The organism is Marinilactibacillus sp. Marseille-P9653 (assembly GCF_916618885.1).
Taxonomy (GTDB): domain Bacteria; phylum Bacillota; class Bacilli; order Lactobacillales; family Carnobacteriaceae_A; genus Marinilactibacillus.
This window is the reverse complement of sequence record NZ_CAKAKH010000001.1, coordinates 807,400-922,742: the sequence shown is the minus strand read 5'-3', so window position 1 is coordinate 922,742 and position 115,343 is coordinate 807,400. Positions and strand designations below refer to the sequence as shown.

The window sequence follows — 115,343 nt, the reverse complement described above, 5'->3', positions numbered from 1 at the left end:
GTTTCGACCAGCTGGGGAACAACGGATTTGCAGACTTCCATTTCAGACTGTTCCTGTTCCCAATCTTTTCGATAATCGATAGGAGATTCGTAGTCCAATGATCCATGTGGGCGAAAATGATTCCACCAATGGACGTAGTCCATAAGTTGGACCTGCAGTTCATAGAGTGTATGGAATGTGTTGTCGTAGACAAATTCAAACTTAAATGATTTATACGTGGACTCCGCTACGGCATTGTCGTAAGGATTCCCTTTTCTACTTAACGAGCGCACAATATCAAAGGTATCCAGTAACTCATCAATAGTATGGTTGTCGAATTCTTTTCCCCGGTCAGTATGGAACACGTTGACCGTATGTAAATCACCCTTAACTGTAGCGAGAGCCTGCAGGACTAAGTCAGCTGTCTTATTGGGACCAGCAGAATACCCGATGATCTCGCGGTTAAACAAGTCTAAAATAAAACAAACATAGAACCACTTATTGGCAACTTTGACATAGGTCAAGTCCGTGACGATAGCTTTCATCGGCTCTTTCGGATTGAACTCACGGTTCAATGCGTTTTCAATCTTCGCTTGATTGACTCCACTCTTTTGTGGTTTGTATGATGGTCTATCATACTTGGACACCAGATGAAACTTTTTCATAATGTGTCCAATTCTCCGACGAGATACGATAAACGCACGCTTCTTCAATCTTTTCTTCAGTTTACGCGTGCCATAATTGTTTTTGCTTTTGGCAAACTCTTCAATAATCGCTTGTTCGAGTTCTGCGTCACTTTCTTTCTTTATTACTTCGTAATAATAAGATCCTCTACTGATCTTAAGGGCACGGCACATCGCTGATATAGAATAGTTATGTTTGTTGCGTTTGATTACTTCGACTTTCGCCCGAATATCAGCGCCGCTTGCTTTAAAATATCATTTTCCATCTTAAGCTGGGTATTTGCTTTCCTTAATTCTTTCAATTCTTTCTGTTCAGGTGTTAAGTTATCTCTTTCTTTGAATGAACCGGTTTGACTATGTTGACGTACCCATTTGTCAAAAGCCGATCCTGTAAGATCATATTCTTCTATGATTTCTTTTCTTGATTTTCCTGCTTTGTGTAAATCAACAATTTGTTTCTTAAATTCTTCTGTATAAGTTCGACGTGGACGACGAGTAGACATGATAGATTCCTCCTGTGTATGTTGTGTTTAGTATACACACCTTATCTTTTCTGTCCAACTGAGTGTAACCTATCCACTGCTTACCTTTACTATATGGATGATAAAGCTATCGGTTATGCGCAGACTTCTTTAAGACATGACTTACGTGGAAGGCACAAACACATCTCCAGTAGGATATTTAGAAGGTATTTATGTAGAACCGTATTACAGAAGACATAAGATAGCTCAAGTATTACTAGAACACTGTGAACAGTGAGCCTTTCAACAAGGATGCACTGAATTTGCAAGTGATTGTTCCTTCAAGAACACTGAGAGCATTTTTTTCACACGAATTCAGGATTCAAAGAATCCGCTAGAATTATCTGTTACGTAAAGCCTTTAACAAAGTAGTTTAATAGGGTTCTATAATATATGACGTTGGTGAGAAATCACTAGCGTCATTTTTTTCTAAAAAAATAGAAAACAAGTGAGTTCTCCTGTAGAATGATAGTCGCCTAAAACCAAACATCTATAGGGGGAACTCACTTGCCTACTTCAAATGATATGCAAAAAGTACTAGATATTCAAGACAAAAATATAGTCTTTAAAAATAACTGCGTTTCTTATGGCCTACATAAACAAAAGAAATGCAAATTTATAGACTGTACACTGACTTATACTCCTACGGAATGTAAAAAATGTCAGGTGCCAAACAAAAACTTCTCTATCTATAAAAATGGGACTCAGACCTCTAGAATCACTTTTCCGATGTCTGGTATTTATCCGACCTATCTCAGAGTGAAAAAGCAGCGGTTCAAATGTAAATCTTGTGGATCAACGTTTACTGCCGAAACACCCATTGTAAAAGAGCAGTGCTTTATTTCTAACTTCATCAAAGCAGAAATACTGACGAAGTCAGCTGACGCACGTTCAATCAAGAGCTTGTCTGAAGAGACGACTGTCTCTGCCACAACCATTCAAAGAATCATCAATGAACAAGTGAAGTATTATCGACCTTACTATCATTCATTGCCTGAGAACTTGTCAGTGGATGAATTCAAGTATGGTGAAGGCCAAATGGCTTTTGAGTATATCGATGTTGTGACAGGTACGATATTAGATATTCTACCAAGTAGAGATACACGAACAAACAAAGATCACTTCTATTCTCGATATAGTCAAAAGCAAAGAAATCAGGTTAAAACTATTACGACAGATATGAATGCCAGTTACGTCAGCTTCTTACCTGAACTGTTTCCGAACGCTGATATCATTATCGATCGATTTCATATCGTTCAGCTCGTGAATCGATCCATGAACAAGACACGCGTAAAAGTCATGAATCGACTTCGAACCTCTAATGGAGAAGATCAAAAGAAATACAGACGATTAAAACGATTCTGGAAAAAACTTCTGAAGAAAGAGTCTGAATTATCTTATACCGTTTATCAATAGTTTCCGCTGTTTGGGCAACGTTTGGAAGCCGCAATTGTTTCAGAGATGTTGGCTTATGATCCAGAACTGAAAGAAACGTATAGGGTCTACCAAGCTGTTCTCAAGTCCGTTGAAGAGAATGACTCAAAGCAGTTAAGAGCTATTTTAGATCAACCTGCTTCTCCTGAACTATCTGGATACATGAAAACTAGTTTAAAGACGCTAAGAACTCATTTCACTCATATCCAAAACACCTTTATTTACCCTTATAACAACGGAAAGATAGAGGGAATCAATAACAAGATCAAAGTATTAAACCGGGTAGCCTATGGCTACAAGAACTTTATTCACTATAAAAATCGTATTATCCTACATTTCAATTTAAAACCAATTAGATTTAAACATCGAATAATAGAAAAAGGAAGAGACTGCACAGTAGCGTAAGCTAGCCGTGCAATCTCTTCCTGAGATCATTCTTGATTATCTAAATTCTTCACCAACGTCATTTGACGTAGAACCTTTAATAGCTTCCACTAGAATATATCATTCGAGTAGTAAATCATTGAGTACAAAAAAAGCGATTCATCATTTAAGATGAATCGCTTTTTATATGAAGCGGGTGACGAGAATCGAACTCGCGACGACAGCTTGGAAGGCTGTGGTTTTACCACTAAACTACACCCGCAACGCAAAAAAAATGGCGCAGGACAGAGTCGAACTGCCGACACACGGAGCTTCAATCCGTTGCTCTACCAACTGAGCTACTGCGCCAAAACAACAAACGGTCCCGACGGGATTCGAACCCGCGATCTCCTGCGTGACAGGCAGGCGTGATAACCGCTACACTACGGGACCAGATCGTTCTTAATTTGGTAAGGAGGATGTGGGATTCGAACCCACGCGCGTTTTTACACACCTGACGGTTTTCAAGACCGTTCCCTTAAGCCGGACTTGGGTAATCCTCCAGTAAATCTATAGTAGCAGTTTCCTGCTAATGACCCCTACGGGATTCGAACCCGTGTTACCGCCGTGAAAGGGCGGTGTCTTAACCGCTTGACCAAGGGGCCTTGCAATAAAAAAATAAAAACGGAGAAGGAGGGATTTGAACCCTCGCGCCGCGTAAACGACCTACACCCTTAGCAGGGGCGCCTCTTCAGCCACTTGAGTACTTCCCCATATCAATAAATGATACGAATGGGCCTAAGTGGACTCGAACCACCGACCTCACGCTTATCAGGCGTGCGCTCTAACCAGCTGAGCTATAGGCCCCAAACAAAAAGCGGGTGACGAGAATCGAACTCGCGACGACAGCTTGGAAGGCTGTGGTTTTACCACTAAACTACACCCGCATAATGTTGAACGGTCCCGACGGGATTCGAACCCGCGATCTCCTGCGTGACAGGCAGGCGTGATAACCGCTACACTACGGGACCATGCTCTTTGTTTCAATTGCGGGGACAGGACTCGAACCTGTGACCTCCGGGTTATGAGCCCGACGAGCTGCCAACTGCTCTACCCCGCGATAATAAAAAATGTATTAATGGACCTTGCAGGACTCGAACCTGCGACCGGACGGTTATGAGCCGTCTGCTCTAACCAACTGAGCTAAAGGTCCGCTTACTATAATTAGATATAGCGGCGGAGGGAGTCGAACCCACGACCTCACGGGTATGAACCGTACGCTCTAGCCAGCTGAGCTACACCGCCATCGTCCTATGTAAGAAAGCAATACGGCGTTTTCTTCATAAGAAATCGGGAAGACAGGATTCGAACCTGCGACCCCTTGGTCCCAAACCAAGTGCTCTACCAAGCTGAGCTACTTCCCGTATGCTTTAAAAATGCACCCTAGAGGAGTCGAACCTCTAACCGCCTGATTCGTAGTCAGGTACTCTATCCAATTGAGCTAAGGGTGCTATTAAGTTAAGTGCCGAGGGCCGGAGTCGAACCGGCACGGTGAATACTCACCGCAGGATTTTAAGTCCTGTGCGTCTACCAATTCCGCCACCCCGGCTAATGATAGGGCATAATAAGCTTTGTAGAAGACAAATTTGTCTATTAAATTATCAACTTCTGATTGAAAGTCGATCAAGCGAAAGACGGGATTCGAACCCGCGACCCCCACCTTGGCAAGGTGATGTTCTACCACTGAACTACTTTCGCTGAAATGCCGGCTAAAGGATTTGAACCCTCGACCTACTGATTACAAATCAGTTGCTCTACCAACTGAGCTAAGCCGGCACAATAATATAAATATAAACATGCGGATGGAGGGACTTGAACCCCCACGCCGTGAAGCGCTAGATCCTAAATCTAGTGCGTCTGCCAATTCCGCCACATCCGCGTTTAAGATATTTATCATTACACATTACTGTGTAATGAGCCGTGCAGGGTTCGAACCTGCGACCCTCTGATTAAAAGTCAGATGCTCTACCGACTGAGCTAACGGCTCAAAAAAATGGAGGTTAACGGGCTCGAACCGCTGACCCTCTGCTTGTAAGGCAGATGCTCTCCCAACTGAGCTAAACCTCCAAAAATAAAAAATCAAGAGCTTGCACGGCAACGTCCTGCTTTCACAAGGGGAAACCCCTCACTATCCTCGGCGCTGGGAAGCTTAACGGCTGTGTTCGGAATGGGAACAGGTGGATCCTTCCCGCCATCATTACCGCACAATGACTCTTTTCTTTTTATAAGAGAACGTTGTTCTCTGAAAACTAGATAGTTGAATTCTTGCAAACATGTTTTGACGCAACACCCTCATACTCTTAACCCCGTTTTGTGGTTAAGTCCTCGATCGATTAGTACTGGTCCGCTCCATACATCACTGTACTTCCACTTCCAGCCTATCTACCTGATCATCTTTCAGGGATCTTACTTCCTTAAAGGAATGGGAAATCTCATCTTGAAGGGGGCTTCACGCTTAGATGCTTTCAGCGTTTATCCCGTCCACACATAGCTACCCAGCGATGCCTTTGGCAAGACAACTGGTACACCAGCGGTGTGTCCATCCCGGTCCTCTCGTACTAAGGATAGCTCTTCTCAAATTTCCAACGCCCGCGACGGATAGGGACCGAACTGTCTCACGACGTTCTGAACCCAGCTCGCGTGCCGCTTTAATGGGCGAACAGCCCAACCCTTGGGACCGACTACAGCCCCAGGATGCGACGAGCCGACATCGAGGTGCCAAACCTCCCCGTCGATGTGAACTCTTGGGGGAGATAAGCCTGTTATCCCCAGGGTAGCTTTTATCCGTTGAGCGATGGCCCTTCCATACGGAACCACCGGATCACTAAGCCCGACTTTCGTCCCTGCTCGACTTGTAGGTCTCGCAGTCAAGCTCCCTTTTGCCTTTACACTCTGCGAATGATTTCCAACCATTCTGAGGGAACCTTTGGGCGCCTCCGTTACTCTTTAGGAGGCGACCGCCCCAGTCAAACTGCCCATCTGACACTGTCTCCCAACCGGATTACGGTTGCGGGTTAGAGTGGCCATACAGCGAGGGTAGTATCCCACCATTGCCTCCACCAAAACTGGCGTTCTGGCTTCATTGGCTCCTACCTATCCTGTACAAGCTGTACAGACACTCAATATCAAACTACAGTAAAGCTCCATGGGGTCTTTCCGTCCTGTCGCGGGTAACCTGCATCTTCACAGGTACTATAATTTCACCGAGTCTCTCGTTGAGACAGTGCCCAAATCGTTACACCTTTCGTGCGGGTCGGAACTTACCCGACAAGGAATTTCGCTACCTTAGGACCGTTATAGTTACGGCCGCCGTTTACTGGGGCTTCAATTCAAAGCTTCGCCGAAGCTAACCTTTCCTCTTAACCTTCCAGCACCGGGCAGGTGTCAGCCCCTATACATCTTCTTTCGAATTAGCAGAGACCTGTGTTTTTGGTAAACAGTCGCTTGGGCCTATTCACTGCGGCTGACCAGATGGTCAGCACCCCTTCTCCCGAAGTTACGGGGTCATTTTGCCGAGTTCCTTAACGAGAGTTCTCTCGATCACCTTAGGATTCTCTCCTCGACTACCTGTGTCGGTTTGCGGTACGGGCAGCCTACTTCTAACTAGAAGCTTTTCTTGACAGTGTGACATCAGATACTTCGGTACTATAATTTCCCTCCCCATCACAACTTGTCCGTATAGATATAAGCATTTGACTCATATCAAGACTTATTGCTTGGGCGCGCATATCCAACAGCGCGCTTATCTTAGCCTTCTGCGTCCCTCCATTGTTCAAACAAAGCAGACTGGTACAGGAATCTCTACCTGTTGTCCATCGCCTACGCCTATCGGCCTCGGCTTAGGTCCCGACTAACCCTGGGAGGACGAGCCTTCCCCAGGAAACCTTAGTCATTCGGTGCACGGGATTCTCACCCGTGTTTCGCTACTCATACCGGCATTCTCACTTCTAAGCGCTCCACAAGTCCTCACGATCTTGCTTCAATGCCCTTAGAACGCTCTCCTACCATAGAACCATAAGGTTCTATCCGTGGTTTCGGTATCTTGTTTAGCCCCGGTAAATTTTCGGCGCAGGACCACTCGACTAGTGAGCTATTACGCACTCTTTAAATGATGGCTGCTTCTAAGCCAACATCCTAGTTGTCTGAGCAGTCCCACATCCTTTTCCACTTAACAAGAATTTTGGGACCTTAACCGACGGTCTGGGCTGTTTCCCTTTCCACTACGGATCTTATCACTCGCAGTGTGACTCCCGGATCTACATACAGTGGCATTCGGAGTTTATCAGGATTCGGTAACCCGATAAGGGCCCCTAGTCCAAACAGTCGCTCTACCTCCACGATGCACTATCCGAGGCTAGCCCTAAAGCTATTTCGGAGAGAACCAGCTATCTCCAAGTTCGATTGGAATTTCTCCGCTACCCACACCTCATCCCCGCACTTTTCAACGTACGTGGGTTCGGGCCTCCAGTGCATTTCACTGCACCTTCACCCTGGACATGGGTAGGTCACTTGGTTTCGGGTCGACGACGGCATACTAAACGCCCTATTCAGACTCGCTTTCGCTGCGGCTCCACCTCTTCGGCTTAACCTTGCATGACATCGTCACTCGCCGGTCCATTCTACAAAAGGTACGCCATCACCCGTAAAAGGGCTTTGACTACTTGTAAGCACACGGTTTCAGGTGCTGTTTCACTCCCCTTCCGGGGTTCTTTTCACCTTTCCCTCACGGTACTGGTTCACTATCGGTCACTAGGAAGTATTTAGGCTTGGGAGATGGTCCTCCCGGATTCCGACGGAATTTCTCGTGTTCCGCCGTACTCAGGATACCAGCTAGGTAAGATCAGATGTCGTATACGGGGCTTTCACCCTGTCTCGCGAACCATTCCAGGTTCTTCTACTATCTTTACTCGTCCATATCGCCGGTCCTACAACCCCAAAGAGCAAGCTCTTTGGTTTGGCCTCTTCCCGTTTCGCTCGCCGCTACTCAGGGAATCGCATTTGCTTTCTCTTCCTGCAGGTACTTAGATGTTTCAGTTCCCCACGTCTACCTTCTTCTCAGCTATGTATTCACTGAAAAGATATCACCCTATGACTGGTGATGGGTTCCCCCATTCGGAAATCTTTGGATCAAAGCTCACTTACAGCTCCCCAAAGCATATCGGTGTTCGTCCCGTCCTTCGTCGGCTCCTAGTGCCAAGGCATCCACCGTGCGCCCTTGTTCACTTAACCTTGCGGTTAAGAGTATGATATTAATTAGCGATGAGAGTTCTATTCAAGGAACAAAACTTTCTCAATTTGTTAATCTCGGTGTTGTTTCTTAACATGTTTGTTATTAATTCAACTATCCAGTTTTCAAAGAACAAAGTATAGAAGGAATAAATCCTTCAAAACTAAACAAAGTAAAGTAACCTGTGCAAGGTTCCGTTTGCCCTTAAGGCAATATCCTTAGAAAGGAGGTGATCCAGCCGCACCTTCCGATACGGCTACCTTGTTACGACTTCACCCCAATCATCCATCCCACCTTCGGCGGCTGGCTCCCCTAAGGGTTACCCTACCGACTTCGGGTGTTACGGACTTTCGTGGTGTGACGGGCGGTGTGTACAAGACCCGGGAACGTATTCACCGCGGCGTTCTGATCCGCGATTACTAGCGATTCCAGCTTCATGCAGGCGAGTTGCAGCCTACAATCCGAACTGAGAATGGCTTTAAGAGATTAGCTCAACCTTGCGGTCTGGCGACTCGTTGTACCATCCATTGTAGCACGTGTGTAGCCCAAGTCATAAGGGGCATGATGATTTGACGTCATCCCCGCCTTCCTCCGGTTTATCACCGGCAGTCTCGCTAGAGTGCCCAACTGAATGCTGGCAACTAACAATAGGGGTTGCGCTCGTTACGGGACTTAACCCAACATCTCACGACACGAGCTGACGACAACCATGCACCACCTGTCACTCTGTCCCCGAAGGGAAAGCTCTATCTCTAGAGTGTTCAGAGGATGTCAAGACTTGGTAAGGTTCTTCGCGTTGCTTCGAATTAAACCACATGCTCCACCGCTTGTGCGGGTCCCCGTCAATTCCTTTGAGTTTCAGCCTTGCGGCCGTACTCCCCAGGCGGAGTGCTTAATGCGTTAGCTCCAGCACTGAAGGGCGGAAACCCTCCAACACTTAGCACTCATCGTTTACGGCGTGGACTACCAGGGTATCTAATCCTGTTCGCTCCCCACGCTTTCGAGCCTCAGCGTCAATTACAGACCAGAAAGTCGCCTTCGCCACTGGTGTTCCTCCATATATCTACGCATTTCACCGCTACACATGGAATTCCACTTTCCTCTTCTGCATTCAAGTCTTCCAGTTTCCAATGACCTTCCACGGTTGAGCCGTGGGCTTTCACATCAGACTTAAAAGACCGCCTGCGCTCGCTTTACGCCCAATAAATCCGGACAACGCTTGTCACCTACGTATTACCGCGGCTGCTGGCACGTAGTTAGCCGTGACTTTCTGGTTAGATACCGTCAAGGTCGGGGCAGTTACTACCCGACTTATTCTTCTCTAACAACAGAGCTTTACGATCCGAAGACCTTCTTCACTCACGCGGTATTGCTCCATCAGGTTTTCACCCATTGTGGAAGATTCCCTACTGCTGCCTCCCGTAGGAGTCTGGGCCGTGTCTCAGTCCCAGTGTGGCCGATCACCCTCTCAGGTCGGCTACGTATCAAAGCCTTGGTAAGCCATTACCTTACCAACTAGCTAATACGCCGCGGGTCCATCCATAAGCGGCAGCCGAAGCCACCTTTTATCTAAGAGACAGGCGTCTCAAAGACATATGCGGTATTAGCATCCGTTTCCGAATGTTATCCCCCTCTTATGGGCAGGTTACCCACGTGTTACTCACCCGTTCGCCACTAATCCATTCTCTGCAAGCAGAGAATTTCATCGTTCGACTTGCATGTATTAGGCATACCGCCAGCGTTCGTCCTGAGCCAGGATCAAACTCTCGTTTTAAGTGTTTGACTTGCTCATTGATTGAAAATTGCGAATGAACCTTGTTCATTCGTTTAGTTGTCTTGATTCATAAATGAATCGAAGACCCCTGCACATTTGGTTGTTTTTACTTTGTTCAGTTTTCAAAGATCTACTCTTTATTGCTTCGTGTTATGTCGTCGCCGTGTTAACAACAACTCATATATCATACCACGTTGCCGTTTCGCTGTCAACAACTTTTTAAAATTGTTTTTTTGTTAACCCTTGATAACATTACGTTGGAAGCGTTAACCCGCTCGACTTATAGTAGTATATCATCTTGTGATATTCGGTGTCAAGAACAAATTTGAACTTGTTTTTTCGACTCAATCATCTCTCACAAGCGACAAGATATACTTTATCATGATATGGAATTCTGGTCAATAGAAAAGTATCATAAACTTCTTTTTTTATTTTTGATAGTACTCTTTTTCTCGGAATAAGCTTTATTTTAAAGGCTTTTTTCATATAAGTTAAATTTTGATTGACTATTGGAGCTAACTTCCTTGTTCGTTTCGACTAATACAAACCCTGCATCTTTATAGAATTGATTCAAATAATGGTTGTTTGCTACACAATCAAGTCTGATCACTCGATTGCCGTTTATAATAGCTCTATTGATCGCTATTTTTATTAGTAATTCTCCATTTCCACTTCCATGAGCTTCCTCTGCTAAGGCTACTCTATGCAAGTAAGTTACATGTCCTTCAGAATCTTTTCCCCATAACTCAGCGTCCCAGGAACTTTGAGTTTCCAGTAATATGAAAACACCTAAGTAGTATTCTTTTAAATAAGCCATATAGACGTTTTGGTTACGAATAGCTCTATCTGTTCTATGAACATCATTTCCTAAGAGTAAATCTCCCCACTGGTTTGACCCTTTTTTATTCAGCCACTTTGCAGTATCCAATAGTGTGTTGAATACTTTTTCGTAATCTGAACTAGTTGCTATTACACTTCTTAACTGTTTCTCCATATCGGTTTTCCTCCAGTATATCTATTTTAATAGATAAAAACCCCCTGCAGATATGAATCCGCAGGAGATTTCTTTAAATGAATTTATAAATCACTTTTATAAACGATTATTCAATTCATTTGCTAAATCTTCAAAGCCTGGCTTGCCTAAGAGAGCAAACATATTTTTCTTATAAGCTTCTACACCTGGCTGATCAAATGGGTTGACGCTATTTAAATAGCCCGAAATCGCAACAGCTATTTCAAAGTAATAGAATAAATATCCTAAAGTATAAGCACTATTATCTGGAATGGTTACTACAAAATTCGGTACATCTCCATCTGTATGTGCTAATAGTGTGCCCTGGAAAGCTTTCGTGTTAACAAAGTCAACATCTTTTCCTTCTAGGTACCCTAATCCGTCAAGGTCTTCTGACTCTGATGGAATATCAATGGTTTTAGCTGGATTATCGACTTTGATGACTGTTTCAAATAAATTACGTCTACCTTCTTGAATATACTGTCCAAGAGAATGCAAGTCAGTTGAGAAGTTTGCGCTTGAAGGATAAATGCCTCGTTGGTCTTTACCTTCAGATTCTCCAAATAACTGTTTCCACCACTCTGAGAAATACTGTAAGTTTGGCTCGTAATTGATCAATAACTCTGTAGAGTATCCTTTACGGTAAAGAACATTTCTTAACGCAGCGTATTGATAAGCTTCATTATTAGATAAGTCTGTATCTGTGTACAAACTTGCAGCGTCTGCAGCACCTTTCATTAGCTCATCTAAGTTACCGCCACTTACAGCAATAGGTAATAGACCAACAGCAGTCAATACTGAGAAACGTCCACCAACATCATCAGGAATAACAAAAGTTTCATAGCCTTCAGTATCTGCAAGTGATTTAAGTGCACCTTTTTCTTTATCCGTTGTTGCAAAAATACGAGATTTCGCTTCTTCCTTACCGTATTTTTCGATAAGTAAATTCTTGAACACTCTAAATGCTAATGCAGGTTCAGTCGTTGTTCCTGATTTAGAGATAACATTAACCGAAAAGTCTTTATCTCCGATTAATTCAATCAAGTCAGAAAGATACGTTGAACTAATACTGTTACCAGCGAAAAAGATTTGTGGTGTATCTCTTTTATCAGCACTTAATTCGTTGTAAAAAGAATGGCTTAAGAAATCAATCGCAGCTTTTGCTCCTAAATATGAGCCGCCGATCCCGATTACAATCAATATCTCTGAATTAGACTTGATTTTTTCAGCTGCTTTTTGGATACGAGCAAATTCGTCTTTGTCATATTCAGTAGGTAAATTAACCCAGCCTAGAAAGTCGCTTCCTGCTCCTGTACCGTTTCTTACTGTATCGTGAGCAGTTGTTACTTGTGCTTGCATATTATCTAATTCTTCTTTACCTATAAAACGATTTAACACTTTTGAATAATCAAATGAAATGTGACCCATTCGAGTTCTAACCTCCATATTTTTGATATCGTTCACTTTATATTTTAAAGGATTTACCCTACAAAAAACAAGAGGAACGTTAAAGATCCTCTTGTTGGTTTAGTCTGATCAAATCAGTAGAAATTGTGGAACACCTGAAATTTCCCAGTCTTCGAGTGTCTTTGTTATTTTCTCTGAGTGTTCCCAGGTTAATTCATTATCATCTGTTAGTAGTTCTAGCGGATTCTTCACTGATTCATCTTCATACGTGAATACGAATAAGGGTACACGGTTATCTTGAACGACTGCATTCGTCAATTCGTTCAATTCTAATTTTTCTACATCAATAGAAAGTACTTCTTTCATTCTTTCTATAATACAAGCGAGTGCCGTTTTCTTAGGTTTGACTTCTGTTGCTGGAAACGAAAAACCTTTTGATTCCTTTTTAACCAAGAATACATACCTATCATTTTCATCTTTAACCAAAACCGTACATGCTACATAATGATTTTTTGCTATCAAATTTTACACCTCACGTGATCTGACCAGATATTCTGGTTCAACTTCTTATAACCATTCACTCAACCACTTAACTCTATTGTTCCAATTCAATTACTTAGATTTGTCTAGATGTTCGCCTTCTTCAATTTCTCGAAGTGCTTCATCAATCCAGTTGGGGAATTTTCTTCGAATAGACTCAAACTCTGTCCCTGATCGCCGCCCGTATCTTGGGTTCTTTTTTTTATTGGAAAAAGGATGATATTTTGGTGTATTCAGTCCTCGCATGGATAAACTGATTTTTTTACTGTATTCATCAATGTCCATTACAACAACATCTACAGCATCTCCGATAGTTACGATATCTTCGATTTCTTTTATAAAACCATGCTTAAGTTCGGAAATATGCACGAGTCCTTGTGTTTCATCATCTAATGCAACAAATACTCCATACGGTTGTATACCTGTGACATTCCCTCGCACACGGTCTCCAATTTTGTATCCCATGAATTCACCTCTCAATCTTTCATGGAGTATTTTCTAATTTATCTTAAATAGTATATCACGAATGAATTCGTTAGGGAAACTATGGTGTTACCCGTTTTCCCATTACTTTTAAGGTACCGTACTAATCATCAGTAGAATTCATTACTGAACCACGTTATACTATAAAAAAGGCGTAAAGGATGATTAGAAATGGAAAACGATTTTGACAAAATAATCAACAGAAAAGGAACCAACAGTGTGAAATGGGATGCTCGTAAAGCATTTTTTGGATCAGATACAGCTTTACCGATGTGGGTGGCGGATATGGACTTTGATCATCCTGATTCAATCAAACAAGCTTTACATGAACTCATTGACCACTCAATATTAGGTTATTCACTTCCTTCTGATCAGTTAATAAAATCAATTGCTGAGTGGCAGAAAAGTAGACATCAGATGACGATTTCAGAGGAAAATCTATTATTCGCTCCAGGAGTTGTGGGCGCTTTAGGGGTTTGCGTTCAAGCATTGACTTCACCTAAAGAAGGTGTGATGATCCACGACCCTGTTTATACGCCTTTTTCATCTATCGTTGAACATAACGGTAGAACACTCTATCGTTCTCCCCTTCTCATTGAAAACGGACAATACAAGATGGATTTACAAAATATAGAAGAAATGTTTAAAGCACACTCTATAAAATTATTTTTACTAAGCAATCCTCATAACCCTGGAGGTAGAGTTTGGTCAAAAGAAGAACTTCTTGAATTAACGGCATTATGCGTAACCTACCAAGTAGTGTTAGTTAGTGACGAGATACACAGCGATTTGGTGTATTCTGATTCAACCATTTATTCCCCGGTCACTTTGGACGATCAGTATAAAGAGTGGGTCGTTACGCTTCACTCTGCTACAAAGACATTTAATCTTGCCGGTACTAAATTAGCTTTTTATATTGTATATAATGAAGAAATAAAAAATAAATTACAATTTATTCAGTCTCAAACAGAGCAAGGTGGCGTTTCTACTTTTGGTATGACGGCTACAGAAGCTGCATTTTCAAGAAGTGAGGGCTGGCAAAAAGCTCTACTAACTTATCTTGAAGAAAATCGACAAATCGTGATGGACTTTTTTGATAAAGAACTTCCAGATGTATTTTATATGAAACCTGAATCTACTTATTTGTTCTGGTTTGATGCATCTATTTTAAATATTGATAGCATGCAACTCAAACAAACTTTTGTAGACGTTGGAGATATTGCTTTAAATGATGGTCAATCTTACGGAGAATCAAGCGGACAATTTATGCGCCTTAATTTTGCTTGTCCAAAATCCGTTCTCTTGGATGGACTGAACAGGATTAAATCCGTTTTTGAATCGGTTCGTTAATTTTAGATTATCTCGAAAAAAGTGCCGCTGGTCGTATGTATAATACATACTTGGCCAGCGGCACTTTCATCGGGATGGTTTTCTTATTTTTCTAGTTCCTTAAGCGCTAATAGTAGACTTCCTGTTATCCCGGCATCATCCCCTAATTCTGGAGGGATAATGTACGTATCCAAGTCAGGTGTTTCAACATATCCATTTAGTAGCGTCTTGAATTCATTACGAATAAGAGGAAAGAGCTGTTTCTGCTTCATGACCCCTCCTCCTAGAATGATTTTTTCAGGACTCAAAATTAATGTGTAATTCATAAGTGCTTGAGCAAGATAAAATGCTTCGATTTCCCAAACCTCTTTACGGTCTGTTAACTCCTGCGCTTTTTTACCATAACGCTTTTCAATAGCTGGTCCTGCTGCTAATCCTTCAAGACAGTTTTTATGATAAGGGCATACCCCTTCGAATGTATCATCGGGATGCATTTTAACAAGTACGTGGCCCATTTCTGGATGACCAAATCCTTCTAGAGGTTTACCATCAACTACAGCTCCTCCGCCAATACCTGTACCCACCGTTAGGTAAATACAAGATGACTTTCCTTTTGCTGCTCCTCTTTCTAGCTCACCTAATGCTGCAGCATTAACGTCCGTCGTCCATCCAACTGGGATAGTATAGCGTTCTTTAACTTTTCCCAAAAAATCTGTATGTTTCCAGGCCGTTTTGGGGGTCGTTGTAACATAACCGTATGACTCAGAATCTTTGTTTACACCAATAGGACCAAAAGAACCAATCCCCATCGATTCTAATTCGAATTGATCAAAAAACTCAAAGACTTTCCCCAATGTTTCCTCTGGTGTAGTTGTCGGGATCGTTATACGTTCTTTAATCACCAACGCTTCATCGCTGATAGCGCATACAAATTTAGTTCCTCCAGCTTCGATAGCTCCTAACATTTCTAACACTCCCATGCTTTAATATGTAAAATCAGAGGTAAAGCGCTTTGGCTCTACCTCCCATTTTTCATTTATTTATTATCTATTAATTTCGATAGATTGGATTGTTACATCTTGAGTAGGTTTATCCATAGCATTGCGATCTACATTTTGAATCTCTTCTGCTACATCTAACCCTTTAACAACGTGTCCAAAAACAGTATGTTTTTGATCAAGCCAAGGTGTTCCACCATTTTCTTTATAAGCTTCAATCACTTCTTCGGGAAAGCCAGCTTGCTCAAGTTGAGGTATCATTTGTTCTGGTAAATCAGACATGGTTACAATAAAGAATTGACTTGAATTTGTTCCAGGTCCAGCATTTGCCATAGACAAAGCGCCTTTAAGATTGAATAGATCCGATGAAAACTCATCTTCAAAATTACCACCCCATAGACTTTCTCCGCCCATACCGCTTCCAGTGGGATCTCCACCTTGAATCATGAAATTCGGGATAACTCTGTGGAAAATAACACCGTCATAATATCCTTTTTCAGCTAATCCAGTAAAGTTTTCTACTGTTTTAGGTGCATGTTCAGGAAATAATTGTACAACAATGTCTCCTTTGTTCGTTTTCAAAGTTGCTGTTAACGCATCTTCTTTAAGTTCTGATAATTGTGGATATTGGCTCATGTTTAAATTCCTCCTTCATAAGATCATTATTAGTTTACAATAGATCAAAGAGTTTTCCAATACCTTTTACTTTATTACACTTTTTCAAAGACAGATATCCTTAAAAACTTCGGTTTCTTTTAATAGTCTGATAGAGTTGAATCAGGAATTACATACATAGTTAACACGTCTTCTCTTTTAATAATCATACTTTTCAAAAGGCAAACTTTTCTACAAATAAATACACTATTCATGTTATGATAAATACTAGATTTGTATCTATAGTAAAGGAAGATTTCTTATGACACTGTTTGACAACTACCCATTGATTGCAGCTCTAGGTGCAATCTTTATTACTCAAATCATTAAAATCCCAGTAGCTTTTTTACTAAGACGTCCTACATCTTTTGCACTTGCAACGTCTACAGGTGGTATGCCCAGTTCACATTCAGCCGGAGTTACCGCATTGATTACAGGATTAATCATTGAACAGGGGTATGGATCTCCACTAGTCGCGATTGCTGCCACTTTTGGTGTGATCGTTATTTTTGATTCGATGGGCGTTCGAAGACAAAGCGGAGAACATGGTATATTAATCAATGAATTGATTGCTGACTTTGAGAATCTTAGAAAGACAATTATTGCCATCAGTCAAGATGGTACTAAGGGCGTCAAGGAAATGATCGACGAAAATAGACAGTCAACAGAATTTTTAGGACACAAACCAATTGAAGTGTTTTTTGGTATTCTGTCTGGTATTCTTATTGCAATACTCATCAACTTTCTTTATTAATTGTTTACTTTATTGGAGGATTTTAAGTGGCAAGTGAAAATGAATTATATGATGTTACAATCATAGGTGGTGGTCCCATCGGAATGTTTTCGGCATTTTATGCTGGAATGAGAAACGTGAAAACAAAAATCATTGAGACGTTACCAGTGCTTGGAGGACAAGTTTCCTTACTCTATCCCGACAAAACAATTTATGATATTGGCGGTTACGCAGCTGTTACAGGTAAAGAACTAATCAAACAACTAACCGCTCAAATGCAGTTATTTGACCAAGCATTATGTATGGAAGAACAAGTACAGACCATTCAAAAAAACGATGAAGGTGTGTTTGAGCTTACGACAAATAAAGGCGTTCATTACTCTCGAACCATTATTATTACAACTGGACAAGGTGCTTTTAAACCTCGAAAATTGATGCTTGAACATGCAGAGAGCTTTGAAGACAAGTCATTACATTATATTGTCAATCATCTTGAGCAATATAAAGATAAAACTGTCGCGATATGTGGTGGTGGTGACTCAGCAGTAGACTGGGCATTAACATTGGAACCCATAGCCAAGAAAGTTTACCTTGTTCACAGAAGAAACAAGTTCAGAGCACACGAAGCAACTGTAGAACAAGTGAAACAATCTTCAATAGAACTATTAACGCCTTATGTTCCGCATGAATTAATTGGACAAGACGGAAACCTTTCATCTGTTGTATTCAAAGAAGCTAAAGGTGAAAGATTAACTAAGATTGATTTAGATTATTTCGTGGTCAATTATGGATTCAGTTCTTCTATTGGTCCTTTGAAAAATTGGAGTATAGCCTTAGACAAAACTGAAATTATAGTGAACCCAAAAATGGAAACTTCTATCGAAGGCATTTACGCTGCGGGCGATATCAGCACGTATGACGGTAAAATCAAATTGATCGCTACAGGTTTTGGAGAAGCACCTACTGCAGTGAACCACGCTGTCCATTATCTTCACCCAAAAGAACATACTCAACCTTATCAAAGTACAAATTTATCATTTGACGAATAAATAATTTACTCATTCTGAGGAGGATTTTTATTATGGTACAACCCAGTTCAAAATTACACAAAGTAGCATTACAACGTTTAGAAGAACGAGGGGTTACATTAGAGGAAATTGCTGAACTCGTTTATGACTTACAAAAGCCTTACATCTCAGACATTTCAATGGAATTATGTGTGGAGAATGTAAGCTCTGTCGTCAAGAAACGAGAAGTCCAAAATACTATACTAACCGGAATCGAATTAGATGTTTTATGTGAACAAGGTAAATTGTCTAGTCCTCTTCAAGAAATCATTCAAGAAGATGAAGGACTTTACGGAATTGATGAGATTCTAGCTCTTTCTATCGTCAATGTCTATGGGTCGATTGGCTTCACCAACTATGGTTATTTAGATAAAACAAAACCAAAACTGATTGGTAAATTAGATAATCATGAAAATTCAGGAGAAACACATACTTTCTTAGACGATATTGTTGGAGCGATCGCTGCAGCTGCAGCCAGTCGTTTAGCGCATGCAAACCCTGGCATTTCAGATATTATGAAATAAGCAAAACCCCGTTGACTATTGCCAGGGTGCTGACCCCCAAAAGTTAGAGTTTTAATATTATGCAGCCGACTGGCTGGCTTGAGTTCGGTATTCTACTGGATTTAAGCCAGCCAGTTTTTTCTTTCTACGAGTGGTATTGTACCACTCAATATATTCTTCAATCTGTTCTCTTAGTTCTTCATAGCTTACTTTAGGTTCTCCGTGATACATTTCTTGCTTCATAATCCCAAAAAAGTTTTCTATAACGGCATTATCAGAACAGGTTGCTTTACGAGACATGCTCTGGAAGATTTTATTCTGTTTTAATAAATTTACCCATTTTTTATGTTGATAGTGCCACCCTTGATCGGAATGAATCGTAGTGCGAACAGTAGCTTTTTGCTTTATCGTTTTAATAGCTTCTTTTAAAGGTTCCATTGCTAAATCTAAAACAGGACGCTTATTAATACTGTAAGAAATAATTTCACCATTATACAAATCTACTATGGGATTAAAATAAAGTTTTTGATCTCCAGTACATTTAAATTCAGTGATATCAGTCACTAGTTTCTGTAAAGGAATTGACGTATTAAACCGGCGGTTTAACTTGTTCTTGGCAACTTTTCCTACAGTTCCTTTGTAAGAGTTATATTTTCGAGTCTTACGTGTGAATTTAATACATTTCAACCCTAACTCCTTCATTAAGCGATAGACCTTTTTATGGTTGATTACTATTCCAGCGTCATTCAATTCGTCCGTGATTCGCTTATATCCGTAACGCTCTTTGGATTGATAGAATATATCAGTAATCTGTTCTTTTAAAGACAAATCGTAATCTTCTGCGCCTGTTCGTTTTATATGATAATGGTACGTAGCCTCAGGAATGCCCACAACTTTAAAAATATCTTTCAATCTATATCCTTCTTTTTTGAGCTCAAATGCCAACCTTGTTTGTGCTCTGCGAGGAAGGCATTTGGATTCTCCTCGTAAGCTTTTACCTTTTTTAAATAAGCGTTCTCTAACCTAAGAAGTTCATTCTCACGCTCTAGCTCTTGTTCTCTAGACATACTCTGACTCTTATTCACTTTTGTTTTTTTAGGTAATTTAGACATAGAAGGTCGTCCCTTTTTTTTAGGTTTCAGGCCTTCTATCCCTTCTTTGTTAAAAGCTTGATTCCAATTCGCAATAACAGAAAGTTCTCTGATTCCGAAGGAATTAGCCGTTTCTTGGTAGGAAGAACCTGTTCGTTTCATAAATTGTAATACATCTAATTTGAAATGAACAGGATAGACTTCTTTCGATTTCTTTGGGCTTAATCCTTCTTTTCCATAAGTTTTATAAAGGTTGGTCCATCTTCTAATAGGAGAAGAATCTGGTATACCGTACTTTTTAGCTAGTGATTTATATCCCAATTTGCCATTTTCGTATTCTTTTACAAGTTTTAATTTGAATTCTTGACTATATTTCGCCATGTAAAAAGCCCCCAAAAGTTAGAATGTTACTCTAACTTTTGGGGGTCGGTACACAGCGGGGTTTTTTTAATCTTTGAACGCTTTTCTTTTACTCATCTGATATCCTATAATGAAGGATCCTTCAATCAAGACGAAAAATAAAATAAAACAGTACATAAAGAACGCTTCAGGTAAAGCGTTGATAATCGGATCCGTTGCCGGGTTAAACAGCCAGGCATCATTATCAAAGAAGAGTTGATGGAATAGTACAAACATCTGATCAAATGCAACCGCTAAGAACATCAACAATACTGGGGGCACTAAACTCGCTATAAAAAATGGTTTAATCAATACCCAGTAACGTTTCGTCTTTCTTAAAAACCGAACGTAAAAATAGGTTCCGATTCCTGAAATGAATAGAACGCCGTAATTGACATAAAAGAGTCGTTTGACCTCGTAAAAGTGGAATAATCCATCTTCTGAACTGATAAAATCTGGAAAGTTCAATTCAGTGACCCAAGGAAAATGCAAGTACCTCAACAATACATAATAGTTATTCATCAACTGGTCATAAGTTAGTCCTAAACGTTCCGGCAAATCATAATTATAAATGGCAAGCTGATATAACGGAATAAACCATATTGTGATCGCAATGGCTATTGATACGATCAGCAACATCAAACTCACTATGCCCATACTCTCTTTAAATCGACTCATTTAGTGATGTCCCATTCATCTAATGTTTGAATGGTATAAGTTGGCTGTTTTTTCACGTTCGCTAAATCTACTTCTTTTGTAAAACCGGTATAGACTAGCAGCGTATCAATCGCATTATTGATCCCCGCTAAGATATCTGTTTCATAGTTATCTCCTACCATAAGCACTTCACTTTTCGCTAAACCGATCCTTTTCAGTGCTTCGTCCATGATGATTGATTCTGGTTTACCAACAAATGTAGGGGTTACTCTGGTAGCTTTTTCAATCAGAGCTACTAGTGAACCAGCACCTGGAACCATCCCTCTTTCAGTAGGAAGATTTGTATCTTTATTTGTAGCTACAAAATTGGCACCTTTTTGAATCGCTAGTGTTGCTTTCTCACATTTTTCGTAAGTCAATAATCGATCTAATCCAACAACAACATGGTCTGGCTGATCTTCATCCACCACAAATCCTGCTTGCTCCAAGGCTTGTTGCAGACCTTTTTCACCGACTACATACACTGAGTTTCCTCCAAGCGTCTTCAAGTAATCAGCTGTTGCAAGAGAACTTGTATAAATTTCATTTTCGTGTGCTTCTATATCAAACTGGTTCTTAAGCTTGATTGCTACATCTTCAGGGCTACTTGTAGAATTATTTGTTACAAAAAGAAACTGTTTCCCAGCTGATCTTAGACGTTCAATAAACGCTGGGGCTTCAGCAATTGGCTCGTCCCCCTTATACATTGTGCCATCCAAATCAATCAAATAACCTTTATACTCTTTTACAGTTTCATTCATTATATAATCGTACCTCTTTTTTTAGATTTTCGTATATTGAATACTACTGAGCGTCTGTTTTATTCTTTTGACGTATTTTAAATTTCGTTTCGCCTTTTTGATTTTTAACTGTTTTCACTTTGTTTTCTTCCGTTTTCGGTTGTGCATTTGCTGTGTTACTCGTTTGTTGTCTATCCTTTTTGGTAAAAGCTTTCTTACTCTGATCTTTTTTTAATGGTTCTCGTTTTTTCGAATTTGCTTTTCCTTCTTGTTTTTTAGTTTGATCAACTTTTTTGTGTTGTGTCTGTTTAGTACTCTGGTTTATTTTCTTATTTGTACTTGGTTTACCTTTACGCTTAGGTTGAGATTTTTGTTTCCTTTTAGGCTCCATTCTTTCAAGTACAAAGTACGCACATCCAAAGTTACAATACTCTGTTAGATAGTCCTTTAAACTGGAAATTCTCATATCAATTGGAACTTTCTTGTTCTTGGAATAATAAAACCCTCTTAATCTGAGTTTTTCATAAGAAATATCACCTACGATATAGTCATACTTTTCTAAAAAATCACTGTACCTTGCTTCTAGCATTTCAAGATCTAGACCATCTCGATAATTTTCTACAATCTTATAGGTATCTCCATTAATCGATAATGTCTCGTGATCAACTTTTTTTACAAGTTTATCTTCTTCTTTTAAGTAGAGTTCTACGCTGTTTTCAACTGTAGATTGCTCTTCAATCACATCTTTGATTTCTTCTTCATTGCTTATCGTATCTTTCATATGATCCCTTCTTGTTCTCTGTTTATCGGATAACGTTTTTTCAAATAATTCCCTACTATTTTACGTAGAAAGTGCGGGAAAAGGACTTCGTATTCTGATTCTTTGGAAATTTCCGGAAAAAAAGGCACAAATAAATAGTGATCAACGGACGCTACTGTATAATATGTTTCTTCGTCTAGTTCTTTTCCGTTGAGTAGGATTTTAGATCCTTCGATTATGTCAATTCCTTTGTAGCATAGTTCGCCGAAAACTTCTCCTCTGAAACCAAGTCCTTTGATTGGAAGCGTCTGTAATCTCTCTTTTTTACTTTCCATAGATAAGAGAAGTTTTTTGAATACTTTCCCACTCATCCTGTATTTTAGCACACGCATAGGGTGCGGCAAGGCACGATGTAAATCATCATTGGTAACACTACCTTCAATGAGTGGCTGCAAGAAAAGCCCCGCATTTAATATAGCGCTATCTGTTTCTGCATAATCACTGATTGCATCCAGTCCTATTTTCACAAAATTTGTACATGATTTCCAGTCTACCAGAAGATTTTCCGGAATTTCTGCAATTTTCTGTTCCTGTAATAGTTCATAACCGAATTGAATATATCCTTTGACTAAGCCTTTTTCGTTTTTAACAGGTTCAATGTCAGTCAAAAGATTGATAACTTTTGACTCTGCTAGTTTAACGGTATGGTGTTCAAAGTACAAATCTATTTGGCCAATATGTTCTCCAAATTTACCTGCTCCGGTCAACAATGTCTGATTGACCTGTTCTCCGTCTGGTAATAGATGATGGGTATGCGCTCCTATTATAACATCTAATGCAGGAAATGTTTCTGCAATTTTTCGATCGTAATCTATCCCCAAGTGACTGAGCAAAATCCAATTATCGATCATATCATCGTACTGAGTCAACTTTTCTCTGATGCTATCAAATGGGTCTTCTACATCCCATCCAAGTGGCCCATAACTCACACTTAACGGAATCGTACAGGCAATTACACCGATGCGTGTCTGTTCTTTTGTACGATAAATTTTAATAGGTTTTGCCCATTCTGGCGTTTTTCCAGTTACTTTGTCTTTCAAATTCGATAATAAGACTTGAAAATTAGCTTGATCATATAAATGATCTAATTGAACTTTCGTACTGCCGATTCCTTCGTTGTTTCCGATTGTAACAGCATCATATTCAGCTTCATTTAATAATCTGGTCATGGAACGGCCATCTGTTGCTTCAGTTAGCGGGTGAACTCTGTCACAGGCATCTCCAATATCAAAGATAAAGCAATCTTCAGAGCGACTTTTATGCAAAGAACGCTGGCTTCTAAGAAATTCTGCGGTTCTTGGCCACGTATCTAAATGAGAATGTATATCATTCGTATGATATATCGTGATTTTTTCCAAGTTCATACCCTCCATCAATCCTATAGATCCGTTAAAAATGTTAATGATACTTTAAACATTGATCGACTTTTCAATCTATTTTAAAAGTATACTTTATTCATTTAATCTACTTTCACTATTTTAAAGAAATCACATGAGCGGAGCAAATAATCTTAAAGTTCTTTGAGCAAGTTTTGTAGCTAAAGATTGAGAAAGGTCACTCAGTAAGATTTTTTCACTGAACGTTAATGTTTGTTCAAAATCTTTTAGCATTGCATCAATTTCTGGAACACCATATAAAACCACAGCGTTTTCGAAGTGCAAGTAGAGACTTCTATAATCAAAATTGATTGTTCCAATAACTGCCGTTTCATCATCTACAATAATTGATTTAGCGTGCATAAACCCTCTTTTGTATTCGTAAACCTCTACACCCGCTTCTATAAGATCTTTGTAGTAAGAACGACTCGTCATGTGAACAAGGTACTTATCCCACTTTTTAGGCATGATGATTTGGACTTTCAGACCGCTTTGGGCAGCTAATGTAAGAGCCGTTTCCAAGTTTTCATCTAAAATGAGATAAGGTGTATAAATCAAGATGCTTTTTTTAGCTTGGTGAATCATCTTAATGAAAACATGCTCTCCCACATTTTGCGTATCGGTTGGACTATCTGCATAGGGTTGTACAAATCCTAGCTCAGGTAAATTTTTATTAGCTTCAAATTCTGGTAGAATCTGCTCCATATCTTTTGCGGATAACTCTTGATCCATCGTCTGCCAGAGTTGTAAAAAAATCAGCGTCTGACCCCACGCAGCTGGCCCAGTCATCTTAATTCCTGTATCTTTCCAGTGTCCAAATCTTTCAATTTCATTAATATACTCATCTGCAATATTCACTCCACCAGTAAAAGCAATCGTTCCATCTATTGAGAGGATTTTCCTATGATCTCTATTGTTCTGTGCTGAGGTGATTACAGGATGAAAAGGGTTATAGACTCTACATTGAATACCGTAGTTTTCAAGTTCTATTTTAGTATCTTTAGGTAAAGTGACAAAGCTACCAATATCGTCAAACATCACTCTAACGTCTACACCTTCTGCAGCTTTTCGAATCATAATTTCCTTGATTTCTATCCACATTTTCCCTTCAGAAACAATAAAAAACTCAAAGAAGATGTACTTTTTTGCTTTTGAAAGAGTTTCGAGCATAGCCTTGAAATAGTCTTCCCCAATAGAATAGTACTCAACATTTGTCTGACTATACACAGGGAAGCCCATCGTCTCTTGTAAATAATACATTTGAGCCGCATATTCGGGGTATGTTTTTGAGGCTTGAGCTAGATTATCTGGTTCGGTCAATAAGTAAGGTCTGTGGAATTGATACACTTGTTTGAGTTTTTTTTGAAGTTTCTTTGTTTTTGTCTGTCGATTGAACATAAGATAAAAAAGTGCTCCAAATACAGGGAAAATCAATACTTGTAAAATCCAAGTGATTTTATATGCTTCTTTTCCTTTTTTTCCAACTACATGTAAGGCAATGATGATAGATAAAAGTGTAAACAAAGACTCTATGACAATGGAATAGGCGACTGATTGATTGACCATATAGGCGAATATACTAAACTGTACAACAATTAAAATCGCTAATAGAACTCTTCTTCTAAAAATTTGAACCATCCATTTATGTATCATATCTGTCATTCCTTTGTGTGATCTTTATCTATCAGTATGCTCTTTTCAAGCTCTTTTGTCACGAATGTTTTTAAACTCTATTATTCGATGAATCCTCATAAACATAGTAAATTATTAGCGCTCTTATCCATGATTAGTGTTTTGGATTATACCGCTTTAATGATGTTTGGTCTTTTATTTTCTATGAAACTGATCAGCATATTCAATCATAAACCGTTAGCCATGTTCTTTTTCAATTGATCAGAGACCGTAGGGACGGTACTCGTTTATTGCATGTTGCTTCAATAGATATTGTAAGAGAATCCATTTTATTCTTTGTACCTTTTTCTCTTCTACGTTTAGTAACGATCGGTCAATTCTTGTTCCGTGCTGCAACACTTAAGCAATTGTGGTCAGACCATTTTGCATAACAGATTCAAAAAAGTCATCTTCCTTCTATTTTTCAGAAGGAAGATGACTTTTTATAGTCAATAATCAACGATTTTTGTACCATGAAATTGATCTGTATTAATCTTTTGTGCAAGTTCGGTCACATTCTCATACGTCACTCCACCACCGGGAAGAATTTCTATTCTACCTTTCGCTTGGCTAATCAGTTCGTTTAACCTGTCCTGATTACGGAAGATATCTCCTGCCGATCCCCCATGTGTTAAAATACGTGTCACATGATGATGAATCAACCACTCCATTTCATCAAACTGATCTTCTTTTGCAATTTCATCAAAGGCCATATGAAAGGTTACCTCTACATGCTTACATTTTTTCAATAACGTTTCCATTAATACACGATCGATTTTGTTCTCAGATGTTAGACATCCTAAAACGACTCCAACTGTTCCGAGTTCAATCGCTTGTTCAATATCATTTTCCATAATAATGCCTTCTTGTATCGAATACTCAAAGTCGCCTCCTCTTGGGCGGATCATTGTCATGATTGGAACAGAATAGTCCTTGCAATACTCTATTGTATTTTTAATTACACCATAAGAAGGCGTTGTTCCCCCAACTGATAAGTTATCACAAAGTTCGATTCGATTAGCCCCATTCTCAATCGCTAATGGAATTTGAGTGAAGTTTTCTGCACAGAATTCTTTTATCATATTAATCTCCTTAATCTTGCTCGCTAGAATGCATGAAATGATTATACAAGTTTATTCGAGAATATCTCATCGATATGATTGATCAAGTGTGATAACTTTGCCCATTGCTGTTCTTCTGTAAGTAGATTTCCTTCTTCAGTAGAAGCAAAACCACACTGCGGGCTAATACAAATTTTTTCTTTAGGTACATACTGAGCGGCTTCATTAATTCGATTTTTCAGTACCTCAATATCTTCTAGTTCTGGAAACTTAGAGGTCATTAATCCCAATACAACTTTACCTTCTCCTGAGAAATGTTCAAGTGGACCAAAATCGCCGGAACGGTCATCGTCGTATTCTAAAAAGTAACCATCATAAGAAATGTCATCGAAGAGTTCCTTAGCCACTGGATAATAAGGACCTGCAGCAGCATATGAAGATTTGTAGTTTCCACGACAAACATGTGTCGTTAGTATAAGATCTTTTGGTTTATGCTCAATAATGGCTTGAATCATTTCTTTAGATAGTCGTTTCAGCTGAAGCCATTCTTCTTCTGGAACAACTCCCCCTCTAATGCCATCAGCCGCTAAAAACCCCCAAAATACATCGTCTAGTTGAAGGTATCGACACCCAAGATCATAAAAAGCTTGTACTGCATCGATATAGACTTTTTTAAGATCCTCTGCAAATAATTCTGCGCTTTCGTAATGCTCTTCTCTTCTAATCCCTTCATGTAAAAACTGATTTGGACTTGGGATTGATAATTTAGCAATAGCATCGGTTCCTACTATTTGCTTCAAATACTTAAAATGTTCCAGAAAATCATGATTTGTATTCCAACTGATTTTGCCAGTCGTTCGAACATCAAGTGGTTCACTTTCGATACCATCAGCGAATTGATACCCGTGGTCTTTTTTATATTGCTCTATTCCATTTAACCCCCACATGAAATCAAGGTGCCACCAACCTCTACGGAATTCTCCGTCCGTTACAGCTTTTAATCCAATGTCTATTTGTTTTTTGACAATTCTACTGATTTCCTGGTCTTCTACTTCTTTTAACTGATCTTTACTAACTTCCCCTTTTTCGTAAGCTAATCTTGCTTTCTTCAATCTTTCCGGTCTCAATAAACTCCCTACATGATCAACTTTAAATGGTCCTTTTTGATTCCAAATGTTTGCTTCTTGCATCTACTTCATCCTCCTATTTGTTGAGCTATAAAAAAAGTCCTTGAATAAGAATCTTCTTCTTACTCAAGGACGTTAATTGATATTAGCGTGGTACCACCTTTATTTATCTATATCACTATAGATCTTACTCAGTATGAGTCCATACTTTAAAAGCTAGACTCTGTCACTGATGCATCAATAACGGGTGCTCCCGGAAAAGTCTGATGGCATTGAACCATTCGACTGTTCTGCTCAAAGGTCATTTTCCTATCAATTTCTTGGCTCCTTTTCAGCTTCACAGAGCTCTCTTTGCAAGATAACTGATCATACTATCCTTCTCAATGCAGATATACTATTCAATTCTGAGATAGTTTTAATGTACTGAACTCTATTGAACTTGTCAATAGTAATATCCGAATTCACCTGCACTTTCATTATTGACTTTTAACCTGTTCTTCCATAAAGTATAAAGTGCTTGAAAAAATGGAGGTACCTATGGCTCAAAAATATTATGCAGTTAAAAAAGGTAGAAAACCTGGAATTTATATGACATGGCCTGAAGCTCAGAAGCAGATTTCTGGATTCTCTGGGGCAGAATTCAAATCATTTACGACAAAGACTGAAGCAGAACAATTTATTAATCCCGTAACGGTCGTTTCAACTGTTTCTGATGAAGATACTGTCTTTGCTTATGTGGACGGCTCTTTTGATAAAATCAGTAATCGTTACAGTTATGGTGTTGTGATGCTTAAAGACGACAAAGTCATTGCCACTATGAGTAATGCCGATAACGATCCTAGATATGTGGAAAGCTTTCAAATCGCAGGTGAATGTTTTGGAAGTTTGAATGCTATAAAGTGGGCAAAAGAAAATGGCTTCAAAAAGGTCATCGTTCATTATGATTATTTAGGAATAGAAATGTGGACAACTGGACGCTGGCGCGCAAACAAACAAGTATCAAAAGACTACATCACCTTTTACCAGCAAATCTCTCAAGGAATAGAAGTTGTATTCAAAAAGGTTAAAGCGCACTCTGGTGTTGAATTTAATGAACTCGTCGATCAACTCGCAAAAGACGCATTAAAATAATTTTTTACCGAATAAAAGCTTCTGATCATTCAGAATTTTCTATTTGTTTTTTATCTACCTTAAATCATTGATACATTTTGGCACTTTACTGTGCTAAGATGAAAAAGAAATGGATTTAAAAAGAAGGGAGCTGTCTGTATTGCAGCAAAGTTCAGAGTTCACCATTCTACCTTATCAGCCAATTTTCGAAAAAAGCTGGGTCAGATGTAAAGCACTTGCTTATTTACATAGTCAATTCATAGATCAAATGTCACAAGAAAAGGATATCTATTCTGAAAAAGAGGATGGATATAAGGAAACAATAGAACTTGTTGCATTGTTTAAAGATGAAGTGGTCGGCCTAATAGATATCGGTATATATTCTGAAGAAAGAACTAAAAATGATTTGTATGTAAAAGATGCTTATCAAGGTTCTTATGTAGATGCTATTGCTATCCACCCAGACTTTCAAAAACTCGGTATTGCACAATCTTTGTGGGATCAAAGCATACAGATTTTAAAAAGTAAAGATGTACACTATTTAACGATTTTTACTAGAGATGATTTACCAGCTAATCAGTTCTATCAAAAAAACGGTGCACAATTACTGACAAAGCACTACCGTGTAAAAGGACAATTAAAGCAGTCTCCCTATCCATCTGGTAAATTTATGGTTGATCCTTCTACTCAGAAAATCGGAGAATTAGATTCGCAAGGAAATCCACTTCCATATTCTCCGGATTATCCTCATACTTTTTGGGTTTATGAAAAAGAAGATCTAAAATTATTTAACGCTGATTCAACTTATATTGAACGTTCATATGTCTTGTATTTGTGATTATCTACAAAAAAGTAAAGGAAGTACCTTCATGGAAAAATTAACAATCGATCAATTGATATTAAGACAGTTTGCAATTGATCTAAATTGTACACTAGAAGAGTTAGAAGGCTCTGAACATATTTTTAAAACATCCCCTCCTTCAGAGATTAGCCGTTACTGGGCTCGTAACGATGGAGATTTAATTTTTTACAAAGATCGAATCTTTTGTAGAACAGGGAATCATGCTCTTACTCAAAAACTTCAAGAAACTTACAAAAATCGTGCAGGAGAATGGTTCGGTGAAATTGATAGCCTTATCGAACTAAACGAATTATTAAAACCGTTTAAGTATAAACTGAATCACTACTCTCCCTTTTTTGTTCCCAAAAACTGGACTTTACCCGAAGTAGATCCATTAAATCTTAGAATATACGAAGAAAAAGAAATCGTATCGTTCAAAGAAGATGAACGGTTTGAAGAGTCTTTCTTATATGATAAAACAGATCCTGATAAGTTGGGAATTGCTCACGTAAGTAAAGACGAGATCGTTGCCATGATTGGAACTAATCATAATGGTAAATATACTTGGGAGATTGGTGTGGAAATTGTAGAAGACCATCACTCAAAAGGCATTGCAACAAATTTAGTCAAAGCGATGACTCGTGAAATCATAATGAGAAACAATCAAGCGGTTCTTCCTGTATACAGTACACAGTTCACTCATACAAAATCAATCAACTTAGCTATCCGATCCGGATTTAAACTCGGTTGGACTGAGCTAGTGCTTGAAAAAATAGAAGATTAAAAAAACGATCTCTCCGTTTTCAGGAGAGATCGTTTCTTTAGATTATTGTATTAGTTACCGAATACTTTGAAACGATCTTCGTCGTTCATGTATTCTTTATCTCCAGCTGGAGCTTTTGGTGAACCAAATACTAATTGTCCTCTTAGTTTCCAGTTTTCCGGAGTACCCCATTCTTGAGCAACTCTTTCATCGATTACTGGGTTATAGTGTTGTAAGTTAGCGCCAATGTTTAATTGTGCTAATGCAGTCCACACGTTTACTTGAGCAATTCCGCTTGCTTGGTCAGACCAGATTGGGAAGTTTTCAGCGTAAAGTGCAAATTGTTCTTGCAAGTTTTTAACAACGTCTTGATCTTCGAAGAATAATACAGTTCCCTTAGCTTGAGCAAAACCTTGTAGTTTAGCTTGAGTATTTGGGAAAGCTGCTTCTGGAGTTAATGGTTTAAGTAACTCTTCAGTGATTGACCATAATTTTTTATGTTCATCATTAAAAAGAATAACTGCTCTAGATGTTTGAGAGTTAAATGATGTTGGTGATTCTTTAACAACATCTTTGATCAAAGTGATTAGTTCTTCTTCTGATGTTGAAACATCACTTCCTAAGCTATAAATCGAACGACGTGTTTTTAATTCATCTAAAAATTGCATGTTTAATTCTCTCCCTCTTTTGAATCTTACTTTTTGTAACTAAATTCATTATACTCTTTATCTTACCAAATGCAATAAAAAACTACAAATTCGTAATAAACATTCTCGTAGTAATATACTTTTGTTCAAAGTTTTATGAATTCAGTTTTTATAGCTCCATTTTATCTAAAACTTTTTTCAAAGAGGTCAAATCTTCAGCAGATAAAGTTAGACCTTTTCCCATTTTCGAATAATCCGGACTCCAGTCTCTGATATCAAACTTTGGATCGTTACCATTCCAACTTACCAAATTAAGTTCTTTTTTCCAACCGCTTTTACCTTCGCTGATGGTTCCAATATGTTCCATAATTTCAAATTCAATTCCTGCCATTTCAATTCTCTCCTTCCATAAAGTATCGACCAACTTCTTCTGGTCGGTGTGCATCAGACCCTGTTTCAAGAACAAGCTCCATTTTTTTTGCCTCTTTTAAAATATCTTCATCAGGATACGTTTTACCGTAATAGGCTTTATCTATACCAGCAAAATTATAATCTAACTTGTATTGATTTTTTTTAGCCAATATTAATAACTTTTTCCAATTAATTGTATCCGTGTAATCATATCCTTTACTAAACTTGTGAATTAGATTAATATGACCGATTTTTTGGGGTGTCAGTTCTCCATATGGATTTGATAAAGCTTTGCGGACTGTGTTTTCGTAAAGTTTATATAATGTATCAAATCCTACTTCTTTAGCTTTTTCAATAAAGGATTCTTTACTATAATCGATACAGTAATAAGAACCGTCTGGCAGTCTCAAAAAATGCACACTTAATATAGAATGAGGAATTGCTTCAGGATACTGCTCAAGAAATAACTGTGTCTCTTGTTCTTTCCCTTCAATATAATCAATCTCAAATCCTGCATTGATTTGAATTTTATGGCCATATTTTGCTTGGAGTCCTCTTGCCTCTTTCAAATATTCATAGACTGTATTTTCGGCCATTGCGCTGTCTTTTGTAGGCGCCGTATCTTCTATTGGTAAGGGTGCGTGTTCCGTGAAGGTCAAGGCATTGATACCTTTATCAATAGCGACCTTTACATATGCTTCCATTTTATGATCGGATCCATGAGGACAATATTGCGTATGTACGTGTCCATCTATCGTCATTATCCTACCTACTTTCTAAATAGTATTGTCTCTTTTATTATCTCGTACTCAACTAGTGTACCGCATTAATTTCATTGAATCTATTCATATAAATCCTAGTTTATGGTACTATTTTTGTTATTGGTAAAACTTACTAATAACAAGTCTGATTGTATCAGAACTTGAAAAAAATAGAAACGAGGAAGGAATTATTATGAACTCTATTAGCCTTAACAAATCCATACTCCATCAAAAAAGACAAGAACTGGACTTCCTCCATCATTTCCATGGATTGGGCTACGATTTGATCGATTTATCCGCTATCGAACAATTCGACTGGACTAAATTGTCAGAAGACGATTTAGGATTAATGAACGAACGCCATAAATGGCAACACGAAGGTTCACTGTATGCGCTTAGAAGCGATTGGACAAATGCCATTGTACGGTATCGTCAAAAATATCAACTACATTCTGAGACCATTGCATACTCTGGACCTGTTTACACATTAACAACTGAAAAACATCAATATGGTCTTGAAACCTTTACAGGAGACATTCAAAAACAGATGGCCGTTTTGAAACAAATGGTTGCTTATATCAAGGAATCGTTAGCTTTACCTTTATCTGTAGCCGTTATCAGCCATAATACATTATTAAAAAACCTATTATCTGAAGAAGATTTATCTGATGAACTCACTCGCAAATATATTAAAGAACGCAATAGAGATGCACTAAAAGCAAAATTGGGCGCAGAGCATCCAATCATCGCCTTAATGGCTCAACCGGCTGCCAAACAATCAAGCTATGTCAAAGAACATATGCCTCATCTAAAACGTCATATTGAAGAAATGACTCAATGGGAAGCCATACTGAATGAAGAACAGGTTACTTATGTATACGGAGACATGCTAGCTTTGCCTTCACAGTCTTACTATAAAGGTATTTCGATTCAATTGTATGCAGAAGATAAAGTTGAACCCATTGCATCGGGTGGTCAGTATTCAAGCCCTTCTAACGCATTTGGTATCGGTTTGAACATCTAATCATTTTCTTTAAAAACATTAGACGGAGGAATAGGATTTATGATCACGATTGCATTATCTAAAGGAAGACAATTAAAAGATTTTATAAACTATCTTGATGAAAAAGAATTGACTAGTTGGAGTACCGCGTTAAAATCTATTTCAAGAGAACTCGTTGTTGAATTGGAAGACGTGAGATTCTTACTGGTTAAAGGTGAAGATGTTCCCGTTTATGTGGAAGAAGGCGTTGCAGACCTTGGAATTACAGGGAGTGACGTTTTATTTGAACAAGACCGTCAAATCAATAACTTGATGGACTTACCTTTTGGTTATTGCCATTTTGCGGTCGCGGCCAAAGAACCACAAGAAACTTATCCCGTAGTTGCTACAAAATATGTCAATTTTACAAAAAAATATTTTGACTCCATCATGCAACCCGTCAAAATCATTCAACTAAAAGGTTCAGTGGAACTTGCTGCTACGATTGATATGGCTGATGCGATCATGGATATCGTACAAACAGGAACAACACTTAGAGAAAATGGTCTTTATGAACAAATTCAACTAGATGAGATTAATGCTCGTCTGATTTCAAATAAACATGCGTATTTTGCGAAAAATGATGAGATTCAGACCATAATGAATCAATTAAGGATGAACTGATATGTATACGACAAATACCTTTAAAGACATTTATGCAACAAAAAACGATATTGATTGGACATTACTAGAAAGCGTTCAGTCTATTATCAAAACTGTACAACAACAAGGCGATCAAGCCTTGTTTGACTATTCAAAACAGTTTGACGCTGTTGAATTGACTGACCTAGAAGTTCCGTCTTTCACTTTAAAAGAAGCTTATGAATCAATCGATGCGGACCTGAGAAAGGCGCTCGAAGAGGCTAAGGCGAATATTGAAACGTATCAGAGTTCTATAAAATGGAAACAAGGCCCTTCTTCTGAATTGTATCAAAAAATCCACCCTTTAAATCGTGTAGGTATCTATGTCCCTGGCGGTACAGCTCCACTCGTCTCTACTGTCTTGATGACCACTGTGTTGGCTAATGTTGCTGGCGTCAAGGAAACGATTATCGTAACACCACCGCAAGCAGATGGCATTCAAAAAGCCATCTTAGCAGCCTGCTACATTGTAGAAGCGGACCATGTTTATCAAGTCGGTGGTGCTCAAGCAGTGGCTGCACTTGCTTATGGAACTGAAACGATTCAAAAAGTAGATAAAATCGTAGGACCTGGAAACCAGTTTGTGGCAATGGCTAAAAAACTGGTTTACGGAGACGTCGGAATTGATTCCATAGCAGGTCCTAGTGAAATTGTTGTGGTCGTGGATGAATCAACTAGAGCAGATTGGGTCGCTTATGATTTACTTGCTCAAGCTGAACACGACGTTCAAGCACGAACTTTCTTGATTAGTGAATCCAAAGAAAAGATAGAAGAAATACTTGCTGAAGTTGAGAAAAAAGCACCTCTTCAATCACGTGCTGCGATTATTGCAGAAAGTTTGAAACAACATCACTATTCTGTCCACACAGCATCAAAAGAAGAAACGATTGAAGTCGTAAACCTAATTGCAGGTGAACATATCTCCATCCAAACCAACGATGCTGAAAGTTACATTGACTTGATCACAACTGCCGGTGCTATTTTTATTGGAGATCGTTCTCCTGAAGCAATTGGTGATTATGTTGCGGGTCCTAGCCATGTGCTTCCTACTGGAGGAAATGCCCGTTTTTCAAATGGGCTATCTGTGAATGACTTTTTAAGAACAAATTCTGTTATCCATTTATCTCAAGCAACATTTGAAGAAATGGCGCCTTCTGGGGTACGCCTTGCAGAAGAAGAAGCTTTACAGGCACACCGTGATTCCCTTTATTACCGAATGGAGGATAATTTGAATGATCAGAATTGATAAAAATGAAAGTCCTTATAGAGCATTAACTGAAGAAGAGATTGCAAAAATAGCGATTGATACTCAGTTCAATCAGTACTCGGAAAATGAATACCAAGATTTACAACAAAGTTATGCCAAGTTCAATCAACTGGATCCAGAACTGGTTTCATTTGCTAATGGTTCAGATGAGTGGATTCAAAAAGCCATTATCGTATTAGGCGAAGGTCCTATACTGACTTTTGATCCTGACTTTGTTATGTATGACGTTTATGCAAAACAGTTTGGACGTGAAATCATCAAACTTCCTGCAAATGAAGATTTTACATTTGACTACGAAGAAGTTTACAAGCAAATCAAAGCTTTGCGCCCTTCTGTATTTATTTTTTCACAACCGAATAATCCTTTTGGTACACTGCACCCTCAAGACTTTATCGTAAAAGCCGCTGAGTTGATGAAAGAAGTTGACGGGTACTTTATTTTAGACGAAGCCTACGGAGAATTTGTAGAAAACACAGTGGCACCTCCTGAAGGAGATCACATCATTCGGTTACGCACACTTTCTAAAGTTTACGGTCTAGCAGGATTAAGAATAGGCGTCGCTACGTCCACCCGTAAAACAATGGATCTTCTAGACTCCATTGCACATCCTTATCCATTAAACACCTTCTCATTAAACGTAGCAGTTCATTTATTGAACCAACCGGAAAGACTAGAGAAATTTATTGAACTGAACCGTTCTCTTTCCAGACAACTTCACAGTGTTTTCAAAGATGAAGTTGGAGACATTATTCCAATGCTAAAAAGTAGTACAAACTTCTTGTTCACTTATGGTGAGGACGCCATGGATCTTGGTAATTATATTGTTGAAAATGGATTTCTTCCTCGTATGTATCCTGAAGAAGAATCGCCATCTCTCAAAAATGCAGTCCGTTATTCAATTGCTAAAGAAGATCAATTAGAAGAAATCAGAAAAATTATTCAAAATTGGAGAGATGAAAAATGGTCATCAAGAAAGAACGCATAACAAAAGAAACTGCTATTCACTTGTCAGTTGAACGCGGCTTATCGGCTTCTACAATTGATACAGGTGTAGGTTTTTTGAATCATATGTTAGACTTGCTGGCATTTCATGGGCATTTTATCTTTGATATTAAGGTGGATGGTGACTTGGATGTCGATGATCACCACACAACGGAAGATGTTGGGATTTTATTAGGTCAAGCGATCGCTGAGCTGAATGTTGATAAATCTAGTATCCAGCGTTACGGAACGGCTTATGTCCCGATGGATGAAACGCTCGCTCGTTCTGTTGTCGATGTTAGTGGCCGTCCTTTCCTTCACTTTGAAGCACAATTTTCTGCTCAAACAGTTGGATCATTCGATGTTGAACTTGTGAAAGAATTTTTCTATGCGTTATCCATCAATGCTCGTTTAACCACTCATCTAGATTTAATTCGAGGCGGCAATACGCATCATGAAATTGAAGCTTTGTTCAAAGCTTTTGCTCAGAGTCTGAGAATCGCTTTGAGCAACTCAGAAATCGATAGACTTCCTTCCTCTAAAGGAGTGATTGAAGAATGATCGCCATAGTAGACTATGGGCTAGGTAACATTGCGAATCTTACCAATGCTCTAGAATATTTAGGATATGAAGTGGAAATCACGCATGACGAAGAACGACTCAAGCAAGCTGATCGTATTATTTTACCAGGTGTAGGACATTTTAAAGATGCTATGAATAGAATTCAGCAGCTTGGTCTTTTACCTGTTCTAGAAGAATTAAAAGAAACCAAACCATTTGTAGGTATTTGCTTGGGGATGCAGCTTTTGTTTGACTCTTCTGAAGAAGGAAATGTCAATGGACTTGGCTACCTTCCTGGTGATGTTAAAAAAATCACTGGAAACGTAACGGTTCCTCACCTAGGCTGGAATAAACTGTCTTCTGAAGTGCCTTCGTTAAATGATGACGTTTATTTTATCCACTCTTTCAAAGTACACACGGATGAAAATGTCGTTGCTACTTCAGAATACGAAGAAGACGTTGTCGCAATCGTACAAAAAGATCACATTATTGGGATTCAGTTCCACCCAGAAAAAAGTGGCGAAAAAGGACTTAAAATACTAGATCAAGCATTAAAAGGTGGGTTTATATCATGATAGAATTATGGCCGGCAATCGACTTGATCGATCAGCAAAGCGTACGGTTAACTGAAGGAAAATACGAATCAAAAGAAGTAATGAGTCGTACGGCTGAAGAAGCTATTGCCTTTTATAACCAGTTTGAGCAAGTTGCACGTATTCATATTGTTGACTTGATGGGTGCTCTTCACCAAAAACCCGCTGAAAAAGCCTTTATTACTAAATTGATGCAAACTAGTCATGTGCCTATTGAAATCGGTGGCGGCATCCGATCTGAAGAATCGATTCAATATTACCTTGATAATGGCGCTTCTTATATTATTGTCGGTACACGTGGTTTGAAAGATTTACCTTGGCTGAAAGAAATGACTGTAAAATATCCAGGTAAAATTTATCTAGGACTGGATGCGATGAAAGATCAAGTCGCTGTAAATGGTTGGACTGAAACTGAAGAACGTACAATTTACGATATCGCTAAAGAAACAGCTACTTATGATTTAGGTGGTATTATCTATACAGATATCTCTAAAGACGGTAAAATGGGTGGTCCAAATGTTGAATTAACGGCTCGACTCGTTGAACTATCCCCACATCCGATTACAGCTTCAGGTGGTATTCGCAGTCTTCAAGATATGAAAGAATTAGAAGCAGTTGGCGTCAAGGCAGCAATTGTCGGTAAAGCTGCGAACACATCTGATTTTTGGGAGGGCATTAACGAATGATCAAGAAACGTATTATTCCCTGTCTAGATGTTAAAGATGGTTCGGTCGTTAAAGGAATTCAATTCAAAGGACTAAGAAAAATCGGAAATCCTGTTGATCTTGCTAAACGCTATAATGCCTTAGGTGCAGATGAATTAGTCTTTCTAGATATTTCTGCAACAGAAACGGGACATGCGTTAATGCTTGACGTTATTAGACAGACTGCTAAAGAACTGTTTATACCTATGACGATAGGTGGCGGTATTCAATCAGTAGAAGACATTTCGACTCTACTTGGTGCCGGTGCAGATAAAGTCAGTTTAAATTCTTCTGCTCTTAGAAATCCACAGCTTATAAAAGAAGTAAGTGAAAAGTTCGGTTCTCAATGTATCTGTATTGCACTTGATGCCAAATGGGATGAAGAACAGCAAGACTGGTTCTGTTATACGCACGGCGGAAAACAGGCAACCGATACTAGAGCCCTTGACTGGGTCAAACAAGTTGAAGCACTTGGAGCAGGAGAATTGCTTGTGACGAGTATGGACTTTGACGGCATGCAACAAGGCTTTGATCACAGACTTCTGCGTCTGATTCAAGAATCTGTCAATATACCCGTGATTGCATCTGGTGGAGCTGGAACAGCTGCTCACTTCTCTGAATTGTTCTCTGAAACAGATGTATCTGCTGGATTAGCGGCTTCTATCTTCCATGACGAAGACGTGTCGATTCAAGAAGTAAAAGATCTTTGCATAAAAAAAGGAGTGCCAATGAGAAATGTCTAAATATGATGATTTAAAACCTGACTTTTCTAAGGGGCTACTAACAGTAGTCTTACAGCATTATACAAACAAAGAAGTTCGTATGGTTGGATACATGAACGAAGAAGCTTTTGAACTAACTAAGAATGAAGAAGTTGCGTGGTTTTACTCTAGATCCAAAGAAAGACTTTGGAAAAAAGGCGAATCTAGTGGTAACGTTCAATATGTGAAAGATATGTATCTGGATTGTGATCAGGATGCTCTACTTTTAATGATTGATCCAGTTGGTCCAACTTGTCACACTGGCACAGACAGTTGCTTTAATTTGGAATCTACTTTTACATTAAAAGACATTGAAGCAACCATTCAAAATCGAGCAGAAGCAACTGACGAGGACTCTTATACGAATTATCTACTTTCAAAAGGAATAGATAAAATTGCCAAGAAATTTGGAGAAGAAGCTTTTGAAGTTGTCATCGGTGCTAAAAATGAGGACAAAAAAGAAGTTTCCGACGAAGTTGCAGATGTTTTGTATCATTTAGGCGTTCTGCTGCATAAATCTGGTGTAAAAATTTCAGACGTAGAAGCGGTTCTAGCTGAACGTCATCACAAAAAGAATAATTTCAAAGGTGAACGCCAAGATATCGAAAAATGGTGATGCTTCATTATGAAAGATTGAGATCTTCTAATTGGAAGGTCTCTTTTTTCATTTACTTTATTTAATAAATGAACTTGTGACATAAAACGCTATCAATATTCCTATTTCCTAATTATCTCTTTAAAAACTCAGATTACCTTTTAAAGGTTGCATCCTCTACTTCAAATCTGTATTCTAATAAATAACTAATAAAAAGTGATAACTTATCTGAAAAAGGAAGTAGGAACCCTCATGAACACTCAACCATTGAATTTAGTCATTTTAATTATTATGCTCAGGGCTTAACACTGTAGAAAAATTTACAGTTGTTTAGTCCTATTCATGGTTTAGTGTGAATGGGACTTAGACCTCTCATTCTATCAAAGAGTGAGAGGTCTTTTCTGTTTCCACAGATCCTTTTAAAGATAGATAACGATTCAAAAAAAATAGATCAGTGGAGGAACATTTTATGCTCATATTTTTAAAACAATTAAATCAATCTTTTACTAAGTATTTATCATGGATTGTTATTGCAACAGCTGTATTGGCGTTACTATTACCTAATTTATTTCTATGGGCAGCAGGCATTACGACGTACACCTTACAATTCATTATGTTCACAATGGGGCTGACAATGAAACCAGCGGATTTCAATGAAGTTCTAAGACGGCCGTGGCAAGTCTTTTTAGTCGTCATCGCCCAGTATGTCTTTATGCCTCTATCTGCCTTAGCCCTTTCAGCTGTTTTCGGCTTACCAACTGAAATTGCCTTAGGTCTTTTATTGGTCGGTTCTGTACCTGGAGGAACCTCTTCAAACGTGATTGCTTATCTAGCTAATGGAAATCTACCTTTGTCTATTAGCTCAACGTCTGTTTCTACGCTATTATCTCCACTACTAACGCCGCTTATTCTTTCACTTTATGGCGGAGCTTATCTGGATATTAACTTCTGGACAATGTTCCAGTCAATTATTCAAGTTGTCCTATTACCTGTCCTTCTTGGTCTAGTCATCAGTCACTTCCTTGGCAGACACACGGAAAAAGCTGAAAGGATTTTACCTTCTTTCTCTTCTATCGCTGTACTTTTAGTACTCGCTGGTACTGTATCCGTTAATCAACAAAACTTACTCAGCACTGGATTAGTGATTTTCTTTGTTGTCTGGCTTCATAACTTGAGCGGATACGGAATCAGTTATCTAATTTGCAAATTATTGAAACGAGACATTCCGACCACTCGCACCATTGCCATAGAAGTCGGTCTCCAAAACACAGGCTTGGCTGCAAATCTTGGTTTAGCACACTTCACACCAGCAACGGCACTCGCTGCCGCAGCTGGAACAATCGTGCATACATTATTTGGAACCGTCTACGCTAACCTATGCCGAAGACGTGATCAAAAAGATTCCACCCAACATTCGACTGTTCATCCTATAAAAGTCCAATCATAATCTAGAAGAAAGTAGTGAATTTATATGAAACTAAGTCAAACCGTAAGAAGTGGCCCTGATCAATATATCTGCCAGGAAAATGCTTTAGTGTACTTTGATGAAAAAATGAAACGGTATACGTCTCCTGTTATCATCACTGGAGAGTTATCGTTTGAAGCTTTCGAAAAACATTATCCTGGTCAAAATGATTTTCCTGTACTGCAGTATGATCATACTGCATCCATCGAGGATATGAACAGACTAGCTAAAGAGTGCCCAGGAGCCGATTGCATCGTTGGAATCGGTGGCGGGAAAGTACTCGATACCGCTAAAGGTACTGCTGATTTGTTAGGGATTGAATACGTAACGATTCCGACTGTTTTGGGAACTTGCGCTGCCTATACCCCTCTCTCTGCTGTATATCACCCAGATGGTACTTTTAGGAGCGTTGACTACTATAATCGATCTGCTTCTTTTTGTTTTATGGATCTCTCTTTACTAGTCGAGTCACCAAAACAGTACTTTGCCGGCGGTATTGGAGATACACTTGCTAAATGGTACGAAGCTGAAGGCATCACGAATCATATTCAAGGTACTTTACCAGCTATGGTCTCTGTAGGACTCCAAACTGCAAAACTTACTCAAGAAATTTTACTTCAGAATAGCGAAGAAGCCCTAAAAAGTATAGAGACGCATGAAGTCACTCCAGCGTTTGAAAAAGTTGCAGAAGCTGTTGTAGCTATAGCCGGAACAGTCGGAGGTTTCGCTGGTGAATATGGTAGAATGGCCGGCGCGCATGCTGTGCATAATGGTATGTCATTGATTCCTGAAACACATGATTACGAGCATGGTGTTAAGGTAGCCTACGGGATTTTAGTTCAACTAGCGGCTTGTAAAAGATATGATGAAGTCGATAAATTGCAGAGCTTTTACAAGGAAAATGATTTCCCACATTCTCTGAAAAATTTCGGCATAACACATGACATTAAAGAGGCTATGGAAAAAATTGCTGCCTTTTCTGCTTCAGATAAAGAAACCTTTAACCTCGTCATTCCAGATATTACGCCCGATGATGTTTATCAAGCTATGCAGTACCTTGAAGTACTTGAACCTTCTAAAATTGGTGTATAATGAAATGTGTTTACCTATAAAATACTCATCAATAGGTTATTATTGATCACTGAAAGGATCTTCTAGGATTCTTTCAGTGGTCTTTTTGCTGCTCCTAAACTTGATTTTTCAAATTGTTATAAACTAAAGATATTCTTAGACTATGGTACTTCTTATTGAAATCTTTCATCATTAACAGTACGATGATAGTCATGCTAAAAACATTGGCTTTACTTAACTAAGACCATTATCTTAAATAAAACAAATTGAAAACGAAGAGGGATTTGTATGGAAAATCGTTTTGAGCGCATCCGTTCTGCCGAACGTGGTGCTAGAGTCAGTATTGTAGTTTATATTTTTATGGCTACTTTAAAATTATTTATTGGATTCACATTCAGGTCTTCTGCTTTGAGCGCAGATGGGTTCAATAATTTAACCGACGTCATTTCTTCTGTCACGATTTTAATCGGGCTAAAAGCAGCTAGGAAGCCAGCCGATTCTAATCATCCTTACGGTCATTGGAAGGCTGAACCCATTGCCAGCCTCATTACCTCTTTTGCGATGTTGTTTGTTGGATTTCAAGTATTACAATCTACGGTTATTCGATTGTTATCAGGTGAAGTGGTTCCACCTAATGGACTAGCTGCTATCGCTTCTTTAATTGGTACAGTCGTGATGTTCTTTGTATACAGATATAATTTAAACTTATCAAAAAAAGTAAAATCAAGTGGTCTTGCTGCGGTCGCTAAAGACAATCTCGCAGATTCTTTAACCAGCTTGGCTACAGCTGTCGCTATTCTTGCTTCCGCTTTAGGATGGGCTTGGATTGATGGTGTGATGGCATTGATCGTATCTTTGATCATTCTTAAAACAGGTGTTGAGGTATTCAGAGAAAGTACCTTTTCACTGTCAGATGGTTTTCATGAAGATGAGCTAGATAATTACGAAAAAGCCGTCAAACAACTTCCAGAAATTCACAGTATTGAATCGCTGAAGGCGCGTAATTATGGTACGAATATCTATGTAGACATCACAATTCTTGTCGATGCCAATATGTCTGTTCAAGAAGGACACGATGTAACGGAAAAAATTGAAGAACTGTTATTTAACGACTTCGATGTTATGCATGTAGACGTTCATGTTGAGCCGGATACAATCAAATAAGGGAATCAGTTAAATCAGTAACACTAAAAAAAGCGTCTCTCTAAGAAAAAACTTCCAATAGAGAGGCGCTTTTTGACTATAAGACTACTGATGTTAATTCTTCTAAACAAATTTATTCCATGGCTTCATACTCAAAAGTATCAACAACTGGCCATGCGTGAATATAAGTCAGCACATCCATAAAGTCTTCTTGAGATTCTTCAGGGATCATGACTTGAAATGGCACGATTGCACCATTTCCTATGACCCCGTATTCTTCTTCAGATAACTGAATAGAATAATCTTCAACAAGTACTTCACCCATTTCATTTTCGAATGAGAACGTAGTATCAATATTTTTGATATCCATACCTAAGCGATTCACAACAACAAACCAAGCAACCCATTGATCTTCTTCTTGGGTTGCCAAAGCTGACCAGATCATCATAGCTGATCCCTCAGGTGTCATCGTATTAAACCCTGGTATACTATTTTCGAGACTGGACAGTGTGCCCGCATACGAAGTATCTTGATAAATAGGTGGGATAGAGATATACAAGTCTTCTGCACCTTCTTCAGATCCTTCACCCGTGGCTAAAACTCCTGGTTGTGATGACAAGTCTGCTTCAGCCCCCTCTTCCCCCAAATCAACAAATTCTTCGTCCTCTTCCGTCGCATCAGAGGTTGTCTCACCAGTTAATTCAGATAACTCAATAGCGTCTTGAGGAACTTCAATCGCTGTAACTTCATTGTATTGATTATAAGTCATTCGAATATCTTGAGTGAAGCCCATGACCATATCTGTAGACCCTTCAATATCACCTTGCATTTTTATGTTCTGATTTGAAAGGTACTTAGTTTCTTTGTTCATTTGTAACTCGATTTCTATACTTTGCGTTGTAAGTACCAAATTTTCATCTGAAAATAGTGTTTCGAGTTCGACATTATTCTCCAAAACTGCCGAAGCTACCAAGTTGTTTGCATCCTCGCCTTCTAGTATCAAAGTCATATTATAGTGATCTGTTTCTTCTTCAAATTCAATATCATCTTCATATTCTTTCATTGTTTCCAGAAATGCTGTATCGAAAAAGATTTCTTCTGAGCCCTCTTGAACAATGCCTTCAATCAAATCGGATAACAGTTCTTCTCCTTCATCTCCCAATTCAATCCATCCACTTACCGGATCTTCTAGATAAAAAACATCGTTGACATATCTAATTGTCGTGTTTCCTTCTGTTGCCCCATCACTAATAACTTGTTCTATTGAATATGGATTGGTTGTAAATGCTGAATTCATCTTAATGTTCATTTCTTCTGAATTTTCTTGGTTTTCGATTGCAACGGTTTGGTCAACAGACTGTGAATAGCTGTCTAGATTATTATAAGCGTCTATACTTTCATCCAAAACCTGACTTGCACTAGGCTCTCCACAGCCTCCAACAAATAAAGCGCCTACAAAAGACAAAATCATTACCCCTATCTTTTTACTTTTCAAACGGCTCACCCTTTTTCCTAAAGTAATGATACTACTTTGAGACCTATTATAACGTCTTTATCATAACGTTTCTTTTAAAGAATAAGCAATTGATAGACATTTGACTCTGTGTTTCAATTAACCTCTATCTTTAACATGCTAAAAAAAGCAGAGCTCTTTGAAGAGATCTGCTTTTTATCCTTATTTTATAATTTTAAAGTTGTGATTTGCAGTTGCTTCTACTGTACCCATTTCCTTGAAGTAGTTACCAATCAGTTCGTTCATTGGAATCGTTACTTCGCGAATAATTTTAGAAGCATCAAACATAGTATAATCTCCACCGCCTACTGCTCGGTACTGATTGATCACAACCTGAAGTGTATCTTCTGGTTGAATAGCGCGTCCTTTATACTTGAATTCTGTAACTCTTTCTCCAAAAGGTTTAGAAACATTCACCGTATACTCTATTCCTTCGTACATATCATAATTGTACATTTGCGGTTTGGGTTCTATAAAGTCTGGATTCACATCAATTTCTCCCTCATCATTCAGTACGAAGTACTCTGCGGATTGTTCAATGGCTTTCTTTAAATCATCTCCGGTTACTTCTAGTACAGCTAATGTGTTAGGAAAGATATAATTCGTAACAACGTCTCTCATAGTTACTTGAGGATTAAAGCCACTACTTTCATTGTTAAATAAAGCTGTTCCAGAAATGTCGCAATCTGCATAGTACATCTGTACTTTTTGGATGAATTCAACATAAGGGTGTTCTTCTCTACGTGCTTTCTCTACGTCCTTGATTGTCATATCTCCTTGAACCTTGCCAATTGGCTGATCTAGCCAGTCTTCTACTTCTAGGTTCAATTCCTCGTGCTTACGCGCAAGCGTGCATTCAACGGGTGTTTCTTCAGTAACTTTAATCAGTTCTGGAAGGGAATCTTTTATGATCCACTTTCCATTTTCTTGGGCAAGATCCAATGTAACTTTTCCAAGAAAACTGCCTTTATGACCCGGCATCACAGTCGGGATACCGTTTTTCTTTTGAGCGATTACTCTATGCTGGTGTCCAGTAAGCAATACGTCGATGCCTTCTACTTCAGTTAGTAGTCTGTACCCTTCATTTTCCCCCGTCTGAATTTCGGTTTCTGTTCCAGAATCAATATCTTTTTCAAAACCACCGTGATAACTCACGATAACGATATCCGCTAGTTTTCTAAGTTCTGGGACATATTCTTTTGCAGTTTCCAGTGCCGAGTGGAACGTTAACCCTGCATAATTTTCTGGATGCTCCCAGTGTGGGATATACTGAGTGGTCAACCCTAAAATGGCAATTTTCACGTCTTCTTTTTCTATCAGGATGTACGGTTCTCCAAAAGCAGCCTTCTTGTCTTCATTTAATATATTGGCCGCTAAGACCGGGTGTTTTGCTGCTTTGACCGCCGAGTAAAGATAATCTAGGCCGTAATTAAATTCATGATTTCCTATGACACCAGCATCATATGGTAAGTCGTTAATCGACTCCATTAAAGAATTGGCATCTCCTTTTTCTTTAAGTACGAAAAAGCTAAGTGGAGATCCTTGAATAAAATCACCATTTTCTATCAAAACAGAAGGCCCTTCTGTAGATTCCATTTGCTGTTTCAAGACATTTGCTAATTTGAACAGCCCAAATCCTAATTCTTGCCCTCTTTTTTGATAATCTGTCGGGAACAAGTACCCGTGAATATCACTTGTTTCAAAAATGGTTAACTTCATCATGCTGTCTCCAATCTATGTATAAAAGCTCGTATTGAGTTTTCCTTTATTCTCTTTGGTAAATCATTTCGTACTCTGAAAAGATGGCATTCAACTCGTTTGACCTTAAGTTTTGGCAAAAGCTTCAAGCTTTAAAACTAATTTAAAAGGATCAATTCAAGCTTTGTGACTCAATTTTGATTAGATCTTATAAGTTCATTATATAGTGAATAAGCTTTATGTGAAAGATAAACTTTGGTTTAAACGTAGTCCTCCTACATGATTAAGATGAAATCTGAAAATAGAGCAGTTTCAATAATCTTTTCACAAATGAATGATGGATCATGAAATAGTGTATCGTACAATTAGTTAACAGACTATTAAGAACGATCCTCAAAGTACTTCTAACGATACTTGATTTTAAAAGAGGTTTATAAGACAATAGGCGGTAAGCTTTACTGAAAAGGAGAGAAATAGTCGTTATGAATCAGCTGATCAAAGAATATATTACGAGTCATGAACAAGAATTGATTGATTTCCGCAGAGAGCTACATATGTATCCGGAAATTGCTTTCGAAGAATTTGAAACGACGAAACGAGTAGCTGCTCGTTTGGATACACTTGGGATTCCTTACAAAAAAATGGATCCTACAGGCGTTCTTGCAGAAATCAAAGGAGATTTACCTGGTAAAACGATTCTGCTAAGAGCAGATATGGATGCTCTACCGGTTGAAGAATTGAATACTCATCTGCCTTATACTTCAACTATTGAGTCGAAAATGCATGCTTGCGGCCACGATGCTCATACTGCAATGCTTTTGTCCGCTGCCTCAGCGTTAAACGAAATCAAAGAGAATATTCAAGGAACGATTCGTTTATTATTTCAACCAGCGGAAGAAATCGCTGAAGGGGCTCGCAAGATGGTTGAACAAGGGGTAACAGATGGCATTGATAATGTTTTTGGTATTCATATCTGGTCTGAGCTGGAATCAGGTAAAGTTTCTTGCCCTCCCGGCCCCTCTTTTGCTGCGGCTGATTTATTAACCGTTCATTTTAAAGGTAAAGGTGGTCATGCAGCAATGCCACACCAAACGGTAGATGCGGCTGTTATGGCGTCACAATTTGTATCAACCATCCAGTCGATTGTTTCAAGAGAAATCGACCCTCTGCATCCAGCTGTTGTGACCATTGGAAAAATGGAAGTTGGTAGTCGTTTCAATGTTATTGCAGAAAATGCTTTACTTGAAGGAACGGTACGCACTTTCGATTATGCTACTAGAAATAAAATTGAATCGGCATTGAAACAATACGCTGAACAGATTGCTCAATTATTTGGAGGAAGCGTAGAAGTAGCATACGATCGGAAAACGGAACCCGTCGTTAATGAAAGTCGTTCAGCAACCTTAGTTCAATCTACTGCTGCTGAAGCTTTCGGGAAAGACGTTATAAGGGAACAACCACCTACCATGGGTGCAGAAGATTTTGGTTACTACATGACGGATAGACCTGGAGCCTTTGCCTTAGTGGGTGCTGCAAATGAAGCTAAAGATACTTGCTGGGCACATCACCACGGTCGTTTCAATGTAGATGAAGAAGCTATGAAAGTTGGCGCAGAACTTTATGCCCAATATGCATTAGCTTACTTGAATCAATCTGACTTTTAATCATAAAAAGAACGTAGAGAATTTTTCTCTACGTTCTTTTTGTGGTTATTAATTTACGTTCAATACTTTTTCTTTTATATGAATGAAATCTGTAATCAAGGCATTGACAGGTGCATCTAAACCATATTCATTAGCTAATCTTGCAACTGCTCCGTTAATGAAGTCAATCTCTGTTCGTCTATTATGTTGAATCAAATCTTGATGCATGGATGGATAGTGGTGTCCCAATTCTTCTGCAGTTTTAACAATATAAGCGACTGTTTCATCAAAGTCTAAATGAACATCTTGTTTCTTAGCTACTTCAACAAATTCTTTCACAATTTTATTGGTGACTGAAAGAGCTTCTTCTGTCTCGAACATTTCACCAAGTGTTGTATCTAGAAGAGAGCAAGTCGCATTCAGTACGCCATTTACACAAGCTTTTCTCCATATTGAGAATTTAACATTTTCACTGTAGATACCATTCAACCCTGCTTCTTTTAAAACAGCCACAATTTCTTTTGCTTTTTCTTCTCCACCCGGCACGAAGTTCTGAATTTCAGTTGAACCCGTTCCTTCTAATTCGATTTTTCCTGGTCCCGTAAGCCCTGCAGTCCATATTGTTACACCAATCAGAATATTTTTTAGAGCAACATATTCTTTCATGACCATTTCGTGTCCGATACCATTCAATAAACAAACGACTTTTGTATCTTCTCCAATAATAGGCTGGATATCTTCAAGCATTTCTCCTAAAAACATCGCTTTTGTAAATAAGAAAACTACATCTACTTGATTGGTAACTTGGTCTGGATAGTAAATGGGTATATCAACGACTTCTTCTGTTCCATTGTACTTTACGGTCAATCCATTTTCTCTAATGGTTTCAATATGTTCTTTCCATTTGTCGATCAGTATAACGTCATTTCCCGCTTTGTGTAACATAAATCCAAAACGACTACCCATAGCGCCACTTCCGGCTATTGCCATTTTCATGATCATTCACTCCTAAACTTTCTAAAAAAACTACTTAACTATTATAGCACACACGAGAATAGGTATTCGTTGTACTGAAATAGGTTAAGTAGATTTTATAAATACTTTTTTATTGAATGTTTTACATTGTGCTTTGGATTAAAATCACTGTAATAGAAACCACTACTACAAGTAGAGATAAAACATTGGCGAAAATAAAAGGTTTAACACCTGTCTGTCTGATTGCTTTAATATCTGTTTTCAAACCAATTGCTGCTAATGAAGCCACCATCAAGAAACGGCTAACGCCTTTCAATAAGTCTACTTGAGAAGGAGAAATCAGTCCCAAACTATTTAATGTAGCCATCCCTACAAAGAATATGATGAACCAAGGAAATAGCTGCGTCAGCTTAACCTTTTTCTTGACTGTTGAAGAAGACTGAATTTTTTTGAAATAAATATACGAAAATATGAGTACAGTAGGAATAATAGCCAGTGTTCTAGTCAATTTAACCATAGTCGCGATTTCTCCAGCTGCTTCTGAAAAGGCAAAACTCGTCGCCACTACACTAGAAGTATCATTTACAGAAGTCCCACTCCAGTAACCAAAAACCGTATCACTTAATGAAAGTACTCGTCCCATGATCGGATATAGAACAATCATGACCATATCGAATAAAAAGGTCGCAGAGATTGCGTAAGAAACATCTTTATCTTCTGCTTCAATGACTGGTGACATCGCTGCTATAGCTGAACCACCACAAATACCTGTCCCGGCTGCAATCATATTAGACAATTTCGAGTTGATTCCCATCCATTTTGCGAGTAAGGCACCCCCACCAAAAGCTGTTAATAGAGTGAAAAACAAAATAATTAGCGTCTGTCCTCCAACTTCTAAGACAATGTTTAAATTCAGTGAAGCACCTAGAAGTACAATCGCAAATTTCAGAATTTTCTTAGCTGTAAACTGAATACCCGGTTGGATTACTGCTGACTTTTGAGCATACGGTCTAATTAGAATACCTAAAAACATAGCTAGTACCGCTGAGCCAATAATATGCACAGGTAAAATGGCTTCCACCCACGTGGCTACTAGTGCAATGAGTAACGTTAATGCAAATCCTGGTAAAACTTTTTTCATTTTCTACACCTGATCCTATAAAATTTTCACTTATTCATTTTAACATATTTTTTCAAACTATATTTAAAAAGGATATTCAGTTCGTTTGCACTCTACTCTGTTTAGCGATTCCGTAAAAAAAAGACCTAAATCGGTCTTTTTTTTATGACTATTCTGATTTAGGCATGAACCCTTTCTGTTTTGTACGCTTTATAGGCTGTGTAGACTGTACTAAGGGCTTGAACAGCAATACAAACACCTGCAAGCAAGATAATCGTGGATTGCGTATTTTCAATAATGATGCCGGTAAATGACCAGACAAAGACTAATGGATACGACCAATCTGTATATTTTAGCGAAATGTATACGCATAGTATCGTTGCAACAACTAGTAAAATCACCGTCCAATTCAATTCGCTTAAACCTAAGATTTCTTGAACATCAGATGATACTGCCCATGTAAAAATGTTGACAATTGTTGCGACAGTGACCCATCCAAAATAAATAGAAAACGGGAATCGATCAAAAAAGTTATATCTAATTTTTGAAATCGTACGGTAAATCATCACTAGTGTTAAGAGTAGTCCTACTATAACAACTGTAGATAATCCGATTTGATCTCCAGTAAACATAATGATCCATGCACCATTCAAAGCAAAGTTCAGCAACAACCAGACTTTAACTTTATCGTAGATCGTTCCTTCAAATTGCTTGATGAAAAATAATCTAACAATCCAAATCAATACACTCAAATAAATTAATCCCCAGATAGAAAAGGCAAATCCTGCTGGCTGAATTAGCGCTTGTTGATCGTCAGCGGTAGAACCTACATCGGTGGCTGACCAATAATTTAGAAATATCATTACTCCAAAGACAACTAGATAGAGTATTCCAAACTTTTTACTTTTTGACATAAAATCTCTCCTTTAATCATTTTTTATAAGATCAGAATTCAAAATAAAGAGAATCAAGAATATCCTGTTGATCGTATTTTTTGATCAATTGTTTTAGATAGGTTTTTAATTTTTCAATGTATTCTCTTCATTCTTCACTTCTTGAAGCAGTTTCTGATATTTATCTTGTTCTTTTTCCGTTGCACTATTTTTTATATAATCCCACACCTGATCTGTAGCATTTACCCCTGTTGTATTTGACGGCTCCTCTTCAAGAGCGGCTTCTATCAATCGATAAAAAGGAATAACTGGGTAGGATGACTGATCTTGCAGTAAAGACTGTATACTTTCATATATTTCTTGAGAACGTTCAAGCACGACGTATTTGTATCGACTCCACTCATTTTCTAAATCTTTGATTTCACCGTTTTCGGTGGTAGCAAGAATACATTTGATGGCAGAGAGGTTTTTATCTTTTACTTCCAACATGATGTCGATATCTAACTTTTCCACTTCATTGTAATACTTCATAAATTCATCTATTCCAATGAATTTAGAATGAGAACCTGTTCGATTATTCATTTGCTGTTGTGAATAATGGGTTTTCTGCCTACCATCCTTAGTCTTCCATGTTTCTTTAGCTTTTTTTATCCAGTAAGTGTCTGATTTAGAATCATCACTCAAGTTGATAGCATTGTGTAAATTATCGTAAACAGCCGGTGCGCCTGTTCTTTCACAGATCTTTAAGACTTCTTCGATGGTGTATGAACGGTCATCATTTTCGATTACTAATCGATCTTTTACGTTCTCACTTAAAGTATTATAAACATCGACAAATCGGTCCATCGCAGAATCTTTATCTCCGTATACTCCTCCAACATGCAGAATCAACTTACTACTTGAATCTACTCCAAGGCTATTTAAAAATAACGTATGATATTCAAGATCAGCAATCGCTCTTTTGACAATATCTTCATCCGGCGAATTCAGCACAGTATACTGGCCAGGATGCATGGAAACTCTCATACTGTATTTTCTAATCAATTTTCCTAATTCCTGAAATTGTTCTGAAAACTGTTCTGACCAGTTCAATGTATTTACTTCTTTGTCAGAAGCAAACGGTATAATATCAGAGCTAATTCTAAAAAGACGAATCTGATGTTGTCCATTGAATTCGATAATGTGCTTAAGTGCTGTAAGGTTGTGCTCTATGAGAGAACTTAAGTGTTCTTCAGTAGCACTCGCTTTTCTACAAGTCTTTTGTTTAGTGTCTGCTACTCCGACTGTAATACAGGGGTATCCAATACTCAATTGAGGCTCTCTCCTTTGCTCGTTGATTGTATAAAAAAATAGTATCATCCAGACCTAGTGTCCTTCTAATACTATCCTACATTATTTTATTATTTTTCTAAACTTATTCGGTTTGAACTTTTTTCTGAGCGCCAATTAGGTTGAAAAGCCATTTATATTATATTCTGTTCATCGATTCTAACTTATACAGTTATTGATTTATACTCCACGTTCTAGTTCATCTGGATACTTTCTCAAAAATAGTCCGTTTTTTTCTACTATATTCTTAAAGCTTTCAATGGCTTTTTCTGATTCAAAAAAAACTTCCATGCTTCTATCAAAATGTCCGCGTAGCGAGAATCCAAGGTCCATGAAATGAATATTACAGAAGAAAACTTCTCTGGAGTTAATTTGATACATGAGTTTCAAATCTTCAAACGATTCAACTACGAAGAAATCAGAAGCTGTTTTTTCGTCCGTTTGTTTTAGTAATTTTATCCATTGAAACTGTTCAAAGCGGTCTACTTGGTTCAAAACGGCTAGATGCGTCTGCTCGCTAATTTCATTGTAGGGCATTTCAATAACTATCGATTGATTTGTAGATTGATTATATAGTTCTTCAAATAGTGAAAGATAATTGCCTTCATATTTTAAATACAGATCCTCAAAGGCAAATGAGAAACTACTCGCTTCATCAATGTCTAAGGTATGAGAAAAAGGATCTAAAAGTCTATGCAGCGTTTTATAATAGAAGTCATCGGAATCTGCTTGTATGTTTATCAACTGTTCTTTTAAAGATTCTACTTCCTTGTAATTGATCATTCGCAAAATTACTTCTCCTTTTATAATTAAACTGAGATAAATTCTTATGCTGTATGCTATTATACCAATAAGATATAACAGTTGCTACTTAATTTATACTCTATTTTTAATATCATACATGTGATATGATAATTAAATCAATTAACTCGGTTTCGGAGGAAAAAATGGTCTATAAAAATTGCGCTACTTTTGGTCAAAAAATCACTTTTCATTTAGATGATTCACTTCTGGCTCTTGCGGACGAACACTTCTATCGGTCTGGTTACGACTACGAAGTTCAAAAATAGAATTTGATTACAGATGAATCTGGTGCTATTGATTTATACGATTTTTTACATGAAATGGGACTCACAGAAGGCATCCAGTTTCAAATAAATCAGTTGAATTGGAAACCTATTGAACAGTTTCACGAATATGTGGATGCTGCATGGATCGATTCCATCATTAATGAACGTCATTTAAACATGCACTTCCAACCTATTATAAAAGGTAATGGAACGATTTATGGTTATGAGATGCTGGCCAGGTTTAAAGATGATGAAGGTCAGGTAATATATCCAAATCAAATCTTCCCTGCTGCTAAAGCTCGCGGACGAACATTTGCTTTAGATCGAATTTGTCGAATCAATGCTGTTAAACAAATCAATCGCCTTGATGATCATCTTAAAGTCTTTATCAATTTCATTCCTACGGCTATTTATGCACCTGAGCATTGCTTGAGAACGACTACGCTTATTGCTAAACGTTTAAATGTGGATCCAAAGAGAATCGTATTTGAAGTTGTCGAAACTGAGAAAGTAGAAGATTTAGCGCATTTGAAGTCTATTCTAACTTATTACAGTAACCATGGATTTTCTTACGCACTCGATGATGTAGGTGCTGGATATAATACATTAGATGTTCTAGAAGAACTTTCTCCTCCTTACATGAAACTCGATATGGTTTATGCTCAAGGCGTAGCAACTGACATAGAGAAGCAGACGATTGCACGTTTATTTCTTGAAAAAGCGAATAAAATCGGCTCTATACCTCTAGCTGAAGGAATTGAAACATACGAGGATTTTGAGTGGTTGAAAACTCAAGGATATCAATTATTCCAAGGATATCTATTCGGAAAACCAGAACCCGAGCCTCTATTGGTAGACAAAATACCGATTATTTAAGCCATACAATTTTGAATACTATTCGTATCACTATTGATTTCACTTCTAACCTGTTATACTTAATATAATAAATCACAAAGGAGTTGTTATTCATGATTTGGACTTTAATTGGCTTGCTATTATTATTCTGGGTATTAGGTCTAGTATTTGAAATAGCCGGCGGACTCGTACATATTTTATTAGTCGTCGCACTACTTGTTTTCATCTACAATATGATTACTGGTCGTAAAAATAAAACCAGGTAGATTAACTATCTGAACAATATAAAAAGACATAGGTCCATAGGATCTATGTCTTTTTATATTGTTCTTATTCTGCTACTTCTTGAAAATAATCTACAACTTGATCCAACTGTTGTTCACGAGTATTCGTGCTTTCTCCATCTCCTTTTTGAAAACCATAATATCCAAAATTAGAGTGGTTTCCGCCTTCTATAACCTCGTACTCCGTTTGTTCTGGAAGAAGAGCTTTAGACTCTTCATATCGTTCCTGATTAATGACTTCATCATTCGTTGCGAAGAACGACACGACCGGTATATCAGCTTGTGATAAATCCGCTCCATCGCTAGGATAAGAAGCTAGTAGAAATACGCCATCTATCTCATTTAGGTGATCAACCGCGTAAAGTAAAGCACTAGTTCCTCCCAAAGAATGTCCGCCAATCCACCAAGGCAATTCAGAAGGATACGCTTCTACAATGTCTTCAAAACGATTAACACCTAATATGGCAAGATTCAAAGGCATTTGCGGTATAAAAACACGGTATCCTTTTTCACTTAATGCTTTAGCTAATGGCAAGTAAGCTTCTTTCTCAACAAAACCTCCTTGATATAATACAACATTTCCGAGTGCTTCATCAGGTTCTATCACAATCGTATTTCCATCAGTCTGAACGGCTTCGTCTTCAAGTATAGCTACTGCTTCAGGCATGGCAGAATAAGTGGCGCTTTGAACATAAGTGAGGATTCCACCAATAATGAGTAAGATAATCAGTAGAAAAGAAACAATGATCTTCTTCCAATGATCTTTTATCCAATTTTTCATATAACGACTTCTTTCTATAGTAAATTCAACTCTTATATCATAACACCTATTTTTATTTTTGTCTTTTTAGATTTCACAAAAAAAATGAACAAGCAGTAGGACTCTGCACTGTTCATTTTACGATTTTTTTTTTTTGATTTTCACTTGTTATCTCGTTAAATTATAAAGCGTCTGATCTTCTTCTGCATCTGTATAAGCAAATATATGGTCTCCAGCTTGGAATACCGTTTCTCCTCGCACAATCATATTCTCATTGCCCCTTTGTACAGCAATCAGTACAATATTATCGGAAATAACAATATCTTTCACTGTGGCACCATCGGCTTTTGAACCCATGTTTACTGTAACTTCAACAATAGAAGCATTTTTATCATTCAGCTTCATGAGTGTAATCATATTGTTCATATCAATTTGGTTTGAAATCACACGTGCAAGCAGATTAGCCTGACTAATAGGAATATCAACCCCCATATCTCGAGTGAATAGCCACTCATTTTTAGGATTGTTCACTCGTGCAATAACCTTTTCTATTCCGAATTCAAACTTTGCGATTGTAGAGGCTACTAAATTAATTTCGTCTGCTCCTGTTACTGCCGCTACAACATCTGCTTCATAAATCCCAGCTCTTTCAAGAATTTTTGGATCAGCGCCATCGCCATAGATAATTTGTTCCTCTTTGAATTCTTGCTGATTGTATTGAATGACTTTTTCTCTATTATCAATAATGCAGACATCATTTTGTGCTTCAACCATAATTCTCGCTACGTAAGCACCCACTTGTCCGCCACCTATTACGATTACTTTCATATTCTCTGCACCCCCTTAATGTATGTCAAGTATTCTACTGACTTCTCCAAGTGATTTTGATAGTACCGAAAAATAAATAATATCTCCTTGTTCAATAACTGTATGATTTGAAGGTACAAACGATTCGTTATTTCGACTAATTGCAAATACTTTCAGTTCATTGATAGGAAAAGCATCTCTTAATGTTTTTCCATTTAAGAGCGCTGGTGCAGCAACTTTCACAATATCTACTGGTGTATTTCCTATACTCATTATGGTATCTATTTTGTTGAAAGTCAGTAGTTCTTTTGTTCGTGAAATCCCCCATTCTGTTGTTGCTATGACCTGTATTCCTAGGGCATTGTAAATGGCAACTTTCCGCTTATCATATAGTCGCGCAATAACTTTTGGAACCTTATAATGTATACGTGCAATTCTGGCAACTAATGCATTCGTCTCATCACTTTCAGTACAGGAAATCAAACTATCGGCTGTTTCAATTCCAGCCTCTTCTAAAATATCTTTATCAAATTCTTTCCCAAAAATAATCTTCCCAGAGAAGTCTCTATCGAATTTACTGATTTTTTCTTGTGAATCACTAATAACTGTTACATCTTCTCCATCATTCAATAACTCTAATGCTAAATTAGATCCTAACCTTCCTGCACCTACTATAATAATTTTCATTTTATGCCGCCTCCTTTTTATTTTTATGTCTTATATAATATTTACGCGCTTCTTCTAGGCCAACTACTGGAATTGGGCATAAAATCAAAAATATCCAGTCAAGCATAGCTAATGGTGCTGTATTAAATAGACCGTGGAATAAAGGAACATAAGCCAAGATAATCAGTAAAAAGACTTCAAAAATAATCCCGTTATTGATTAACTTATTGCTGAACAATCCTATGGAAAACACAGATTGCGTTTCAGTTCTACTATTAAATGCTGCGCCTATTTGACAAAAAATAATCGCTCCAAGAGTCATCGTAGTTGCTTGACGGTAGATCAATCCTGAATCTGCTAAGTTAGCAAAGGCATTTCCGTGAATAAGGTTTACATAGAAATATGCACCCATCGCAATAGCAGAAGCGATAATGCCATACCATAAAAATGCTTTGATTAAAATTTTACGATTTAATAGTGTTGCATGTTTTGGACGAGGTGGTCTTTGCATGACTGTTGGTTCTGGCAATTCTGTTCCTAATCCTAAAGCAGGGATTAAATCCGTTCCTAAATCGATCGCAAGAATTTGCATGATCGTTAACGGTAAAGGAATCATTCCTCTAGATAGTAGAAACGCTGCTGATGGAACAGCTTCAGACATATTACTATTGAAGATATAAAGTAAAAATTTTTGAATATTGTCGTAGACCGCTCTACCCTCTTCTACTGCTCGCACGATTGATGAAAAATTATCATCTGTTAAAATCATATCCGCAGATTCTTTCGCTACATCTGTTCCAGTAATTCCCATGGCCACACCAATATCTGCTTTTTTAAGTGCAGGTGCATCGTTTACACCATCTCCTGTAACAGCTACAACGTTTCCTAACTCTTGAAGATTGACTACGACACGATATTTCTGATCCGGTGCAACACGCGCAAAAATCACTTCATCGGATAATGCTTCCTTCAATGATTCATCTGTCATTTTCTCAAGTTCAGTTCCTGTAATGACCCGTGGATGTTCTCCTTTTACAATACCAATACGTTTTGCAATACTTTCAGCAGTCAGGCCATAATCCCCTGTGATCATGATGATTCGAATATCGGCTTCACGACATTTTTCTACCGCAGCCGCTACTTCTTCTCTGGGAGGGTCTGCCATGACGACAAGCCCGATAAATACCATATCTTGTTCAATAAGTTCTGGTGTATATTCACTCATTGCTCTAGGAAGATTTTCAGCTTTGGATAGATCGCGATAAGCAATAGCTAATACCCGCAAACCTTGTCTAGCATATTGGTCATTTGCTTCCATAATACTGATTCTCTGTTCTTCATCAAGTGGAATAACTTTCCCATCAACACGAATAGTTGTACACAAATCAACTGTTTCTTTAGGCGCACCTTTAGCATAAGCAATTTTTTTAGCCCCATCTAATGGTTTTGTCAATTGGTGAATCGTTGACATTCTTTTTCTTGTTGAATCAAATGGCAACTCTCGCAATCTCATCGCTTGGCTTTCAATTGCTTCAGGGACTAATCCAGCTTTTTCTGCAGCTACCCCTAAGCATGCCTCTGTAGGATCTCCTAATACTGTATATCTCGGATTTTCTTCATTTGGAGGTAAGATTCTAGCATTACTACATAACGCAGCAGCGGACAGAATCAACTTCAGATCTGCATGGTTATTAGCATCAATGCTTGTTCCATCTGCCTGGATTTCGCCTTCGGGAGCATATCCTAGTCCAGTCACTTCGAATTCTTGAGTAGGCAACCATACATGATTGACTGTCATTTCATTTTGAGTCAACGTACCTGTTTTGTCTGAACAAATGACAGATGTAGATCCTAGTGCTTCAACGGAAGAAAGTTTTTTAACCAATGCATGTTCCTTCGCCATTCGCTGTACCGCCATAGCTAAAGATAGCGTAACTGTTGGAAGTAATCCTTCTGGTATGAAGGCTACGATCATCCCTAGCGAGAAAACAAATGCTTGAGCAACCGGTTGTTCAACGAATAAAATAGCTGCTAGGAAAAATAAAACTCCAACTGAAATGGCAATAATAGAAATCTGTTTGGTTAATTTATCTAAATCTTTTTGTAAAGGACTTTTTTCATCTCCAAGACTTTGTGTTAATTTGGCAATTTTACCAAATTCTGTATTCATAGCTGTTTTGGTAACCACTGCTGTACCACTACCACTGGAGACAGTCGTTCCTGCAAAAATCATATTTTTGTATTCGAAACTAGATAAATCTTCCGGACTAATAGGCAGTTCGTTTCGCCTAACGGGGTTAGACTCTCCCGTAAGTGCGGACTGGTTGACTTGCAAGTCGTTGGAAGAAATCAATCTAGCGTCTGCAGCTATTTTGTCTCCTTCTTCTACCATCAAGACATCTCCAGGAACTAATTCTTCAGTTAGAATTTGCTGTTCACTATTGTTTCTAACGACTCGTGCATAAGAAGATAACATTTTTTTGAGGGCATCTGTTGCTTTACTAGCTTTACTTTCTTGGAAAAAACTGAATAACCCATTAATGACATTGACTAACCAAATAGCGATTCCAAGTTGCGGAGTATCAGTGAAAAAGAAGGCTACTGTACCACCTACCCATAGTAAAACAGCCATTAAACTAATAAAATGTCTGATGAATTGAATGAAGACGGATTCTCCTTCTGGTTCGTCTATCTTGTTGAATCCAAACATTTCTCGTTTTTCTTGAATCTCTTCTGCACTCAATCCTCCTTTTCGGGTATCTAAAGCTTCAAAAACATCATCCGATTGTAATGACGCTAATGTACTTTGATCACTATTTTTAGCATTATTCATGTTTATTTTCCTCTCTTGAATCAATTTAATATAAAATTAAATTAAGACCTTTAAATTCTATCATTATTATAGTCCTAAAAATGGTAAAAGCAACTTAATCTTACTATCCATAACAACTATAACAGCAATGTTGGTATCGCTATCAGAATCAATCCCCCTTCTTTTTAATCGCAATAATCGCTATCGTTCACTTTCTGGGTTTAAGCATCTTATTATGATGATCTTTTTGCATATTTAACGACAAAAAAGTTTCTCCACTCCAATAATTTTTGGGATAGAGAAACTCATTGATTCATTCAATTTTTCACATTAAAATTATTATCTTCTTAAGTAAATCATTTAATTACTAGAAGGAACATAAGGAATAATTTGTGAAGCAAGCGTACTAATGGGCATCGTCTGTAAGGTCACTTTCCCGGGTCCCACAAGCTTGACCAGAAAGGCTCCTTCTCCTCCGAACATCATGTTTTTTAATCCTTTTACTGTTTCAATGGAATATGTAATACTTTCATCGAACATGAATACATGTCCTTGATCAACTAGCAAAGCTTCCCCATGCTTTAATTGGTAGTCAATTAGAGAACCATCCGCCTCTAAAAACAAATCACCTTTACCTGAGAATTTCTGCAGGACAAATCCTTCTCCACCCATTAAACCAGCGGAAAACTTTTTAGTTAATGCTACTTCAAAATTCACATGTTCAGTAGACGCAAGAAAAGCACTTTTCTGAGCCATGATAATCTGACCGTTCATTTCAATATGAACAATTTCTCCAGGTAGTGATGCCGAAAAAACAATTTCTTGTTGATTATTTACCGCTCTATAAGTATTTTGAAACATGCCTTCTCCCGTTATCGCTCGAGTAAATCCTTTAAAAAGTCCTCCTCGACTTGATGTTTCGAGTTCAAAGCCCTGTGTCATCCAAGACATATTGCCTGAACTTGTTATAATCGTTTCTCCACGATCTAGCGTACATCTAAGCGCCGGATATTTTCCTTCAATCTCAAATTCCATTATGCTATTCTCCTTCATTTCATTGATTGAAGTCATTATATCCTTTGGGATAAATCTTTACAATTTATATTTTGACGAGTGCGAATGTGTACTCACAACAGTAGTCTAACTACTGCTCTAGGAATTAAAAAAATACAACAGTCATAAGTTAACCAACCTAGGACTGTTGTATTTTATTTAAATTGAGATTAATGTTTATAAACTCGTATAGTTCATTAATCTATCTCTATTTCAAGTAACAGTGGTGTGTGATCTTGACGTATTCCTGAGTCGATGATATCAGATTTCTGAACTTTTTCAGCTACTCTATCACTAACCAACCAGTAGTCAATTCTCCAGCCGGAGTTATTCACTTTACTTGTCTTCACACGCTGATTCCACCACGAGTATTGTCCAGTTACATCCCCATGTACATAGCGGAAGGTGTCTGTGAATCCTTTATCTAAAAGTCTTGTGAAACCTTCTCGCTCCTCATCCGTAAATCCGGCTGACCGACGATTATTGTTTGGATTCGCCAAATCAATTTCTTTATGTGCCACATTGAAGTCTCCTGTAGCAAGGACTGGTTTTTTTTCATCCAAACTAGCTAAGTATTTTGCATACTTTTCGTCCCAAATTTGGCGCTCTTTTAAGCGGACTAGTTCCGAGCCAGAATTGGGGGTATAAACTTGAGTAATATAAAATGTATCAAATTCTAAAGTAATCATCCGACCTTCTACGTCCATTGTATCCGGTGCATCAATTTTAGGATACGTTACAATAGGATCTAAGTGGTTTTTGTATAAAAACATGGTTCCAGCATAACTTTTTCTCGCAGGTTCTTCGGAAATGCGCCAGACATAGTCATACTCCGGGAAAAATCTCTCTAATATTTCTGCATGTTTTTTAGACGGTCCTGTTCTTGGTAATTTCGTTTCCTGTATAGCGATAACATCAGGTTCCTGTTCTATTATCGTATTTAATACTTCTCTTGATAATACAGCTCTTGCTGAATCACTTGTCAGCGTCGCATTTAATGAATCCATATTCCATGTAATTAATTTCACTGTTATTCTCCTTTAAATCTTTTTATTCGTAACTTTTTACAGATATTCATTGCTGATAAATTGCCCACTTCTTATTCTTATGCTTAATATACCCTTTTATTTCTGCTATCTGCTTGTTTCGTTCAAGATCATGATACATATCATCCATATTCTGATAGTGACCAACCACATAATAGTGAAGACTGATTTCTTTATTATCCCTGTAAATGTTAGAAAAATCTATTAATAGTCCTTGATTCGTTAAGTCTAGAAGCTGACTTTTTATACTGTCATTCATTGGATAGATTTTTCTTCTCTTATTGGTAGAAAATTCAGCAACCATTTTATTAGCGATTATTTCTTTAAAGACCGCCATTTCTTTACAGTACAATTTGCAGAACCACCCGTCATCGTGGGCAAGATAAACGAATTGATTATTTAAACGGTCAAAAAATGGAGAATGCATCGGCTGTCCGAAATGAGATAAGTAAAGTATTTCTGCTTTTTCTTGAGGTGTACAATGATCTAGACGACCTTCACTATCATAATCAATCCAATGGAAATTTCCTAAACCATAAATATCCTCTTTTGAAAGCTCAACGATTCCTTTTTTACCCTTAGCTGTTTCTAAAAGCATATTCCTATTATAGTCATTTGTTGTGTATTTTCCATCTGTTACTAATATATTATCAAGCTCACTAGGGACGTGTCTAATAAATTCATGAAATTCCATGCCGTAATAGATATAATATTGCTTAATACTATTTGCACTAATATAAAAAATATCTCTCGTTCTTCTCGTTACTTCCACTCTCCTTACTTAATTCAGTACAAGCTTTTGAATGAATGAACTCGTAGTTACTCTATTTTAAAAACTGAAGCCATTATACCGTATCTATGGGTCTCTACACAATTTTGCTTTAACCTTTAATAAGAAAATTCGTCACTAAACAATTGGTTTTAATCTTTCAAAATGAATGGTTTCAACAAAAGGCTATATACTTATTGAATACTAAAAAAACTACTGTGATTCGCTTAGTTACCGAATCACAGTAGTTTGACTTACTGAGTTTATTTTCTGCGCAATTGAACAACTGTCTCTATATGATGCGTTTGTGGGAATAAATCTACTGGTTGAGCTTGTACGATTTCGTATCCACCTTCATGCAGTAGTTTTAAGTCTCTTGCTAAGGTTGCAGGGTTACAACTGACATAAACCATTTTCTTAGGTTTCATCACAAGTACTGCATCCACAAATTCTTTAGCTAGACCTTTTCTTGGCGGATCTACAACAAGAACATCTACGCTGTCATTACGGTTATTCCATTCTACCATCAACTCTTCAGCAGCACCGACTTTGAAGGAAACATTCTCTACATCGTTTACTTGAACATTACGGTTGGCATTTTTGATAGCAGTATTAACGATTTCAAGTCCGTAAACATGTTTCGCTTTTTTAGCTAAACCTAAAGTTAATGTTCCAATACCACAATAAGCATCGATCACTGTTTCTTCTCCAGTCAGTTCTGCAAAGTCAATGGCTGTCTGATAAAGAATCTGAGTTTGAACGGGATTAATTTGATAGAAAGATTCGTGAGATATAAAGTAAGTATCTCCTAGCAATGTATCATGATAGCCATCTTCCCCGTATAATACACGGTGGTCTCTTCCCAATATAACGTTTGTTTTATCAGGATTAATATTTTGAATTAAACTCACTAATTCTGGCAATTTTTCTTTGATCGCTTCAATAATTTCATTTTCTCTGGAAAGATCACTTGTACGAGTAACTAATACAACCATTAATTCTCCAGTATAATGTCCTCTTCTTACAAGAATATGACGGATATCACCTTTATGGTTGATTTCATCATAAGGTTTAATATGGAATCTCTTCAGAATATCGCGTACAGTAACAACGGCTTCATCGATTTTAGGATCTTGAATCACAAAATCTTCTAATGGAATCAGGTCATGACTATTTTTTCTGAAAAACCCTGTTTCCATTTTCCCATCAATTTTACGAACTGGAATCTGCGCTTTATTTCTGTAACCATAAGGCTCATCCATACCGATAACGTCTGCTATTGGAACTTCTGGTAATTTAGCAATTCGTTCAAATACGCGAACGACTTGATCTTTTTTGAATCTAAGTTGTGCATCATAAGATAAGTGTTGTAGTGGCATAGTACCTGTCTGAGCATAAACTTTGTCCAAAATTTCAACGCGGTCTGGGCTAGAAGTCAAGACTTCCATTAATTTACCAAAGGCAAATTTCTTACCAATTTTTACGACTTTGAATGTCACTTCTTCTTCCGGCAAAGCGCCTTCTACAAACACAGGGAAATTATCGATTTTAACTACGCCAAATCCCTCGTGTGTCAGATCTTCAACCGTTGCTGTGTAATCTTTGTTCTTTAATACAGGTGCTGTAAATTTCTTTTTATTCAAAATGAATACTCCTTTTTAATTCTTACATATAGTATAAAAGCGTACAGACCTAAGATACTGTACGCTTCACATCATCATTTTACTGACTTTGATCTTCCAGTTCAGACACTTGTTTGATAAAGTCAGTTTCCTTCTCTTCCATTGTAGCATCTCGTGTATCAATGTCCAATTTCATTCCATCAATATCTCCAACCATTTCGATATGTTGTCGGTAATTGATAAATGTAGCTGGTGCATCTCCACCATACTCACCATCAATATTGATCATGAGTTTACGGTCACCGATTGTTTCTGTGACAACTTTACTTGTTTTAGTATACACAATATTTGGGCTATTAATATGTTTTCCATCATTCATTAGCAGTGTAACCAGTCTCATGATTTCAACAAGATTCGTTGCTTTCACAATGATCAGTGTAAATTTACCGTCTCCTAGAGTTTTATCAGGAGCGATTTCTTCAAAGCCACCTACAGAGTTCGTCAAAGCAACAAATACCATAGACGCTTGTCCTTCGTAAACTCCATCATCATATTCTACCCGAACAGGGACTTTACCTATTCTAGGAAGTAATTCTGCCCCTTTTGCAAAGTAGGCCAGTGAACCAAATAAAGATTTCATATTAGCAGGAACTTCATAAGATACTTCAGAAAGAAAGCCAGCTGCACCAATATTCATGAAAAAGCGTTCTTCTGAAGCTGTACTTACTTTACCAATATCCATAAATACAGACTGATCTTTTTCAATCACTTTTGCAGCAGCTACTAGATTACCTCTAGGAACGTGCAGCGCTCTCGCATAGTCGTTCGTCGTTCCAGCTGGAATGATGGCAACTTTAGGGCGTTTTTCAGCTACGGCAATCCCGTTAATGACTTCGTTGATTGTTCCATCTCCACCAGCAGCGATCACAAGATCGAATTGTTCGTCAGCGCATCGTTTGGCCTCTTTCTGAGCAGATAAAGGTTCAGTAGTTGTACAGTAAGCACTTGTGTCATAACCAAAATCTTCATAAACTTTGAGAATATCGGGAAGAGACCTTTTTACTTGTTCTCTTCCTGATGTTGGATTGTAGATAATCCTTGCTCTTTTTCTCATATCTAAGAGTTCCCCCTATAAACATTTTTAATACTCAATGTTTATCGTTTTTCAATTTCTTCTTTTAGCAGTTGGTTCACGACACCCGGATTAGCTTGACCACGTGTTTGTTTCATGATCTGTCCTACAAGGAATCCGATAGCACGATCTCTACCATTCTTATAATCTTCAATCGATTGTTCATTTTGATCTAAAATCTCATTGATAACTGGTAGTAGTTTACTTGGATCACTTAACTGCGCCCAACCTTTTTCTTCTACCAATGACTCTACGTTATCACTTCCGTTAACAATCAGCTCACGGAAGACTTTTTTAGCGATTTTCGAAGAGATTGTTCCATCTGCTATTAAATGGATCATTTCAGCCAACGCTTTCGGTGTTAAGGCTGTTTCATCAATGCCCATTTTTTCACTATTCAAGTAGGCAGAGACTTCTCCCATTAACCAGTTAGACACTTGCTTGGCATCTGCATCAAATGACAGTGTACCATCAAAGAAATCAGAAAGTTCTTTTGAAGAAGTGAGCACTTCTGCATCATATTCAGGAATATTTAATTCACGAACGTAACGAGCTCTTCTTTCTTTTGGCATCTCTGGTAAAGAGTTGCGAACCGCTTCAACCCATTCATCTTCAATGATCAGTCTTGGAATATCTGGTTCAGGGAAGTAACGGTAATCACTTGAACCTTCTTTAACACGCATCAAAAGCGTATTTCCAGTTGACTCATCATATCTTCTTGTTTCTTGTAATAACTCGCCGCCAGCCATCAATACTTTTTCTTGACGTTCAACTTCATAAGCTAGTCCTTTACGAACATAGTTAAAAGAGTTTAAGTTTTTAAGTTCCGCTTTTGTACCAAATGCTTCTTGTCCAAATGGTCTTAAAGAAACGTTGGCATCACAACGCATAGAGCCTTCTTCCATTTTAACATCTGAAACGCCAGTGAATTGTACAATTTGCTTCAAAGCCTCTAGATAAGCGTAAGCCTCTTCTGGAGAACGCATATCAGCTTCTGAAACAATCTCGATCAATGGAGTTCCTTGACGATTCAAATCAACGTATGAGTACCCATCTGTTCCATGCGTGTTTTTTCCTGCGTCTTCTTCCAAGTGTACACGTTCGATCCGAATTCTTTTTGTTTTTCCGTTCACTTCAATATCAATCCAACCATCGTGTCCAATAGGACGATCGAATTGAGAAATTTGATAAGCCTTTGGATTATCTGGATAAAAGTAATTTTTACGGTCGAACTTTGTATCTTGTGAAATCGTACAATTCAATGCTAATGCTGCACGCATTCCAAATTCAATTGCTCGTTCATTTACTACCGGAAGTACTCCTGGGTAGCCCCAGTCAATGACGTTCGTATTTGTATTCGGTTCAGCACCGAAGTGCGCCGGTGAGGGAGAAAACATTTTAGAATCTGTTTTTAACTCTACGTGTACTTCCAGTCCAATGATTGTTTCTAAATTCATAGTTATTTTCCTCCCTTGAAAAGTGGTTTTTGCTTATGAAAATCAGTTGATTGTTCAAAAGCATAAGCCGCTCTATAAAGTGTTTGTTCATCAAAATGTTTTCCGATCAGTTGCATTCCAACTGGCATTTCATTAGAAAACCCACAAGGGATTGAAACTGATGGTACGCCTGCCAAGTTAACTGGAACCGTCAGTATATCAGCCATATACATTGCTAAAGGATCTTCGATTTGACCACCAATATTGAAAGCAGTCGTTGTAGTAGTCGGTGCTACTAGGAAATCAACTTCTTCAAACACTTTTTCAAAATCTTGACGGATCAGCGTTCTAGCTTGCGCTGCTTTTTTGAAATGGGCATCGTAGAAACCGGCACTTAATGAAAATGTACCTAACATGATTCTTCGTTTAACTTCTAATCCGAAACCTTCTGAACGAGATCTTACATAAAGTTCTTCAAGATTTTGAACATTTTCTGCACGATATCCATATCGAATCCCATCAAATCGTTGTAAGTTACTTGATGCTTCTGAAGAAGCAATAATGTAATAAGCTGGTATCCCGTATTTTGAATGCGGCAAGCTCACTTCAACAAGTTCAGCACCGAGTTCTTCATACGTTTTAAGCGCAGCACGAACAGATTCGATCACGCCTTTTTCTTTTGCTTCTTCGTTAAAGTATTCTTTAGGAACACCAATCCGCATACCTTTAACACCTTGATCGATTCCTTGAGTGAAATCAGGTGTTTCTCCATCATAAGAAGTAGAATCACGTTGATCGTATCCACTAATGGCATTCAACACAAGCGCATTGTCTTTAACGGTTCTAGTAAATGGTCCAATTTGATCAAGACTTGATCCAAAAGCAATCAAACCGTAACGTGAAACGCGTCCGTATGTAGGCTTCATTCCTACTATTCCTGTAAATGCAGCTGGTTCTCTAATGGAACCACCAGTATCTGAACCTAGTGAAACAGGTACTTGACCGGCTGCCACTGCTGCAGCTGAACCACCAGAAGATCCTCCTGGCACTTTCGAAAGATCCCATGGATTAGCTGTAACTTTAAATGCAGAGTTTTCTGTAGATCCACCCATGGCAAACTCATCCATATTTAGCTTACCAACTGATATCATACCGCAGTCGTTTAACTTCTCAACGACTGTTGCATCATATACAGGCACAAAGTCTTCTAACATTTTAGAAGCTGCTGTTGTAGTTACACCTTTCGTTACGATGTTGTCTTTGATTCCAATGGGTAAACCACTCAAAATATTGTTCGGATCGATTCCGGCTTCATCCATAGCACGTGCTTTTGCTAAAGCCTCTGTTTTACTTAACGCAAGAAAAGCACCTACGTTTGCTTCTGTTTCTTCAATTCTATCGTATACAGCCTCCATGATCTGGAGCGATGTTAATTCACCTTTGACGAGCAGTTCATGTAATTCCTCTAACGTATGATCTAATATCGTCATTATGCTCCACTCTCCCCATTATCCATAATTGCGGGTACTTTGATAAACCCATCTTGTTTGGTTTTAACATTTGTAAACAAATCTTCTCTAGAGACTTCAAGCTTCGCTTTATCCTCACGAAGCACACTGTGATGGGTAATGCCATGATACGTACCTTCTACACCTGTCGTATCCAGATCTTCTAATTGTTCCACCATGTTAATGATTTTGTCCATGCCTTCAGTAAAGTCATGGATCTCTTCTTCTTTGAATTCAAGCTTTGCCAGTTTGGCAACGTGCTTAACTGTTTCTTCGTTTATAGACATATGGGTAATTCCCTCCAAATTGATAAAATACCGTTCAGGTTGCTTAATTAAAGACGTGTGTCGTAAATTCCGTTTCTTCCGCATCTCGCTTCAGGAATGATTCAATACCGTTCAAAGATTCTACTTTAATTTCAATGGGTAGATTTTCAGATAGGTATGAATTTGCGGCTTCATTCAGATACTGAGTAAAAGCAATGATTTCACCTTTTCCATAAAATTGCGTAACGATTTCGATTTGAAGACTTACTAAATTATCGTCAACGTAATGCGCGACTCCTGTGATACCACTTAAATTAGGGAAAAAGTTTTCTACTTTTGATTTAAAATTAGCAAAACTGTTTCCTTCCGCACTCTGCATGCCTTCTACTGGAAATACGAGTCTACTTTCATTGACTTGGTTCCAGTTAGAGATAGAATCTGCTCCATTTTCACTAAGACCTTCGGAAATATAAATGCCTCCGGCAAAATTATCTCTAGTCGATTGTTGGTAAAGTCCAACCATGATTGGAACTGTTCCTACGCCTTCTAGTTCACGCATTCTCGAAACGATTTCACTTCCGATTCTTTGTCCTTCTCGTAACAAATCTTCTTTACTGATTTCTTGCTGTTGTTCTTGCTGCTGATCGTTACGATAATAATCAACTGAATTCAGTGATAACCCTATACTGATTCCAGCAAGTTGAATTCCATCGTCAGTCTGCGTGTAGAAGTCTTGTTCTAAAATAGAACTCAGATAATTCGGTGCTCTCGATTCAGGATCTTGACTTCCATTATCTTCTGGATTTAACCCAAGAATCGTTTCTCCTTCTTCTATCTGTTCTTCAGTAAGTGGCTCAGCACGACGTAACCAGCTAGTAGCTAAATTCGCGGGAAGCAATTGTCCTTCTTGGAAATAATGATTATCCGTTGAAAAATATTTCTGTGATAACCTCATTAAATCCTCTTCAAATGTTTTGATATTCACATTTGAATTTAGAGATCTTGTTATTCCACGATTTTGGCTTGGCTCATAGGTACCTTCTTCAGTAATTAACGGGCGATAATAATTATCATCGATTCTAGTTTCAACAACAACTGAATCATTACTTTCTGCTGCTTCCCCATCGTTTTCTTCAGTTTGTTCAACTGATTGCTCCTCTGTCCCTACTGGGTCAGGCAGTATATTGCAGGAAGCTAGAAATAATGTTAGTCCAGATAGGCTTGCCAGTATCCATTTTTTATTCATAGATGTTACCTCACTTTCAAAATCACTGACCAATCTCATTGATTAACGCTTCTTCGTCCCAGACAGGTACTTCTAACTCCTGGGCTTTAGTCAATTTGCTACCAGCGTCTGCACCTGCAATCAGTATGTCTGTTTTCTTAGAAATACTGCCTGTAACATTTGCACCTAATCTTGTCAGTGTTTCTTTTAACTCATTTCGTTTAAAGTGTTCTAATTTACCTGTTATAACAATTGTCTTATCGTAGAAAACGGATGTCTTATCAGCTGTCTCTACTTTTTTCGGTCCAGTATAGATCATATTGACACCATGTGCTTTGAGTTTATCGAGTAAATCGATGGCTGCTTCTAGTTCAAAAAAGGCCACAACACTTTCTGCAATGATTTCCCCAATACCTTCTATCACTTGTATATCTTCTTGATTCGCTTGCTTTAAAGCTTCAATCGTTTCATATTTTTCAGATAATAGTCGTGCTGCCTTGGCACCAACATGCTTGATTCCAAGTCCAAATAATAATCTCTCCATAGAGTTCTTTTTAGATCCTTCTATAGCTTTCAACAAGTTGTCAGCAGATTTCTCGGCGATTTTATCTAATGTCATTAACTGCTCTAAATCTAAGTCATACAAATTCGACACATCTTCAACAAGGTGACGTTCAAAGAGCTGAATGACAATTTTCTCACCTAATCCATCGATATTCATGGCATTGCGGGAAACAAAGTGAATCAATCTTTCTTTAGCTTGCGCAGGACATTTAGGATTCACACATCTCAAAGCGACTTCGTCTTCTAAATGAACGAGTTCACTCGCACAAGCTGGGCAATTTACTGGTATCTCACAAGGAACACTATTTTCAGGTCGCGAATCAAAGTCAACGCGTACCACTTCTGGAATAATATCGCCAGCTTTACGGACGAATACCAGATCATCCAAACGGATATCTCTTTCTTTAATCAAATCAACATTATGCAGACTAGCTCTTTTCACAGTCGTACCGGCCAACTGGACAGCATCCATGATCGCTGTAGGTGTTACAACACCCGTTCTTCCAACAGACCATTCGATTTCATTGATCCGTGTCTTCGTTTCTTCAGCTGGGAACTTATAAGCAATGGCCCATCTAGGCGCTTTAACTGTATAACCCGCTTGTTCTTGCTCATCAAACCGATTCACTTTGATTACGATACCGTCAATTTCATAAGGTAACTGTGTTCTTTTCTCTTGGTACTTTTCGATATACGACCAGACACCTTCAATGGATTGAAAGACAGCACGGTCCGGATTTGTTCTTAAACCAAGCTCTTCAAGAGTCTCTAAAGCTTCACTTTGTGTCTCTATTTCCAATTCTCCATATTGTACCATGGAATATAAGAAGAGGTTTAAATTTCTAGAGGCTGTTACTTTTGGATCAAGGTTTCTTAACGTTCCAGCCGCAGCATTTCTAGGATTAGCAAAAACGGCTTCTCCTTGTTCTTCTCTGTCTGTATTCAACTTGATAAAAGAAGCTTTCGGCATATAAATTTCACCACGTGCCTCTATGCTTACAGGACGTCTTAATTTAAGCGGGACTGCTTTGATTGTTTTCACGTTACCTGTTACATTTTCTCCGACACGTCCGTCACCTCTGGTAACAGCCTGCGTCAGCTTTCCTTCTTCGTATTTAAGCGATACAGCTAATCCATCTATTTTCAGCTCACACTCGTATTCAATCTCTCCACTAACTAATTGCTGAACGCGTTTATCAAATGCCTGCAATCCTTCCAAATCAAATGCATTATCTAGACTTAGCATCGGTAAATCGTGTTCTACTTTTTCAAATCCCGGTAGTAAGGTTCCGCCGACTCTTTGAGTAGGTGAATCCTGCTGAACAAGAGCAGGATAGGTTTCTTCCAGATGTAAAAGTTCGTGGTAGAGTTTATCGTATTCGCTATCCTCGATTGACGGTCGATCCAGAACATAATATTCATGACTATAACGATCTAAAAGTGTGATTAGTTCATCAACTCTTTCTTGAGCTTGTTTAAAATCATTATCTAATACCATATTCCTGCTCCTTTCGGCCTTTTCAATCCTTATACTTTTTCAATCGGTGCAAAAGTGGCTAATAGTGGTTTGATTCCAATTCCTGGAAAGGCGATATCCAATTGAAGATCTTGTCCAGAACCACTGATTTTGACAACTGTTCCAATACCCCAAGCTTTGTGGTTGGCTTTGTCGCCTACCGTCCATTCAAGACTTTCTGCACCACTATTACCTGTGGGATGTGTGTAGACAGTTTTAACTTTTTTATTTATTGGAGTATGATCATTTGATCTGTTTCCAAAGCCTTTATTGATCCCATTAGAAAATGGTCGTAAACTATTGGACTCTAGTCTTTCCAGCAAGTCTTCTTCAATCTCATCTAAGAACCTAGAAGGCCGATTCATCTGAGTTTTCCCGTAAAGGGTTCTATTCATAGCATTTGACAGATATAGTTTCTGTTCCGCTCGTGTGATTCCAACGTAAGCCAGACGTCTTTCTTCTTCCATTTCTTTCTCGTCCAGTTCTGCTCGTGATAACGGGAACAGTCCGTCTTCCATACCAATTAAGAAGACTACTGGAAACTCTAAACCTTTTGCAGCATGCAATGTCATTAACGTGATTTCACTTGCTGGTTCATCTGATTCATCTCTATCTAGATCAGACAATAAGGCAAGATCAGTAAGGAAAGAGATCAAGCTTTTATCTTCTTGAGGATCTTCGTCAAATTGCTGCGTAACAGAAAGAAACTCATTAATATTTTCAATTCGTGCTTCTGATTCAAGAGTACGCTCTTTTTTTAACGTTGGTAGATAGTCACTCTTATCCAGGATTTCTTCTGTTAATTCTGTAACCGTCAAATACTCAGCCATTTTTCTGAAGTCATTCAACATCGTCGCAAAAACTTCTAGCTTATTAGCAGCACGGCCAGTCAGATTAGTGACTTGAGCATTCAATGCGGCTTCATATAAAGACCAACCCATCTCTTCTGCTGACAGTCTTAATTTATCTACTGAACTCGCCCCAATACCTCTCTTAGGAACATTCACAACTCTACTGAAACTCAAGTTATCTGATGGATTCGCAATCAATGTAAGATATGCGAGAATATCTTTGATTTCTTTTCTATCATAGAATTTGTGCCCCCCTACCATTCGGTAAGGAATATTGGTTTTGATCAGTGTTTCTTCCATGACCCTTGATTGAGCATTTGTTCTATAAAGAACAGCGAAGTCATCGTATTTCTTCTTGGAATCATTTTCCATCTCTTCTTTGATTTGCTGAATGATGTATCTTGATTCTTCATGCTCATTTCCAGCACGATAATAAACGATTTTATGACCATCATGGTTATCAGTCCATAATTTTTTATCTTTACGATTAATATTATTAGAAATTACATGATTCGCAGCTGCAAGAATATTTTTTGTTGAACGATAATTTTGTTCAAGAAAAATGACTTTAGCTTCCGGATAATCTTTTTCAAAATTCATAATATTTTCCATATCAGCGCCACGCCAACCATAAATACTTTGATCTGCATCTCCAACGACACAGATGTTGCGCAAACGGTCTGCAAGTAGTTGTACCAATCGGTATTGAGCGTGGTTTGTATCCTGATACTCATCTACGTGTATATATTGAAACTTTGTCTGATAAACTTTAAGTGTATCAGGGTGTTCTTCAAATAGTCTTACAGTCAGCATAATCAAATCATCAAAATCTACTGCCTGAGCTGTTCTAAGTTCTCGCTGATAATCATCGTAACAATCCGCAACGATCTTTCCGAAGTAATCACTCGCTTGCGCACGATATTCAGATTCATTTTGCAATTTATTTTTAGCATTACTGATTTCAGACAAAATAGCTCTTGGATTATATTTTTTAGGATCTATGTTTTGTCTTTTTAGTATTCTTTTCATCAACGTTTGTTGTTCGCCAGGATCACTGATTGTGAAAGAACGATTATAGCCAATTTGATCAGCTTCTCTTCTTAAAATGCGTACACACATCGAGTGAAAAGTAGAGACCCATACGTCGCTCCCGCCATCTTTAACGAGCTTTGAGACACGGGCTTTCATTTCTGACGCGGCTTTATTTGTAAAGGTTATGGCTAATATATTCCAGGGGTTTACGCCTTTTTCTTCAATCAGGTAAGAAATACGGTGAGTCAGTACTCTTGTTTTACCTGAACCGGCTCCTGCCATAATCAAAAGTGGCCCTTCAGTATATGCGGCTGCTTCTTTTTGCTTAGGATTCATTCCGTTTAAAATATCTTTACGCAGTACCAATATTGTCATCCTCTCGGGTAGTCATACATTCCTATATTATACAGAAAATGAGTGCTTCTTTCCATAGAACAAGGCATTCCATCATTTAAATCTTAGATTGTTTCTGATCCTTGTTATTGAATCAAGCTTCGCAAAGTCTTACAGCTATTTTATTCGTTAATCACTGAAAACGGCATACAAAAAGCATATTGTTTTATAGCTTCAACATTCTATATGAAGAACGATTACTTTTCATATAGGTTTAATCGGCTATACTCCAATATGCTTTCTTAAACTTAACCTTATTTGTTTCTTCCAGTATCTTTTAATCTATACTCTGAATAACATTCAATCTGATTTGATTCAATACTATTCTTATTTCTCGTCTAGCATAAGGATAGTTCGCTTCTGATAAAAAAGCCACTAATTGCTGATAGTGTTTTATTTTAGTCTGGCGGCTTTGATATAACACTTTTTTTATACTACCTTCTTCTGGAAATAATTCCTTGAAACACGTCATGATCAACGAGTGGTGGTATTGATTATTTTCCATAGTTAAAATGTACTGCCAGAACTCCAACTCCAGATTCTCAAATTCTGGCTGAGCTGATTGACTACAACCTTGCATACTTTGTAGTTTTTCAGCCGGGGCTTTCATATCGATACTTTTTTCTTCTTTTTCAAGCTTTAGAAAATAATGTATGATCATCAGTTCAATAAATTTTATTCTATCTTGAAAAGCTTTGATATCAATTTCTTTTGAAAGAACCTTTGCGCCTTTATAGGGCTCAATCACAATAAGTCCTTCTTTTTCCAGTTGAAGAAACGCATTGCGTACCGGTGTGCGACTCATTTTGAGTTCTGAAGTCAATTCTTGCTCCTTGAGCTGCTTTTGCGGCAACCATTCTCTGTTATCAATTTTCGCTTTCATATATTGATAAGCTTCTATTTCTCTTCTTTTCTGCTTTGACATATCTTCAGTCCTTGAATTCTAATCAATCGTCTAGTCTATCTATTGACTGTATTTTCTCAATTAGAATCTCCTTGATTTTAATCTGGTTACATACCAATATCTGATAATAAGGTCACTGTCTGATTGATATCATCTGTCTGTACGGTTAAATGCCCTTTTTCAGTGTAGATATCTTCTGGATCACCTTGATAAAAAGTGAATTTCCAGTCTTGTTGTATTCTAGCTTGCGTGTAAGCTTCTTCTAACTGATTTTGATTAAACAGTCTCATAACACTCGTTGAGGGTATCTTAATTTCTTCAGGTAAAGGCCATCCACAAACCGCTCTAATATGAGCTTCGTACTGTGAAAGCTCAGTCCAGTCCGTTGTGTAATGATATGCTTGATGAGGATGTCCTACAATCTCATTAACATAGAGTGATCCTGTAGATGTGGTCAGTATTTCTAAAGCAATGACCCCTTGAAAATCAATATTCTCAGCAACAATACGGGCAATACGAGTAACTTCTTGCTGTACTTCATAGTCAATTCTCGCAGGAACAATACTCTGGAAGAATTTGTCTTGACGATACATCATTTCTGCGACCGGATATGTCAATATTTTTCCAGACGAGTCTTTTACGATTGCAATACAAAGTTCTCTTTCAAATGGTATCCATGCTTCTAATACGCTTGCTCCTGAATTCAATAAGTCTTCTGTTTTTTCAATATCGCTATCATCATACAATACAGTGTGTTGACGGTAACGTTCATCCGTGCGGTTAGCTTTTAGCACACAAGGATACCCTATGCTCTGTACAGATTCGCGGACATCATCCATTGAGACAATCGTCGCGAACGGAGCAATGTTGATACTGTGTGATTCGAGAAAAGCTTTCTGTAAAACTCTATCTTGAGAAATCGCCAGTAAATCTTCTCCTTGTGGTACCGGAAGTGAGCGTTTCATCATTCTCAAATAATCTGTGTGAAAGGCTTCCGTTTCGTAAATGACCATATCACTCTTGAGGGCTAAATCTCTGAAAGCTTTCTCGTTTGTAAGTTCTGCTCTAAGATGCCAATCAGCAATGCTGCTCGCAGAACAGATTGGGTCAGGATCTAATAGTCCAATCTTATAACCCATTTTTTTTGCAGAAAGAGCAAGCAGTCTAGCTACACTCCCTCCCCCTACAATCCCAATCGTCTTTCCAGGTTGAATCCATTCAATCATCATATTCGCTCCTTATTTCTGTTGACTCTTTTTGTTTCAGCTTTTTGAACTATTTCCAGACTTTTTGGATTTTGATAATTTATTTTTCTTGATTTTTTTCGTCCAGAAACCGCCATTAATATATCTAGGCTCATATGAAATGATGAAAGCTTTTGATTCGATTTGATGAATCATTTTATAAAGATCACGCTCATTTGATCTAGGTGTCAATATTTCAAGTACGTATCGGTTGCCTTCTCTACCATAAGCTTGCGTAGTAGTGACTCCATATCCTTGGTCTCTGAGTTTGTTAGCGATTTCCCATCCATCTTCTGGAACAATTGTTGTAACCAGTATATGACCTAGCGCTAAATAATTCTCAATCTTCATCCCCGCAAAAATCCCCACTCCAAACCCTAGAGCGTACACGAATATATTAATGACATTATCCAAGTTATCTAGCACTAATCCTAACCCGACAACGTAAATAGAGATTTCAACCATAGCAATAAAAGGTGCAATCGACTGATACCCTTTCATAGTCAGCATCATTCTAAGTGTGTTTAACGTTACGTAAACGACGTTTATTAAGAATATCGTTAATAACATTGTCCAATCTAAATCCACAAAATTCTCCTATCTTTTTTACCTACTTTAAATTTTACATACTATAATAGCTGAGACAAGTATGACCCATCCCAGCCTTTTTATTATATGACTATTTCTTGTGTTAAAAAGAGTTTATTCTTTCTAATTCAGCAATAGATCTTGTTTAGCCCTGACCTTCCACTAGTTCTCCCAAAGTATCTTCAAGTTGAATTTTTTCAACGCGTAAAGTCAATATTCGAGAACCTTCAAGTGAATCTACTTTCATTAACAAGTCTTCTAACTTCAAGAATGCTTCATCGTTTTTGCTTGGCACACTACCAAACTCCGTTATGAAGTAACCGGCAATCGTATCAACATCTTCAGATTCTATCTTGGTACCAAAATAATCATTAAACTTCTCTATCGGTGCTGATCCATCAACGACAAATTTCTGATCAGAAATTTCTTCAAACAGACTATTCGTCTGATCATATTCGTCATCGATTTCTCCAACGATTTCTTCAAGAAGGTCTTCTAGTGTAACGATACCAACCACACCACCGTATTCGTCGTTCAATACAGCCATTTGGTTTTGAGTTCGTTTCATTTGAAAAATCAAATCATCAATGTAAATAGTTTCCGGTACAAATAACGCTTCATTACTGATTTCTTTTAAATCAATATCATAGAGGGCTTGATCTTTCGAAGCCTTCAACAAATTTTTCACGTGAACAATCCCTAGTATATTATCTTTATCTTCGAAATATAACGGCACTCTAGAGTGCGGGGTGTTCAGCATAGCATCAATATTTTCTTTATTAGAATCTTCATAGTCCAACATAAACGAATCGGTTCTTGGAACCATCACTTCTCTGGCAATTTTGTTGTCCAGAGATAAGACCCCTTTTAACATTGAAAATTCTTCCAGATCGATGACTTCATGGTGATGACTCTGCTCTATAAAGGTACGGAATTCATCTCTTGTCATCGTATCTTCATGAGCATCAAAATTAATCGGAATAATTTTTTTCATCAGTTTTGTGATCATTTTCAACGTCCAAACAATCGGGATAAATAGTTTGCGAACTAGAAGAACGATCCCTACGAGCAACATTGCAGTTTGGTCGGGGTCTTGAGCAGCAATCGCTTTAGGCAGCTGCTCTCCAAATACAAGAAACACAGATGAGACAATCAGTGTAATAATGATCATACTCAGAATTCTGGCAGAAGCAAATTCTCCCATCATACCAGCCAGGTAGTCAGTATAGTAAAACGATGCTAACGCACTACTAAAGAGCGCAGCAAGTGTCAGAATAATACGAACTGCAATCAGATAGTCATCCGACTTTTCTAACAACAGTAACACCTTTTTGGCTTTCTTGTTTCCTTCAATTGATAACTCGATAATTTTGGTTTGATTCAGTGAAATCAATGACATTTCGACTGCAGCAAAAACGCCATAGATAACCGTCAACAAAACAATAAGTGCTACATGCCCAATTAAGGGCTGCAGACTCCCGGGATCAGAATTCATTATATATTTTCTCCTTTTTTTACGTTCACTTTAATTCATTTATCAAAATCAAAGTCACTATATCACATATCGAGCACTGGAACAATAGCATTCAGTGCAGGCTTCTTTGCTTTTATTCTTTATTCAGTATCTTTCAATTCTGGAAGAATGGGTAAGAATCGCTCAACTACATCCCCACTGCTCTTTCCTTCAAGGAAACCAATAAACGTGAAATCGTTATCTTCTGCATCCAGTGCGTAAACAAATCCATTCGTGACATTTTCGCCATCTTTTTCTATTTCGGCAGTTCCCGTTTTAGCCCCTACTTGGAAAGGTAGAGATGCAAAAGGATGCGCTGTACCATTTGTATCTTCTACAGCTCTAATTAGATCTTCTCTGACAGTATTTGCAGACTCTGAAGATACTGGAGTGAGCTGGTTAGCGCCTGCTTCTTCATCCATGACGATTGTAGGAAATGTCATCATCCCGTCATTGGCTACAGCAGAGTAAAATGAAATCTGGTGAATCGGGCTCATCAATAATTCACCCTGACCATAGGCAGTATCTGCCAGTAAAGTTGGTCTATTCAATGCGCCATCATTAGATATTTGAGCCGGTTGCATACTGAATGGAAGATTCATGCTGGCACCAAATGGGAATTGACTTAGTTCTTTAACGAATGTATCTCCACCTATTTCGAGTGCTTCCCTTGCGAAATAAATATTATCTGAATACGTAATGGCTGCTTGCAAGTCAACTTCTGTCACCGCATCACTTACACGAGTAATTTGATGTCCTCCAAATGAATCATCATCCGGGCTCCATTGTAGTCCCTCGATCGTATGCACTTTTTCAGGCGTTGTAACTCCTGTATCCAAGCCAATCATAGAGGTTAATATTTTGAAAGTTGAACCCGGTGCGTATCTCGCTGCGTAACGAGCAATAAATGGTGTATTAGGGTCATCGTTATAGTTTTGGTAATCTTCATTTGATATACCTCTTACAAAAAGTTGAGGATCATAAGAAGGTGAACTTGCTGCTACCAGTAACTCTCCTGTATCCGGCTCCATCACGACAGCTGTTCCAGGTTCGCCTTGTAACTGGTCGTAGAACGACTGCTGTAAATCAATGTCGATTGTAAGACGAATATTTTCTCCATCTTTGATCTCTGATTCAATCAATACCGATTTCTGCTCGCCTTCTTCTGATTCAATGAAAATTCTACCACCTTTTGTGCCACGAAGTCTCTGATCAAAAGCTGCTTCTAGACCTGACTTTCCTAATATGTCTCCAGCTTGTAAGGTAGGGTTAGCTTCTATATCTTCAGCAGTGGCTTGCCCAACATATCCCGTCAGGTGAGCTGCTGCTTCAGATAAGGGATAGATACGAGCAGCAGTCTGTTGATAACGGACGCCTGCAAGCTCCGGTCTATTTCCTTCTTCTACAACTGTGAAGGGTACAAAGCTATCTTCATTGACCCATGATTGTTCGAGTAACCCTTCCAGTGCTGAAACTTCCTGATTCAAGGTTTCTGCAATACGGCTGAGATTATCCTCTCTCGCACTCCCTTCACCTAAAGATAATGGATAGAGTCCCGCTTGCCAAGCGTCTCCGTTGCCAGCAAGCAGATTGCCATTACGGTCATTTAAACTTCCACGGTCCCCTTCTTCATAACTGATTCTAACAAGGTCTCCCTGTTCCAAATCCGGAAATATCAATGTCGTATCCCAGTTAACCGACATCGTTTCTGTTTCTTCATGAAGAGTTGTTTCGTAGGCTAGATCGTTTATCGTACCTAAAGAAGTGTCCATAGACAATGTGTAATTAAAGTGATAAGTATCAGTTTCTTCATCTAGCCTTAGTTCTGACATTGTTTCATTCAGGTTTGTTGCACCAATTACTGAAAAAACGTTCTGATATCTTTCAACAATTTCTTCTTTTGAATAAGATGAATCTGAAATCGAATCTTCTGATAGAAGGTCAACCAAACCTGAAATTTCTTCTGATCTAAGCGCTTCTAAGTAATTTTCGGTAATGTCCTCTGCTCGAGTTTGTCTCAGTTGAGCTTCCCGATTTTCTTGCCATCTAGCATATCCAATATAGCCTCCAACACATACCAGAACAATCAGAATGACAGCCATGGGTATTAACCAGATTTTTTTACTTTTACCGTTTTTTGCAGATCCTTTTGAAGATCGCTTCATATTCCTACCTACTTTCTAATGATTCAACTATGATTTGTTGATTCTCTGTTCAGTCCAGTCTGTGTTCTTGTTTACTGATCGAATATATCTTTTTCTTTTTTTCTATATTTATCCATTTTTTTGCTGAATAATTTCCCATTGGAAGGCGGTGTGTAAGTGATCGCATTTGCCCCTGCTTCAATGGTCTCTTTGATACTTTCTTCTGTCGGACCACCAGTCGCGATGATGGGAAGCTTAGGATACTTGCTTCTGATCTCTCTGACAAGTTCAGCAGTATTCGCAGCATTTGAGATATTCAAGATATCGATTCCAGCAGCTATTCTTTCGTCTATATCTGTATATTCAGAAACAATTGTCATAATGATTGGAATATCTATAACTTCGTTGATTGCTTCAATTGTCTCAATAGGTGTCGGCGCATTCACTACAACTGCCAAGCACCCATGAGCTTCGGCAAAGAGCGCCATATTTGCTGATCTTGGTCCTTGTGTCGTTCCACCACCCACTCCAGCGAGGACAGGTATTGTCGAAACAGAAGTAATTGCCTCAATAATTGCTGGGTGTGGCGTGAAAGGATAAACGGCCATGATGGCATCCGCATTATTATTCATAATGATCGCGATATCCGTCGTAAACATCATGGCTTTAAATCTTTTGCCATTGATATGAATACCACTAGCATTCCTTATGACATCTGGTACTGCAATATAGTCTTTTCGCAGACTTGTTTCAACGACTGGCACTTCTTTTTTATTGGTCATTAGTTTGTCCCTCGTTTTCAATAGTATCGTTATCAAACCTTTGAAGATCATAAGTTTCAATTAGCGAGATGACTTTATTAGGATAGTCTGGGTCAGTAGCATAACCCGCTTCCTTAAGGGCTTTTGCAGCATCCTGATAGTTCGAAGATTCAATAACATCCGTATATAGATTATCATCCCACTCTGTTCCGTTTTTCAAAAGTTTCGCGTAATCTTCCATGGACTCCAGCAATGTGTTATAACTTCTGAACTCAGCTCTGATTTCTATCCATTCGTCATCTTCAAATTCTTTTGTAGTATAGTCTGTTTCATTTGTTCCTTTGATACCATAATAATTGTTCTCACGTTGTGCTAACTCACTTCTTCCCCAGTTTGACTCAAGGATTGCCTGAGCAATCGCGATGCTTGGACGAATCCCATAGGTTGCGTTCAAAATCACTGCGTTCTCACCAACTTCATCAATAAATTCTTCCTCACGGGAAGAAGAAATGCCAACTGGATCGTCTAGCAATCTTTTACCGACAAAAGCGATAGAGAAAACAAAAAACAGTAAAAACACTAGCCCGATTTTAAATAGTAACATAATTGGACTCTGCTTGTTTCTTTTGCCCCTCTTACGTGCTTTCGTTTTCCTTTTAGCCAAAACCAACGACTCCTTTAAAATGATTCCGCTATAGCCTGTTCTTATAGATTTTCTCTTTCTTCAAGCAATTCTATAAATTCTTCCAATACAAGCTCGTGTTCCTCAATAAACTGGGCATTTTCTTTACCGACATATCTAAAATGCCATGATTCATAATTAATATCTGTTAATGATTCTGCCCCTTCAGGATATCTTAAGATAAAGCCGTAATCTGTCATTGTTTCCAGTAGCCAATGTTGAGATTCCTGAGTATCATAATCTGGTGTCAGACTATTGCCATCTGCACTCCACTGTTGATCAACGATATCTACGGCCAAACCGGTATGGTGCTCACTTCTTTTTGGTATAGCGATATATTCTTCTGTTTTAGTGATGGCTTCTTCTTCAGTGTAGCCTTCTTGTTTGAATTTACTGATACTATTATCATAGTTATTTTGCTGTCTTTCGACAGAACGGTAACCTGAAGCAAAAAACAGACGATGATCAGCTTCAAGACCAGCAGATATCCATTCTTTAAATGGTTCTACAATTCTTGCATCTATTTCTTTATCTGGTTCTACTTCAACAAGGTTGGGTTCAAAATCTTCTGGTAGTGGTTTCCAGTTATTCACTAGAATAAGATTCCAGTCTTTGGAATTTGCTTCTTCGGGCAAAGATTCTAAAAGCTTAAGATGCGCGATTTCTTCTTCGGTAAGCGTTTCTGTTATTTCATTGTTTTGTTCTGGTGTTTCAGAAGAAGTATTTTGCTCATTGGAGCTTTTTGATGTTTCATCTAATGGTGTCTGATCTGCAGTCGTGCATCTTGCAAGGACGATTAAACCAACAGGAAGAATGAACCACTTTTTATGCATTCTAACAATCTCCTACTCTAGTATATTCATGTTACTCATTTTACCACAACATAAAGTCTCAAACCAAAATACTCATAATAATCTAAACATTTTTAAACGGTTACTTCATTTTTTTGATACAATTAAAGTAGGAAATTCAAAAAACAATTAAGGTCAATAAAGACAGTTGACAATTAAAGTCTTTTTGTCTTTCTAAACGACTTTATACTATATAGAAAGAAGGAATGAAGATGGCTACAATTAAATGGGGTATTATTGGACTTGGTGATATTGCTCAAAGTTTTGCAGATTCTTTCAACTCAGAACAAGCTGAATTAGCTGCTGTTGCTTCAAGAAGTTTACAGAAAGCTCAAGAATTCGCTGAAAGACATCACGTACCTAAAGCTTATGGTCATTATGAAGCTCTCTGCTTTGATCCAGATATTGATATCATTTACCTTGCAACGCCTAACAGTCACCATGCGGAAAATATTAAAATGGTCTTGAATGCAGGTAAACATGTATTATGCGAAAAAGCAATGGTTATGAGTGCAGCCGAATTTAAAGAGGTCCACGAACTGGCTAAAGATAAAAACTTGATTATTGCTGAAGCGATGACGATTTATCACATGCCTTTATATAAGCAATTGAAATCAAGAATCAAATCTGGTGAATTTGGACAGCTTAAAATGGTCAATGCCCTATTTGGAAGTTTGAAAGAAGCAGACCCTACTAATCGATTTTTCAATAAAGAGTTGGGTGGCGGTGCACTTCTTGATATTGGCGTTTATGCGTTGTCGTTCGTTCGCTACTTCTTAAGTAGTCAACCGACCGAACTTCAAACTATGGCTAAGCTTTACGAAACAGGTGTTGACGAGATGAGTACGATTCAGATGCGTAACGAGCACAATGAATTGTCTAGTGTCTCTCTTTCCTTTAGAGGAAAAATGCCTAAGCAAGGTGTAATTGTCTGCGAGGAAGCTTATATTACGGTAGTAGATTATCCTAGAGCCGATAAAGCAGTCATCACTTACGCTGATGGCCGCACTGAAATTCTTGAAGATGGGGATTCTTCCTCTGCTCTATCTTACGAAATAGATGCATTGACACAAACCTTACTTAAAGCTGAAAACCTTTCTTATATTGATTTGACTCGTGATGTAACCAACCTTATGGATCAGTCAGAAAAGCTATGGGGCATGAATTTAACGAAATAATAGATGAAACAAAAAAGAGATAGATATCCGAGTTTAGGACATCTATCTCTTTTAATTATTCTTGTGCTTTAAGTGCTTCTATCATATCAATATACTTCAACTTGAAGTGCATCAAGATCATGACAAGTCCTGAGAACAAGAATGTCAATAACCCTGAATAAAGATAACTAGTAAAGTTGATGTGCCGACTGAAGCGCATCATATCAACTTCAGCTGTATTGATGACGAATCGGTGCATAATAACGCCTAGCCCTAACCCGAAAATTATGCCCATCAATGTCAGGACAAGATTTTCTCTATAAACGTACATGGTCACTTCCTTGTCATAAAAACCAAGTACTTTAATCGTTGATAATTCACGTTCTCTTTCTGATACATTAATGTTCGTTAAGTTATATAGAACAATAAAAGCCAGTGTCGCTGCTGAGATAATAATGACAAGTGTCACAACGTCTAGACTATCTAGCGACCCTTGCATACTGTCGTAGATCACAGAGACAAAGGTTACGCCCTGAACGGCTTCTTCTGCATTCAGTAGCTGACCAACAGCTGTATCTTCTACTTCATCCGTATCATATTTCAATAAACGTGTATTATAGGCAGGTTCTTCTCCAGTCGCTACTTCAAATGCTTCTGGGGACAGATAGACAAAGTGCTGGAAGTAATGTTCCACGGTCCCTTTCACTTCAACATCGTACACTTCTTGATCATTTCCATTAATTTGAATCTTATCTCCTACAGAAATATCTAAAAGATCTGCTAGTTTTTCTGTAATGATTGCCCCTTCGTCAGGCAAGTCATAAATGTTTTCTGGATCCTGCTTGTCTTTTAGGACTACAAAATCTTTTAGCTTCTCTGTATCTTCCGGAACAAATAAGTTGATATCCTGACGGTTACCTTCTGCTTCAGCAGTAAAGGTATTTTGTTCAACTCTAAGATTTTCGTCAACTTCATTCATTCCGTTAAGTGTGCTTTCGTAATTTTCTAAATCACTTTGTTCAGCTTCTGAATTCTCAGATATAATGGCTTGGTATAAGTTGATTTCTCCATATTGTATACCACCAATATTTGCAATGGAGTCGGATAAGCCAAAGCCTGTAAGCAAGAGCGCTGTACATCCAGCTACCCCAATGATGGTCATCAACATACGACCTTTGTACCTGAATAAGTTTCTTGAAGCGACTTTTTGAGTAAAGCTGAATCTGTTCCATAAAAATGGAATTCTTTCAATCAGAATTCTTTTTCCTTTTTTAGGTGCTTTTGGTCTCAATAAGTCGGAGGCATTACTTTTCAAAGAAATTCTCGCAGAAACTAAGGTTGCCAATCCCGTTGCACAAAGTGAAGCCAAGATTGAAATAATAGAATAGCTCCAATAGAATTGCACACCGATATCTGGAAGATTATAGAGAGACCCATACGCATCCATAATGACCGATGGGAAAACCCAATAACCAATACCGAGCCCAATCACTGCACCCATAATCGTTGCAAGAAAAGCGTAGACAAAGTATTTTAAAGAGATATCTGAATTTTTGTATCCTAATGCTTTCATTGTTCCAATTTGACTTCTACCTTCATCGACCATACGTGTCATAGTCGTTAAAGAAATCAATGCAGCCAACAAGAAGAAGAACACAGGAAATATTTGAGCAATTGCTCCAATTCTTTCTGCATTTTCACCATACTCAGAATATCCTGCGAAGTAAGAACGATCATTAATCAGATACTCCGGATCATCCAAATTATCAAGATCATCTTGTGCTTCTTCTAATTCTACTCGAGCATTGGCTATTTCTATTTCTGCATCTTCGCGCTCATTCTCGAATGTTTCAAGACCTTCTTGGTACTCAGCCTCTCCATCTTCTAGTTCTACTCGAGCGTTTTCTAGCTCTGTTCGACCATTTGCAATTTCTGATTCCAAAGTAGCTTCTGCTTCATCTAGCTGCTGCGTTCCAGATGCAACTTCTGCTGCTTGGCTTTCAAGTTCAGCTAAACCATTTATAACTTGTTGCTGTGCTTGATCAAGTTCAGCTGCTGCGTCCTGTAATTGCTGACGGCCTTGCACAATTGCTTGTTCACCTTGTTCAAGTTCTTGTTCTTGATCAGCTATCTGTGCTCTATTATTCTCCAGCTCTTGTTGCGCTATAGCTAGTTGTTCTTCTGGTAACTGGCCAGCACTTGCCTGAAGTTGTTGTTCAGCAGCATCAAGTTCTTGACGCGCAGCTTCAATTTGCTGTCTACCATTTGCAATTTCTTGTTCTGAAGAAGCCAATTGAGCTTCGGATGCCTGACGTTCCTCTTCAAGTCGATCTCTACCTGCATCGAGTTCAGCTTGTGCATCCTGAAGTTCTATACGAGCACTTTGAATCTGAGCTTCGCCTTGTTCAATTTCTGCTCTACGCGATTCAATCTCAGCACGGGCATTCGACTCTTCTTGCTCTAATTCAGCAAGGCCGTCTTCATAGGCTGCCCAACCCTCATCGAGTTCACTTCGAGCATTTTGTAATTCAATTCGAGCATCTTCCAGCTCGTTTTCTGCTGACTCTATTTCTTCATATCCATCATTGATCTCTTCTTGGCCTTCTGCTCTTATTTCAGCCAGTCTTTCTTGAGGTCGATTTTCAAGTAAAGCTTCGAGTTCTGCTGTTTTCTCGGTAATAAATGCATCATAATCATCACTATACGCTTCATATTGAGACGATTCATCAAAACGAATAAATGTCTCCGTATAATACTCAACATCAAAATCTTCTTCCAAAATAACGGAAAATCCATCCAATGTTCCAGAACCCGCTTGTGTATTTCCACGTGTATCACTTTCTACATAAAGTGGACTTTTCACAAATCCAACAACTTCAAATTCTAGTTGTTTGAACGTATCCTCATAAGCATCATCTGTGCCAGACTCGAGTTTAATCCTATCACCAATAGCATACGTATTCTGATAAGTTGAAGTAGAATCGAGCGCAATTTCACCAGACTTTTCTGGAAGGCGGCCTTCTAGTATTGTAAAGTCATTGATTTCTTTTTGGTCTTCTGGATTGTATCCATATATCTTAGACGTCATCCCAGTTTGATTCATGACGACATCACTGGAATAAAGGGTCTCAACTGTACTGCCTTCTACCGATTCTAAAAGGGTTTTATCGTCATCATTTAAGCCATAAGTAGATAGAATCTGAAAATCCATCAAATCATGTTCCTGATAATAATCATCTGCTGTTTGAATCATAACCGGACCTGTTGCACTGATTCCCGCAAAAAAGGCCACACCCAGTAAGATGATGGCAAAAATAGATAGAAAACGTGTTTTTGTTTTCCATATTTCTCTATATGTATCTTTCCATAAAGCTGTTTTTTTCACTACTATTCCTCTTTTAATTTAGATTCGTTTTCTTATAGACTCTTTAGTGGATTCTACCATTCGATATCTTGAACAGGTGTCGGATTTTCATTAATCGTCATACTTCTTACTTTTGCATTGTTAATATCAATCACTCGATCAGCCATTGGTGAAATCGCACGGTTATGCGTAATGACAACAACCGTTGCATTGTATTCTTCTTTTGATTTGTTTAATATCTCCAGAACTTTTTTCCCAGTTTCATAATCCAGTGCACCTGTTGGCTCATCACAAAGAAGGAGTTTGGGCTGTTTAGCTAAAGCTCTTGCAATCGCTACTCGTTGCTGCTCGCCACCTGATAATTGTGCCGGAAAATTATCCATTCGGTGTCCTAATCCAACACTTTTCAATACTTCCGCCGCATCCAATGCATCTGGTGAAATTTCGGCAGCAAGTTCTACATTTTCTTTTGCTGTCAGGTTTGGGATGAGGTTATAGTTTTGAAACACAAAACCTACATCATCTCGGCGATACTTAGTTAATTGTTTCTCACTGAACCCTACAATATTCGTGCCGTCTATAATAACGTCACCTTCGTCAGCAAAGTCCATTCCACCCAATATATTCAGTACAGTTGTTTTACCTGCCCCACTAGGGCCTACAATAACGGCGAATTCATTTTTTTCTATATCAAAAGTAATACCGTCGTTCGCAACAACGGTTGTTTCTCCTGAACTGTATCGTTTGTATTCATCTTTTACTGTTATATAAGCTGTCATTCTGTAGTTCCTCTCTTAAATTCTCTTACTCTATATTAGCATAGGCAATCCAATCTATGGGTTTTGTTTGCCTTTCATTACATATTCTTCACAAAATAGTCATGATTTTGTGATTAAAACTGGTGTATTTTTACAATTTACGATTCTAAAAATAGTGATAAACATGTTAAAGTCAGAAGACATGTAAAAAACCAGCAGAGTTATCTCACTCCACTGGCCTTCTCATATCCTGATTAGTTTGTTTTTTCTAAGACCATCACTTTAAGATAGTCACTTTCAGGATACTGTTCATTGATTTTGAAATCTTCTGGTAATTTGTATTCATCGAGTAGATAAGCATCAACATTTTTATTGTCAAACGCTTCGTTTACCATTTCATAGAAATCATCACGGTTTAGTTTCCAAGTATTGGACGAAGCAATTAACATACCTTTATCTGCCAACACTTCAAGAGCATCTTGAATCAATCCAACATAATCTTTTTCAACTGTAAATTTACGCTTTTTAGTACGGGCGAAAGTCGGTGGATCTAATATAATCATATCAAATTTCAAATCATGTTTTTTAGCATAGTCTAAATAATCAAAAACATCAATCACTCGGATTTCATGATCATCTGGTTTTAAGCCATTTAGCTCGAATTGTTCAATTGTTTTCGCTTTACTTCTGTTCGCAGCATCAATGTTAACCGTTTTTACTGCGCCACCCATAGCTGCTGCTACTGAAAATGCTCCAGTATAACTAAACGTATTTAAAATCGTTTTCCCAGTACCCCAGTCTTCCATCAGTTTTCTTCTAACATTTCTCTGATCAAGGAATATCCCTGTCATCCAGCCCTCATTGATGTAAGTTGCATATTGAATACCGTTTTCTTTGATAATCAATGGTTCTGGTGGTACTTCTCCGTCCACATGCTTGGACTCTAAAGTAGCATCGCTAAAGCGAACTTTTTCAACGATTCCTTTGAAATCAGGAATCGCTACTTTGAAAGCTTGATAGATTTCTTCTTTATGTGTATAAATTCCTTTGTTGAACCAAGAAAAGATATAGAAGCCATCATAGTAATCGACTGTTATTCCACCTATACCATCGCCATCTGCATTGAATAAACGGAAAGCAGTTGTTGAGTCATCTGCATAGAAAGCAGAACGAGCCTTATGAGCAATTCTGAATTGACGATCGTAGAAGACAGAATCAATGCTTTCTTCTTTATCCGTAGTCAAGATCCAGCCAACTGTACGGTTTTCTTTACCCAAATACCCTTTGCCGATAAATTTATTTTTTTCATCAACAATTTCAACAGCTTCACCTTCAGTATAGTCGCCTAAACTTTTGAAATCATATTCTTCCAAAGCTTGATACCCGTTACGTAATCGATTCGCTGCTAATGTTTTCACTTGTAATTTTCTCAATTTATTACTCCTTTATATCCGAATAGTTCTTTTTAGTATCAATTAAAGTTATTTTTTCTAAGTTGAGCTTGGATACTGATATTTTCTACAATGCATCCAGAAACTTTATTTTACCACACAAAAAGGTGAATGCCAGATATTTATATGACATCCACCTTTTCACTATTTTATTATTCTTCGTCTTGTTCTGGCATGACAGGTTCTTCATTGTTCTGTTCCGTAGAATCTGTTTGTTCTTCTTGTTCCGAATCGAGGTCATTTTGCAACTCAGGTGCGTCTGTTTTGTATAAATCAGCTGTAGACTCTCCACCATTTGTTTCAATCAGACTCGTACTTCTCAACGGATCACTTTCAAAGACGCTTAACTGATTTGAATAAACATAGTCATTTTTCTCAACGTCGCTGAATGAATCCGGCGTGTAAAAGCGTAATAAGTCCATCATCATCAAATCATCTGAGTAAGACAATTCTTGTCTAGCACTTTCACGTACTTCATTCAGTTCAGCAAGTTCTTCTTCAGATAATTCTCCTTGAACTTCTTCTCCAGTTTGAGAATCATAGATATTTTGACCTATAAATGAGTATTCTGGAGTTATAACATTTCCGTTTCGGAATGGTACTGTATTGTTATGTTCTTCAGATAGAATATCTTGGCCCATGAAAATATAGTCATCTGTTTGAATCCCTAACAAGTGCATCAACGTCGGTAGCATATCTACTTGGCCGCTGTACTTGTCGATGACTTCTCCATTATCCACACCGGGTGCATGAATGATTAAAGGAACTTTTTGCATTTCGGCATTCTGGAAGTCTCCCCATTCATCTTGGTCTTCTCCTAGAAGATCAGCAAGATGAGGATTTCTCATGTTAGAAATGCCATAATGATCTCCGTAGAGTACAAATACTGAGTTTTCATACAATCCAACTTCTTTCAGATAGTTAAAGAACTCTTCAATTGCTTGATCAGTATAGTTTGCTGTAGCAAAATATTGATTGATTGTTTCATCTCCCGTTTGAGCTGCTGGGAATCCAGAATTCTGCTCATCCAGCGGGTAAGGGAAATGGTTTGTTACAGTGATAAACTTGCTATAAAACGGTTGTGGTAATTGCTCGATATATTGTGCAGACTCTTGGAAAAACAACTTATCTTTAAGTCCATATTCAAGTGAACGGTCTCCTGATACATCATAATAGGCAGAATCAAAGAAATAATCATACCCAAATTGCTGGTAAGTATCGTTTCGATTCCAAAATGATCCAACGTTTCCGTGGAACGCTGCCGATGTATACCCAGCTTCTTGCTTCAAAATATTTGGTGCTGCATGGAATGTATTTGTCGTTCCTAAAGTCTGGAACGCACTTCCTTGCGGCAATCCATATAACGAGTTTTCGCCAAGTATCTCCGCGTCAGAAGATTTACCTTGTCCAACTTGATGATAAAAATTCGAGAAGCTATAAGATGAATCATTATGATATAGACTATTTACGAAAGGCATTACCTCATGCATTTCACCATTCTCATCTTCTAAATCATAATCGATTACAAATTGCTGCACACTTTCCATTGCAATAACAAATACGTTACGACCTTCAGCTTTACCGAAGTATTCTACATTTGGTGCAGCATTATTTTCTTTTGCAAATTCCATAATATCTACTAAATTTGATTCATCGGCACTTGCTCGAACATGATTATTCTGAGCCGTTTGGAATGCATCGTAAGCTGTAAAGAAATTCAGGCCTAAATATTTCACGATGTAATTACGGTCAAAAGTACGCACAAGTAATTGAGGACGGTTGCTCTCAGCTAATGCCAAATTCCCTGCAAAAAGTGCAAATCCTAAAACCGTTGTCGCTACTGCGTAACGTTTCTTAAATGGTCGTACGTCCATTGTTATTTTGGATTTTCTCTTATAAAGAATCACACCAAGTAATATGATGATATCCATCCAGTACAATAAATCCCACGGTCTCATCATCGCGATGGTTGACGTAAATACAGCTCCTGAAACATTATTAGAACCTAGTAGTATGTTCATTGTTAGAAAATCCGAAAATTCTCTATAAAACATAATATTAAAATAAAGAATCATTGAAGCGATTGTCATAATACTAAACAATGCAATATAAGATCTTTTTGGCTTTTTAAAATAAAGCGCTATTGAGAAAAGAATCACTGTTACTGCAATCGGATTGATCAGCAGTATAAATTCTTGTATGGCTCCTGAAACACCTAGGTTGAATTCAAAGGTATACGCCAAGTACGTCTTTAACCAAAAAAGAACACTTGCTAGACCAAAAAATCCAATTCTTGTATTTAAACTATTTTTTATCTTAGACATGTAGATGCCTCCTATACTTTCTGTAAATCTATTCTTGAATATCTTTATATTCGATTTAGATCCGTTCTATCACTTACGATATTTTACATTAAATTTACATAGAAGGCAAATTACACCTTCTTTATGTTTTATAAGAAAATAATGTAAAGAAAAGACTATTAACAAAGAAAAAAGACCGTTCACACTCAACAATTTATGCCCAAGTATGAAAGGTCTTAAGGGTTATTTAAGATTTAATTTTTGTCTGGGTCTGGAAAATCAATTGTAAAAATCGTTCCTTTTTCTGGTGTGCTATCCACACTAATGGAGGCTTCATGAAGAGCTACTAGCTGCTGCACAATGGATAAGCCTAAACCAGATTCTCCAAATTTTGTATTGGTTCTAGAAATATCAGCTTTATAGTATCGATCCCATATATTTTTCAGCTGATCTTCTGTCATACCAATTCCATTATCTTGAATTCTAATTTGCGTACCTTGATCAGTCTTGATTCCTGTGACAGTAATCAAACCACTATTAGTGAATTGAATGGCATTTTTTATTAAATTTACTAATATCTGTTTGAATCGGTCATAATCAGCAAAAACAGTTATCGGCTCTTCCACACTTAGTTGTAGCGTATTGTTTGAACTTTCAGCAAGAGATTTCATCTGTTCCTGAATTTCTTCAAAAATCTCGGTCAATGGCAAAGCGTGTTTATTCAGCATAATTCGATTCGAACGAATATTTTCATAATCCAAATTCTCATTTACTAGTCTAATGAGTCGTTTTGTTTCTTTTCTCATCAATTTGATACTTCTTAAGCGTTGCGATTCCGGAATGACATCATATTCTAAACCTTCAAGAAGTCCATTGATTGTAGTCAAAGGTGTGCGCATTTCATGTGCTGCATCTTGCATGAATGTTTTCCGCCTGTCTTCTTGCCGCGCAACTTCTTGCCGAGACATATCCAAAGCTTGAATCATTTTATTAAAATCTTGAGATAAATTATCGATTTCATCTCTATCTCTGTGTTTAAGCCTAACGTCATAGTCGCCCTCCGCTACCATATGAGCAGCTTGTCTCAGTCTATTGACTCTTTTAACCTGGTACCTTGCAAATACAAAACTCATGATAATAGCAATAACAGTTGAAATTAAAAAAGCATTAAACAAGTTCCTTTTCAGTTCACTCATTTGTCGCTCAATCTGACTAACTGGAGCACTTACAGCTACAAAACCTGAATAGTTACTTGTACTTTTATTGAAATAAGGTAAATAAACATAAGCTGTTTCTCTAGGGTTTCCGTAAAGATCGGCTTGTTCAGTTGTTAAAGAAACTCTTTCTCCACTTTTCAGACGATCTTCTTCATCTGGTACTACTCTGGTTTCGATATTGTCTGGTAAGTCGGGAAAAATCAGATGTCCATCATTATCAAAAACAAAAAATGTGACGCCTTGGTTTCCTAATAGTGACTGAAAATTCGACAACTGATCTGAACTCAAATTAACGTCGACAATCGATTCAGCATACGCAAACAACATGTTTTCGGTTCCTTTTATTGCGGTATTACGTGCAAACAATACAATTGAAAAAACAGATATTGTCAGTAACATAATGATTACGGAAAGGAAACCTAACATTTGCTGATAAAAATAAGGAAATTTCATTACGTCTCAACTGCTCCTGTATCATCAAATTTATATCCAACGCCCCAGACAGTATGAATGACTTGTGGACCATTTTGCACTAATTTCTGTCTCAATTTTTTAATATGTGCATCAACGGTTCTTTCATCTCCAAAATATTCATAGTCCCAAACAATTTGTAACAATTGCTCTCTTGAGAAAACTCTTCTAGGACTGTTCGCCAGAGTGTAGAGTAAATCAAATTCTTTAGGCGTTAAGCCTTCTAGCACTTTATCGTAAAGTATGACTTCCCTGGTATTTCTATCTAACTTCAAGTGTTCTGTTTCGACTTCATATTCTTCTTGAACTGCTTTTTCCGGATTATCTGTATGATCAGCTCTTCTTTTAAGCGATTTGATTCGAGCAACTAATGTTAATGGACTAAAGGGTTTGGTAACATAATCGTCAGCACCGATTTCTAGACCAATGACTTCGTCACTCTCCGTATCCTTAGCCGTCAACATAATAATCGGTATTCGGGTAGAATGCTTTCTGATTTCTTTACAAATCATCATGCCATCCATTTCTGGTAACATAATATCTAAAACAATTAGGTCAAACTTATTTTGGTTATCCATATAGGTTTCTAGACCTTGTTTTCCATTATGAATAAACGTCGCTTCCCATTCTTCTTTCAAAAAAAACATTTCAATCATTTCACAAACAGATTCATTATCTTCAATCATTAAAATATTCATGTATATCCCTCTTTCACTTAAGGTTTTTCTAGGGTTTATTCTACATTATACATTGAATATTTGAAAATTTAACGTAAATCCGGATATTTCTTTGCTTAAATTAGATAAAATAGTGAAAATAGTTCGAATTAATGACTGATTATTTTTCAGTTAAAAAAAGCTCGCCAATGGCGAGCTTTTGAACTTATTATATTGCGAGTGTGCTTTCTTGTTTTTTAGGTTGTAGAAATTGTACGTCATTAACTAGTAATTCGACTACATAAACCGTTTCCTTGTCTGAATTCTGATAACTTCTAGATTGCATTTTACCATTCAAACCAATTAAATCTCCTTTATTACAGTATTCTTCAATCAATTCTGCTCGTTTCCCCCAGGCTACTACAGGTATAAAATCTGCTTCTGCATTTCCTTCTGATTTATAATGTCTTTGAACAGCAATGACATTATTCATTACGATCTTCCCTTCCCCTACATCTCTCAGTTCTATATCACGAACGATTCTTCCTACAAATGATACTTGGTTCATCTCGTTTCCTCCTATAACAGTGATTTATGAGTCATCTTATCTACTCTCTTTAAATACTGATTATTTAGCTGGAAAAATGACGAAAAAAAACAAGCAGAAAGTTTCTGCTTGTTTTCAAACTGTTTTCGAGTTGTCCTTATAGAATAAACTCCAAAATGTGCTGCCAAAGTTCCGGTTCGAAAACATCCATTGGACTGTTTCCATCTCCAATGACACCATATCCGATCATAACGCCTCCAATGAACGCTGCTGCGATCAATATAAGTACGATGATGATTTTCAGCAAATATAGTCCAGTTTTCTTCAAAGCGGATTGCCATGTCATATAATTACACCTCTAAACCAGTTTATTTTGTATCTTTAACGTGAGTATTTGTACAGTGATTTTATTTACGCTTTTTTAAACTTTCCAGTAAGATCCCGGTTCCTAGTGCTACTGAATCTAACGGATTTTCTGCCTTAAATACAGGAACTTTCAGTTCCTCCGCAAACAATAGATCAATACCATCTATTAATGCGCCTCCACCTGTAAGAATAACTCCACGATCAATAATATCAGCAGATAATTCTGGTGGCGTTTTTTCTAAAACTTCTTTAGCTTGTTCCACTACTACCACCATGGACTCTCGAGTTGCTTCCATCACTTCGAGTGAAGTAATTGAAATCGTACGCGGAAGACCTGAAACTACATCTCTACCTCTGACGTCCATCGAATCATTACGTCCATGATCAAATATGACACCAATTTCCTTTTTAACGGCTTCAGCTGTCCGAACACCAATTAATAGATTGTGCTTTTTCTTGATATAAACAATAATATCATTATCCAATGTATCTCCAGCCACTTTCACAGAACGGCTAGTTACGATACCGCCCATAGACAAAACAGCAATATCACTTGTTCCTCCACCGATATCAATAACCATGTTTCCGCTCGGTTGGAAAATGTCCATTCCTGCTCCAATAGCTGCTACCTTGGGCTCTTCTTCCAGATAAACGTTTTTACCGCCACTTTTTTCAGCAACTTCAATGATTGCTTTTTGCTCAATAGCTGTAATATTTGTTGGACAGCAAATTAAAATATTTGGTTTAGATAAAAAGCCTTTTACATTTAATTTATTTATAAAGTAAGTTAACATCGCTTCTGTAATATCAAAATCTGCAATAACACCGCCTTGTAGGGGTCTGATTGCTTGAATATTTCCTGGCGTTCTACCGACCATTAAATACGCTTCTTCACCTACTGCCAGTACTTCTTTTGTTTTTGTATCAAGCGCTACAACAGAAGGCTCATTTAATACGATACCTTTACCTTTAACGTGTACTAGTACATTCGCAGTTCCTAAATCGATTCCAATATCTCTTGCCATGATTGTTCTCCTCTCAAGCTTTTTACACTTATCGTTAAAAGGTAAAAAGTCATATCGTAGATCTTTTCTCATTTTAGATTTTTATTTTGATATTTAAGAATTTCTCACTCTTTCTATCATACTCAAGATTGTAAAAAAGAGCAAGATTAAAAAAAGTTCTCATCAATATTCATCTGTTATGTACAAAAAAAGCTGAACCGAGTAGATAAAGGTATTTTACCTATTCGGTCCAGCTCATTATGAATCTTTAACCTATTCGAATTATTCTGAAACGACTGTATTTTTTGATTTAATCACAGATTCGTCTGCATTGATTCTTTCGACATTTGCCCCTAGACCAATGAGTTTTTCATGGAAATTGTAGTATCCACGGTCTAAGTGATTCAAGTTCGTTACTTGTGTGTAACCAGCTGAGACTAGTCCCGCTAGAATTAAGGCTGCTGATGCTCGTAAGTCACTCGATGCAACTTCAGCTCCTTGTAATGCCTTTCCACCAACGATAACAAGACTCTGTCCATCAATTTTGAATTCAGCATTCATACGACGAAGCTCTTCCATGTGCATGAAGCGATTTTCAAATACTGTTTCTCTCATAACGCTCGTACCCTCAGCTTGTAGCTGAGCAATCGTCATTTGAGCTTGCATATCCGTTGGGAATCCTGGATGAGGCATTGTTTTAACGTCTGTTGCCATTAATTTTTTCGGTCCGATAACACGTAACCCTTGTTGTTCTTCTTCAAAGATTACACCCATTTCTTTTAGTTTAGAAATCAATGGTTTATTGTGTTCAGATACGGCATCTTTAATTAAAATGTTTCCTTGAGTGATTGCTGCAGCCACCATGAACGTTCCGCTTTCTATACGGTCAGGAATGATCATATGGTTCGTTCCAGTCAGTTTCTCTACTCCTTCAATACGAATCGTTTCTGTTCCAGCGCCGACAACTTTAGCACCCATACGATTTAGGAAGTTAGCCAAGTCTACGATTTCAGGTTCTCTTGCAACGTTTTCGATTACAGTTGTCCCTTCAGCTAGTGTAGCTGCCATCATAATGTTCTGAGTTGCACCAACACTAGGGAAGTCTAGATAGATATGAGCACCTTTAAGCTTCTCTGCTGAAGCTTCGATGTACCCTTTTTTGATATGTACCTCTACTCCCATTGCTTCGAACCCTTTTAAATGTAAATCTATCGGACGGGTACCAATCGCACAGCCACCTGGTAACGCTACTTTTGCGTAGCCTGTTCTAGCTAATAATGGTCCCATAACAACGATAGATGCACGCATTTTACTCATAAAGTCAAACGGTGTTTCATCGTTTAATTCTTTTGTAGCGTCAAAAGTCATTTGTTTATTTTCTTCGTCAAATGAAACTTCAACGTTCAAGTATTTTAAAACAGCTTCCATTGTATAGATATCTGATAATAATGGCACATTAGATAGTGTATTCATGCCATTTTCTGCTAATATAGTTGCTGCTAATATAGGTAATGCAGCATTTTTTGCGCCTTCTAATTCGACGGTACCTGATAATTTACGTCCGCCACTTACAACGATTTTTTCCATGCTTTGCCCTCCAAGGTGATACTCTTCCTAGATCATTCTACTTCGGTATACAATTATATCGACAGGTTAGTTAAAATTAAAAATTATTTTGGAACCTATTCTCACGATGATTCCTTACATATCTTGTTTATTTACTGTAACAAAACAAATCGAAAACAGCATTGATGAGATAAAACTATTGCAGTTATTACAAATCACAATAATCTGTTATATTATATCAGAAAGCATCCTGTTAATAAACTGTTTCGTCTATGCTGTATATGACTTTTATGTGAACAATTAATTGAAACGTTTCCATGATCTACAGCTTATTTTTAAGGATTAGTTGAATAGCTGGACAAGATTCTGAGAGGAAAGTACGAATTCGATAAAAAAGCTACTTACGGTATAACCAAGCGCTATCGAAATCAGAACATATAAGATCCTAGCTTGTCGAATATGATATTTTTTAATCCAATAGTCTGTTTTCAGTCCCTGTAGCGCCCAAAACGCTAGTAGTACAAAAACAGTATGCGAAATTAATGTAACGAGTGATTGCAATCCAATATAAGTCATCATTTGATTCCTTCCGAAGTTAGTCTATCATACCTATTAAGAAGATTTCACCTATTCTGCTTATAGGTTCTGTTTTATCTTTTTATAAACGAGAAACCTCCAATCCACATGCTGCTGGATTGAAGGTTTCTTCATCTTGATTATAATGTTCCGAATAGTCTATCTCCTGCATCACCAAGACCAGGTAAGATGTAACCTTTCTCATCTAATCTTTCATCTAGTGAAGCTGTGTAGATGTCAACATCAGGGTGAGCGTCTTGCAATACTTTTACGCCTTCTGGTGCGGCTACTAGACATACGAATTTAATATTTGTAGCGCCTCTTTTTTTAAGGGCATCGATTGCAGCAACAGCTGATCCGCCTGTTGCAAGCATAGGATCAACAACTAGCAATTGACGATCTGGTAAGTCAGAAGGTAATTTCACGAAATACTCTACTGGTTCCATTGTTTCGTGGTCACGATACATTCCAACATGTCCAACTTTAGCCGCTGGTATAAGATCTAGCATACCATCGACCATTCCTAGTCCTGCTCGAAGGATTGGAACGATCACGACTTTTTTACCGGATAATTGTTTTTGTGTTGATGTTACTAAAGGTGTTTCAATTTCTACATCTTCTAGTGGCATTTCACGAGAAACTTCATAGGCTAAGAGTCTTGCGATTTCATTTACAACTTCTCTAAAATATTTTGTACCTGTACGTTTGTCTCTGATAATTGTCAGCTTATGTTGAATCAGTGGATGGTTGATAACTTGAAGTTTCCCCATTGAAATTGCTCCTTTATGATTAGATTATGTTTCTTTTCAAATTCACTTGTGTGATAACCTCTAATCATTGTACATAAAGGTCAAACATTTTTCCATTATATTTATCAATTCAAATCAATTTGTCATCTAGCATTCCATCCGTAACGGTTACAGTCACATAAATTCCTTAGAGAGAAGCTTTTATTTCTTTTGTACCTAGTCTTAAATCACCGAATAGGCAGCAGCTTTTTCGAGTCGATTCATATAAGCTTCCCCAATTCCTGACCTATTGAAAGGTTCAGCTAGTATAATTGTCGCTTTCGTTTCTTCAAAGAAGCGTAAACCTTTAAACAATCGTCTAGATGCTGAAATAACATCTGACTTTTCCCCTAACGAGAACATAACGGTTTCTTTTGTCCCAAATTGTTTAATGGTTTCTTCAGATGCCAGTATACCGACAACTTCCCCATCAAGCTGATATTGTTTTATGGCTTTTTCCCATCCGATACCTTTTTCAGAAATGATTATCACCGGTTCGGTCGGCGAGTAATGTGTATACTTCATCCCAGGAGCTACTGGTGCGTCAGACTCCTTTACTAGTCCAGGATTGAATCTTACTGGACCAATGACGGCTTCTATTTCACTTCTTGAGATACCACCAGGCCGTAAAATCGTCGGAGATTTTGGATTAGAAAGGTCTAAAACGGTCGATTCAAGTCCAACACCCGTTTCTCCACCTTCCACAATGCCTGCTATCTTACCGTTCAGATCACGGTAAACGTGTTGCGCAGAAGTTGGGCTTGGTTTTCCAGAGGAGTTTGCACTAGGCGCAGCTAACGGTTTCCCTGTATCTTTAATCAGCTGCAATGCAATCGGATGATTTGGCATTCGAATACCAACAGTCCCCAGCCCAGCTGTGACGGTTTGTGCTATGGGTCCTTTTTTCTTCAAAACGATTGTACAAGGTCCTGGCCAGAAAGCTTCCATGATTTTTTGAGCGGCTTTGGGAATTTCTTCAGCGTACTCATACGCTTGCTCAATACTAGATACATGAATGATTAAAGGGTTGTCTGCCGGTCTTCCTTTAGCTTCATATATTTTCTTGACAGCCTCTTCATTAGTTGCATCTGCGCCGAGTCCGTAAACTGTCTCGGTTGGAAAAGTGACTACTTCACCTTCTAGCAACAACTGCACAGCTTTTTCTAGCTCCTGTTCTTTTATCCATATCGTTTCCACTCCATTACTCCTCTCTTTTCTTTTATATAGCAATATAGACTACTCTGTCTTGTCCTGCCATATCTTTCCAGATTTCTATATCTGCATTCGGCATTGCATCTTGAAATATGTTTTGAACACGTTGCCCTTGAAGATATCCAATTTCAAGTATCACTTTAGCTTCTGGATTCAGTATTGACGGCAACTCCTTTGCTAACCTTTTGTAAATGTCTAGTCCATCTTCTGCTGCAAATAAAGCAAGCGCAGGCTCATGATCCAGCACAGACTGATCCATTTCCCCATGTTCAGACGTTGAGATATAAGGAGGGTTTGACAGGATTAAATCGTAATGATGTGTTCTTACAGCGCTCGTTAGATCACTTAAATAGAATCTAACCTCCGCTTTCAATGAGGCTGCGTTTTGTTTAGCAATCTCTAGTGCTTCTGAGCTGATATCCACTGCTGTGACTCTATCACTTGGTCTTTCTAGTTTGTGAGAAATAGCTAATACGCCTGTCCCGGTTCCAATATCCAGCACGTCTAATGGCTTGGATGATAAAGTCTTCAAATATCGATCAAACCATTCCTCAGTTTCAGGTCTAGGAATAAGCGTATCGTTTGTCACTTTAAATTTTCTATCGTAAAACCATTCATGTCCGACAATATGCTGCACGGGTTTTCCTTCTAAATAATGCTGTAAATCGTTTAGAAATTGTTCTTTCATCTTTTCCGGCATGACTTGTGAACCCATTCTAACCAGATCTGTCTTTGTTAAATCAAACCGCTCTTTTAACAACCACTCAGCTGCATATCCTTCAAGCTCTGCTTTTTTTAAAAAAGAAGAAGCCCCAAAAAGGACTTCTCTGATGGTTTCTTTATGGTATAAATTATTCATACTCATTTTGAAGTTGCTCCATTTTTTGAGCTTGTTCCCAGAAAACCAATGCATCGATGATTTCATCCATTTTACCCGCTAATATTTGGTCCAATTTTTGAAGAGTCAAGTTGATGCGGTGATCTGTAACCCGACTTTGAGGATAGTTATACGTACGGATTCTTTCAGAACGGTCTCCTGTTCCTACAGCTGTTTTACGTTCTGCATCTACTTCTGCTTGTGCTTCTTGAGTGATTTTGTCATAAATACGAGATCTTAAAACTTTCATCGCTTTTTCTCTGTTTTTAAGTTGCGAACGCTCATCTTGCATAGCAACAACGATTCCGGTAGGCTCATGAGTCAATCTAACGGCTGATGCTGTTTTATTAACGTGCTGCCCGCCAGCGCCACTTGCATGATAGATATCTACACGAATATCATTTTCTGCGATATCGATCTCAACGTCTTCAGCTTCCGGCATAACGACGACTGTCGCAGTCGAGGTATGGATTCTACCTTGTGATTCGGTCTGAGGGATACGTTGTACTCGATGTGCACCGTTCTCGAATTTAAGCTTAGAGTATACATTCTGTCCAGAAATCAGTAAGGTTACTTCTTTGTACCCACCAATCCCATTTGAATTTGCATCCAGCACTTCTGTTTTCCATCTTTGTGTTTCCGCATAACGCTGGTACATATCTAGAAGATCCGCAGCAAATAATTGTGCTTCATCTCCTCCGGCAGCCCCTCTAATTTCCATGATGATATTTCGCTTGTCGTTCTCATCTCTAGGAAGCAATAAGATTTTCAATTCTTCTTCTAAAGCTGCTTTTTGTTCAAGCAATTCTGTTCTTTCTTCTCTAGCCATCTCTTCCATGTCATTATCCAGAGATTCTTCAAGCATTTCTTCTGTTTCAGAAATCCCTTCAACGACTGCTTTATATTTTCTATAGCACGTGACAGTTTCTCTCAAGTCACCTTCTTCTCGACTAAGTTTCAAGAATCGGTCAGTATCTGTAATGACTTCGGGGTCACTTAGTAATTCATTTAATTCATCGTATCTATTATCCACTTGCTCAAGTCTGTCGTACATACTCATTTTTCTTCGCCTCTTTCTAGACTACTTTCCATCGATTCGTAATAATGCTTACGACACACAGGATAATACGCTTCGTTTCCCCCAACCATAATCTGGCTTCCGGTTGAAACAGGTTTACCTTCCTGCATTCTCATATTCATAATCGCTTTCTTATGACAAAACCAGCAAATGGTTTTCATTTCTTCTATTTTATCAGCTAATAACAATAAATATTTCGAACCTTCAAACAATTCGTTTCGAAAATCATTTTTTAATCCGAACGTCATAACCGGTATATTTAGCTGATCTACAATATATGCGAGTTGTAATACATGTTCTTTTTTTAAGAATTGCGCTTCATCAACCAATACGCAAGCTAGACCTTCTGATTGCTGTTTGACGACTTCAAACAAATCTGTCTGATCTTCGATAGGGATCGCCTCACGCTTCAATCCAATTCGACTAGTGATATATCCAACAGAATCTCGGTCGTCAATCGCACTTGTAAACAGAAGAACTCTTTTATTCTGTTCTTCATAATTATAAGCTACTTTTAAAATCTCGATAGACTTCCCACTATTCATCGCACCATATCTAAAATATAATTGAGCCATGATTTGCCCTACTTTCAATTTATTCTTAACCAGTTCTTATAAAACAAAAACTAGCCAATCCTTATAAATTATATGATAACCCCAAGGAAAGTACAAGAGTTGTCTCTATTGAATCCTAGATTATCTGTCAGCAGACAACAACATTGTCAAAGACTGACATGTAAAACCGATTTCAATTCTAATGAAATATGGTACACTAAGCGTACAAAATATCGAGGAGACTGATTATGATTCAACCATTATTTTTTACAGGTGTTATGCAAGAAAAAATCTGGGGAGGTACAAATCTTCGAGATTTTTTCGGCTATGATATCCCAAGTGAGCATACTGGAGAACTTTGGGCAATCAGTGCACATAAGAATGGACCTGCTACTGTTTCTCAAGGAGAGTACAAAGGTCAGACGTTAACAGAACTCTGGGATGAGCACCGTGAATTGTTCGGAGACCAATCAGGAGATGTTTTTCCACTCTTGACAAAAATTCTAGATGCTCAGACTGCATTATCAGTTCAAGTCCATCCAGATGACGCGTACGGATTAGAACACGAAGGTGAACTAGGGAAAACAGAGTGCTGGTATGTGATTGATGCAGAAGACGAAGCTGAGATTGTTTTCGGCCATCACGCACAGACGAAAGAAGACTTTGCTGAAATGATTCGTTCTGGAGAATGGGACCAATTATTACGTTATGTGAAAGTGAAACCCGGTGATTTCTTTTATGTACCAAGTGGAACTGTCCATGCAATCGGTGGCGGTATTACGATTCTTGAAACGCAACAATCCAGTGATACTACTTACCGCGTTTATGACTATGATCGAAAAGATGATACCGGTCAAACTAGACCTTTACACATCCAGCAATCTATTGATGTCACAACGATTCCGCATGTGGATCCTGAACCTATGCAAAACAGGGTTAAGCAAGGTGATGCTGAGATTAAAACTTTTGTTGATAATGAGTTCTTCAAGGTAGAAGAATGGGTTGTTGACGGAGAAGTGAATCTAAAAGCAAGTGGATTATACACTCTTGTCAGCGTGCTAAAAGGTGAAGGCAGCATCATTGTTGATTCTACTAGCTATTCACTAACTAAAGGCATTCATTTTATCTTACCGCATGGTATTAATGAATGGACACTTAAAGGGCATCTTCAAATCATTGCTTCTACACCTGGCGAAAACATTTAACCACTAAAATTTAGTCTAAAGTAAATAAGGACCAGGAAGACTTTAGCTTCCTGGTCCTTATTTTTTTAGAGTGTTTCTGAATGAATGGGTGTAGTCGTTGCTTTGAAATCTGCGTAGCTGCTGGCCAGTCCGTGTTCACTGACATCCATTCCCGCTTCCTCTTCAGCTGGAGATACTCTTAGGCCAATTGTAGAATCAATGACTTTAAACGTTACAGTCATTGTAATCCCTACCCATACTATTACTGCAGCGACACCAATGAACTGAATCAATAATAGTCCACCATTTCCTCCATAGAGCAATCCCCCGTCTGTAGAGAAAACACCGATCAAAACTGTTCCAAGAGCGCCCGCAATTCCATGTACGCCAAAAGCTCCGACTGGATCATCAATTTTTAATTTGTTTTCAACAAATTCTGTACCATAGACCATCGCAACAGAAGACAAAATCCCGATCCCAAAAGCGCCCGCTGGTTGAACGACGGCACAACCGGCTGTAATACCGACCAGTCCTGCCAGTGCACCATTTAACGTCAAGCTAACATCTGGCTTCCCGAATTTGACCCAAGACAAAATCATTGCAACGAGCGTTCCTGAGGCTGCTGATAAATTTGTATTTAATAATATAAGACCAATCAGACTCAATGACTCTTCCCCAGAAGCTTCCAGAGTAGATGCTCCGTTGAATCCAAACCAAGCAAACCATAAGATAAATACCCCTAGAGCAGCCAATAGGACATTGTGACCGGGTATTGACTGTGCACGACCTTGCTTATCAAATTTACCCATTCGCGGTCCAACGATCTTCGCGCCGATAATCGCTGTTACACCACCCACCATATGCACTGCCGTAGAACCGGCAAAATCTTGAAAACCTAAGCTAGATAACCAACCGCCTCCCCAGATCCAGTGGCCAGAAATGGGATAAACGATCCCTGAAATGATAATGGTATAAAGCAAGTATGAACTAAATTTCGTTCTTTCTGCCATCGCTCCAGAAACAATGGTCGCTGCTGTTGCGCAAAATACTGTTTGAAACATCAAGAACACGTATCCTGGTATATTCGTATCGTAGTTTCCTGTTACAAAAAAATCAGGTATTCCAATAAACCCAGCTATACTTGGTCCAAACATAATTCCAAAACCAATTATCCAATAGAGTAAAGACCCCAGTACAAAATCCATAATATTTTTCATAATAATATTGCCTGCGTTCTTAGCTCTTGTAAATCCTGATTCTAAAATAGCAAATCCCGCTTGCATAAAAAACACAAGTACAATCCCTAATAAAACCCAAATCGTATCTGTAGCTGACATGTATCGATTCCCCCTTTGATAAGTTACGACTACTATACTTTTAAAGTGGTCTACTTATCAATAGAGATAAACCGTATTTGTTTAATCTTAAGCAAATACTTGATATACAATTCAATTTTTACCATGATAGCCCTTACCACTTTATATAATAATCAAATTATCTTAATTGGTCTATACAAAAAAACAAGACCCTATTTGAAGGGTCTTGTTTTTTGAGTCACTATTCAACTAATTAAATGACAGATCATTATGCATATTCTGGGTTTTCTTCATAAGAAGCAAACTGACTATTATAAAGATCTGCATAAAATCCATCTTGTTCCATTAATTCATCGTGATTTCCCGTTTCGATAACGTCTCCTTGATTCATAACAATAATTTTATCTGCATCACGAATCGTAGATAATCTGTGTGCAACCACAAAACTTGTTCTGTTTTCAAGCAAATTCGTCATGGCTTTTTGAATCAGAATTTCCGTTCTAGTATCTACAGAAGACGTTGCTTCATCAAGAATCAATACTTCTGGATCAGCCAAAAATGCACGGGCAATTGTAATCAATTGACGTTGCCCTTGAGAGATATTCGTTCCCTCTTCGTTCAAGATCGTATTATATCCTTCTGGAAGTCTTCTGACAAAATCATCTACGTGTGCTGCTTTAGCAGCTGCATAAATACGGTCTCGGTCATGTCCGTGTTCTTCACTACCGTAGGCAATATTATCCCAGATCGTACCATTAAATGACCAAGTATCTTGAAGAACCATTGAAAACTTCGTTCTAAGCTCAGCTTTAGGAATGTCTCTCGTGTCTACACCTTCAAAACGTATGCTTCCGCCTTTAACGTCATAGAAGCGTTCCAAGAGATTAATTAAAGTCGATTTACCTGCGCCAGTCGGTCCAACTACAGCAATCATATCACCCGGTTTAACGGTTAGATTGAAATCGTTCATCAGCAATGTATCGTCGGCTTCGTCACCATAGCCAAACTGGACATGTTCAAATTCAACTTTGTAAGGTGTGTTGCGCTTAGGTTCCAATCCAGAAGGTTTCTCTTGCATTTCTTCTTCATCCAACACTTCAAAGACTCGCTCACAAGCAGCAATCGTCACTTGGATCGTATTGGCTAAGTTGGCAATTTGTCGTACAGGTTGCGAGAATTGATTCACGTACTGGATAAAAGCTTGTACATTACCAAGAGACATTGTTCCGTTAGCGACACCCATTCCCCCGACTATCGCTACACCAAAGTATCCTAAATCTCTTGAAAAGCTGACTAAAGGCATCATAATTCCAGATAAAAACTGAGCTTTTAATGAAGCATCGTTTAAACGATCACTTCTGTCATCGAATTTTTTAATCTCATCTTCTTCACGGTTATACGTTTTAACCACTGTATGACCTGAGAACGTCTCTTCTACGTGATCATTTACATTTCCTAGTTCACGCTGCTGATTCGCAAATTGCTTTTGTGATTTCGGTGCTACAAATGCAATTAAAATTAAACTAATCGGTACTGTCGCAATCGTCACAAAGGTCAGTCGTAAGTCAATCAAACTCATTACGATCAAAACCGTTACAAACTGTACGACACTGATAATAAACTGAGTCAGTGACTGCTGCAATGTATTTGCAATTTGATCCATATCATTAACGGCACGCGACAAGATATCTCCTGTTGAATGCGTATCAAAATATTTAATGGGCAGTTTAGACATTTTTTCTTTTAATTCTTTACGCATATCGTAAACTGTCTTCTGAGCAATTCTAGCCGTAATAAATTGTTGGAAAAACTGGAAGATAGCTTGAGTAACGTATACGACTGCTACTGTAAGAATGACATTTTGAATGATTCCAAAATCAATTGGGAATCGATCAATCGTCTCGCCAGCTTCTTGTAGGCTTCTCCCTTCTTGAAGGCCTCTGTAAATCTCAGTTGTTGCTCGACCTAAAATATGGGGTGCTTGAGCAGACATGATTGTGGCTGCAATTGCTAGGAATAATGTTGCAACAAGTGCCCAGAATCGAGTGGACATGTATTTTATGAGTCTCAATACCGTTCCCCAGAAATTATTGGCTTTTTTCGAGCGCATATGCGCTGCGTTACTTGTTCCACCTTTTGCCATTAAATGTCCTCTCCTTTCAACTGAGATTCCATGATTTCCTGATAGACAGGGTTGTTCGCTTTCAATTCTTCATGTGTTCCTTTACCAACAACGGTTCCTTGATCTAATACAATAATTTGATCTGCATCAATAACTGTACTAATGCGCTGTGCAATGATAATCACTGCAGCGTCTTCAGTATCAGGTTTCAAGGCTTCTCTTAGTTTTGCATCTGTCTTGAAATCAAGTGCAGAGAAGGAATCATCAAATAATAAAATATCTGCATTGGTAACGAGAGCTCTTGCGATACTGAGTCTTTGTCGTTGTCCACCAGAGAAGTTTCCACCACCTTGTTCTACTCTTGAATCCAATTGTTTTGGTAAGCCGGATACAAACTCTTTTCCTTGAGCTACATCAAGTGCGTGCCAGATTTCTTCATCTGTCGCTTCTGGTCGACCATATTTCATATTATCCCGAATCGTTCCACTAAAAAGAAGGGCTTTTTGAGGTGCGAATCCGATTAGTCGTCTTAATTCACCTTGGTTCACATCTCTAATATCTATACCGTTTACTTTAATTTGACCACTTTCAACTTCGTAAAGACGCGAAATCAGATTAGCTAAAGTTGTCTTACCTGATCCGGTCCCTCCGATAATAGCCAGTCGTTCTCCTTTATTTAAAGTGAAATTGATATCTTCTAAAGCTGTCGCTTCTGCCCCATGATATCTAAAACTAACATTATCAAATTGAATAGAGATGTCTGTATCCGTCAAATTTTTAGGTTTTTCTGGATCTTTAATCATATTAGGTGTATCCAACACTTCCATTACACGTTCTGCTGCAACTTGACCACGAGGTAAAAAGAACAATACCATTGAAACCATCATAACACCGATTAGAATCTGCATAGCATAGGTCATGAAAGCAACCATATTCCCCACTTGCATATCACCCGTACTAATAAACTGTGCACCAAACCAGGTAATCAAAATATTTGTTACACTAACCGCTAAGACCATTGAGGGCATCATAAACGCCATGATTGTATTGGCTTTGATAGAAGTCTGAGCAAAATCCCAGTTTGCTTCATCGAAACGTTCACGTTCATAAGCATCTTTATTGAAGGCTCGGATAACTCGAATCCCTGTTAACCCTTCACGGAATATTCTATTCAAATTATCTGTTTTCCGTTGCATTGATTTAAACAAAGGACTAGAAAATCTTAGTATAAACCAGATCAATGCACCTAAAACAGGCATGGTAATGAAAAATACAAAAGCAAGTCTTGGTTCTCTAGAGTAAGCCATTGCACCTGCACCAATCATTAAAAATGGAGCTAATATCATCGTACGCAAGACCATCATCATAACAAACTGTAGTTGCATGATGTCATTCGTAGCTCTAGTGATCAATGTGGACGTTCCAAATCTGTCCAGTTCCTCATTTGTAAAATAAATGACCATACGGTAAATTTTCTTTCTTAATGTATGACCCAGCCCTTGAGACTCTTTCGCCGCAAAAAAAACATTTAAAAGCGCTGAAACAATTGTTAGAAGTGTGAACCCTAACATGAAAAATCCATTTCTTACGATATAGTCGATATTTCCTTCTGAAACACCAAAGTCTATGATATTTGCAGTAATGGTTGGCATTGCCAACATCCCAGCAACTTGAACTGCCATAAAGAAGACAGTAATGAGTACATTCCAAGGATTCATAAATTTTGCTACTTTTCTCATACTTCATCCTCCATTTTCTCATCAGTTAAATCTTTTAAGACACCCTTCGTCATCCATTCTAAGCGTGTTGCAAATAATTTCTGCGTCTCTTCAATCGTCAACGCTTTCCAGAATCCTTCCATAATCGTGTCATTTAAAATATTAAGTATATATCTTAAAATTGAAATAAATTCCTGATCCGTGCACGCTTTAACTTGCTCTCTTTTAACGACATCAATCACTCTTTCATCTATAGGATGTTCTGTCTTGTTGTTAGAAGGTGTAGCGATAATCGTTGCGCCAGATTCTTGATTGATTTGATAATTCATATGCAGATACATATTTTCAAAAAAGCCGAATTTCTCTGAATCCATAATGTATTTGATATACTTTTCTCCAAAAATCTTATAGCCTTCATAGAAGTCACCTTCTACTTCTTTAAAACTTTTGACCATCAGTCGATTATAGTTGTACTTGAATTTTCCTAATAAATAAAAATATAAGTCCTTCTTATCTTCAAAATACTGGTAAAAGCTCCCACGAGAGATACCTGCATTTTTTACAATATTAGAAATCGAAGCTTCATTGAGCGATTTTTCAGTAAATTCTTTCATTGCTCCTGCGATCAATCTTTCTCTTTTTGATTCTGGTAAATTGAAAAATGTCTGTGTTGGCATATTTCCCCTCCTGTTACTCCAGATTTTTTAACTTATCCAATATGACATGGTGTCATGAAACATACTTTTGCTATTATATGTGACAGCGTGTCATAAATCAAGTATAAAGTTTCAATTTTTTTATTGAGATGTACGCTCAAAAAAAGCCTCTTAAAATCAAGAGACTTTTCCTACCATAAATTATTCTTCTATTGTATCTACTGTCTTTTCAGTTAGAGGCTGTTTTTCTTCATACAATTCAGAATGCCTTTGGTACCACTTAAACGTTCTTAAAACAATAATTTTCAACACCGCATAGCCAGGAATTCCTAAAACCACGCCCATTACTCCAAACAAACGCCCCGCAACTAATAGTAAGAAGATAATATTGATGGGATGTATTTTTAATGAGTTACCAAGGATCTGTGGTGAAATCACTCGCCCTTCTAGGACTTGTTCAATCGCAAAAACAATCAGTACTTTAACGAGCATAAGTGGTGAATGTACGACTGCAATAATGATTGCTGGGATTGATGCAAGAAATGAGCCAAGATAAGGGATTAAGTTTAAAAATCCCGCAAATATTCCCAATGTTAAAGCAAAATCAAGCCCTACGATTGAGAATCCTATCCAGAACATTAACCCTACGCAAGCAGCAACAAGTAACTGACCTCTTACATAATAACTAACTTGTTTGTTGATATCTCCAAGAATATCTCTAACATTTGCTCTTACTTTAGTAGGGACAACTTTCAATAATTGATTAGGAAGTTGTTTGCCATCTTTTAAAAGGTAATAAAGAATGAATGGTGTTGTTAGCAAAGTGATTCCTACCCTTGTAAGTGTACCAAAGATACTTCCAATTCCACCGACTGTTATGTTCAAGAAGCTGGATGCCTGTCCACTAAAACTACTAATCAAAGAGGTATCGCTCATCTGTGCCATGAAATCTGTAAAGGCTTCTGTGCCCAATAAACCATCTAACAACAGCATCAGACTATCCCAGTAACTTGGCCAGTTACTGATTAGTGATGCAAGCTGATCTTGAATGATCGGAACAATAAAATTAACACCGACGATAATCAAGACAATAATCAGCGCAAATACAAAAGCAATCGCTGAATTTCTAGTGAACTTTTTCTTTTCTAGCCAATCTACTGCGGGATTTAAGAGATAATAAAATATTGTTGAAAAGACTAACGGCGGACCAACGATACTGAATATAATTTCAATAGGTTGAAGTAAATCGGATAATTGTTTAATCATAAATAAGTTAATAAAGACAAGTAAACTAACGAGTAATATAGAGACTACCTTGTTATCAATGATTTTTTTCCAAAACCATGAATGACTGAACCCTTTAGTATGATTGGTATTTTGTTCTTGTTTCATATGGATTCTTCCCCTCTGACGTTTCACTTTCATAAATCATTCTATCATATTCTCACTACAATACCTTTAAATCCTCTTCAATAATTTCTCTTAAAGATCTGTGATGAATTCCGTTTCATAATTTATCCAAGTTTTGGTATACTGACCCTAACAACCTCAAAATAAAAGGAGGAGTCTTTTTATGACTCAGAAAGTTTTGTTAGGAACTTATACTAAGAAAGACAGTAAAGGTGTTTATAGCATCGAACTGGATCAAGAAAAAAAACAATTAAGTAACCTTGAACTTGTCGCTGAAGTTGGCAATCCTACCTATCTCGACATTTCAAATGATGGTGAAACTTTGTATACGGTTATGAAAGACAATGGTCAAGGCGGTATTGTTTCTTTCAAAAAGAACGAAGAAGGTACATTCACAGAAGCAAGCGTCAATGCCTCAGAAGGCTCTTCTCCTTGTTACGTTGCCTATGATGAAACAAGACAACTTGTTTATACTGCAAATTATCATGATGGTGAAGTTGCTGTTTATAAAACAGATAGTGAAGGTTCACTTGAACTAACTGATAAAATCAAGCACTCAGGTAAATCTGTTCATGAAAATCAAAAATCAGCGCACGCACATTATTTCAATCTAACTCCTGATAACCAGTATCTTATTGCCTGCGATCTTGGAACAGATGAAGTGATCACTTATGAAGTAAACGACGAAGGTAAGTTATCGGAAGTTGATGTCATTTCAGTAGCTCCTGGGACTGGTCCTCGTCATATCGTGTTTCATCCAAATGAAAAATATGCTTACGTATTTGGTGAATTAAGTAGTGATATTTTAGCTTATGCTTACAACAGCGAGAGCGGTACACTTTCACATCTACAGACGATTTCTTCCATTCCTGAAGAACATACTGAGTTCAATGGTGGAGCTGCTATTCGTATCAGTAATGATGGCCACTTTGTTTATGCTTCAAACCGAGGCCATGATTCGATAGTGGTTTATGCTGTTCAAGAAGATGGCACATTGGCACTTGTCGAATACGTTCCAACTGAAGGAGAAATTCCTCGTGATTTCAACCTTGACCCATCAAACCAGTTCGTAGTTGTTGGTCATCAAGACTCAGATAATCTGACTTTATTTGAAAGAGATTCAGAATCTGGTAAATTAACTTTACTCCAAAAAGACTTTTATGCACCTGAAGTTGTTTGTGTCGCTTTCGTTAAATAAAATCAATCTATTTAGAGATGCTTATGAATGAGCATCTCTTTTTTTGTTTGCAATTACTTTTAATTAGTGTAAAATAAAAATATAACGAATTCGAGATAAATTAATTAGTTATATTTTTAAATTCGTCTATTGCTGTTTAAACTTGAAAGTAGAAAGCGTGATGACTATATCAGAAGTACAAGGATTTCACCATATTACAGCTTTTGCAAAATCCCTTAAAGAAAATCAGCAATTTTATATTCAAATTCTAGGACTGCGTTTGGTCAAACAGACCGTTCATCAAGAAAACTTCAGAACCCCTCATCTCTTTTATGGTGATTATGCGGGGACTGCCGGAACGCTTCTCAGTTTTTTTATTTATCCCAAAATGGGACGCAGTTATCAAAATGACCATTTTTATAAATCGATTACGCTGGCTATTCCAGAAGGAAGTGTTTTATACTGGAAAAAAAGGCTAAACGACTTTAATATTCCTTACAAAAGTCATGAGCATTCACCTATGATTTTTATAGAAGACCCTGACGGGCTTTCACTCATTTTATCTGAAGTAGAGGAACACCTGTCAAAAGAACATGTAAACCAAGCTTCTTCTATTCTACAAAGTAAACAGATTGTCAGAATTCTTCAGGTAGACTTATCCGTCCCTAATGTAGATAAGGAAATAGACTTTTACCGTGATTTCCTAGGTTTAAAAGAACCTTCTCAAAATCTATTACTATTTCACTCCACTGAAACGACCGAGCGTTCTAGGATGGGTAAAGGCTCGATAGACCATATTGCTTTTAGTGTCAAAAACGAATCTGACTTGATGCATTACAAGACTCGTGCAGGAAAATTAGGCTATACTATAGAGAAACTAGCAGACAGACATTATTTCAAAAGTCTCTATGTCCTGAGTCCTTCAGGATTAAGAGTTGAACTAGCAACTCTTAATCCTGGTTTTACTTTGGATGAAACAGTAGAACAATTAGGCAACAGCATCATCACACACAAACCATCACCAAACAAATTGGAGGAATAAATATGACAACTCAAGAAATCACAGGTATACATCACGTAACGGCTATGACTAGTAGTGCAGAGAAAAATTACGAATGGTTCACAAACATTATTGGTTTACGTCTAGTCAAAAAAACCGTTAATCAAGACGATATTCAGACCTATCACTTATTTTTTGCTGATGATGAAGGAAATCCAGGAACAGATATGACCTTTTTCGACTTCCCAAATAACCCTAAAGGTTCTAAAGGAACAAACGATATCTCAAGATCATCTTTTCGAGTACCGAGTGATCGCGCATTAGATTACTGGTTGAAACGTTTTGAGCATTTTAATGTGAAACATTCTGAAATCAAAGAACAATTTGGAGTAAAAGTTCTTCAGTTCGAAGACTTTGATGAACAACAATATCAACTTGTATCAGACGAAAATCTTGATGGTGTCGCTCCTGGTAAACCATGGAAAGATGGACCCGTTCCATTAGAGTTTGCTATTTATGGTTTAGGCCCCGTTATCGTCAGAGTAGATGATATTGATAAAATGGCTTCAGTACTTGAAGACACTTTGAAGTTTAGAAAAGTCAGTAAAGAAAATCAATATACGCTTTATGAAATGGGTAAAGGCGGTAATGGTGGCCGACTCATTATTGAAGAAAGCACTATCCTTCCTGCTGCACGTCAAGGATACGGAAATGTTCACCATGTTGCTTTTAGAGTAGATGACAGAGCTGCATTGAATCATTGGACGGATCAATTAAGTAATCTTGGGTATGCAAACTCGGGATATGTGGACCGCTTCTATTTTGAGTCTCTTTATGCGCGTATGTATCCTGGCGTTCTCTTTGAGTTTGCTACTGACGGTCCTGGATTTATCGATCACCAAGAAAATTACGAAACACTAGGAGAAAAATTGGCTTTACCACCTGCTTATGAAGCACACCGTGAACAGATTGAAGGCTTGGTTCGTCCAATAGATACTGTAAGAAGCACAAAAGTATTTGAAAAAGAATACTTTGGATTTGACGAGGTATAAACCATGCATCATTTTAAAGCAGACGATTTATCGTCAAAACAACAATATAAATTTATTTCTGGTAGTGTAATTCCTAGGCCAATTGCCTGGGTTACTTCCCTGAACGAGAAAGATGGCGTTGTCAACGCAGCTCCTTATAGCTTTTTCAGCGCTGCTTCAAACCAGTTGCCTTTGCTGACAGTAGCCGTTTTACGCGCTGGAGATAAAATCAAAGATACAACTCGCAATATTTTAGAGCAGAAAGAAGCCGTTGTTCATATCGTCAACGTCGAATTGACTAAAGACATGAACGAGACTTCTGCTCCACTCGCTCCTAATGAGACTGAACTAGATCGTACGAGCCTACACTTAGTTGATAGTCAAACAGTCAAAGTACCAGGAATTAAAGAAGCTAGAATCCGTTTTGAGACAAAACTGCATCAGCATATTCCTGTAGAAGATGACAACGGGCAGATTGTTACCGATTTATTTCTTTTAAAGGTAACCGACTTTTATTTCGATAAAACGGTATTCGATACGGAAAAGGAATATATTTTACCTGAAGCTTTGAATCCAACGGCTAGATTATCAGGAAATCAATATGCTGAAATGGGTACCTTGTTTTCTTATGAACGACCAACTGAATAATCATTATAAAAAAGCATCGACCTCTTTGAAGGTCGGTGCTTTTTCAGTCGTTCGCTTTTATTTTTTAGAAGAAATCGTTCCAATTTCCGTACCTCTGGCTGTTTCACCAGTTGTAGATAAATCAAACTTATCTACTTGGTCCATGTTACTAAATACGATAATTACAGTGTTTTCTTTACCTGCAGAAGCAAGTTCTTCTAGATTAACTGTCGAGACTTTAGTTTCAGGCGTTACTTTATCGCCTTCTTTTACTAACGTATCAAAAGGCGCACCTTCTAGTTCAACCGTATCGATACCAATGTGAATCAATACTTCTACACCATTATCTAGTAAAAGCCCAACAGCATGTTGTGTAGGGAAGACACTGACAACCTTACCATTTCCTGGTGAGTAAATATCACCATCGCTAGGTACGATGCCAAACCCATCTCCCATCATTTTTTGAGAAAATACTGGATCTTGTACATCTTCGATTGCGATTACTTTACCATTTACTGGACTCATC

101 protein-coding genes, 20 tRNA genes, 3 rRNA genes, 1 pseudogene and 1 other annotated feature (2 of these 126 only partly in view) are annotated in these 115,343 nt (G+C 37.9%); of the genes and pseudogenes, 31 read left to right on the top strand and 94 right to left on the bottom strand.

Annotated elements, in window-relative coordinates; all coding sequences use genetic code 11:
• A protein-coding gene (locus LG377_RS04690) for an IS3 family transposase (RefSeq protein ID WP_225743066.1) occupies positions 1-1,165 on the bottom strand; the annotation gives its coding sequence in 2 pieces (ribosomal slippage) (positions 1-880 and positions 880-1,165; 1,185 coding nt in all) (it extends 19 nt beyond the left edge of the window).
• A 136-nt stretch (positions 1,166-1,301) separates the two neighbouring features.
• Here LG377_RS04690 and LG377_RS12515 point away from each other — a divergent pair.
• Both LG377_RS12515 and LG377_RS04680 read left to right on the top strand, forming a co-directional pair.
• A complete protein-coding gene (locus tag LG377_RS12515) occupies positions 1,302-1,421 on the top strand; it encodes a GNAT family N-acetyltransferase (protein ID WP_225743526.1) in 120 nt (39 codons plus the stop codon).
• Between the two features lie 287 nt (positions 1,422-1,708).
• Positions 1,709-3,022: pseudogene (locus LG377_RS04680) on the top strand (ISL3 family transposase).
• A 170-nt stretch (positions 3,023-3,192) separates the two neighbouring features.
• Here the strand turns inward: LG377_RS04680 and LG377_RS04675 are convergent.
• From LG377_RS04675 to LG377_RS04545, 27 genes are all read right to left on the bottom strand, one after another.
• Positions 3,193-3,263: transfer RNA gene (locus LG377_RS04675), tRNA-Gly, on the bottom strand.
• A gap of 13 nt (positions 3,264-3,276) precedes the next feature.
• Positions 3,277-3,349, bottom strand: a tRNA-Phe gene (locus LG377_RS04670).
• 11 nt (positions 3,350-3,360) lie between these two features.
• A tRNA-Asp gene (locus tag LG377_RS04665) sits at positions 3,361-3,433 on the bottom strand.
• 20 nt (positions 3,434-3,453) lie between these two features.
• Positions 3,454-3,543 (bottom strand) — tRNA-Ser (locus LG377_RS04660).
• A 30-nt stretch (positions 3,544-3,573) separates the two neighbouring features.
• Positions 3,574-3,645, bottom strand: a tRNA-Glu gene (locus LG377_RS04655).
• Positions 3,646-3,665: 20 nt separating this feature from the next.
• Positions 3,666-3,753, bottom strand: a tRNA-Ser gene (locus LG377_RS04650).
• 20 nt (positions 3,754-3,773) lie between these two features.
• A tRNA-Ile gene (locus LG377_RS04645) sits at positions 3,774-3,847 on the bottom strand.
• 9 nt (positions 3,848-3,856) lie between these two features.
• A tRNA-Gly gene (locus LG377_RS04640) sits at positions 3,857-3,927 on the bottom strand.
• An 11-nt stretch (positions 3,928-3,938) separates the two neighbouring features.
• Positions 3,939-4,011 (bottom strand) — tRNA-Asp (locus LG377_RS04635).
• A 16-nt stretch (positions 4,012-4,027) separates the two neighbouring features.
• Positions 4,028-4,100: transfer RNA gene (locus LG377_RS04630), tRNA-Met, on the bottom strand.
• Between the two features lie 19 nt (positions 4,101-4,119).
• Positions 4,120-4,193 (bottom strand) — tRNA-Ile (locus LG377_RS04625).
• Positions 4,194-4,211: 18 nt separating this feature from the next.
• Positions 4,212-4,285 (bottom strand) — tRNA-Met (locus LG377_RS04620).
• A gap of 45 nt (positions 4,286-4,330) precedes the next feature.
• Positions 4,331-4,404: transfer RNA gene (locus LG377_RS04615), tRNA-Pro, on the bottom strand.
• Positions 4,405-4,417: 13 nt separating this feature from the next.
• Positions 4,418-4,491: transfer RNA gene (locus LG377_RS04610), tRNA-Arg, on the bottom strand.
• 12 nt (positions 4,492-4,503) lie between these two features.
• Positions 4,504-4,589: transfer RNA gene (locus LG377_RS04605), tRNA-Leu, on the bottom strand.
• A 77-nt stretch (positions 4,590-4,666) separates the two neighbouring features.
• A tRNA-Gly gene (locus LG377_RS04600) sits at positions 4,667-4,738 on the bottom strand.
• A gap of 5 nt (positions 4,739-4,743) precedes the next feature.
• Positions 4,744-4,816: transfer RNA gene (locus tag LG377_RS04595), tRNA-Thr, on the bottom strand.
• 21 nt (positions 4,817-4,837) lie between these two features.
• Positions 4,838-4,919 (bottom strand) — tRNA-Leu (locus LG377_RS04590).
• 35 nt (positions 4,920-4,954) lie between these two features.
• Positions 4,955-5,027 (bottom strand) — tRNA-Lys (locus tag LG377_RS04585).
• Between the two features lie 7 nt (positions 5,028-5,034).
• Positions 5,035-5,107: transfer RNA gene (locus LG377_RS04580), tRNA-Val, on the bottom strand.
• Between the two features lie 22 nt (positions 5,108-5,129).
• A 5S ribosomal RNA gene (gene rrf, locus LG377_RS04575) occupies positions 5,130-5,245 on the bottom strand.
• A gap of 108 nt (positions 5,246-5,353) precedes the next feature.
• Positions 5,354-8,269, bottom strand: a 23S ribosomal RNA gene (locus LG377_RS04570).
• Positions 8,270-8,489: 220 nt separating this feature from the next.
• Positions 8,490-10,041, bottom strand: a 16S ribosomal RNA gene (locus tag LG377_RS04565).
• Together the 16S, 23S and 5S rRNA genes with 20 tRNA genes alongside form the textbook arrangement of a ribosomal RNA operon.
• Positions 10,042-10,510: 469 nt before the next feature.
• Positions 10,511-11,035 (bottom strand): N-acetyltransferase, encoded by a 525-nt coding sequence (locus LG377_RS04560; protein ID WP_225743525.1) that lies wholly within the window; start codon positions 11,033-11,035, stop codon positions 10,511-10,513.
• Between the two features lie 96 nt (positions 11,036-11,131).
• Positions 11,132-12,481, bottom strand: coding sequence for a glucose-6-phosphate isomerase (locus LG377_RS04555; protein ID WP_225743524.1), 1,350 nt, complete (start codon positions 12,479-12,481; stop codon positions 11,132-11,134).
• A gap of 108 nt (positions 12,482-12,589) precedes the next feature.
• On the bottom strand, positions 12,590-12,982 hold the full coding sequence (locus LG377_RS04550; RefSeq protein ID WP_225743523.1) for an NUDIX domain-containing protein: 393 nt from the start codon (positions 12,980-12,982) through the stop codon (positions 12,590-12,592).
• A gap of 90 nt (positions 12,983-13,072) precedes the next feature.
• Entirely contained in the window at positions 13,073-13,465 is a 393-nt protein-coding gene (locus LG377_RS04545) for a CvfD/Ygs/GSP13 family RNA-binding post-transcriptional regulator (protein WP_225743522.1), read from the bottom strand.
• 189 nt (positions 13,466-13,654) lie between these two features.
• Between LG377_RS04545 and LG377_RS04540 the strand changes: the two genes are divergently transcribed.
• Complete coding sequence (locus tag LG377_RS04540; protein ID WP_225743521.1) at positions 13,655-14,833, top strand: MalY/PatB family protein; 1,179 nt, start codon at positions 13,655-13,657, stop codon at positions 14,831-14,833.
• Between the two features lie 83 nt (positions 14,834-14,916).
• Here LG377_RS04540 and LG377_RS04535 read toward each other — a convergent pair whose 3' ends face one another.
• Entirely contained in the window at positions 14,917-15,777 is an 861-nt protein-coding gene (locus LG377_RS04535; protein WP_225743520.1) for an ROK family protein, read from the bottom strand.
• A gap of 78 nt (positions 15,778-15,855) precedes the next feature.
• The gene (locus LG377_RS04530; RefSeq protein ID WP_225743519.1) at positions 15,856-16,446 is read right to left on the bottom strand and encodes a peptidylprolyl isomerase; all 591 of its coding nucleotides are present in this window, start codon (positions 16,444-16,446) and stop codon (positions 15,856-15,858) included.
• Positions 16,447-16,726: 280 nt separating this feature from the next.
• On the opposite strand from LG377_RS04530, the gene LG377_RS04525 reads away from it, so the two are divergent.
• Genes LG377_RS04525 through LG377_RS04515 form a run of 3 tightly spaced genes read left to right on the top strand, consistent with a single transcriptional unit; the run spans position 16,727 to position 18,788 of the window.
• Positions 16,727-17,218 (top strand): divergent PAP2 family protein, encoded by a 492-nt coding sequence (locus tag LG377_RS04525; RefSeq protein WP_225743518.1) that lies wholly within the window; start codon positions 16,727-16,729, stop codon positions 17,216-17,218.
• A gap of 26 nt (positions 17,219-17,244) precedes the next feature.
• Positions 17,245-18,246 (top strand): NAD(P)/FAD-dependent oxidoreductase, encoded by a 1,002-nt coding sequence (locus LG377_RS04520; protein WP_225743517.1) that lies wholly within the window; start codon positions 17,245-17,247, stop codon positions 18,244-18,246.
• A 32-nt stretch (positions 18,247-18,278) separates the two neighbouring features.
• Positions 18,279-18,788, top strand: a complete 510-nt coding sequence (locus LG377_RS04515; RefSeq protein ID WP_225743516.1) for a phosphatidylglycerophosphatase A — start codon at positions 18,279-18,281, stop codon at positions 18,786-18,788.
• A 57-nt stretch (positions 18,789-18,845) separates the two neighbouring features.
• On the opposite strand, the gene LG377_RS04510 is transcribed toward LG377_RS04515, so the two are convergent.
• From LG377_RS04510 to LG377_RS04470, 9 genes are all read right to left on the bottom strand, one after another.
• Positions 18,846-19,712: an IS3 family transposase gene (locus LG377_RS04510; protein ID WP_225743515.1), complete on the bottom strand. Its 867-nt coding sequence runs from the start codon at positions 19,710-19,712 to the stop codon at positions 18,846-18,848.
• Positions 19,676-20,239 carry a helix-turn-helix domain-containing protein gene (locus LG377_RS04505; protein ID WP_225742785.1) on the bottom strand — a complete coding sequence of 188 codons (564 nt, stop codon included), beginning with the start codon at positions 20,237-20,239 and terminating at the stop codon, positions 19,676-19,678. Before LG377_RS04505 ends, LG377_RS04510 begins: the two co-directional genes overlap by 37 nt.
• A gap of 66 nt (positions 20,240-20,305) precedes the next feature.
• Positions 20,306-20,935, bottom strand: coding sequence for a TIGR01906 family membrane protein (locus tag LG377_RS04500; protein WP_225743514.1), 630 nt, complete (start codon positions 20,933-20,935; stop codon positions 20,306-20,308).
• On the bottom strand, positions 20,932-21,714 hold the full coding sequence (locus LG377_RS04495) for a TIGR01457 family HAD-type hydrolase (RefSeq protein WP_225743513.1): 783 nt from the start codon (positions 21,712-21,714) through the stop codon (positions 20,932-20,934). Before LG377_RS04495 ends, LG377_RS04500 begins: the two co-directional genes overlap by 4 nt.
• A gap of 43 nt (positions 21,715-21,757) precedes the next feature.
• The gene (locus tag LG377_RS04490; protein ID WP_225743512.1) at positions 21,758-22,474 is read right to left on the bottom strand and encodes a YutD family protein; all 717 of its coding nucleotides are present in this window, start codon (positions 22,472-22,474) and stop codon (positions 21,758-21,760) included.
• On the bottom strand, positions 22,471-23,871 hold the full coding sequence (locus tag LG377_RS04485; protein ID WP_225743511.1) for a bifunctional UDP-sugar hydrolase/5'-nucleotidase: 1,401 nt from the start codon (positions 23,869-23,871) through the stop codon (positions 22,471-22,473). Before LG377_RS04485 ends, LG377_RS04490 begins: the two co-directional genes overlap by 4 nt.
• Before the next feature lie 129 nt (positions 23,872-24,000).
• A complete protein-coding gene (cls, locus tag LG377_RS04480) occupies positions 24,001-25,542 on the bottom strand; it encodes a cardiolipin synthase (protein WP_225743510.1) in 1,542 nt (513 codons plus the stop codon).
• Positions 25,543-26,009: 467 nt separating this feature from the next.
• Complete coding sequence (locus tag LG377_RS04475; protein ID WP_225743509.1) at positions 26,010-26,642, bottom strand: copper homeostasis protein CutC; 633 nt, start codon at positions 26,640-26,642, stop codon at positions 26,010-26,012.
• Positions 26,643-26,683: 41 nt separating this feature from the next.
• Positions 26,684-27,811, bottom strand: a complete 1,128-nt coding sequence (locus tag LG377_RS04470; RefSeq protein WP_225743508.1) for a 5-methyltetrahydropteroyltriglutamate--homocysteine S-methyltransferase — start codon at positions 27,809-27,811, stop codon at positions 26,684-26,686.
• Positions 27,812-27,873: 62 nt separating this feature from the next.
• Positions 27,874-28,141, bottom strand: a binding site (T-box leader).
• 144 nt (positions 28,142-28,285) lie between these two features.
• Between LG377_RS04470 and LG377_RS04465 the strand changes: the two genes are divergently transcribed.
• The 3 genes from LG377_RS04465 to LG377_RS04455 all read left to right on the top strand — a co-directional run bounded on the left by LG377_RS04465 (position 28,286) and on the right by LG377_RS04455 (position 30,483).
• The gene (locus tag LG377_RS04465) at positions 28,286-28,879 is read left to right on the top strand and encodes a viroplasmin family protein (protein WP_225743507.1); all 594 of its coding nucleotides are present in this window, start codon (positions 28,286-28,288) and stop codon (positions 28,877-28,879) included.
• Positions 28,880-29,018: 139 nt separating this feature from the next.
• Positions 29,019-29,696: an N-acetyltransferase gene (locus LG377_RS04460; RefSeq protein WP_225743506.1), complete on the top strand. Its 678-nt coding sequence runs from the start codon at positions 29,019-29,021 to the stop codon at positions 29,694-29,696.
• A gap of 31 nt (positions 29,697-29,727) precedes the next feature.
• Positions 29,728-30,483, top strand: coding sequence for a GNAT family N-acetyltransferase (locus tag LG377_RS04455; protein ID WP_225743505.1), 756 nt, complete (start codon positions 29,728-29,730; stop codon positions 30,481-30,483).
• Positions 30,484-30,533: 50 nt separating this feature from the next.
• Here the strand turns inward: LG377_RS04455 and LG377_RS04450 are convergent, their stop codons facing one another.
• The 3 genes from LG377_RS04450 to hisJ form a co-directional block, all read right to left on the bottom strand.
• Complete coding sequence (locus LG377_RS04450) at positions 30,534-31,130, bottom strand: nitroreductase family protein (RefSeq protein ID WP_225743504.1); 597 nt, start codon at positions 31,128-31,130, stop codon at positions 30,534-30,536.
• A gap of 148 nt (positions 31,131-31,278) precedes the next feature.
• The gene (locus LG377_RS04445) at positions 31,279-31,500 is read right to left on the bottom strand and encodes a YdbC family protein (RefSeq protein ID WP_225743503.1); all 222 of its coding nucleotides are present in this window, start codon (positions 31,498-31,500) and stop codon (positions 31,279-31,281) included.
• A gap of 1 nt (position 31,501) precedes the next feature.
• Positions 31,502-32,281: a histidinol-phosphatase HisJ gene (gene hisJ / locus LG377_RS04440; protein ID WP_225743502.1), complete on the bottom strand. Its 780-nt coding sequence runs from the start codon at positions 32,279-32,281 to the stop codon at positions 31,502-31,504.
• Positions 32,282-32,474: 193 nt separating this feature from the next.
• Here hisJ and LG377_RS04435 point away from each other — a divergent pair, with 193 nt between their 5' ends.
• From LG377_RS04435 to LG377_RS04380, 12 genes are all read left to right on the top strand, one after another.
• Positions 32,475-33,305, top strand: a complete 831-nt coding sequence (locus tag LG377_RS04435) for an ATP phosphoribosyltransferase regulatory subunit (RefSeq protein ID WP_225743501.1) — start codon at positions 32,475-32,477, stop codon at positions 33,303-33,305.
• Positions 33,306-33,344: 39 nt separating this feature from the next.
• A complete protein-coding gene (hisG, locus tag LG377_RS04430) occupies positions 33,345-33,947 on the top strand; it encodes an ATP phosphoribosyltransferase (protein WP_225743500.1) in 603 nt (200 codons plus the stop codon).
• A 1-nt stretch (position 33,948) separates the two neighbouring features.
• Complete coding sequence (gene hisD, locus LG377_RS04425) at positions 33,949-35,211, top strand: histidinol dehydrogenase (RefSeq protein ID WP_225743499.1); 1,263 nt, start codon at positions 33,949-33,951, stop codon at positions 35,209-35,211.
• On the top strand, positions 35,198-36,217 hold the full coding sequence (locus LG377_RS04420; RefSeq protein ID WP_225743498.1) for a histidinol-phosphate transaminase: 1,020 nt from the start codon (positions 35,198-35,200) through the stop codon (positions 36,215-36,217). Before hisD ends, LG377_RS04420 begins: the two co-directional genes overlap by 14 nt.
• Positions 36,193-36,774 carry an imidazoleglycerol-phosphate dehydratase HisB gene (hisB, locus tag LG377_RS04415; protein WP_225743497.1) on the top strand — a complete coding sequence of 194 codons (582 nt, stop codon included), beginning with the start codon at positions 36,193-36,195 and terminating at the stop codon, positions 36,772-36,774. The genes LG377_RS04420 and hisB overlap by 25 nt, the downstream gene beginning before the upstream one ends.
• Positions 36,771-37,349: an imidazole glycerol phosphate synthase subunit HisH gene (gene hisH / locus LG377_RS04410; protein ID WP_225743496.1), complete on the top strand. Its 579-nt coding sequence runs from the start codon at positions 36,771-36,773 to the stop codon at positions 37,347-37,349. Before hisB ends, hisH begins: the two co-directional genes overlap by 4 nt.
• Positions 37,346-38,053 carry a 1-(5-phosphoribosyl)-5-((5-phosphoribosylamino)methylideneamino)imidazole-4-carboxamide isomerase gene (gene hisA / locus LG377_RS04405; protein ID WP_225743495.1) on the top strand — a complete coding sequence of 236 codons (708 nt, stop codon included), beginning with the start codon at positions 37,346-37,348 and terminating at the stop codon, positions 38,051-38,053. Before hisH ends, hisA begins: the two co-directional genes overlap by 4 nt.
• Entirely contained in the window at positions 38,050-38,814 is a 765-nt protein-coding gene (hisF, locus tag LG377_RS04400) for an imidazole glycerol phosphate synthase subunit HisF (RefSeq protein WP_225743494.1), read from the top strand. The genes hisA and hisF overlap by 4 nt, the downstream gene beginning before the upstream one ends.
• Positions 38,807-39,448 carry a bifunctional phosphoribosyl-AMP cyclohydrolase/phosphoribosyl-ATP diphosphatase HisIE gene (gene hisIE, locus LG377_RS04395; RefSeq protein WP_225743493.1) on the top strand — a complete coding sequence of 214 codons (642 nt, stop codon included), beginning with the start codon at positions 38,807-38,809 and terminating at the stop codon, positions 39,446-39,448. Before hisF ends, hisIE begins: the two co-directional genes overlap by 8 nt.
• A gap of 448 nt (positions 39,449-39,896) precedes the next feature.
• Positions 39,897-40,874, top strand: a complete 978-nt coding sequence (locus LG377_RS04390) for a bile acid:sodium symporter family protein (protein ID WP_225743492.1) — start codon at positions 39,897-39,899, stop codon at positions 40,872-40,874.
• Positions 40,875-40,898: 24 nt separating this feature from the next.
• Positions 40,899-41,984: an iron-containing alcohol dehydrogenase family protein gene (locus LG377_RS04385; protein ID WP_225743491.1), complete on the top strand. Its 1,086-nt coding sequence runs from the start codon at positions 40,899-40,901 to the stop codon at positions 41,982-41,984.
• 267 nt (positions 41,985-42,251) lie between these two features.
• A complete protein-coding gene (locus LG377_RS04380; RefSeq protein WP_225743490.1) occupies positions 42,252-43,127 on the top strand; it encodes a cation diffusion facilitator family transporter in 876 nt (291 codons plus the stop codon).
• 112 nt (positions 43,128-43,239) lie between these two features.
• Here LG377_RS04380 and LG377_RS04375 read toward each other — a convergent pair whose 3' ends face one another.
• Positions 43,240-44,601 carry a DUF6612 family protein gene (locus LG377_RS04375; protein ID WP_225743489.1) on the bottom strand — a complete coding sequence of 454 codons (1,362 nt, stop codon included), beginning with the start codon at positions 44,599-44,601 and terminating at the stop codon, positions 43,240-43,242.
• 180 nt (positions 44,602-44,781) lie between these two features.
• The gene (locus LG377_RS04370; protein ID WP_225743488.1) at positions 44,782-46,338 is read right to left on the bottom strand and encodes a bifunctional UDP-sugar hydrolase/5'-nucleotidase; all 1,557 of its coding nucleotides are present in this window, start codon (positions 46,336-46,338) and stop codon (positions 44,782-44,784) included.
• Between the two features lie 461 nt (positions 46,339-46,799).
• On the opposite strand from LG377_RS04370, the gene LG377_RS04365 reads away from it, so the two are divergent.
• Entirely contained in the window at positions 46,800-47,981 is a 1,182-nt protein-coding gene (locus LG377_RS04365; RefSeq protein WP_225743487.1) for an amidohydrolase, read from the top strand.
• A gap of 48 nt (positions 47,982-48,029) precedes the next feature.
• Here LG377_RS04365 and LG377_RS04360 read toward each other — a convergent pair whose 3' ends face one another.
• The 5 genes from LG377_RS04360 to LG377_RS04340 form a co-directional block, all read right to left on the bottom strand.
• Positions 48,030-48,956, bottom strand: a complete 927-nt coding sequence (locus tag LG377_RS04360) for a 2-dehydropantoate 2-reductase (protein ID WP_225743486.1) — start codon at positions 48,954-48,956, stop codon at positions 48,030-48,032.
• 121 nt (positions 48,957-49,077) lie between these two features.
• Positions 49,078-50,076 (bottom strand): YeiH family protein, encoded by a 999-nt coding sequence (locus tag LG377_RS04355; protein WP_225743485.1) that lies wholly within the window; start codon positions 50,074-50,076, stop codon positions 49,078-49,080.
• A 158-nt stretch (positions 50,077-50,234) separates the two neighbouring features.
• Positions 50,235-50,969, bottom strand: a complete 735-nt coding sequence (locus tag LG377_RS04350) for a TspO/MBR family protein (RefSeq protein ID WP_225743484.1) — start codon at positions 50,967-50,969, stop codon at positions 50,235-50,237.
• A gap of 105 nt (positions 50,970-51,074) precedes the next feature.
• Positions 51,075-52,259, bottom strand: a complete 1,185-nt coding sequence (uvsE, locus tag LG377_RS04345; RefSeq protein WP_225743483.1) for a UV DNA damage repair endonuclease UvsE — start codon at positions 52,257-52,259, stop codon at positions 51,075-51,077.
• Between the two features lie 198 nt (positions 52,260-52,457).
• Positions 52,458-53,060 (bottom strand): hypothetical protein, encoded by a 603-nt coding sequence (locus LG377_RS04340; protein WP_225743482.1) that lies wholly within the window; start codon positions 53,058-53,060, stop codon positions 52,458-52,460.
• 164 nt (positions 53,061-53,224) lie between these two features.
• Between LG377_RS04340 and LG377_RS12445 the strand changes: the two genes are divergently transcribed.
• From LG377_RS12445 to LG377_RS04330, 3 genes are all read left to right on the top strand, one after another.
• Positions 53,225-53,347: a hypothetical protein gene (locus LG377_RS12445; protein ID WP_255612756.1), complete on the top strand. Its 123-nt coding sequence runs from the start codon at positions 53,225-53,227 to the stop codon at positions 53,345-53,347.
• Positions 53,348-53,350: 3 nt separating this feature from the next.
• Positions 53,351-54,223 carry an EAL domain-containing protein gene (locus LG377_RS04335; RefSeq protein ID WP_225743481.1) on the top strand — a complete coding sequence of 291 codons (873 nt, stop codon included), beginning with the start codon at positions 53,351-53,353 and terminating at the stop codon, positions 54,221-54,223.
• 92 nt (positions 54,224-54,315) lie between these two features.
• Positions 54,316-54,468 carry a lmo0937 family membrane protein gene (locus LG377_RS04330; protein ID WP_225743480.1) on the top strand — a complete coding sequence of 51 codons (153 nt, stop codon included), beginning with the start codon at positions 54,316-54,318 and terminating at the stop codon, positions 54,466-54,468.
• 64 nt (positions 54,469-54,532) lie between these two features.
• On the opposite strand, the gene LG377_RS04325 is transcribed toward LG377_RS04330, so the two are convergent.
• From LG377_RS04325 to LG377_RS04215, 23 genes are all read right to left on the bottom strand, one after another.
• Entirely contained in the window at positions 54,533-55,267 is a 735-nt protein-coding gene (locus tag LG377_RS04325) for an alpha/beta hydrolase (protein WP_225743479.1), read from the bottom strand.
• 147 nt (positions 55,268-55,414) lie between these two features.
• Complete coding sequence (locus LG377_RS04320) at positions 55,415-56,074, bottom strand: TrkA family potassium uptake protein (protein WP_225743478.1); 660 nt, start codon at positions 56,072-56,074, stop codon at positions 55,415-55,417.
• Positions 56,075-56,089: 15 nt separating this feature from the next.
• Entirely contained in the window at positions 56,090-56,740 is a 651-nt protein-coding gene (locus tag LG377_RS04315; protein ID WP_225743477.1) for a TrkA family potassium uptake protein, read from the bottom strand.
• A 1-nt stretch (position 56,741) separates the two neighbouring features.
• Positions 56,742-59,552 carry a cation-transporting P-type ATPase gene (locus LG377_RS04310; protein ID WP_225743476.1) on the bottom strand — a complete coding sequence of 937 codons (2,811 nt, stop codon included), beginning with the start codon at positions 59,550-59,552 and terminating at the stop codon, positions 56,742-56,744.
• A 339-nt stretch (positions 59,553-59,891) separates the two neighbouring features.
• Positions 59,892-60,566 (bottom strand): TIGR00266 family protein, encoded by a 675-nt coding sequence (locus tag LG377_RS04305; RefSeq protein ID WP_225743475.1) that lies wholly within the window; start codon positions 60,564-60,566, stop codon positions 59,892-59,894.
• Positions 60,567-60,781: 215 nt separating this feature from the next.
• Entirely contained in the window at positions 60,782-61,612 is an 831-nt protein-coding gene (locus LG377_RS04300) for an exodeoxyribonuclease III (RefSeq protein ID WP_225743474.1), read from the bottom strand.
• Between the two features lie 46 nt (positions 61,613-61,658).
• Positions 61,659-62,402, bottom strand: coding sequence for a hypothetical protein (locus LG377_RS04295; RefSeq protein WP_225743473.1), 744 nt, complete (start codon positions 62,400-62,402; stop codon positions 61,659-61,661).
• A 260-nt stretch (positions 62,403-62,662) separates the two neighbouring features.
• Entirely contained in the window at positions 62,663-64,042 is a 1,380-nt protein-coding gene (gene rlmD, locus LG377_RS04290) for a 23S rRNA (uracil(1939)-C(5))-methyltransferase RlmD (protein WP_225743472.1), read from the bottom strand.
• A gap of 79 nt (positions 64,043-64,121) precedes the next feature.
• Positions 64,122-65,135: a diacylglycerol kinase family lipid kinase gene (locus LG377_RS04285; protein ID WP_225743471.1), complete on the bottom strand. Its 1,014-nt coding sequence runs from the start codon at positions 65,133-65,135 to the stop codon at positions 64,122-64,124.
• A 41-nt stretch (positions 65,136-65,176) separates the two neighbouring features.
• Positions 65,177-66,610 carry an Asp-tRNA(Asn)/Glu-tRNA(Gln) amidotransferase subunit GatB gene (gene gatB, locus LG377_RS04280; protein ID WP_225743470.1) on the bottom strand — a complete coding sequence of 478 codons (1,434 nt, stop codon included), beginning with the start codon at positions 66,608-66,610 and terminating at the stop codon, positions 65,177-65,179.
• A 2-nt stretch (positions 66,611-66,612) separates the two neighbouring features.
• Entirely contained in the window at positions 66,613-68,082 is a 1,470-nt protein-coding gene (gene gatA / locus LG377_RS04275; RefSeq protein WP_225744628.1) for an Asp-tRNA(Asn)/Glu-tRNA(Gln) amidotransferase subunit GatA, read from the bottom strand.
• On the bottom strand, positions 68,079-68,384 hold the full coding sequence (gene gatC, locus LG377_RS04270; protein ID WP_225743469.1) for an Asp-tRNA(Asn)/Glu-tRNA(Gln) amidotransferase subunit GatC: 306 nt from the start codon (positions 68,382-68,384) through the stop codon (positions 68,079-68,081). The genes gatA and gatC overlap by 4 nt, the downstream gene beginning before the upstream one ends.
• A 43-nt stretch (positions 68,385-68,427) precedes the next feature.
• Positions 68,428-69,609: a CamS family sex pheromone protein gene (locus LG377_RS04265; protein WP_225743468.1), complete on the bottom strand. Its 1,182-nt coding sequence runs from the start codon at positions 69,607-69,609 to the stop codon at positions 68,428-68,430.
• A 22-nt stretch (positions 69,610-69,631) separates the two neighbouring features.
• Entirely contained in the window at positions 69,632-71,650 is a 2,019-nt protein-coding gene (gene ligA / locus LG377_RS04260; protein WP_225743467.1) for an NAD-dependent DNA ligase LigA, read from the bottom strand.
• A gap of 29 nt (positions 71,651-71,679) precedes the next feature.
• On the bottom strand, positions 71,680-73,917 hold the full coding sequence (gene pcrA, locus LG377_RS04255) for a DNA helicase PcrA (protein WP_225743466.1): 2,238 nt from the start codon (positions 73,915-73,917) through the stop codon (positions 71,680-71,682).
• Between the two features lie 304 nt (positions 73,918-74,221).
• Entirely contained in the window at positions 74,222-74,869 is a 648-nt protein-coding gene (locus tag LG377_RS04250) for a GntR family transcriptional regulator (protein WP_225743465.1), read from the bottom strand.
• 86 nt (positions 74,870-74,955) lie between these two features.
• Positions 74,956-76,074 (bottom strand): 5-(carboxyamino)imidazole ribonucleotide synthase, encoded by a 1,119-nt coding sequence (locus tag LG377_RS04245; RefSeq protein WP_225743464.1) that lies wholly within the window; start codon positions 76,072-76,074, stop codon positions 74,956-74,958.
• Positions 76,075-76,110: 36 nt separating this feature from the next.
• Positions 76,111-76,662 (bottom strand): DUF2179 domain-containing protein, encoded by a 552-nt coding sequence (locus LG377_RS04240; protein ID WP_225744627.1) that lies wholly within the window; start codon positions 76,660-76,662, stop codon positions 76,111-76,113.
• Between the two features lie 163 nt (positions 76,663-76,825).
• Positions 76,826-78,175, bottom strand: a complete 1,350-nt coding sequence (locus LG377_RS04235) for a hemolysin family protein (protein WP_225743463.1) — start codon at positions 78,173-78,175, stop codon at positions 76,826-76,828.
• 119 nt (positions 78,176-78,294) lie between these two features.
• Entirely contained in the window at positions 78,295-80,358 is a 2,064-nt protein-coding gene (locus tag LG377_RS04230; protein ID WP_225743462.1) for a penicillin-binding transpeptidase domain-containing protein, read from the bottom strand.
• Between the two features lie 71 nt (positions 80,359-80,429).
• On the bottom strand, positions 80,430-81,119 hold the full coding sequence (locus LG377_RS04225) for a hydrolase (RefSeq protein ID WP_225743461.1): 690 nt from the start codon (positions 81,117-81,119) through the stop codon (positions 80,430-80,432).
• A complete protein-coding gene (locus tag LG377_RS04220; protein WP_225743460.1) occupies positions 81,109-81,762 on the bottom strand; it encodes a glycoside hydrolase family 73 protein in 654 nt (217 codons plus the stop codon). Before LG377_RS04220 ends, LG377_RS04225 begins: the two co-directional genes overlap by 11 nt.
• Positions 81,763-81,803: 41 nt before the next feature.
• On the bottom strand, positions 81,804-82,613 hold the full coding sequence (locus tag LG377_RS04215) for a M15 family metallopeptidase (RefSeq protein WP_225743459.1): 810 nt from the start codon (positions 82,611-82,613) through the stop codon (positions 81,804-81,806).
• 230 nt (positions 82,614-82,843) lie between these two features.
• Between LG377_RS04215 and LG377_RS04210 the strand changes: the two genes are divergently transcribed.
• Positions 82,844-83,809 (top strand): Gfo/Idh/MocA family protein, encoded by a 966-nt coding sequence (locus tag LG377_RS04210; RefSeq protein ID WP_225743458.1) that lies wholly within the window; start codon positions 82,844-82,846, stop codon positions 83,807-83,809.
• 55 nt (positions 83,810-83,864) lie between these two features.
• Here the strand turns inward: LG377_RS04210 and LG377_RS04205 are convergent, their stop codons facing one another.
• The 16 genes from LG377_RS04205 to LG377_RS04130 form a co-directional block, all read right to left on the bottom strand.
• Positions 83,865-87,173 (bottom strand): ABC transporter permease, encoded by a 3,309-nt coding sequence (locus LG377_RS04205; RefSeq protein ID WP_225743457.1) that lies wholly within the window; start codon positions 87,171-87,173, stop codon positions 83,865-83,867.
• Between the two features lie 53 nt (positions 87,174-87,226).
• Complete coding sequence (locus LG377_RS04200) at positions 87,227-87,931, bottom strand: ABC transporter ATP-binding protein (protein ID WP_225743456.1); 705 nt, start codon at positions 87,929-87,931, stop codon at positions 87,227-87,229.
• Between the two features lie 233 nt (positions 87,932-88,164).
• Positions 88,165-89,343: a class I SAM-dependent rRNA methyltransferase gene (locus LG377_RS04195; RefSeq protein WP_225743455.1), complete on the bottom strand. Its 1,179-nt coding sequence runs from the start codon at positions 89,341-89,343 to the stop codon at positions 88,165-88,167.
• Between the two features lie 170 nt (positions 89,344-89,513).
• Positions 89,514-91,685 carry an LTA synthase family protein gene (locus LG377_RS04190; protein ID WP_225743454.1) on the bottom strand — a complete coding sequence of 724 codons (2,172 nt, stop codon included), beginning with the start codon at positions 91,683-91,685 and terminating at the stop codon, positions 89,514-89,516.
• 233 nt (positions 91,686-91,918) lie between these two features.
• Entirely contained in the window at positions 91,919-93,334 is a 1,416-nt protein-coding gene (locus tag LG377_RS04185; protein ID WP_225743453.1) for a HAMP domain-containing sensor histidine kinase, read from the bottom strand.
• On the bottom strand, positions 93,334-94,050 hold the full coding sequence (locus LG377_RS04180) for a response regulator transcription factor (protein ID WP_225743452.1): 717 nt from the start codon (positions 94,048-94,050) through the stop codon (positions 93,334-93,336). Before LG377_RS04180 ends, LG377_RS04185 begins: the two co-directional genes overlap by 1 nt.
• 187 nt (positions 94,051-94,237) lie before the next feature.
• Positions 94,238-94,576 (bottom strand): single-stranded DNA-binding protein, encoded by a 339-nt coding sequence (locus LG377_RS04175; RefSeq protein ID WP_225743451.1) that lies wholly within the window; start codon positions 94,574-94,576, stop codon positions 94,238-94,240.
• 136 nt (positions 94,577-94,712) lie between these two features.
• The gene (locus LG377_RS04170; protein ID WP_225743450.1) at positions 94,713-94,901 is read right to left on the bottom strand and encodes a DNA-directed RNA polymerase subunit beta; all 189 of its coding nucleotides are present in this window, start codon (positions 94,899-94,901) and stop codon (positions 94,713-94,715) included.
• Between the two features lie 61 nt (positions 94,902-94,962).
• Positions 94,963-95,946, bottom strand: a complete 984-nt coding sequence (mreB, locus tag LG377_RS04165) for a rod shape-determining protein MreB (protein ID WP_225743449.1) — start codon at positions 95,944-95,946, stop codon at positions 94,963-94,965.
• Between the two features lie 261 nt (positions 95,947-96,207).
• Positions 96,208-97,512, bottom strand: a complete 1,305-nt coding sequence (gene murA / locus LG377_RS04160) for a UDP-N-acetylglucosamine 1-carboxyvinyltransferase (protein ID WP_225743448.1) — start codon at positions 97,510-97,512, stop codon at positions 96,208-96,210.
• Positions 97,513-97,833: 321 nt separating this feature from the next.
• The gene (locus tag LG377_RS04155; protein WP_225744626.1) at positions 97,834-98,067 is read right to left on the bottom strand and encodes a DUF1146 family protein; all 234 of its coding nucleotides are present in this window, start codon (positions 98,065-98,067) and stop codon (positions 97,834-97,836) included.
• A 140-nt stretch (positions 98,068-98,207) separates the two neighbouring features.
• On the bottom strand, positions 98,208-98,837 hold the full coding sequence (upp, locus tag LG377_RS04150; RefSeq protein ID WP_225743447.1) for a uracil phosphoribosyltransferase: 630 nt from the start codon (positions 98,835-98,837) through the stop codon (positions 98,208-98,210).
• A 201-nt stretch (positions 98,838-99,038) separates the two neighbouring features.
• Complete coding sequence (locus LG377_RS04145) at positions 99,039-100,052, bottom strand: L-threonylcarbamoyladenylate synthase (RefSeq protein ID WP_225743446.1); 1,014 nt, start codon at positions 100,050-100,052, stop codon at positions 99,039-99,041.
• A gap of 22 nt (positions 100,053-100,074) precedes the next feature.
• Positions 100,075-100,932 carry a peptide chain release factor N(5)-glutamine methyltransferase gene (gene prmC, locus LG377_RS04140; RefSeq protein ID WP_225743445.1) on the bottom strand — a complete coding sequence of 286 codons (858 nt, stop codon included), beginning with the start codon at positions 100,930-100,932 and terminating at the stop codon, positions 100,075-100,077.
• A complete protein-coding gene (gene prfA / locus LG377_RS04135; protein ID WP_225744625.1) occupies positions 100,919-101,998 on the bottom strand; it encodes a peptide chain release factor 1 in 1,080 nt (359 codons plus the stop codon). Before prfA ends, prmC begins: the two co-directional genes overlap by 14 nt.
• 2 nt (positions 101,999-102,000) lie before the next feature.
• Positions 102,001-102,597, bottom strand: a complete 597-nt coding sequence (locus LG377_RS04130; RefSeq protein WP_225743444.1) for a thymidine kinase — start codon at positions 102,595-102,597, stop codon at positions 102,001-102,003.
• Between the two features lie 227 nt (positions 102,598-102,824).
• Between LG377_RS04130 and manA the strand changes: the two genes are divergently transcribed.
• Positions 102,825-103,781 carry a mannose-6-phosphate isomerase, class I gene (gene manA, locus LG377_RS04125; protein WP_225743443.1) on the top strand — a complete coding sequence of 319 codons (957 nt, stop codon included), beginning with the start codon at positions 102,825-102,827 and terminating at the stop codon, positions 103,779-103,781.
• A 65-nt stretch (positions 103,782-103,846) separates the two neighbouring features.
• On the opposite strand, the gene LG377_RS04120 is transcribed toward manA, so the two are convergent.
• From LG377_RS04120 to LG377_RS04100, 5 genes are all read right to left on the bottom strand, one after another.
• The gene (locus LG377_RS04120) at positions 103,847-105,097 is read right to left on the bottom strand and encodes an ammonium transporter (protein ID WP_225743442.1); all 1,251 of its coding nucleotides are present in this window, start codon (positions 105,095-105,097) and stop codon (positions 103,847-103,849) included.
• A gap of 247 nt (positions 105,098-105,344) precedes the next feature.
• Complete coding sequence (locus tag LG377_RS04115) at positions 105,345-107,219, bottom strand: ABC transporter ATP-binding protein (protein ID WP_225743441.1); 1,875 nt, start codon at positions 107,217-107,219, stop codon at positions 105,345-105,347.
• Positions 107,219-108,937, bottom strand: a complete 1,719-nt coding sequence (locus tag LG377_RS04110) for an ABC transporter ATP-binding protein (RefSeq protein WP_225743440.1) — start codon at positions 108,935-108,937, stop codon at positions 107,219-107,221. Before LG377_RS04110 ends, LG377_RS04115 begins: the two co-directional genes overlap by 1 nt.
• Entirely contained in the window at positions 108,934-109,593 is a 660-nt protein-coding gene (locus tag LG377_RS04105; RefSeq protein WP_225743439.1) for a TetR/AcrR family transcriptional regulator, read from the bottom strand. Before LG377_RS04105 ends, LG377_RS04110 begins: the two co-directional genes overlap by 4 nt.
• A 180-nt stretch (positions 109,594-109,773) precedes the next feature.
• Positions 109,774-110,964 (bottom strand): AI-2E family transporter, encoded by a 1,191-nt coding sequence (locus tag LG377_RS04100; protein WP_225743438.1) that lies wholly within the window; start codon positions 110,962-110,964, stop codon positions 109,774-109,776.
• Positions 110,965-111,145: 181 nt separating this feature from the next.
• On the opposite strand from LG377_RS04100, the gene LG377_RS04095 reads away from it, so the two are divergent.
• From LG377_RS04095 to LG377_RS04080, 4 genes are all read left to right on the top strand, one after another.
• Positions 111,146-112,180, top strand: coding sequence for a lactonase family protein (locus LG377_RS04095; protein ID WP_225743437.1), 1,035 nt, complete (start codon positions 111,146-111,148; stop codon positions 112,178-112,180).
• Positions 112,181-112,340: 160 nt separating this feature from the next.
• Positions 112,341-113,201 (top strand): VOC family protein, encoded by an 861-nt coding sequence (locus LG377_RS04090; protein ID WP_225743436.1) that lies wholly within the window; start codon positions 112,341-112,343, stop codon positions 113,199-113,201.
• A 2-nt stretch (positions 113,202-113,203) separates the two neighbouring features.
• Entirely contained in the window at positions 113,204-114,211 is a 1,008-nt protein-coding gene (locus tag LG377_RS04085) for a ring-cleaving dioxygenase (RefSeq protein WP_225743435.1), read from the top strand.
• A 3-nt stretch (positions 114,212-114,214) separates the two neighbouring features.
• A complete protein-coding gene (locus LG377_RS04080) occupies positions 114,215-114,838 on the top strand; it encodes a flavin reductase family protein (RefSeq protein ID WP_225743434.1) in 624 nt (207 codons plus the stop codon).
• Between the two features lie 57 nt (positions 114,839-114,895).
• Here the strand turns inward: LG377_RS04080 and LG377_RS04075 are convergent, their stop codons facing one another.
• Positions 114,896-115,343, bottom strand: partial view of a PTS glucose transporter subunit IIA gene (locus LG377_RS04075; protein ID WP_225743433.1) — the 3' portion only. It continues 59 nt past the right edge of the window; 448 of the gene's 507 nt are visible here — the last part of the coding sequence; its start codon lies off the right edge, out of view; its stop codon occupies positions 114,896-114,898.

What these genes read in the sequence shown, in the direction of transcription:
- LG377_RS12515 (WP_225743526.1), top strand. Translation starts at nt 1,302, where the DNA reads ATGACTTACGTGGAAGGCACAAACACATCTCCAGTAGGATATTTAGAA.
- LG377_RS04560 (WP_225743525.1), bottom strand. Translation starts at nt 11,035, where the DNA reads ATGGAGAAACAGTTAAGAAGTGTAATAGCAACTAGTTCAGATTACGAA.
- LG377_RS04555 (WP_225743524.1), bottom strand. Translation starts at nt 12,481, where the DNA reads ATGGGTCACATTTCATTTGATTATTCAAAAGTGTTAAATCGTTTTATA.
- LG377_RS04545 (WP_225743522.1), bottom strand. Translation starts at nt 13,465, where the DNA reads ATGGGATACAAAATTGGAGACCGTGTGCGAGGGAATGTCACAGGTATA.
- LG377_RS04540 (WP_225743521.1), top strand. Translation starts at nt 13,655, where the DNA reads ATGGAAAACGATTTTGACAAAATAATCAACAGAAAAGGAACCAACAGT.
- LG377_RS04535 (WP_225743520.1), bottom strand. Translation starts at nt 15,777, where the DNA reads ATGTTAGGAGCTATCGAAGCTGGAGGAACTAAATTTGTATGCGCTATC.
- LG377_RS04530 (WP_225743519.1), bottom strand. Translation starts at nt 16,446, where the DNA reads ATGAGCCAATATCCACAATTATCAGAACTTAAAGAAGATGCGTTAACA.
- LG377_RS04525 (WP_225743518.1), top strand. Translation starts at nt 16,727, where the DNA reads ATGACACTGTTTGACAACTACCCATTGATTGCAGCTCTAGGTGCAATC.
- LG377_RS04515 (WP_225743516.1), top strand. Translation starts at nt 18,279, where the DNA reads ATGGTACAACCCAGTTCAAAATTACACAAAGTAGCATTACAACGTTTA.
- LG377_RS04505 (WP_225742785.1), bottom strand. Translation starts at nt 20,239, where the DNA reads ATGGCGAAATATAGTCAAGAATTCAAATTAAAACTTGTAAAAGAATAC.
- LG377_RS04500 (WP_225743514.1), bottom strand. Translation starts at nt 20,935, where the DNA reads ATGAGTCGATTTAAAGAGAGTATGGGCATAGTGAGTTTGATGTTGCTG.
- LG377_RS04495 (WP_225743513.1), bottom strand. Translation starts at nt 21,714, where the DNA reads ATGAATGAAACTGTAAAAGAGTATAAAGGTTATTTGATTGATTTGGAT.
- LG377_RS04490 (WP_225743512.1), bottom strand. Translation starts at nt 22,474, where the DNA reads ATGAAAGATACGATAAGCAATGAAGAAGAAATCAAAGATGTGATTGAA.
- cls (WP_225743510.1), bottom strand. Translation starts at nt 25,542, where the DNA reads ATGATACATAAATGGATGGTTCAAATTTTTAGAAGAAGAGTTCTATTA.
- LG377_RS04475 (WP_225743509.1), bottom strand. Translation starts at nt 26,642, where the DNA reads ATGATAAAAGAATTCTGTGCAGAAAACTTCACTCAAATTCCATTAGCG.
- LG377_RS04470 (WP_225743508.1), bottom strand. Translation starts at nt 27,811, where the DNA reads ATGCAAGAAGCAAACATTTGGAATCAAAAAGGACCATTTAAAGTTGAT.
- LG377_RS04465 (WP_225743507.1), top strand. Translation starts at nt 28,286, where the DNA reads ATGGCTCAAAAATATTATGCAGTTAAAAAAGGTAGAAAACCTGGAATT.
- LG377_RS04455 (WP_225743505.1), top strand. Translation starts at nt 29,728, where the DNA reads ATGGAAAAATTAACAATCGATCAATTGATATTAAGACAGTTTGCAATT.
- LG377_RS04450 (WP_225743504.1), bottom strand. Translation starts at nt 31,130, where the DNA reads ATGCAATTTTTAGATGAATTAAAAACACGTCGTTCGATTTATAGCTTA.
- LG377_RS04445 (WP_225743503.1), bottom strand. Translation starts at nt 31,500, where the DNA reads ATGGCAGGAATTGAATTTGAAATTATGGAACATATTGGAACCATCAGC.
- hisJ (WP_225743502.1), bottom strand. Translation starts at nt 32,281, where the DNA reads ATGACGATAGATGGACACGTACATACGCAATATTGTCCTCATGGATCC.
- LG377_RS04435 (WP_225743501.1), top strand. Translation starts at nt 32,475, where the DNA reads ATGAACTCTATTAGCCTTAACAAATCCATACTCCATCAAAAAAGACAA.
- hisG (WP_225743500.1), top strand. Translation starts at nt 33,345, where the DNA reads ATGATCACGATTGCATTATCTAAAGGAAGACAATTAAAAGATTTTATA.
- hisD (WP_225743499.1), top strand. Translation starts at nt 33,949, where the DNA reads ATGTATACGACAAATACCTTTAAAGACATTTATGCAACAAAAAACGAT.
- LG377_RS04420 (WP_225743498.1), top strand. Translation starts at nt 35,198, where the DNA reads ATGATCAGAATTGATAAAAATGAAAGTCCTTATAGAGCATTAACTGAA.
- hisB (WP_225743497.1), top strand. Translation starts at nt 36,193, where the DNA reads ATGGTCATCAAGAAAGAACGCATAACAAAAGAAACTGCTATTCACTTG.
- hisH (WP_225743496.1), top strand. Translation starts at nt 36,771, where the DNA reads ATGATCGCCATAGTAGACTATGGGCTAGGTAACATTGCGAATCTTACC.
- hisA (WP_225743495.1), top strand. Translation starts at nt 37,346, where the DNA reads ATGATAGAATTATGGCCGGCAATCGACTTGATCGATCAGCAAAGCGTA.
- hisF (WP_225743494.1), top strand. Translation starts at nt 38,050, where the DNA reads ATGATCAAGAAACGTATTATTCCCTGTCTAGATGTTAAAGATGGTTCG.
- hisIE (WP_225743493.1), top strand. Translation starts at nt 38,807, where the DNA reads ATGTCTAAATATGATGATTTAAAACCTGACTTTTCTAAGGGGCTACTA.
- LG377_RS04390 (WP_225743492.1), top strand. Translation starts at nt 39,897, where the DNA reads ATGCTCATATTTTTAAAACAATTAAATCAATCTTTTACTAAGTATTTA.
- LG377_RS04385 (WP_225743491.1), top strand. Translation starts at nt 40,899, where the DNA reads ATGAAACTAAGTCAAACCGTAAGAAGTGGCCCTGATCAATATATCTGC.
- LG377_RS04380 (WP_225743490.1), top strand. Translation starts at nt 42,252, where the DNA reads ATGGAAAATCGTTTTGAGCGCATCCGTTCTGCCGAACGTGGTGCTAGA.
- LG377_RS04370 (WP_225743488.1), bottom strand. Translation starts at nt 46,338, where the DNA reads ATGAAGTTAACCATTTTTGAAACAAGTGATATTCACGGGTACTTGTTC.
- LG377_RS04365 (WP_225743487.1), top strand. Translation starts at nt 46,800, where the DNA reads ATGAATCAGCTGATCAAAGAATATATTACGAGTCATGAACAAGAATTG.
- LG377_RS04360 (WP_225743486.1), bottom strand. Translation starts at nt 48,956, where the DNA reads ATGAAAATGGCAATAGCCGGAAGTGGCGCTATGGGTAGTCGTTTTGGA.
- LG377_RS04355 (WP_225743485.1), bottom strand. Translation starts at nt 50,076, where the DNA reads ATGAAAAAAGTTTTACCAGGATTTGCATTAACGTTACTCATTGCACTA.
- LG377_RS04350 (WP_225743484.1), bottom strand. Translation starts at nt 50,969, where the DNA reads ATGTCAAAAAGTAAAAAGTTTGGAATACTCTATCTAGTTGTCTTTGGA.
- LG377_RS04340 (WP_225743482.1), bottom strand. Translation starts at nt 53,060, where the DNA reads ATGATCAATTACAAGGAAGTAGAATCTTTAAAAGAACAGTTGATAAAC.
- LG377_RS12445 (WP_255612756.1), top strand. Translation starts at nt 53,225, where the DNA reads ATGGTCTATAAAAATTGCGCTACTTTTGGTCAAAAAATCACTTTTCAT.
- LG377_RS04330 (WP_225743480.1), top strand. Translation starts at nt 54,316, where the DNA reads ATGATTTGGACTTTAATTGGCTTGCTATTATTATTCTGGGTATTAGGT.
- LG377_RS04325 (WP_225743479.1), bottom strand. Translation starts at nt 55,267, where the DNA reads ATGAAAAATTGGATAAAAGATCATTGGAAGAAGATCATTGTTTCTTTT.
- LG377_RS04320 (WP_225743478.1), bottom strand. Translation starts at nt 56,074, where the DNA reads ATGAAAGTAATCGTAATAGGTGGCGGACAAGTGGGTGCTTACGTAGCG.
- LG377_RS04315 (WP_225743477.1), bottom strand. Translation starts at nt 56,740, where the DNA reads ATGAAAATTATTATAGTAGGTGCAGGAAGGTTAGGATCTAATTTAGCA.
- LG377_RS04310 (WP_225743476.1), bottom strand. Translation starts at nt 59,552, where the DNA reads ATGAATAATGCTAAAAATAGTGATCAAAGTACATTAGCGTCATTACAA.
- LG377_RS04305 (WP_225743475.1), bottom strand. Translation starts at nt 60,566, where the DNA reads ATGGAATTTGAGATTGAAGGAAAATATCCGGCGCTTAGATGTACGCTA.
- LG377_RS04285 (WP_225743471.1), bottom strand. Translation starts at nt 65,135, where the DNA reads ATGAGAAAAAGAGCAAGGATTATCTACAATCCAACATCAGGAAGAGAA.
- gatB (WP_225743470.1), bottom strand. Translation starts at nt 66,610, where the DNA reads ATGAATTTAGAAACAATCATTGGACTGGAAGTACACGTAGAGTTAAAA.
- gatC (WP_225743469.1), bottom strand. Translation starts at nt 68,384, where the DNA reads ATGTCTATAAACGAAGAAACAGTTAAGCACGTTGCCAAACTGGCAAAG.
- LG377_RS04265 (WP_225743468.1), bottom strand. Translation starts at nt 69,609, where the DNA reads ATGAATAAAAAATGGATACTGGCAAGCCTATCTGGACTAACATTATTT.
- ligA (WP_225743467.1), bottom strand. Translation starts at nt 71,650, where the DNA reads ATGGTATTAGATAATGATTTTAAACAAGCTCAAGAAAGAGTTGATGAA.
- LG377_RS04250 (WP_225743465.1), bottom strand. Translation starts at nt 74,869, where the DNA reads ATGTCAAAGCAGAAAAGAAGAGAAATAGAAGCTTATCAATATATGAAA.
- LG377_RS04245 (WP_225743464.1), bottom strand. Translation starts at nt 76,074, where the DNA reads ATGATTGAATGGATTCAACCTGGAAAGACGATTGGGATTGTAGGGGGA.
- LG377_RS04240 (WP_225744627.1), bottom strand. Translation starts at nt 76,662, where the DNA reads ATGTTATTAACGATATTCTTAATAAACGTCGTTTACGTAACGTTAAAC.
- LG377_RS04235 (WP_225743463.1), bottom strand. Translation starts at nt 78,175, where the DNA reads ATGAATTCTGATCCCGGGAGTCTGCAGCCCTTAATTGGGCATGTAGCA.
- LG377_RS04230 (WP_225743462.1), bottom strand. Translation starts at nt 80,358, where the DNA reads ATGAAGCGATCTTCAAAAGGATCTGCAAAAAACGGTAAAAGTAAAAAA.
- LG377_RS04225 (WP_225743461.1), bottom strand. Translation starts at nt 81,119, where the DNA reads ATGACCAATAAAAAAGAAGTGCCAGTCGTTGAAACAAGTCTGCGAAAA.
- LG377_RS04215 (WP_225743459.1), bottom strand. Translation starts at nt 82,613, where the DNA reads ATGCATAAAAAGTGGTTCATTCTTCCTGTTGGTTTAATCGTCCTTGCA.
- LG377_RS04210 (WP_225743458.1), top strand. Translation starts at nt 82,844, where the DNA reads ATGGCTACAATTAAATGGGGTATTATTGGACTTGGTGATATTGCTCAA.
- LG377_RS04200 (WP_225743456.1), bottom strand. Translation starts at nt 87,931, where the DNA reads ATGACAGCTTATATAACAGTAAAAGATGAATACAAACGATACAGTTCA.
- LG377_RS04190 (WP_225743454.1), bottom strand. Translation starts at nt 91,685, where the DNA reads ATGTCTAAGATAAAAAATAGTTTAAATACAAGAATTGGATTTTTTGGT.
- LG377_RS04185 (WP_225743453.1), bottom strand. Translation starts at nt 93,334, where the DNA reads ATGAAATTTCCTTATTTTTATCAGCAAATGTTAGGTTTCCTTTCCGTA.
- LG377_RS04180 (WP_225743452.1), bottom strand. Translation starts at nt 94,050, where the DNA reads ATGAATATTTTAATGATTGAAGATAATGAATCTGTTTGTGAAATGATT.
- LG377_RS04175 (WP_225743451.1), bottom strand. Translation starts at nt 94,576, where the DNA reads ATGAACCAAGTATCATTTGTAGGAAGAATCGTTCGTGATATAGAACTG.
- LG377_RS04170 (WP_225743450.1), bottom strand. Translation starts at nt 94,901, where the DNA reads ATGACATGGCAATCCGCTTTGAAGAAAACTGGACTATATTTGCTGAAA.
- mreB (WP_225743449.1), bottom strand. Translation starts at nt 95,946, where the DNA reads ATGGCAAGAGATATTGGAATCGATTTAGGAACTGCGAATGTACTAGTA.
- murA (WP_225743448.1), bottom strand. Translation starts at nt 97,512, where the DNA reads ATGGAAAAAATCGTTGTAAGTGGCGGACGTAAATTATCAGGTACCGTC.
- LG377_RS04155 (WP_225744626.1), bottom strand. Translation starts at nt 98,067, where the DNA reads ATGACTTATATTGGATTGCAATCACTCGTTACATTAATTTCGCATACT.
- upp (WP_225743447.1), bottom strand. Translation starts at nt 98,837, where the DNA reads ATGGGGAAACTTCAAGTTATCAACCATCCACTGATTCAACATAAGCTG.
- prmC (WP_225743445.1), bottom strand. Translation starts at nt 100,932, where the DNA reads ATGAGTATGAATAATTTATACCATAAAGAAACCATCAGAGAAGTCCTT.
- prfA (WP_225744625.1), bottom strand. Translation starts at nt 101,998, where the DNA reads ATGTACGACAGACTTGAGCAAGTGGATAATAGATACGATGAATTAAAT.
- LG377_RS04130 (WP_225743444.1), bottom strand. Translation starts at nt 102,597, where the DNA reads ATGGCTCAATTATATTTTAGATATGGTGCGATGAATAGTGGGAAGTCT.
- manA (WP_225743443.1), top strand. Translation starts at nt 102,825, where the DNA reads ATGATTCAACCATTATTTTTTACAGGTGTTATGCAAGAAAAAATCTGG.
- LG377_RS04120 (WP_225743442.1), bottom strand. Translation starts at nt 105,097, where the DNA reads ATGTCAGCTACAGATACGATTTGGGTTTTATTAGGGATTGTACTTGTG.
- LG377_RS04115 (WP_225743441.1), bottom strand. Translation starts at nt 107,219, where the DNA reads ATGGCAAAAGGTGGAACAAGTAACGCAGCGCATATGCGCTCGAAAAAA.
- LG377_RS04110 (WP_225743440.1), bottom strand. Translation starts at nt 108,937, where the DNA reads ATGAGAAAAGTAGCAAAATTTATGAATCCTTGGAATGTACTCATTACT.
- LG377_RS04105 (WP_225743439.1), bottom strand. Translation starts at nt 109,593, where the DNA reads ATGCCAACACAGACATTTTTCAATTTACCAGAATCAAAAAGAGAAAGA.
- LG377_RS04100 (WP_225743438.1), bottom strand. Translation starts at nt 110,964, where the DNA reads ATGAAACAAGAACAAAATACCAATCATACTAAAGGGTTCAGTCATTCA.
- LG377_RS04095 (WP_225743437.1), top strand. Translation starts at nt 111,146, where the DNA reads ATGACTCAGAAAGTTTTGTTAGGAACTTATACTAAGAAAGACAGTAAA.
- LG377_RS04090 (WP_225743436.1), top strand. Translation starts at nt 112,341, where the DNA reads ATGACTATATCAGAAGTACAAGGATTTCACCATATTACAGCTTTTGCA.
- LG377_RS04085 (WP_225743435.1), top strand. Translation starts at nt 113,204, where the DNA reads ATGACAACTCAAGAAATCACAGGTATACATCACGTAACGGCTATGACT.
- LG377_RS04080 (WP_225743434.1), top strand. Translation starts at nt 114,215, where the DNA reads ATGCATCATTTTAAAGCAGACGATTTATCGTCAAAACAACAATATAAA.